The 107,461-nt window shown below is 69.7% G+C and carries 109 protein-coding genes and 1 pseudogene; 59 read left to right on the top strand and 51 right to left on the bottom strand.

What is annotated here, in order from left to right; genetic code table 11:
* Positions 1 to 91 precede the first annotated feature (91 nt).
* From IF64_RS0119930 to IF64_RS0119920, 3 genes are all read right to left on the bottom strand, one after another.
* Positions 92 to 1,084: an IS481 family transposase gene (locus IF64_RS0119930; protein ID WP_030533674.1), complete on the bottom strand. Its 993-nt coding sequence runs from the start codon at positions 1,082 to 1,084 to the stop codon at positions 92 to 94.
* A gap of 130 nt (positions 1,085 to 1,214) precedes the next feature.
* Positions 1,215 to 1,892: a response regulator transcription factor gene (locus IF64_RS0119925; protein WP_030533673.1), complete on the bottom strand. Its 678-nt coding sequence runs from the start codon at positions 1,890 to 1,892 to the stop codon at positions 1,215 to 1,217.
* Positions 1,893 to 3,071 carry a sensor histidine kinase gene (locus IF64_RS0119920; protein ID WP_030533672.1) on the bottom strand — a complete coding sequence of 393 codons (1,179 nt, stop codon included), beginning with the start codon at positions 3,069 to 3,071 and terminating at the stop codon, positions 1,893 to 1,895.
* A gap of 159 nt (positions 3,072 to 3,230) precedes the next feature.
* Here IF64_RS0119920 and IF64_RS0119915 point away from each other — a divergent pair, with 159 nt between their 5' ends.
* Positions 3,231 to 4,739 carry an alpha/beta hydrolase gene (locus IF64_RS0119915; RefSeq protein ID WP_030533671.1) on the top strand — a complete coding sequence of 503 codons (1,509 nt, stop codon included), beginning with the start codon at positions 3,231 to 3,233 and terminating at the stop codon, positions 4,737 to 4,739.
* Positions 4,736 to 5,434: a hypothetical protein gene (locus IF64_RS0119910; RefSeq protein WP_246134804.1), complete on the top strand. Its 699-nt coding sequence runs from the start codon at positions 4,736 to 4,738 to the stop codon at positions 5,432 to 5,434. Before IF64_RS0119915 ends, IF64_RS0119910 begins: the two co-directional genes overlap by 4 nt.
* Positions 5,435 to 5,447: 13 nt before the next feature.
* Here the strand turns inward: IF64_RS0119910 and IF64_RS0119905 are convergent, their stop codons facing one another.
* The 4 genes from IF64_RS0119905 to IF64_RS0119890 form a co-directional block, all read right to left on the bottom strand.
* Complete coding sequence (locus IF64_RS0119905; RefSeq protein ID WP_051758013.1) at positions 5,448 to 6,638, bottom strand: acyl-CoA dehydrogenase family protein; 1,191 nt, start codon at positions 6,636 to 6,638, stop codon at positions 5,448 to 5,450.
* A gap of 604 nt (positions 6,639 to 7,242) precedes the next feature.
* Positions 7,243 to 8,418, bottom strand: a complete 1,176-nt coding sequence (locus IF64_RS0119900; protein ID WP_030533668.1) for a globin domain-containing protein — start codon at positions 8,416 to 8,418, stop codon at positions 7,243 to 7,245.
* Positions 8,419 to 8,909: 491 nt separating this feature from the next.
* The gene (locus IF64_RS0119895; protein WP_030533667.1) at positions 8,910 to 10,508 is read right to left on the bottom strand and encodes an alanine/glycine:cation symporter family protein; all 1,599 of its coding nucleotides are present in this window, start codon (positions 10,506 to 10,508) and stop codon (positions 8,910 to 8,912) included.
* 357 nt (positions 10,509 to 10,865) lie between these two features.
* Positions 10,866 to 12,467, bottom strand: a complete 1,602-nt coding sequence (locus tag IF64_RS0119890; protein ID WP_030533666.1) for an alanine/glycine:cation symporter family protein — start codon at positions 12,465 to 12,467, stop codon at positions 10,866 to 10,868.
* Positions 12,468 to 12,682: 215 nt separating this feature from the next.
* Between IF64_RS0119890 and clpB the strand changes: the two genes are divergently transcribed.
* The 7 genes from clpB to IF64_RS0119855 all read left to right on the top strand — a co-directional run bounded on the left by clpB (position 12,683) and on the right by IF64_RS0119855 (position 20,462).
* The gene (gene clpB, locus IF64_RS0119885; RefSeq protein ID WP_030533665.1) at positions 12,683 to 15,292 is read left to right on the top strand and encodes an ATP-dependent chaperone ClpB; all 2,610 of its coding nucleotides are present in this window, start codon (positions 12,683 to 12,685) and stop codon (positions 15,290 to 15,292) included.
* A 61-nt stretch (positions 15,293 to 15,353) separates the two neighbouring features.
* Positions 15,354 to 16,124, top strand: coding sequence for a type III secretion system chaperone family protein (locus IF64_RS0119880; RefSeq protein ID WP_030533664.1), 771 nt, complete (start codon positions 15,354 to 15,356; stop codon positions 16,122 to 16,124).
* Complete coding sequence (locus IF64_RS0119875) at positions 16,124 to 16,888, top strand: SDR family NAD(P)-dependent oxidoreductase (protein WP_030533663.1); 765 nt, start codon at positions 16,124 to 16,126, stop codon at positions 16,886 to 16,888. Before IF64_RS0119880 ends, IF64_RS0119875 begins: the two co-directional genes overlap by 1 nt.
* A gap of 26 nt (positions 16,889 to 16,914) precedes the next feature.
* Complete coding sequence (pyrE, locus tag IF64_RS0119870; protein ID WP_030533662.1) at positions 16,915 to 17,484, top strand: orotate phosphoribosyltransferase; 570 nt, start codon at positions 16,915 to 16,917, stop codon at positions 17,482 to 17,484.
* Positions 17,485 to 17,579: 95 nt separating this feature from the next.
* The gene (locus IF64_RS0119865; protein ID WP_281292260.1) at positions 17,580 to 19,181 is read left to right on the top strand and encodes a flavin monoamine oxidase family protein; all 1,602 of its coding nucleotides are present in this window, start codon (positions 17,580 to 17,582) and stop codon (positions 19,179 to 19,181) included.
* Positions 19,182 to 19,382: 201 nt separating this feature from the next.
* The gene (locus tag IF64_RS0119860) at positions 19,383 to 19,772 is read left to right on the top strand and encodes a DUF2784 domain-containing protein (RefSeq protein ID WP_030533660.1); all 390 of its coding nucleotides are present in this window, start codon (positions 19,383 to 19,385) and stop codon (positions 19,770 to 19,772) included.
* 21 nt (positions 19,773 to 19,793) lie between these two features.
* Entirely contained in the window at positions 19,794 to 20,462 is a 669-nt protein-coding gene (locus IF64_RS0119855) for a TrmH family RNA methyltransferase (RefSeq protein WP_030533659.1), read from the top strand.
* Positions 20,463 to 20,632: 170 nt separating this feature from the next.
* Here the strand turns inward: IF64_RS0119855 and IF64_RS0119850 are convergent, their stop codons facing one another.
* A complete protein-coding gene (locus IF64_RS0119850; protein WP_051758012.1) occupies positions 20,633 to 21,700 on the bottom strand; it encodes a LacI family DNA-binding transcriptional regulator in 1,068 nt (355 codons plus the stop codon).
* A 184-nt stretch (positions 21,701 to 21,884) separates the two neighbouring features.
* Between IF64_RS0119850 and IF64_RS0119845 the strand changes: the two genes are divergently transcribed.
* On the top strand, positions 21,885 to 22,520 hold the full coding sequence (locus IF64_RS0119845) for a nucleoside/nucleotide kinase family protein (protein ID WP_030533657.1): 636 nt from the start codon (positions 21,885 to 21,887) through the stop codon (positions 22,518 to 22,520).
* Between the two features lie 440 nt (positions 22,521 to 22,960).
* Entirely contained in the window at positions 22,961 to 24,649 is a 1,689-nt protein-coding gene (locus IF64_RS0119840; protein WP_246134803.1) for an ABC-F family ATP-binding cassette domain-containing protein, read from the top strand.
* 34 nt (positions 24,650 to 24,683) lie between these two features.
* Here the strand turns inward: IF64_RS0119840 and IF64_RS0119835 are convergent, their stop codons facing one another.
* The 4 genes from IF64_RS0119835 to IF64_RS0119820 all read right to left on the bottom strand — a co-directional run bounded on the left by IF64_RS0119835 (position 24,684) and on the right by IF64_RS0119820 (position 27,607).
* Positions 24,684 to 25,343 (bottom strand): DedA family protein, encoded by a 660-nt coding sequence (locus tag IF64_RS0119835; RefSeq protein ID WP_030533655.1) that lies wholly within the window; start codon positions 25,341 to 25,343, stop codon positions 24,684 to 24,686.
* 70 nt (positions 25,344 to 25,413) lie between these two features.
* Positions 25,414 to 26,235: a YceI family protein gene (locus IF64_RS0119830; RefSeq protein WP_030533654.1), complete on the bottom strand. Its 822-nt coding sequence runs from the start codon at positions 26,233 to 26,235 to the stop codon at positions 25,414 to 25,416.
* A complete protein-coding gene (locus IF64_RS0119825; protein WP_030533653.1) occupies positions 26,235 to 27,056 on the bottom strand; it encodes an MSCRAMM family protein in 822 nt (273 codons plus the stop codon). The genes IF64_RS0119830 and IF64_RS0119825 overlap by 1 nt, the downstream gene beginning before the upstream one ends.
* Positions 27,053 to 27,607 carry a MarR family winged helix-turn-helix transcriptional regulator gene (locus IF64_RS0119820; protein ID WP_048807584.1) on the bottom strand — a complete coding sequence of 185 codons (555 nt, stop codon included), beginning with the start codon at positions 27,605 to 27,607 and terminating at the stop codon, positions 27,053 to 27,055. The genes IF64_RS0119825 and IF64_RS0119820 overlap by 4 nt, the downstream gene beginning before the upstream one ends.
* Positions 27,608 to 27,798: 191 nt before the next feature.
* On the opposite strand from IF64_RS0119820, the gene IF64_RS0119815 reads away from it, so the two are divergent.
* Positions 27,799 to 29,202 carry an FAD-binding oxidoreductase gene (locus IF64_RS0119815; protein WP_051758018.1) on the top strand — a complete coding sequence of 468 codons (1,404 nt, stop codon included), beginning with the start codon at positions 27,799 to 27,801 and terminating at the stop codon, positions 29,200 to 29,202.
* Positions 29,203 to 29,211: 9 nt separating this feature from the next.
* Here IF64_RS0119815 and IF64_RS0119810 read toward each other — a convergent pair whose 3' ends face one another.
* The 3 genes from IF64_RS0119810 to IF64_RS0119800 form a co-directional block, all read right to left on the bottom strand.
* Positions 29,212 to 29,598 (bottom strand): hypothetical protein, encoded by a 387-nt coding sequence (locus IF64_RS0119810; protein ID WP_030533650.1) that lies wholly within the window; start codon positions 29,596 to 29,598, stop codon positions 29,212 to 29,214.
* A gap of 54 nt (positions 29,599 to 29,652) precedes the next feature.
* On the bottom strand, positions 29,653 to 30,819 hold the full coding sequence (nagA, locus tag IF64_RS0119805) for an N-acetylglucosamine-6-phosphate deacetylase (protein WP_030533649.1): 1,167 nt from the start codon (positions 30,817 to 30,819) through the stop codon (positions 29,653 to 29,655).
* Positions 30,820 to 30,931: 112 nt separating this feature from the next.
* Complete coding sequence (locus IF64_RS0119800) at positions 30,932 to 31,549, bottom strand: RNA polymerase sigma factor (protein ID WP_030533648.1); 618 nt, start codon at positions 31,547 to 31,549, stop codon at positions 30,932 to 30,934.
* 234 nt (positions 31,550 to 31,783) lie between these two features.
* Here IF64_RS0119800 and IF64_RS0119795 point away from each other — a divergent pair, with 234 nt between their 5' ends.
* Complete coding sequence (locus IF64_RS0119795) at positions 31,784 to 32,068, top strand: YciI family protein (protein ID WP_030533647.1); 285 nt, start codon at positions 31,784 to 31,786, stop codon at positions 32,066 to 32,068.
* A gap of 79 nt (positions 32,069 to 32,147) precedes the next feature.
* On the opposite strand, the gene IF64_RS0119790 is transcribed toward IF64_RS0119795, so the two are convergent.
* From IF64_RS0119790 to IF64_RS0119770, 5 genes are all read right to left on the bottom strand, one after another.
* Positions 32,148 to 33,260: an NDMA-dependent alcohol dehydrogenase gene (locus IF64_RS0119790; RefSeq protein ID WP_030533646.1), complete on the bottom strand. Its 1,113-nt coding sequence runs from the start codon at positions 33,258 to 33,260 to the stop codon at positions 32,148 to 32,150.
* A 128-nt stretch (positions 33,261 to 33,388) separates the two neighbouring features.
* On the bottom strand, positions 33,389 to 35,032 hold the full coding sequence (locus tag IF64_RS0119785) for a sigma-54-dependent Fis family transcriptional regulator (protein WP_030533645.1): 1,644 nt from the start codon (positions 35,030 to 35,032) through the stop codon (positions 33,389 to 33,391).
* A gap of 107 nt (positions 35,033 to 35,139) precedes the next feature.
* Positions 35,140 to 36,096 (bottom strand): esterase/lipase family protein, encoded by a 957-nt coding sequence (locus IF64_RS0119780; RefSeq protein ID WP_030533644.1) that lies wholly within the window; start codon positions 36,094 to 36,096, stop codon positions 35,140 to 35,142.
* A 118-nt stretch (positions 36,097 to 36,214) separates the two neighbouring features.
* Positions 36,215 to 36,697, bottom strand: a complete 483-nt coding sequence (locus IF64_RS0119775) for a pyridoxamine 5'-phosphate oxidase family protein (RefSeq protein WP_030533643.1) — start codon at positions 36,695 to 36,697, stop codon at positions 36,215 to 36,217.
* A 177-nt stretch (positions 36,698 to 36,874) separates the two neighbouring features.
* Positions 36,875 to 37,756, bottom strand: a complete 882-nt coding sequence (locus IF64_RS0119770) for an SDR family oxidoreductase (protein WP_030533642.1) — start codon at positions 37,754 to 37,756, stop codon at positions 36,875 to 36,877.
* 203 nt (positions 37,757 to 37,959) lie between these two features.
* Between IF64_RS0119770 and IF64_RS0119765 the strand changes: the two genes are divergently transcribed.
* Positions 37,960 to 38,790, top strand: a complete 831-nt coding sequence (locus IF64_RS0119765; RefSeq protein WP_030533641.1) for an LLM class F420-dependent oxidoreductase — start codon at positions 37,960 to 37,962, stop codon at positions 38,788 to 38,790.
* Positions 38,791 to 38,855: 65 nt separating this feature from the next.
* Here IF64_RS0119765 and IF64_RS0119760 read toward each other — a convergent pair whose 3' ends face one another.
* Positions 38,856 to 40,106 (bottom strand): MFS transporter, encoded by a 1,251-nt coding sequence (locus IF64_RS0119760; protein WP_048807578.1) that lies wholly within the window; start codon positions 40,104 to 40,106, stop codon positions 38,856 to 38,858.
* 399 nt (positions 40,107 to 40,505) lie between these two features.
* Here IF64_RS0119760 and fbaA point away from each other — a divergent pair, with 399 nt between their 5' ends.
* Both fbaA and IF64_RS0119745 read left to right on the top strand, forming a co-directional pair.
* Positions 40,506 to 41,534, top strand: a complete 1,029-nt coding sequence (fbaA, locus tag IF64_RS0119755; protein WP_030533639.1) for a class II fructose-bisphosphate aldolase — start codon at positions 40,506 to 40,508, stop codon at positions 41,532 to 41,534.
* Between the two features lie 261 nt (positions 41,535 to 41,795).
* A complete protein-coding gene (locus tag IF64_RS0119745; protein ID WP_030533638.1) occupies positions 41,796 to 42,206 on the top strand; it encodes a DUF3151 domain-containing protein in 411 nt (136 codons plus the stop codon).
* A 103-nt stretch (positions 42,207 to 42,309) separates the two neighbouring features.
* On the opposite strand, the gene IF64_RS0119740 is transcribed toward IF64_RS0119745, so the two are convergent.
* Positions 42,310 to 43,584, bottom strand: a complete 1,275-nt coding sequence (locus IF64_RS0119740; RefSeq protein ID WP_030533637.1) for a lipase family protein — start codon at positions 43,582 to 43,584, stop codon at positions 42,310 to 42,312.
* 91 nt (positions 43,585 to 43,675) lie between these two features.
* On the opposite strand from IF64_RS0119740, the gene IF64_RS0119735 reads away from it, so the two are divergent.
* Positions 43,676 to 44,401, top strand: coding sequence for a TetR/AcrR family transcriptional regulator (locus tag IF64_RS0119735; protein WP_030533636.1), 726 nt, complete (start codon positions 43,676 to 43,678; stop codon positions 44,399 to 44,401).
* Positions 44,402 to 44,512: 111 nt separating this feature from the next.
* Here IF64_RS0119735 and IF64_RS0119730 read toward each other — a convergent pair whose 3' ends face one another.
* Positions 44,513 to 45,148, bottom strand: a complete 636-nt coding sequence (locus tag IF64_RS0119730; protein ID WP_030533635.1) for an HNH endonuclease family protein — start codon at positions 45,146 to 45,148, stop codon at positions 44,513 to 44,515.
* Between the two features lie 94 nt (positions 45,149 to 45,242).
* Positions 45,243 to 45,923, bottom strand: a complete 681-nt coding sequence (locus tag IF64_RS0119725) for a hypothetical protein (protein WP_425468483.1) — start codon at positions 45,921 to 45,923, stop codon at positions 45,243 to 45,245.
* Between the two features lie 113 nt (positions 45,924 to 46,036).
* Here IF64_RS0119725 and IF64_RS0119720 point away from each other — a divergent pair, with 113 nt between their 5' ends.
* Positions 46,037 to 47,323, top strand: a complete 1,287-nt coding sequence (locus IF64_RS0119720; protein WP_030533633.1) for an adenylosuccinate synthase — start codon at positions 46,037 to 46,039, stop codon at positions 47,321 to 47,323.
* A 70-nt stretch (positions 47,324 to 47,393) separates the two neighbouring features.
* Here the strand turns inward: IF64_RS0119720 and IF64_RS0119715 are convergent, their stop codons facing one another.
* Positions 47,394 to 48,530, bottom strand: a complete 1,137-nt coding sequence (locus IF64_RS0119715) for a glycerophosphodiester phosphodiesterase (protein ID WP_030533632.1) — start codon at positions 48,528 to 48,530, stop codon at positions 47,394 to 47,396.
* A 159-nt stretch (positions 48,531 to 48,689) separates the two neighbouring features.
* On the opposite strand from IF64_RS0119715, the gene purD reads away from it, so the two are divergent.
* The 14 genes from purD (at position 48,690) to IF64_RS0119640 (ending at position 61,045) form a co-directional block, all read left to right on the top strand.
* The gene (gene purD / locus IF64_RS0119710) at positions 48,690 to 49,955 is read left to right on the top strand and encodes a phosphoribosylamine--glycine ligase (protein WP_030533631.1); all 1,266 of its coding nucleotides are present in this window, start codon (positions 48,690 to 48,692) and stop codon (positions 49,953 to 49,955) included.
* Positions 49,956 to 50,187: 232 nt separating this feature from the next.
* Positions 50,188 to 50,664: a type VII secretion target gene (locus IF64_RS0119705; protein WP_048807575.1), complete on the top strand. Its 477-nt coding sequence runs from the start codon at positions 50,188 to 50,190 to the stop codon at positions 50,662 to 50,664.
* Positions 50,665 to 50,720: 56 nt separating this feature from the next.
* The gene (locus IF64_RS0119700) at positions 50,721 to 52,562 is read left to right on the top strand and encodes a PPE domain-containing protein (protein ID WP_030533629.1); all 1,842 of its coding nucleotides are present in this window, start codon (positions 50,721 to 50,723) and stop codon (positions 52,560 to 52,562) included.
* Positions 52,563 to 52,569: 7 nt separating this feature from the next.
* Positions 52,570 to 53,340 carry an ESX secretion-associated protein EspG gene (locus IF64_RS0119695; protein WP_030533628.1) on the top strand — a complete coding sequence of 257 codons (771 nt, stop codon included), beginning with the start codon at positions 52,570 to 52,572 and terminating at the stop codon, positions 53,338 to 53,340.
* A 121-nt stretch (positions 53,341 to 53,461) separates the two neighbouring features.
* Complete coding sequence (locus IF64_RS0119685; RefSeq protein ID WP_030533627.1) at positions 53,462 to 53,776, top strand: hypothetical protein; 315 nt, start codon at positions 53,462 to 53,464, stop codon at positions 53,774 to 53,776.
* Position 53,777: 1 nt separating this feature from the next.
* Positions 53,778 to 54,926, top strand: coding sequence for a transglycosylase SLT domain-containing protein (locus IF64_RS0119680; RefSeq protein WP_030533626.1), 1,149 nt, complete (start codon positions 53,778 to 53,780; stop codon positions 54,924 to 54,926).
* 146 nt (positions 54,927 to 55,072) lie between these two features.
* The gene (locus IF64_RS0119675) at positions 55,073 to 56,257 is read left to right on the top strand and encodes a phosphotransferase family protein (RefSeq protein ID WP_051758010.1); all 1,185 of its coding nucleotides are present in this window, start codon (positions 55,073 to 55,075) and stop codon (positions 56,255 to 56,257) included.
* 115 nt (positions 56,258 to 56,372) lie between these two features.
* Positions 56,373 to 56,840, top strand: a complete 468-nt coding sequence (locus IF64_RS0119670) for a hypothetical protein (protein ID WP_030533624.1) — start codon at positions 56,373 to 56,375, stop codon at positions 56,838 to 56,840.
* A gap of 102 nt (positions 56,841 to 56,942) precedes the next feature.
* Entirely contained in the window at positions 56,943 to 57,641 is a 699-nt protein-coding gene (locus tag IF64_RS0119665) for a hypothetical protein (RefSeq protein ID WP_246134802.1), read from the top strand.
* A gap of 18 nt (positions 57,642 to 57,659) precedes the next feature.
* Positions 57,660 to 58,046: a helix-turn-helix domain-containing protein gene (locus IF64_RS0119660; protein ID WP_030533622.1), complete on the top strand. Its 387-nt coding sequence runs from the start codon at positions 57,660 to 57,662 to the stop codon at positions 58,044 to 58,046.
* Between the two features lie 51 nt (positions 58,047 to 58,097).
* Positions 58,098 to 58,559 carry a VOC family protein gene (locus tag IF64_RS0119655; protein ID WP_030533621.1) on the top strand — a complete coding sequence of 154 codons (462 nt, stop codon included), beginning with the start codon at positions 58,098 to 58,100 and terminating at the stop codon, positions 58,557 to 58,559.
* A 64-nt stretch (positions 58,560 to 58,623) separates the two neighbouring features.
* A complete protein-coding gene (locus tag IF64_RS0119650) occupies positions 58,624 to 59,475 on the top strand; it encodes an SAM-dependent methyltransferase (protein WP_048807570.1) in 852 nt (283 codons plus the stop codon).
* 81 nt (positions 59,476 to 59,556) lie between these two features.
* Positions 59,557 to 60,726: a pyridoxal phosphate-dependent aminotransferase gene (locus tag IF64_RS0119645; RefSeq protein WP_030533619.1), complete on the top strand. Its 1,170-nt coding sequence runs from the start codon at positions 59,557 to 59,559 to the stop codon at positions 60,724 to 60,726.
* A 136-nt stretch (positions 60,727 to 60,862) separates the two neighbouring features.
* Positions 60,863 to 61,045, top strand: coding sequence for a hypothetical protein (locus IF64_RS0119640; protein WP_030533618.1), 183 nt, complete (start codon positions 60,863 to 60,865; stop codon positions 61,043 to 61,045).
* A gap of 75 nt (positions 61,046 to 61,120) precedes the next feature.
* Here IF64_RS0119640 and IF64_RS0119635 read toward each other — a convergent pair whose 3' ends face one another.
* Entirely contained in the window at positions 61,121 to 61,702 is a 582-nt protein-coding gene (locus IF64_RS0119635) for an HAD family hydrolase (RefSeq protein ID WP_030533617.1), read from the bottom strand.
* The gene (locus tag IF64_RS0119630; RefSeq protein ID WP_030533616.1) at positions 61,699 to 62,730 is read right to left on the bottom strand and encodes a threonine aldolase family protein; all 1,032 of its coding nucleotides are present in this window, start codon (positions 62,728 to 62,730) and stop codon (positions 61,699 to 61,701) included. Before IF64_RS0119630 ends, IF64_RS0119635 begins: the two co-directional genes overlap by 4 nt.
* Before the next feature lie 144 nt (positions 62,731 to 62,874).
* Here IF64_RS0119630 and IF64_RS0119625 point away from each other — a divergent pair, with 144 nt between their 5' ends.
* The 7 genes and pseudogenes from IF64_RS0119625 (at position 62,875) to IF64_RS0119600 (ending at position 68,308) form a co-directional block, all read left to right on the top strand.
* Entirely contained in the window at positions 62,875 to 63,399 is a 525-nt protein-coding gene (locus IF64_RS0119625; protein ID WP_030533615.1) for a SigE family RNA polymerase sigma factor, read from the top strand.
* Complete coding sequence (locus IF64_RS0119620; protein ID WP_051758009.1) at positions 63,392 to 64,087, top strand: hypothetical protein; 696 nt, start codon at positions 63,392 to 63,394, stop codon at positions 64,085 to 64,087. The genes IF64_RS0119625 and IF64_RS0119620 overlap by 8 nt, the downstream gene beginning before the upstream one ends.
* Positions 64,088 to 64,141: 54 nt before the next feature.
* Positions 64,142 to 64,714: pseudogene (locus tag IF64_RS0119615) on the top strand (TetR/AcrR family transcriptional regulator); the annotation flags it as partial.
* 234 nt (positions 64,715 to 64,948) lie between these two features.
* On the top strand, positions 64,949 to 66,376 hold the full coding sequence (gene purB / locus IF64_RS0119610) for an adenylosuccinate lyase (protein ID WP_030533612.1): 1,428 nt from the start codon (positions 64,949 to 64,951) through the stop codon (positions 66,374 to 66,376).
* 48 nt (positions 66,377 to 66,424) lie between these two features.
* A complete protein-coding gene (locus tag IF64_RS28250) occupies positions 66,425 to 66,520 on the top strand; it encodes a putative leader peptide (RefSeq protein WP_425468450.1) in 96 nt (31 codons plus the stop codon).
* A 57-nt stretch (positions 66,521 to 66,577) separates the two neighbouring features.
* Positions 66,578 to 67,522 carry a sulfite exporter TauE/SafE family protein gene (locus IF64_RS0119605; protein WP_030533611.1) on the top strand — a complete coding sequence of 315 codons (945 nt, stop codon included), beginning with the start codon at positions 66,578 to 66,580 and terminating at the stop codon, positions 67,520 to 67,522.
* A 93-nt stretch (positions 67,523 to 67,615) separates the two neighbouring features.
* Entirely contained in the window at positions 67,616 to 68,308 is a 693-nt protein-coding gene (locus IF64_RS0119600) for a DUF2334 domain-containing protein (RefSeq protein WP_048807566.1), read from the top strand.
* On the opposite strand, the gene IF64_RS0119595 is transcribed toward IF64_RS0119600, so the two are convergent.
* On the bottom strand, positions 68,271 to 68,906 hold the full coding sequence (locus IF64_RS0119595; RefSeq protein WP_030533609.1) for an MBL fold metallo-hydrolase: 636 nt from the start codon (positions 68,904 to 68,906) through the stop codon (positions 68,271 to 68,273). The two genes, IF64_RS0119600 and IF64_RS0119595, sit on opposite strands and share 38 nt — an antisense overlap.
* 127 nt (positions 68,907 to 69,033) lie before the next feature.
* On the opposite strand from IF64_RS0119595, the gene IF64_RS0119590 reads away from it, so the two are divergent.
* The 5 genes from IF64_RS0119590 to purL all read left to right on the top strand — a co-directional run bounded on the left by IF64_RS0119590 (position 69,034) and on the right by purL (position 74,797).
* Entirely contained in the window at positions 69,034 to 70,500 is a 1,467-nt protein-coding gene (locus tag IF64_RS0119590) for an aldehyde dehydrogenase family protein (protein ID WP_030533608.1), read from the top strand.
* A gap of 152 nt (positions 70,501 to 70,652) precedes the next feature.
* Positions 70,653 to 71,300: a hypothetical protein gene (locus IF64_RS0119585; RefSeq protein ID WP_145600524.1), complete on the top strand. Its 648-nt coding sequence runs from the start codon at positions 70,653 to 70,655 to the stop codon at positions 71,298 to 71,300.
* Positions 71,301 to 71,558: 258 nt separating this feature from the next.
* Positions 71,559 to 71,798 (top strand): phosphoribosylformylglycinamidine synthase subunit PurS, encoded by a 240-nt coding sequence (gene purS, locus IF64_RS0119580; RefSeq protein ID WP_030533606.1) that lies wholly within the window; start codon positions 71,559 to 71,561, stop codon positions 71,796 to 71,798.
* Positions 71,795 to 72,478, top strand: a complete 684-nt coding sequence (gene purQ, locus IF64_RS0119575; protein WP_030533605.1) for a phosphoribosylformylglycinamidine synthase subunit PurQ — start codon at positions 71,795 to 71,797, stop codon at positions 72,476 to 72,478. Before purS ends, purQ begins: the two co-directional genes overlap by 4 nt.
* A gap of 12 nt (positions 72,479 to 72,490) precedes the next feature.
* Positions 72,491 to 74,797, top strand: coding sequence for a phosphoribosylformylglycinamidine synthase subunit PurL (gene purL / locus IF64_RS0119570; RefSeq protein WP_030533604.1), 2,307 nt, complete (start codon positions 72,491 to 72,493; stop codon positions 74,795 to 74,797).
* Positions 74,798 to 74,870: 73 nt separating this feature from the next.
* Here the strand turns inward: purL and IF64_RS27730 are convergent, their stop codons facing one another.
* The 10 genes from IF64_RS27730 to IF64_RS0119520 all read right to left on the bottom strand — a co-directional run bounded on the left by IF64_RS27730 (position 74,871) and on the right by IF64_RS0119520 (position 83,568).
* Complete coding sequence (locus IF64_RS27730) at positions 74,871 to 75,647, bottom strand: hypothetical protein (protein WP_051758007.1); 777 nt, start codon at positions 75,645 to 75,647, stop codon at positions 74,871 to 74,873.
* A 28-nt stretch (positions 75,648 to 75,675) separates the two neighbouring features.
* Positions 75,676 to 76,395 (bottom strand): hypothetical protein, encoded by a 720-nt coding sequence (locus IF64_RS0119560; protein ID WP_157575529.1) that lies wholly within the window; start codon positions 76,393 to 76,395, stop codon positions 75,676 to 75,678.
* Positions 76,396 to 76,603: 208 nt separating this feature from the next.
* Positions 76,604 to 77,404, bottom strand: a complete 801-nt coding sequence (locus IF64_RS27725; RefSeq protein WP_048807562.1) for a hypothetical protein — start codon at positions 77,402 to 77,404, stop codon at positions 76,604 to 76,606.
* A 207-nt stretch (positions 77,405 to 77,611) separates the two neighbouring features.
* On the bottom strand, positions 77,612 to 78,433 hold the full coding sequence (locus IF64_RS26225) for a hypothetical protein (protein WP_145600521.1): 822 nt from the start codon (positions 78,431 to 78,433) through the stop codon (positions 77,612 to 77,614).
* Positions 78,434 to 78,597: 164 nt separating this feature from the next.
* Positions 78,598 to 79,011: a hypothetical protein gene (locus tag IF64_RS0119545; protein WP_030533599.1), complete on the bottom strand. Its 414-nt coding sequence runs from the start codon at positions 79,009 to 79,011 to the stop codon at positions 78,598 to 78,600.
* A 338-nt stretch (positions 79,012 to 79,349) separates the two neighbouring features.
* The gene (locus IF64_RS26220; RefSeq protein WP_145600519.1) at positions 79,350 to 79,907 is read right to left on the bottom strand and encodes a hypothetical protein; all 558 of its coding nucleotides are present in this window, start codon (positions 79,905 to 79,907) and stop codon (positions 79,350 to 79,352) included.
* 47 nt (positions 79,908 to 79,954) lie between these two features.
* The gene (locus IF64_RS0119535) at positions 79,955 to 80,449 is read right to left on the bottom strand and encodes a hypothetical protein (protein ID WP_030533597.1); all 495 of its coding nucleotides are present in this window, start codon (positions 80,447 to 80,449) and stop codon (positions 79,955 to 79,957) included.
* A 123-nt stretch (positions 80,450 to 80,572) separates the two neighbouring features.
* Complete coding sequence (locus tag IF64_RS26215; protein ID WP_051758004.1) at positions 80,573 to 81,583, bottom strand: hypothetical protein; 1,011 nt, start codon at positions 81,581 to 81,583, stop codon at positions 80,573 to 80,575.
* Positions 81,584 to 81,768: 185 nt separating this feature from the next.
* Complete coding sequence (locus tag IF64_RS0119525; RefSeq protein WP_030533595.1) at positions 81,769 to 82,629, bottom strand: lysozyme; 861 nt, start codon at positions 82,627 to 82,629, stop codon at positions 81,769 to 81,771.
* A 327-nt stretch (positions 82,630 to 82,956) separates the two neighbouring features.
* A complete protein-coding gene (locus IF64_RS0119520; RefSeq protein WP_030533594.1) occupies positions 82,957 to 83,568 on the bottom strand; it encodes a type VII secretion system-associated protein in 612 nt (203 codons plus the stop codon).
* Positions 83,569 to 83,622: 54 nt separating this feature from the next.
* Here IF64_RS0119520 and IF64_RS0119515 point away from each other — a divergent pair, with 54 nt between their 5' ends.
* Positions 83,623 to 84,006 (top strand): sterol carrier family protein, encoded by a 384-nt coding sequence (locus IF64_RS0119515; RefSeq protein WP_030533593.1) that lies wholly within the window; start codon positions 83,623 to 83,625, stop codon positions 84,004 to 84,006.
* A gap of 31 nt (positions 84,007 to 84,037) precedes the next feature.
* Here the strand turns inward: IF64_RS0119515 and IF64_RS0119510 are convergent, their stop codons facing one another.
* Positions 84,038 to 84,835, bottom strand: a complete 798-nt coding sequence (locus IF64_RS0119510) for an SAM-dependent methyltransferase (protein WP_030533592.1) — start codon at positions 84,833 to 84,835, stop codon at positions 84,038 to 84,040.
* A gap of 425 nt (positions 84,836 to 85,260) precedes the next feature.
* Here IF64_RS0119510 and IF64_RS0119505 point away from each other — a divergent pair, with 425 nt between their 5' ends.
* From IF64_RS0119505 to arfB, 6 genes are all read left to right on the top strand, one after another.
* Positions 85,261 to 86,082 carry a helix-turn-helix domain-containing protein gene (locus IF64_RS0119505; protein ID WP_036877239.1) on the top strand — a complete coding sequence of 274 codons (822 nt, stop codon included), beginning with the start codon at positions 85,261 to 85,263 and terminating at the stop codon, positions 86,080 to 86,082.
* 392 nt (positions 86,083 to 86,474) lie between these two features.
* On the top strand, positions 86,475 to 86,711 hold the full coding sequence (locus tag IF64_RS0119500; protein ID WP_145600515.1) for a DUF397 domain-containing protein: 237 nt from the start codon (positions 86,475 to 86,477) through the stop codon (positions 86,709 to 86,711).
* A complete protein-coding gene (locus IF64_RS0119495; RefSeq protein WP_030533589.1) occupies positions 86,695 to 87,090 on the top strand; it encodes a hypothetical protein in 396 nt (131 codons plus the stop codon). The genes IF64_RS0119500 and IF64_RS0119495 overlap by 17 nt, the downstream gene beginning before the upstream one ends.
* A 254-nt stretch (positions 87,091 to 87,344) precedes the next feature.
* On the top strand, positions 87,345 to 88,883 hold the full coding sequence (gene purF, locus IF64_RS0119490) for an amidophosphoribosyltransferase (RefSeq protein ID WP_145600513.1): 1,539 nt from the start codon (positions 87,345 to 87,347) through the stop codon (positions 88,881 to 88,883).
* Positions 88,884 to 89,091: 208 nt separating this feature from the next.
* A complete protein-coding gene (gene purM, locus IF64_RS0119485; RefSeq protein ID WP_425468449.1) occupies positions 89,092 to 90,192 on the top strand; it encodes a phosphoribosylformylglycinamidine cyclo-ligase in 1,101 nt (366 codons plus the stop codon).
* 23 nt (positions 90,193 to 90,215) lie between these two features.
* Positions 90,216 to 90,641 carry an alternative ribosome rescue aminoacyl-tRNA hydrolase ArfB gene (gene arfB, locus IF64_RS0119480; protein WP_030533586.1) on the top strand — a complete coding sequence of 142 codons (426 nt, stop codon included), beginning with the start codon at positions 90,216 to 90,218 and terminating at the stop codon, positions 90,639 to 90,641.
* 106 nt (positions 90,642 to 90,747) lie between these two features.
* Here arfB and IF64_RS26210 read toward each other — a convergent pair whose 3' ends face one another.
* The 4 genes from IF64_RS26210 to IF64_RS0119460 all read right to left on the bottom strand — a co-directional run bounded on the left by IF64_RS26210 (position 90,748) and on the right by IF64_RS0119460 (position 94,033).
* Entirely contained in the window at positions 90,748 to 91,434 is a 687-nt protein-coding gene (locus IF64_RS26210) for a VanZ family protein (RefSeq protein WP_051758003.1), read from the bottom strand.
* A 498-nt stretch (positions 91,435 to 91,932) separates the two neighbouring features.
* A complete protein-coding gene (locus tag IF64_RS0119470) occupies positions 91,933 to 92,838 on the bottom strand; it encodes a Gfo/Idh/MocA family protein (protein ID WP_030533584.1) in 906 nt (301 codons plus the stop codon).
* Positions 92,839 to 92,899: 61 nt separating this feature from the next.
* Entirely contained in the window at positions 92,900 to 93,760 is an 861-nt protein-coding gene (locus IF64_RS0119465) for a 3-hydroxybutyryl-CoA dehydrogenase (RefSeq protein ID WP_048807552.1), read from the bottom strand.
* Positions 93,761 to 93,844: 84 nt separating this feature from the next.
* On the bottom strand, positions 93,845 to 94,033 hold the full coding sequence (locus tag IF64_RS0119460) for a DUF3073 domain-containing protein (RefSeq protein WP_030533582.1): 189 nt from the start codon (positions 94,031 to 94,033) through the stop codon (positions 93,845 to 93,847).
* Positions 94,034 to 94,242: 209 nt separating this feature from the next.
* Between IF64_RS0119460 and IF64_RS0119455 the strand changes: the two genes are divergently transcribed.
* Positions 94,243 to 95,130, top strand: coding sequence for a DUF8083 family protein (locus IF64_RS0119455; RefSeq protein WP_030533581.1), 888 nt, complete (start codon positions 94,243 to 94,245; stop codon positions 95,128 to 95,130).
* Between the two features lie 25 nt (positions 95,131 to 95,155).
* Here IF64_RS0119455 and IF64_RS0119450 read toward each other — a convergent pair whose 3' ends face one another.
* The 3 genes from IF64_RS0119450 to ygfZ form a co-directional block, all read right to left on the bottom strand.
* On the bottom strand, positions 95,156 to 96,112 hold the full coding sequence (locus IF64_RS0119450; RefSeq protein ID WP_036877234.1) for an asparaginase: 957 nt from the start codon (positions 96,110 to 96,112) through the stop codon (positions 95,156 to 95,158).
* Complete coding sequence (locus tag IF64_RS0119445) at positions 96,109 to 96,759, bottom strand: RsiG family protein (RefSeq protein ID WP_051758014.1); 651 nt, start codon at positions 96,757 to 96,759, stop codon at positions 96,109 to 96,111. Before IF64_RS0119445 ends, IF64_RS0119450 begins: the two co-directional genes overlap by 4 nt.
* Positions 96,760 to 96,825: 66 nt before the next feature.
* A complete protein-coding gene (ygfZ, locus tag IF64_RS0119440; RefSeq protein WP_030533578.1) occupies positions 96,826 to 97,968 on the bottom strand; it encodes a CAF17-like 4Fe-4S cluster assembly/insertion protein YgfZ in 1,143 nt (380 codons plus the stop codon).
* Between the two features lie 72 nt (positions 97,969 to 98,040).
* Here ygfZ and IF64_RS0119435 point away from each other — a divergent pair, with 72 nt between their 5' ends.
* Positions 98,041 to 98,892, top strand: a complete 852-nt coding sequence (locus IF64_RS0119435; protein WP_030533577.1) for an aminodeoxychorismate lyase — start codon at positions 98,041 to 98,043, stop codon at positions 98,890 to 98,892.
* A 137-nt stretch (positions 98,893 to 99,029) separates the two neighbouring features.
* Here the strand turns inward: IF64_RS0119435 and IF64_RS0119430 are convergent, their stop codons facing one another.
* Both IF64_RS0119430 and IF64_RS0119415 read right to left on the bottom strand, forming a co-directional pair.
* Entirely contained in the window at positions 99,030 to 99,650 is a 621-nt protein-coding gene (locus IF64_RS0119430) for a heme-binding beta-barrel domain-containing protein (protein WP_030533576.1), read from the bottom strand.
* Positions 99,651 to 100,039: 389 nt separating this feature from the next.
* On the bottom strand, positions 100,040 to 100,702 hold the full coding sequence (locus IF64_RS0119415) for a TetR/AcrR family transcriptional regulator (protein ID WP_030533575.1): 663 nt from the start codon (positions 100,700 to 100,702) through the stop codon (positions 100,040 to 100,042).
* A 54-nt stretch (positions 100,703 to 100,756) separates the two neighbouring features.
* Between IF64_RS0119415 and IF64_RS0119410 the strand changes: the two genes are divergently transcribed.
* The 4 genes from IF64_RS0119410 (at position 100,757) to IF64_RS0119400 (ending at position 103,601) form a co-directional block, all read left to right on the top strand.
* A complete protein-coding gene (locus IF64_RS0119410; RefSeq protein ID WP_030533574.1) occupies positions 100,757 to 101,989 on the top strand; it encodes a glycosyltransferase in 1,233 nt (410 codons plus the stop codon).
* A gap of 94 nt (positions 101,990 to 102,083) precedes the next feature.
* A complete protein-coding gene (locus IF64_RS25580) occupies positions 102,084 to 102,674 on the top strand; it encodes a hypothetical protein (protein WP_342779944.1) in 591 nt (196 codons plus the stop codon).
* Positions 102,671 to 102,898, top strand: coding sequence for a hypothetical protein (locus IF64_RS28155; protein ID WP_342779943.1), 228 nt, complete (start codon positions 102,671 to 102,673; stop codon positions 102,896 to 102,898). The genes IF64_RS25580 and IF64_RS28155 overlap by 4 nt, the downstream gene beginning before the upstream one ends.
* A gap of 97 nt (positions 102,899 to 102,995) precedes the next feature.
* Positions 102,996 to 103,601, top strand: a complete 606-nt coding sequence (locus IF64_RS0119400; protein WP_211252614.1) for a class I SAM-dependent methyltransferase — start codon at positions 102,996 to 102,998, stop codon at positions 103,599 to 103,601.
* 5 nt (positions 103,602 to 103,606) lie between these two features.
* On the opposite strand, the gene IF64_RS0119395 is transcribed toward IF64_RS0119400, so the two are convergent.
* Together IF64_RS0119395 and IF64_RS0119390 are read right to left on the bottom strand one after the other, a co-directional pair.
* Entirely contained in the window at positions 103,607 to 104,335 is a 729-nt protein-coding gene (locus tag IF64_RS0119395; RefSeq protein WP_030533572.1) for a hypothetical protein, read from the bottom strand.
* Between the two features lie 74 nt (positions 104,336 to 104,409).
* On the bottom strand, positions 104,410 to 104,673 hold the full coding sequence (locus tag IF64_RS0119390; protein ID WP_030533571.1) for a hypothetical protein: 264 nt from the start codon (positions 104,671 to 104,673) through the stop codon (positions 104,410 to 104,412).
* Between the two features lie 278 nt (positions 104,674 to 104,951).
* On the opposite strand from IF64_RS0119390, the gene IF64_RS0119385 reads away from it, so the two are divergent.
* Complete coding sequence (locus IF64_RS0119385; protein ID WP_030533570.1) at positions 104,952 to 105,476, top strand: RDD family protein; 525 nt, start codon at positions 104,952 to 104,954, stop codon at positions 105,474 to 105,476.
* On the opposite strand, the gene IF64_RS0119380 is transcribed toward IF64_RS0119385, so the two are convergent.
* A complete protein-coding gene (locus IF64_RS0119380; RefSeq protein ID WP_030533569.1) occupies positions 105,464 to 106,201 on the bottom strand; it encodes an ASCH domain-containing protein in 738 nt (245 codons plus the stop codon). The genes IF64_RS0119385 and IF64_RS0119380 overlap by 13 nt on opposite strands.
* A 228-nt stretch (positions 106,202 to 106,429) precedes the next feature.
* On the opposite strand from IF64_RS0119380, the gene IF64_RS0119370 reads away from it, so the two are divergent.
* Positions 106,430 to 107,461 (top strand): hypothetical protein (locus IF64_RS0119370; RefSeq protein WP_051758002.1); only part of this gene is annotated, 1,032 nt, incomplete at its 3' end.

Here is a 107,461-nt window from a genome sequence, read left to right as displayed (position 1 = left end):
CCACCCGCTACGACAAGCTCGCCGCCGTCTACCGAGGAGGCATCGTCCTCCGCGCGATCACCCTCTGGCTTCGGCAATAAGGAGACACTCCCTAGTTGTATTGACCTGAGAGGTTGGATACGCGGCTGGCGGGTGGGCCGCCGATGCTGGTGTGGTGGCGGTGATGGTTGTAGTCGTGTAGCCAGCTGGGCAAGGCGGCGCGCCGTTGTGTCTCGCTGCTGTAGGGCTGGGCGTAGGCCCATTCATCGAGCAGGGTGCGGTGGAAACGCTCGACTTTGCCGTTGGTTTGGGGCCGGTAGGGGCGGGTCCGCTTGTGGCTGATACCGGCCTTGTTCAGCGCTTCTTTCCAGGGACGGGAGCGGTAGCAGGCACCGTTGTCGGTCAGGACTCGCTGGATCTCGATGCCCGCTGCGGCGAACCATGCTTGTGCTCGTTTCCAGAATGCTGTGGCGATGGTTTTCGTTTCGCCGGGCAGGATCTCGGTGTAGGCCAACCTGCTGTGATCATCCAGGGCCGTGTGCAGGTAGGCATACCCCAGCTTCGCCCGCGAGCTGGTGCTGTTGTTGGCGATCGGCTGGCTGCGGGTGCTGTGCCGACTGCCCGTGGCGCGCCCGTGAATCTTGTGGCCACCTCCGTCGGGGATGTTGCCCAGCTTCTTGATGTCCACGTGCACCAGGCCACCTGGCTCGTTGTATTCGTAACGGCGGATCACGCGCCCGGTGGCCCGGTCCATGTGCGCCAACCGGTTGATCCGGTAGCGCACCAGCACCTGATGGACGGTCGAGGGGTTGAGTCCGAGTAGCCCGGCGATGCGGGCCGGTCCCCACCGGCGCAGCACCCGTACTTTGATGATCCGCCGTTCGGTGCGGGTGGGGACCCGGCGTGGGCTGTGATGCGGTCGACTGGAGCGATCGACCATGCCTGCTTCGCCGTGACACCGGTAGCGATCCGCCCACCGCTTCGCGCAGCCCACCGAGACCTGGAAACGCTCGGCCGCCCGCCGCAACGGCCACCGGTCCTCCACGACGCACCGGGCACGGCGCAGCCTGCCGGTCTCGGTCAGCGGGGCGTTACGGTGACACACGAGGACCTCCTGGTAACCGGTGCAGATTGTGGTGATCCACACCGAACCCGGAGGTCCTCACTCATTCCAAGATCATCCGACCTCGTGTCCCGTTCACAACCTCCCCAGGCAGTACACCTAGTCGTCACACCTAGTCGTCGGCGTCACGTACCACGAGTGCGATCTGCACCCGGTTGTCGACGGCCAGCTTTGCGAGCAGGCTGCCGGTGTGCGCCTTCACCGTGGCGACGCTGATGTGCAGTCGTTCGGCGATCTCCGAGTTCGCCAGGCCTTCCGCAATGGCACGCGCGGTGTCCAGCTCGCGTTCGGTCAACGCGGCCAGTTTCGCCAGTGCGGCCTCACGCGCGGACCGGCGCGCGTCGGACGGTGTCGACGCGGTCGCGGCGGCGATCACCCGCGCCGTTGCCGCGGGTGACAGCGTGGGATCGCCTGCGGCGACCGTGCGTACGGCGTCGATGATCTGCGCGGGTGGCGTGTCCTTGAGGACGAATCCGAGTGCGCCGGCGCGCAGCGCGCCCAGAACCATGTCGTCGGAGTCGAATGTCGTCAGCATGAGGATGCGCGGCGGGTCGGCGTTCCGGAGCACCTCGCTGGTCGTACTGATACCGTCCCGGCCCGGCATGCGGATGTCCATGAGCACGACGTCGGGCCGGTGCTGTGCGATCGCGTCGACGGCGGCGTCTCCGTCGGCGGCCTCCCCGACGACAGTCAGGTCGGCTTCCCCGTCGAGAACCAGCCGTAGCGCCATGCGCACCAGCTGGTCGTCGTCGACGATCAGCACGCGTACCGGATCGGATCGAGTATCCACTCAGGAACCTTCGTCGCTTTCGGGGCACGTCCACGGTAAACATGCGGTGAGGACGTAGCCGCCGTCGGAGGTCGGACGGTGATCGAGTGTGCCGCCTGCGAGGTTCACCCGCTCGGCGAGGCCGAGTAGGCCGAATCCCGAGCTCGGCGGTGCCGGCGCCGGGCCGGTGGCCGACGTGTTGTGGATGCAGATGCGCAACTGCTGATCGTCGATGGGTTCGATCCTGACGCGTACCGCCGCGCCCGGCGCGTGCTTGGTGGCGTTGGTCAGTCCTTCTTGGACGATTCGGTAACAGGTTCGCCCGACGGTCTTCGAGGGAGCGGACGACACGGGGGCCTCGATCTCGACGTCGAGCCCGGCCGACCGTGCTTCGTCGACCAGATTCGGCACATCCTCGAACGAGGGTTGCGGCGGTTCGCGGGTCTCCGATTCGGCACGGAGCACGCCGAGAACCTGCCGGAGTTCGTCCAATGCCTGGTGGGAGCTCTCGGCGATACTGCGGACCAGGACATGACGTTCCTCGTCGGGTAAATCCCGGCGGTGGTCGAGAACTCCGGCCTGCATCGACACCAGCGAGATCCGGTGTGCGAGGACGTCGTGCATCTCGCGCGCGATCCGGTTGCGTTCCTGGACGCGGGCGTGACCCGCGCGGGCGTGCTGCTCGCGTTCGGCGATCTCGGCCCGTTGCCGCAGGGACTGGACCTCGACCCGGCGGGCGCCGATGGCCGCGCCGACGGCGGCCACGATGCCCGTGGTGAGTGTCCCGGTGCCGAGCTCGACCCACAGCGGCCCGTCGACGGGCGCGCCCAGGCCGTGCTCGACGTATATCTGGGACAGTCCCACCATGGCCACCATCATCCCGGCGATCTCGAGGGGGCGGCGCCGGGTGGCGAGCGAGCACAACGCCAGCATCGCCGGCCCGGCTGCGACGACGGAGGCCGCAGTCCCGGCCGCCGTCGCCAGGGTGACCGCGACGGGGAACCGCCTGCGCCACAGCACCACGGCCAGACAGCCTGCGCCCACCAGCGGATCTCCGACGACGAACCAGTCCGGAACGTACCCCGCTCTGCTCGCGACGACCCCGTTGGTGAACCACAGGAAGAGGCCGATCGCGCTCGCGGCGAGCAGGCGCCACGACTGCTGGGCCGGCGAGAGCGGTGGCGCAGCGTCGGTGGTCACGCGGTCAGTATCGCCGAGCAGAGGGCCGTCCGCACCCGCCCTGGGTCGAAGGCGGAGGTAGACCTCGGTCGGGGATCCTTCTGGCCGCCGGTCCGATGTGCTCGTGGTGCCGATTCCGAAGAATCGGTCCGGACAAGGCAGGCGACAGGTCGGAGCATCATGCGCAGAACAGCATCATCGTTGACCGGCGCCGTGATCGCCGGTGTGGCCACGGTCGTCGTCAGCGGGCTGACGACGGTGATGCCCGCGGCGGCGACCACACCGAGTTCTGACGGGCACACGGCCGTGGATCGGCTGGCGTGGGGACCGTGCCCCGGCGACATGGACGCTCCGAAACTGGAATGCTCCACTCTGCGCGTCCCATTGGACTATCGCCAACCGGACGGCACGCAGATCGACATCGCGGTCTCCCGGTTGCCGAGCGCGGATCCGTCGAAACGCCGGGGTGTGCTGCTGACGAACCCCGGTGGCCCGGGAGGCCCGGGCCTCGAGTACCCGGCGCAATTGGCGGCCGGACTGCCACCGCAGGTACTCGAGTCCTACGACGTGATCGGGTTCGACCCGCGCGGTGTCGGTGAGAGCACGCCCGTGACGTGTGAGCTGACAGAAGCGCAACTGACTCGCGGCGCGTTCCCTGCCTATGCCGAGAGCCGTGCCGATGTGCCGAAGGCAGCGCGGTACGCACGGACGATCGCCGAGCAGTGCGCCTCGTCGCCGACGGCCGGACTGCATCAGCACATCACGACGGCCAACACCGCACGGGACATGGACCGGATCCGTGAGGCCCTTGGTGAGTCGGACGTCTCCTACCTCGGAGCGTCGTACGGCACCTATCTCGGTGCCGTCTACACGACGATGTTTCCGCAGCGCAGCGACCGAATCGTGCTCGACAGCAACCTCGGACCCGGTGGGTACGACGTGACCGCGATGCGTGGATTCGCGCGCGGCTTGCAGGACCGCTTCCCCGATTTTGCCGAGTTCGCCGCAGCCCGCCCGGAGTACGGCCTTGGCACGACCGAGGCGGCGGTGACGGCGAAGTTCTACGAGCTCGTGGATCGACTGGACGAGAAACCGGTGCACGGAATCGACGGGCTGGCGTTGCGCGGGATGACCTTCACCTACACCTACGCCGACGCGCAGTTCTCGCATTTGGCCGAGGTGTGGCAGGCCGTCGACACGGGATCGCCGCTGCCGGAGTTCCCGGCGCCGCCGTCGTCGGACATGGAAAACCTCCAGGCCGCGCGGCTGGTGGTCACCTGCGGCGACTCCCGTTGGCCGGACAAGGTGCGGGACTACCAGCGGGCCGTTGCCGTCGACCGCACGCTGTATCCGATGTTGGGCGGGTCGACGGCCAACATCGGCCCGTGCGCCTTCTGGCCCGACGAACGACCGGAAGCGCCGGTGCAGATCGGTGATCGCGGTCCGTCGAACGTGCTCATGGTGCAGAACGAGCGTGATCCCGGTACGCCGTTGGCCGGTGCGCTGAAACTGCGTTCGGCATTCGGGAACCGGGCGACCATGGTGACGGCCGACCAGGGCGGGCACGGCGTGTATCCCTTCAGTGCGAACACATGTGCCGTCGATGCGGTGACGGAGTTCCTGACCACCGGGCAGCGACCCGCCCATGATCTGGCCTGTGCGGCGGAAACACGGGAACAGTCGCGATGATGGGCAAGTTCCGGCGATGGCGGCAGGACCGTGCGGTACGCCGTGTCCAGCCGGGCGACGGGCGCCCGTTGAAACGGTTCCGTTGGTGGCAGTTCCTCAGCCGGGCGATGTTGCACCTGTACCTGAACGTGGACGGTCGGCAGGTGGTGTACACCGTCGACGTCCGGCACGGGAAACAGCAGGATTCCGGCCGGGTCAAGGCCGATCTGTATCTGGACGGTCTGCACCATGCCGAAGCGGAGCTTCCCGCTCGGTTTCCGGTACCCGGTGGGATCATCGACGTTCAGGTGAGCGCCTTCGGACTCAAGCGCTGTCACTTCGTGCCGGGAACCGAGCACGGCGAAGGTGGCGAGTACGGCGGGGACGGCGAAGGCGGCGAGTATCAACTCTCACCCGACCCGGCGACGGCAGAGGGCCGTCGGATGCGGTTCGACATCGCGCATCCGACGGCGAGCCGGGTCGTCGGTGCCCTGTCGGTGGTGGTGCTCGTCTGCTCCCTGTTCGTCGTGCTCAGTCAGATCGCCGCACAGCTGACAAAGGTACCGTTCGTCGCCGAGCACATCGGAGTGTTCGGCGCGCCGGTGCACCTTCCGGCGTGGCTGAACGTCGCACTCACCGCCATCGCGGCGGCGGCCAGTGTCGAGCGGGCAACGCGTCTGCGTTACAGCCGGTTGCTCGACGGCAGCGTCGGCTGAGCCGGGGCTTCGGTCACGAGACCGCGGCGACGTCGTGGTGTGCCGGGGAATTCGGCGCCCCGACGGTGTCGGCGCGGACGTCGCCACGAAGCCGGTGGAGTTCGCTTCTCGTGTGGACCGAGCTCGGGTCGGCGATGTCCAGTGAGAGGTCGACGACCTGTTGTGCCGTCTGTTCGGCGTTGTGTTCCGCTGCGGACACCGTGGCAAGCAGCTCGCCCGGAACGTATCCGTGCGCGAGCGCACCCGTCAGGTTGTCGAGCTGGGCCGTCGTGTTCTCCAGCAGCAGCCGAGCTTCCGCGGATCGATGCTGCACGGAGGAGGTGCGTGGCACGGCGTGCACGTCGAGGCGTGCGGCGCTGTTGCGGCGAGCACTGTCGGCTGCAGTGTCGAGGGCGCGTTCTCCGATCCCGAGCGAGATGTTGGCCCGCAGGGTCAGCAACCACGGCAGGATGCGGGCGGTCGCGCCCGGCCGGTGTCCAAGAGCGACGGTCTCGATCACCTTGTCCTTGGGTACGAACACGTTCTTCAGATGCACGCCGCCGTTGCGCGCGTGCACGCCTGGCGCGGTGCGGTCGACGAAGGCGTGCACGACGGTTGGCCCCTGCGGATCGGTGTCGTTCGTGGCGTGCAGGCCGAGCCAGTGCCAGCCCGGTGCGTGTGCGGTGACGTTCACGGTGCCGGAGAACAGATATCCACCGTCCACCGGAACGGCTTTGCTCGCCTTGTCGGGCCGGGAGGCGTCGCTGGTCGCCCCGTGGACGGTGGCGACGACCCGCCCGGCCACCGCTTCGTCGAGCAGCCACGTGAGCCGGTGATCGCCTGCGCGGTGCAGGTCCGCCGCTGCGCCGATCCAGGACAGATGTCCGGCGGCGGCGCGCGCGGTCGCGGGTGACCAGTACGCCAGCCTGCGCTGCTCACGGTTCACCTCGTCGACGGTCGCCCCGAGTCCGCCGAGTTCAACCGGTACGGCCGCAGTGAGGAATCCGGATGCGGCGAGGTCGTCGATGTCCTCGGCGAGAAGGCGGTCGTCGGGCTCGTCGCCCGCCGCCCTGGCGTGCAGGGTGTGCAGCACGTCATCGGTCAGGATCTCGTGTCCCGCGCCGGTGCGCCCACGGGTGTGCTTCGCGCCGGCATCGAGCCGGTTGTCGGTCACGGTGCGGCGAAGGCGCGATTCCGACGTCTTTTCCACGGTCGCTTCGGACATGGTTTTCCCTCCCGATAAGAACACTGGAAATGCTGAAACCCTGAAAACGGCGAGAACCGTGTCAGGGCACAGGGTGCTGCACGCGAGGGTCGTCGTTGACCCGTTTCCGCTGGTTGCAGCGGTGGTATGGACGGACCGCGCATCGGCGCGGCCCGTGGGACTCACGGTAGGCACGGCGAAGAACGAGGGTCAAGAAAAAGAATCCAGAACCCAAAATGTGGGAACTTCTTCGACGGTGGTCGTTTTACGCGACGTGCGGATAAATTGTTTTCCGGCGTTATTAATGCCGTGTTCTCATCCGCGCGGGCGAGGGGAACCCACGCGAGGACGGCCGGATGCAAACGTCGTAGGGGCGGGAGGCGAACCTCGCGGGCGCCGGTGTGGATTGCGCGGTGGTGGGTGTGAACCCCGCGGGCGTCGGCGTGCATCGTGCGGCGATGCCGGGTGCGAACCCCGTGGGCGTCGCCGCGAACCCAACAAGCGTCGGTGTGAACCCCGCGGGCGTCGGTGCGCATCGCGCACGGGTCGGTGCGGCTGGGCGGATCTTGCGGTGCGGATCGCGTGATGTTGGGCGGATCTCGTGGCCTGGGCGGGAAACCCGCGGCTATTCGATCGTGAAGGGGTCGTAGCGGATCTGGTCGAGGGCCGTGCCCGCGACGAGCATGCGGCTGACTGTCGCCCGGATCATCGCGGGCGAGCCCGACACGAGCACGTCGTGGTCGTGCCAGGCGCCGTGGGCGGTGACCGCGTCGGGGAGCGTGCCGACCTCGAATCCGGACAGTCCCTCGTCCTGCTCGACGACGGGCCGCACGGTCAGCCACGGGTTGACCGAAGCGAGCGAGCGCAACGATTCGAGCGCGTAGAGGTCCTCGCGCTTCTGACCGCCGTAGAAGATCGTCACGTTCGGGTTCTTCCCGAACCGGCCGAGGTCGTCGAGGATCGACTGCAGCGGGGCGACACCCGTGCCGCCGGCGATCATCACCACGTCGCGGCCCGCGTCGCGGTCGACGTGGAGCCTGCCCATCGGGGCGCCGAACCGCCACACGTCGCCGGGCTGGGTGTGCCCGACGATGCCGCGGGAGACCCAGCCGCCGTCGATCGCGCGCACGTGGAACTCGAGGGAGCCGTCCGTGCGCGGCGCGTTCGCCGGGGACAGGTAGCGCCACAGACGCGGACGTTGTGGCACCTCGACGCTCAGGTACTGGCCGGGACGGAACGGGATGTGCCGGTCCGGTTCGATGCGCACGAGCGCGAGGTCCCAGCTCAACCTGCGGTGCTCGGCGACCGTGCCGGTCCACGAAGGCGGGTACTCGTCGGCCTCGGCCGCATCCTGCATGGACCGGGCGACGATCGTGAACGCCTCGGCCCACGCGCGCTCGACCTCAGGCGTCCACGCCTCCTGCAGCTGTCGTTTCACGGCGGCCAGCAGCGCCGTGCCGATCGCCTCGTAGTGGTGCGGCTGCACCCCGAACTTGCGGTGGTCGCGGCCGAGCTGCACCAGGTAGGGAGCGACGTCGTCGGGCCGGTCGACCGACTGCAGGATGTTTACGATCGCCCGCACGAGCTTGCCGCTGCGCACGTCCATGTGGATCGGGAAGAAGTCGCGCGCCTCGGGGGCGAGGGTGAACAGCATTCCGTAGAAGAACTGCGCCACCTCGGGCGTGTAGGGCTCGACCTCCTGCCACGTCTCGCGGACGTGGCGCACCATGGTCGTGACCGCTTCCGGCGTCTCGCGGTTGTCGGCGACCTTCGGGATGGGGTTGATCGGCTCGGCTGTCATGTCCTGCCGCCGTACTCGCCGAAGGACTCGTGGTTGATACGCACTGTGATCGTCAGGGCCTTTCGGAGCTAGGCGCGCGTGGGTGACCCGGCGGTCTGCGCGGAAACGCCGGCGGGGGTCGAACCACGGTCAGCGCGGCGCCGGGGCCGCGGCGCGGAGCTCACTTGCAAGCACACTGTCCAATCCACCTTTCGGTGCGTACGCACGGCCCAACCCTAGATTCATGTGCAGCTGCACGGTAGGGCGAACGCCTCAGCTCGTCCTGTTGTTGCTCCGGACGGGTGGTCGGACCGTCCGTTTTGCGGCCGATGTCACTCCGGACACAGACAATACGTGATCAGGCGGCGACGTACCGTTAATCACGTTGTGTAGTCCTTGTGACCACTCGAAGGGGTTGGACATGGGCTGAAAACGACGACGGCCCGGCACCCAAAGTTGGATGCCGGGCCGCCGAAGCCGCGTACCGCGGGGTCGGACGGGGTGGGACGGGGTCAGACGCCCGCCTTCTTGTCCTTCCGCTGGATCTCGCCGCTGTCGATCTTGCCGAGGAAGTTGTTCACCTCGCGCTTGACCACCGGCAGCAGCAGATACAGGCCGGTGATGTTGAACAGCGCCAGCGTGAACAGCACGGCGTCGGCGAAGTCGATGACCGACTGGAGCGTGAGCACCGCGCCCGCGGCCGACATCACGCAGAAGATCACCTGGTAGATGCGCAGCGACGGCGTGCTCTTGCCGAACAGATAGCCCCAGGCCTTCTCGCCGTAGTAGCCCCACGTGATCAGGGTCGACAGTGCGAACAGCACCACCGCCACCGTCAGCAGATATGGGAACCAGGGCAGCACCGTCGCGAATGCGTCGGAGGTGACGGTGACGCCGTCCGGAGCGTCCTCGCCGAGCTGGTTGACGGCGAAGATGCCCTCCGTCCAACTTGCCGGGCTGGCGATGACGATCGTCAGCGCCGTCATGGTGCAGATGATCACCGTGTCGATGAACGGCTCGAGCAGAGCCACGAAACCCTCGGTGGCGGGGTTCTTGGTCTTCACCGCGGAGTGGGCGATCGGCGCCGAACCGACACCGGCCTCGTTGGAGAACGCCGAGCGCTGGATACCGACGATCAGGGCGCCGATCACACCACCGGCGATGCCCTCGCCGGTGAACGCGCCCTCGATGATCTGCATGAACGCGTCCGGCACGTGGACGACGTTGGCGAGGATGACCACGAGGCAGGCCGCGATGTAGATGACCGCCATCGCCGGCACCAGCTTCTCGGTGACCTTGGCGATCGACTTGATGCCGCCGATGATGACCACACCGATGACGATCGCCAGGACGATGCCGAACACCAGGGCGGCGCCGTCGCTGCCGAGCAGGCCGTCCTCGCCGCCGGTGACGGTCTTGATCTGCGCGAACGCCTGGTTCGACTGGAACATGTTGCCGCCGACGATCCCGAAGAACAGGATGCCGATGGCGGTCAGGACGGCGAGGACCTTGCCGAGTCCGACGCCGAATCCGTTCTTGAAGCGGTCGGCGACACCCTTGCTCAGGTAGTACATCGGGCCGCCGGAGACCGTGCCGTCCGCGTGTTCCTCGCGGTATTTCACGCCGAGGGTGCATTCCACGAACTTCGTGGCCATGGCGAGGAAGCCGGCGCAGATCATCCAGAACGTCGCACCGGCACCACCGATGGTGACTGCGGCACCGACGCCCGCGATGTTGCCGAGTCCGACGGTGCCGGATAGTGCCGAGGCGAGGGCCTGGAAGTGGTTGATCTCGCCGGGTTCGCTCTTGTCGGTGTACTTGCCACGCACGATGTCGGTGGCGAGCTTCAGTTTGCGGAACTGGATGAAACCGAAGTAGAGCGTGAAGACGATCGCGCCGAGGATCAGCCAGGCGACGATCCAGGGGAACGAGATGGAACCGATGGTGACCTCGCCGAAGACGAAGCCGGACACGGACTCCGAGAACGGGGTGAACGTCCCCTCGATCCACCTCTCGACGCCGGCGAAGATTCCCCCGTCGTCAGCCTGCGCCAGAAGCTGGGTGGAGTCGGGCGGCGATCCGGCCGCCCCGACTGTGCTGTGCAGATACATGGTCAGGTAGTGGACCTGAACGAATGGTGTAGAGCAAGTGAATCGCCATTTTTGTTACGGCCTGTTATCGCAAGCAACGACTGTCGTCGGTGTTCGTGGGTCACTTGGCCCAGGTCAGAGCGGCAAATGGGGCAGTTCCGCGAGAAAGGTCCGGTGCTCATCGAATGGGGCGATTCTGCTCGTTTGAGCAGTCTGGGTGATCACGTACTGTGCCGGATACGTCCCGATGGGTGAGTCCGAACTCTCCGGGTCTGACCTCGCCGCGTCGCTGCCACGCCGGGCGTTGTACCGAAGGAGAAAGCCCCGAGGTCCGGCCGAAGCCGGCCTCGGGGCCTTTGCGGGTAGCAGGCGCGCGGACTACGCCTTCGTCTTCTTGTCGGTTCTCTGGATCTCGCCGGATTTGATCTTGCCGAGGAAGCCGCGGACCTCCTTCTTCACCACCGGCACGAGCAGGTACAGACCGATGATGTTGAACAGGGCCAGAGAGAAGACCACGGCGTCGGCGAACGACAGCACGCTGCCGAGCGTCAGCACACAGCCCGCGACACCCGTCAGGCAGAACAGCACCTGGTAGATGCGCACGCCGATCTTCGAACGTCCGAACAGGAACGTCCACGCCTTCTGTCCGTAGTAGCCCCACGTGATCATCGTCGAGATGGCGAACAGTGCCACCGCGACCGTCAGGACGTACGGGAACCACGGGAGCACGGTGGCGAACGCCTCGGACGTGATCGTCACGCCCTGCTCGTTGTCCGGTGCCTCGCCGCCGGCGAACACAGTCGCCTTGGTGTCGAGCCACATCTGCGGGCTGGCGATGACGATCGTCAGCGCCGTCATGGTGCAGATGACGACCGTGTCGATGAACGGCTCGAGCAGGGCCACAAGGCCCTCGGTGGCGGGGTTCTTGGTCTTCACCGCGGAGTGGGCGATCGGGGCGGAGCCGAGACCCGCTTCGTTGGAGAACGCCGAGCGCTGGAAACCGACGATGAGCGCACCGATCGCACCGCCGACAACGCCTTCACCGGTGAACGCGCCCTCGAAAATCTGCATGACCGCATCCGGCACGTGGCCGATGTTGACGACGATGACCAGCAGGCAGGCGGTGACGTAGATGACCGCCATGGCAGGTACGAGCCGGCTGGTCACGGCGCCGACCGACTTGATGCCGCCGATGATCACAAGCCCGACGAGCGCGGCCAGGACGATGCCGAAGATCAGCGCGGAACCGTCGCTGCCGAACAGCCCGTCCTCGCCACCGGTCACGCTCTTGACCTGGGAGAATGTCTGGTTGGCCTGGAACATGCTGCCGCCGGCGATGCCGAAGAACAGGATGCCGATGGCGGTCAGAACAGCGAGCACCTTGCCGAGGCCGACCCCGAACGCGTTGGGGAAGCGTTCGGCAAGCCCCTTGCGCAGGTAGTGCATCGGGCCGCCGGAGACGGTGCCGTCGGCATGTTCCTCGCGGTACTTCACGCCGAGGGTGCACTCGACGAACTTCGTACACATGCCCAGCAGGCCGGCGCAGATCATCCAGAACGTCGCACCGGCACCACCGATCGTCACGGCGACACCGACGCCGGCGATGTTGCCGAGTCCGACGGTGCCGGATAGTGCCGAGGAGAGGGCCTGGAAGTGGTTGATCTCGCCGGGCTCGCTCTTGTCGGTGTACTTGCCGCGCACGATCTGCGTGGCGAGCTTGAACCGGCGGAACTGGATGAAGCCGAAGTACCCGGTGAAGATCGCCGCGGCCAGGATCAGCCACGCCACGATCCACGGGAAGCTGATCCCGAAGACGGTGATCTCGGCGAACACGAAGGCCGAGAAGCCATCGGAGATGGGGGTGAACACCTCGTTCACCCAGTTCTCGATGGAGGCCAGGACTCCGCTGTCAGCCGCGAGGACGTGGGTGTTTCCCGACGACGGCGGCGGGCTCGTTAACACTGCGCTCGGTACAGGCATGGACTACACATTGACCCGGACGGGCTGGCTCAAACAAGCCTTTCGGCCGGTTTGTTACGCCGAGTTGTTACAACACCGGGTGTCGATTCGTGGCATAGGCCGTCTAGTCCAGTTTCAGGTTGAGCGGAACAGACTCAAGTTTTCTGACGTTGAACCACGTGACGGCAGCGTGACTGGAAGGCTGTCGACGACACAGGCGACACAGAGGTGAGGGGATGGACGCTTTCAACCCGACCACGAAGACCCAGCAGGCGATCTCGTCGGCGGCGCAGGCCGCGACGATGGCGGGCAACCCGGAGATCTCGCCCGGCCACCTGCTCGGCGCGCTCCTGGCGCAGTCCGACGGGATCGCCGGACCGCTGCTCACGGCGGTCGGTGCCGATCCCGACGCGGTGCACGCCGAGCTCGAGTCCGTGGTCGCGAAGCTCCCCGCGGCGACGGGTTCCACCGTGTCGTCCCCGAACTTCGACGGGCACGCCGTCAAGTCGCTGACGCACGCCCAGAAGCTGGCCACCGAGCTCGGCGACGAGTACGTCTCCACCGAGCACGTGCTGGTGGGCCTGGCCGCGGAGGGCGGTCCGGTGTCGCAGCTGCTGACCCGTCACGGAGCGACCCCCGACGCCCTGCGCGAGGCGTTCACCCAGGTGCGTGGTTCGGCGCGGGTCACCAACCCCGACCCCGAGGGCACCTACCAGGCGCTCGAGAAGTACGGCGTCGACCTGACCGAGCGGGCCAGGGCGGGCGATCTCGACCCGGTCATCGGCAGGGACACCGAGATCCGCCGCGTGGTGCAGGTGCTGTCGCGGCGTACGAAGAACAACCCGGTGCTGATCGGTGAGCCGGGCGTCGGCAAGACCGCGATCGTCGAGGGTCTCGCGCAGCGCATCGTCGCCGGTGACGTGCCCGAATCGCTGCGCGGTAAGCGCGTCGTCTCCCTCGACCTCGGTTCGATGGTCGCCGGGTCGAAGTACCGCGGTGAGTTCGAGGAGCGACTCAAGGCCGTACTCAAGGAGATCAAGGACTCCGAGGGGCAGGTCGTGACGTTCATCGACGAGCTGCACACCATCGTCGGCGCCGGCGCGTCCGGTGAGGGCGGCAGCATGGACGCGGGCAACATGATCAAGCCGATGCTCGCCCGCGGTGAACTGCGCATGGTCGGTGCCACGACGCTCGAGGAGTACCGCAAGTACATCGAGGCCGACGCCGCGCTGGAACGTCGTTTCCAGCAGGTGCTCGTCGGCGAACCGTCGGTCGAGGACGCCATCGGCATCCTGCGTGGACTCAAGGAGCGTTACGAGGTGCACCACGGTGTGCGCATCACCGACGGCGCCCTCGTCGCGGCCGCGACACTGTCCGATCGGTACATCACCGCGCGGTTCCTGCCGGACAAGGCCATCGACCTGGTGGACGAGGCCGCCTCGCGGCTGCGCATGGAGATCGACTCGCGGCCCGTCGAGATCGACGAGGTCGAGCGTGCCGTGCGCAGGCTGGAGATCGAGGAGATGGCACTGTCCAAGGAGGACGACGCCGCCTCGAAGGACCGGCTGGCGACCTTGCGGTCCGAACTGGCCGAGAAGCGCGAGGCACTGGGCGCCCTCACCGCCCGGTGGCAGAACGAGAAGGGCTCGATCGAACGGGTCCGCGAGCTGAAGGAACAGCTCGAGCAGCTTCGCGGCGAGGCCGACCGCGCCGAACGCGACGCCGACCTCGGCAGGGCCGCCGAGCTGCGGTACGGCCGCATCCCCGCGCTCGAGAAGGAGCTGGAGCAGGCCGCGGAGAACTCCGCGGCGGCCGACGCCGAGGTCATGCTCAAGGAAGAGGTCGGGGCTGACGACGTCGCCGACGTCGTCAGCGCATGGACCGGCATCCCGGCTGGCAGGTTGCTCGAGGGCGAGACCGGCAAGCTGCTGCGGATGGAGGACGAGCTCACCGGCCGGGTCGTCGGACAGTCCGACGCGGTCAAGGTCGTCTCCGACGCGGTGCGCAGGGCGCGCGCGGGCGTGGCCGATCCGGACCGGCCCACCGGTTCGTTCCTGTTCCTCGGGCCCACCGGTGTCGGCAAGACGGAGCTGGCCAAGGCGCTGGCCGAGTTCCTGTTCGACGACGAGCGCGCCATGTTGCGCATCGACATGAGCGAGTACTCGGAGAAGCACAGCGTCGCCAGGCTCGTCGGCGCTCCCCCGGGCTACGTCGGGTACGACCAGGGCGGGCAGCTGACCGAGACCGTCCGCAGGCGGCCGTACTCGGTGGTGCTGCTCGACGAGGTCGAGAAGGCGCACCCGGACGTGTTCGACGTGCTGTTGCAGGTCCTCGACGACGGCAGGCTGACCGACGGCCAGGGCCGCACCGTCGACTTCCGCAACACGATCCTGGTGCTAACCTCGAACCTCGGCTCGCAGGCGATCGCCGACGGTGCGCTGGAGGAGACGCAGCGGCGCGATGCGGTCATGTCGGTGGTGCAGGCGCACTTCAAACCGGAGTTCCTGAACCGCCTCGACGACATCGTGGTGTTCCACGCCCTCGGCACCGAGCAGCTCGGCGAGATCGTCGACATCCAGGTCCAGCGCCTCGGCAGGCGGCTCGCCCAGCGCAGGCTGTCCCTCGACGTCTCGCCCGCGGCGCGCGAATGGCTGGCGATCAACGGGTACGACCCGGTCTACGGTGCGCGGCCGCTGCGCAGGCTGGTCCAGTCGGCCATCGGCGACCAGCTGGCCAAACAGCTGCTCGCGGGCGAGATCCGCGACGGCGACACGGTGCACGTCGACGTGCCGGGATTCGACGCCGCAGGGGCCTCCGACACGCTCGTGGTCACTCGCGGTTCGTAATCACGCGATCCGCCCGGCCTGCCTCCTCTACGTAGCGGGCCGGGCGGGATACCCTGCTCGCGTGGGTATTCCGGCGTGGATCTGGTTCGTCGTCGCGGCCGTCGCCGCGGTGGCGGGCCTCGCACTGCTGATGACCGATCGCGCGCGAGAGAGCTCCCGGAACCGGGAGCGAGCGCGCTGGGCCGAGCTGCGCGGCTGGCAGTACGTCGAGGAGGACGAGGAGCTGCCGCGAGAATGGTCCGGCGGCGCCATCGGCTACTTCGGCGCGGAGGCCGCGGTCAACGTGGTCGCCGGGTCGACGTTCACCTCCGACGGCCGTCGTCCGGTGTTCGTGTTCGACATCGTCGCCGACGGCGTCATCCCGTCGGTGGTGGTCGCTGTGCGCTGCAACCGGGTGCAGCCCGTGCTGCTCGAGCTGTGGCTGGCCTCCGTGCCGTTCCAGCGTGCCGAGATGCCGGAGCTGCTCGGCCCGGTCGGGCAGCGCTACGCGTTCGCCGACGAGGTGAACGCGGGCCGCGCGCTCGTCACACAGGAACTCGTCGAGGCCGCCGACGCGCTGGGCGGCGACGTGGGCGTCGCGTGGATCGAGGAGGAGTGGGTGCTGGCCAGCGTCGCGCCCAACGTCGGTCCCTCGCGCCTGGAACGTCTGCTGCGCGACCTCGGCGAGATCGCCGACATCATCGACCCGTCGGCCGAGGCCATGGAGGAGCGGTACGTGCCGCCGCAGTCCGCGGCGGGCCCGGTGCCGTCCCAGTCCGCACAGCCGTCGCAGTCCACACCGGCGTCGCCTGCTTCTGAACAGGGCAGCACCGAGGAAGGCGCCAACCGCTGATGGCGACCGCGCTGATCACCGGAGCCACGTCGGGCATCGGCGCCGCGTTCGCACGCGAACTGGCGGGCCGGCACTACGACCTGGTGCTGGTCGCCAGGGACGAGACGCGCCTGCGCACGCGCGCCGACGCGCTCGCCGAGAGCTACGGCGTCACCGTCGACGTGCTGCCCGCCGACCTGGGCACCGCCGAGGGGCGTGCCCTCGTCGAGCAGCGGGTCGCCTCCGGGGTCGAGCTGTTGGTCAACAACGCGGGCCTCGGCCTGTCCGGCGAGTTCTGGACCGCCTCACCGGAGGACCTGCAACACCAGCTGGACGTGAACGTGACCGCGGTCCTCCAGCTGACGCGCGCCGCCGTGCCCGCCATGCGCGAGGCGGGCACGGGCGAGATCATCAACGTCTCGAGCGTGGCCGGGTTCTTCTCCGGCCGCGGATCGACCTACACCGCCAGCAAGGCGTGGGTGACGTCCTTCTCGGACGGACTCGCCTCCGCCCTGCACGGGTCCGGCGTGCGCGTCATGGCGCTGTGCCCCGGATTCACGCACACCGAGTTCCACGACCGGGCGGGTCTGGAGAAGTCGGGTCCGAAGGGGATCTGGCTGGACGCCGACGTCGTGGTCAGGGAGGCGCTGTCGGACCTGCGCCGCGGGAAGGCCGTGTCGGTGCCGGGCAAGCAGTACAAGTTCGCCGTCGCCGTCGGAAAGCTGTTGCCACGCGGGCTGATCCGCAGGCTCGGCGGGTTGTTCGCGGGGCGCGACCGGACCTGATCGGGCCACGTGCCAGACTGCGAACCGTGGCGACACCCTCGTTGGATCAAGCGGCGAAGAGCGAACTGGCCAGACTCGTCACCGAGCTGTGCGTCGTGCACGGCAAGGTGACGCTCGCATCGGGCGCCGAGGCCGACTACTACATCGACCTGCGCCGGGCGACGCTGCACCACGCGGCGGCCCCACTCATCGGCACCCTGCTCAGGCAGCTCACGGCGGACTGGAGCTACGTCTCCGTCGGCGGGCTGACCCTCGGGGCCGACCCGGTGGCGACGTCGATGCTGCACTCCGCGGCCTCGGACGGCATGGTGCTCGACGCCTTCGTGGTGCGGAAGAACCTCAAGGAACACGGCATGCAACGCCGGATCGAGGGCATGGAGGTCGCCGGTCAGCGCGTCCTCGCCGTCGAGGACACGTCCACGACCGGCGGCAGTGTGCTCACCGCGGTCGAGGCGTTGAACGAGGCGGGCGCGACGGTCGTCGGCGTGGCCACGGTCGTCGACCGTGCCACGGGCGCACGCGAGGCCATCGAAGCCGCCGGGCTGGAGTACCGCTACCTCCTCGACCTCGACGACCTGGGCCTGACGTCGAGCTGACGATCCGTTTGCAGCTGCAATTGATGGCTCCTCGTGGGCCATCGGGGCGGCCATGAGAGGCAGACTTCTCCCTTCCGCGACGAAGGGAGCCGACGTTGTCTGCCGACGGCACGGGACTGACCCGCCGGATGTTGCTGCGTTCCATTGGTGCCGCCGGCGGGGCGGGCGTCATGTTCGAGTCGATGCGCACGCTCGGGCTCCTCGCGCCGCCGCAAGCACTGGCGGCACCGGATTTCCGCGAACCGCGCGCCGGTGACCTCCCTTCGGACGCCCGCGGCGCGACGGTCGTCGTGCTCGGGGCGGGGATCGCCGGGCTCACGGCTGCCTACGAGCTCGGCAAGGCCGGGTACCGCTGCGTCGTCCTCGAAGCCGCCGAGCGCGTCGGCGGGCGCAACTGGACCGTGCGCGCCGGCACGACCGACACCGACCTCGACGGGAACACCCAGACGGCGCGGTTCACCCGCGACGACGACACGTATTTCAACGCCGGCCCCGGCCGCATCCCGCAGTCCCACATCACCGTGGACTACTGCCACGAACTCGGCGTGCGGCTCGAACCGCTGCTCAGTTCGAACGCCAACGCGTTCCTCCACCGCGACGGCGACGATCCGCACATGCACCGCACGGTGAAGGCCGACCACCACGGGTACGTGGCCGAACTGCTGTCCAAGGCCGTCGACGCAGGAGCCCTCGACGCCGAGCTGACCGCGGACGACAAGGAGGCGCTGCTGACGTTCCTCTCCGGCTTCGGTGACATCGGCGAGAAGGCCGACGGATTCGCCTACACCGGCAGCAGCAGGCGGGGCTACTCGGTCGAGCCGGGTGCCGCCGACCAGGAAGGCGTCGTGCGCGGCCCGACCCCGTCGCTGTCGGAGACGCTCTCGAGCGGGCTCGGCCGGTACCTGCAGCTCGAACTCGGCTACGACCAGGCGATGACGATGCTGCAACCGGTCGGCGGCATGGACGCCATCGTCGATGCCCTCCTCGCCGCCGCACGGCGGGGTGGCGCCCGGGTCGTCACCGGCGCCCGGGCCACCGAACTGCGCAACACCGACGGCGGCGTCGAGGTGACGTACCGGTCCGGGGGTGAGAAGTCCGTGCTGCGCGGCGATTTCTGCATCGCGACGCTGCCGACGCACCTCATGGCCGAGCTGCCGACGAACCTCGACCCGGCGATCGCCACGGCTCTGCGCACCCCGGAGATCTGGGCCGCGGGCAAACTCGGTCTTGAATACGACCGGCGCTGGTGGGAGCTCGACGAGCGCATCTACGGCGGGATCACCTACACCGACCTCGACCTGCTCAGCATGTGGTATCCCTCCCACGGCTTCGCCCGCGACCACGGAATCCTCGTCGGCTACTACAACGAGGGCCCGATGGCGGAGGCCTACGGCGCATTGTCGCCTGCCGAGCGGAAACGCCGAGCCCTGGCCGAGGGGGCGAAGATCCACGGCGAGAAGTACCGACGCGGCGTGCGGGCCTCGTTCTCGGTGGCGTGGGACCGCACTCCGCACCTCGAGGGCGGCTGGGCCATGTGGTCGTCGTACGGGCCGGAGTACGACCTGCTGAATCGGCCCGCGGGCAACGTCTACTTCGCCGGTGACTGGCTCAGCCACCAGACCGCATGGCAGGCCGGGGCGATGGACTCCGCACGGTACGTCGTGTCGGCGCTGCACGAACGCGTCGCCGCCCGCTGACCGCGTCCGGCCGGTGAAGGCGAGTGCCGGCCGGTGGCGGCGAAAAAGCACCCACACAGGCTAGCGGCGATATCGGAACCGTAACGGCTGAGTCCGGTTTCTCCCCTAGGGGAATTCTCGGAAGCGGAATACCTGCCCGGCCCGCTATGTTGATTCGAGTAAAGGGGGATGGTCGCCGGTCATCGAGGCAGGTGGGGTTCGATGTTGTGGCTGCTGACGACGTTGGTCACCGTCGTGCACTTCATCGCGCTCGCCTACATCGGACTCGGCGGATTTCTGGCCTGGATTTGGCCTCGATCAATCTTCGTGCACGGCGTTTTCGCGTTCTGGGGAATCGCGGTCAACGTCTTTCCGCTCGCGTGCCCGCTGACCGTCGTCGAGGACTTCCTGCGTGAGCAACGCGGTCTCGGCCCCCTGCCGGGCGGGTTCAACGACTACTACATCTACGGCACGCTCGTGCCCGAGTCGATGCTGCCGTTCGTCGCGGTGGCGGCGCTACTGCTCGTGGCGGGCTCGTACGTCGGTGCCTACGTGCTCCACCGGCACCGGGACGCCGATCCGAGCGCCCGGCATTCGATCCGCCTCGGCTGAGCCTCCGCGCCGCGCGCGAGAATGGACTGCGTGACGTCTGATGCGAACGTGGCGGGGCCCAGCGAGTGGGGCGGCCGTCCCGAGGTCGGTGTGGGGCCGTGGGAAGGACCTTGGCCGAACGACGAACGGTACGACCCCGAGCTCCTCGCCGAAGGCGACCGCCGCAACGTCGTCGACGCCTACCGGTACTGGCGGCGCGAGGCGATCGTGGCCGACATGGACACGCGCAGGCATCCGTTCCACGTGGCCATCGAGAACTGGCAGCACGACCACAACATCGGCACGGTGGTGCGCACGGCCAACGCGTTCGCCGCGGCCGCCGTCCACATCGTCGGCAAGCGCCGGTGGAACCGGCGCGGTGCGATGGTGACCGACCGCTACCAGCACCTCCACCACCATCCGACGGTCGACGGCCTCGTCGAGTTCGCACGGGCGCGGGCGCTGCCGCTGGTGGCCGTCGACAACACCACGGGCGCGGAGCCGCTCGAGACCGCCGAGCTGCCCCGCGAGTGCGTGCTGTTGTTCGGCCAGGAAGGCCCCGGGCTGTCGGTGGAGGCACAGGAGGCGGCCGAGTTGGTCGTGTCGATAGCCCAGTTCGGCACCACGCGGTCCATCAACGCCGGTGTCGCCGCCGGCATCGTCATGCACACCTGGGTCCGTCAGCACGCCGACGTCGCGAACGCCTGGTGATCCGCCGTTCCGGCTCGCCGTGCCGGAACGCGCCTCGAGGCGGAGTTGTCTTCTCCGGCCGAACGGGCGAGCGCACCCCGAGGGCGCAACACGAGACCCCGAAGGCGCAACACGCGGCCCTGAAGGCGCAACACGGCTTCCCGAGGGCGCAACACGCGGCCCTGGGGGCGTTACTTCGTTGGGTTTCCCGCCAGTGCGGTTTCGCGGGGGCTTGACGACACGGCGCCGCAGGAGGCGCGGACGCGCAGTTGCGGGCTGAGCCGCACGGTCTCCGCGTCGCACTCCGGGTCGGCGAAACGTCGCAGCAGCAGGCGCATCGCCTCCCTGCCGATGTCGGCGACGGGTTGGGCCATCGTGGTCAGCGGCGGCTCGACGAGATCGGCCCACTCGGGGTCGTCGAACCCGGCGAGCGCGAGGTCCGTGCCGATCCGCAGGCCGCGCCTGCGCGCCTCGAGCAGCACTCCGGCCGACATCGCGTCGTCAGCGGCCAGCACCGCGGTGGGCGGTTCAGCCAGGGTGAGCAACTGAGCGAGAGCGGCCGCACCACCCTCGCGGGAGAAATCGCCCGCCGCGACGAGTTCGGCGTTCCACGGCACGCCCGCGCGGCCGAGGCCGAGCCGGTGGCCCAGCACCCGCTCGTCGCTCGTGACCTGCCCCTCCGGTCCGCTGACGAACCCGACCCGCCGGTGTCCCTGCGCCACGACGTGTTCGGTGAGCGCCGACATGGCCTGGATGTTCTCGGGGCCGACCTGGTCGACGTCGCTGCGCGTGGTCAGCCGGTCGAGCAGCACGGTCGGCACTTCGGCCGCGAGGAGCTCGTCGACGACCTCCTTGTCTCCCGGCGCGGAGACCAGCAGCAGTCCCTCGACGCGGTGCGCACGCAGGGCGCGAACCACCGACCGCTGCGTCTCGACGTCGTCGTGGGTGTCGGACAGCAGCACCGTGTAGCCTGCGGCGGCGGCCTCGCGCTCGATCGCCTGGACGAGGGTGGCCACGTGGGGGCTGCCGCTGAGTGAGACCGCGAGCCCGATCGTCCTGCTGCCTCCCGTGACCAGCGAGCGGGCGATGACGTCGCCGGTGTAGCCGGTCTGTTCGATCGCCGCGAGCACGGCCTCCTTCGTGGCCGGTGCCACGGCTCTCGTGCCGTTCACGACGTGTGACACGGTGGTGATCGACACCCCGGCCAGCTCGGCGATGTCGCGCTGGGTCGGCCGGCGGTGAGGCCTCTGCGTGGGCACGGGTGCGCGGGACTCCTTCCGGTGTCGACGGACGGGCAAACGGGCGGGCAAGCGTTTGCGCAGGCGATTGCGCGGCACGATACCGCTGCCTACCGTCAGTCTCGATCACGGCCCGGCCTGCCGCGGCCGCACGGGGTGGGGTAGGACAGCGGCATCGTGGGGCACGGGCGATGATGGGAGCGAGATGACGACTTTCGACGATCTGCTGGCACGCGCTGAGGCGCTCGCCGCATCCGGTGAGCGAAAGGTGCTCGGCATCGCGGGCGCCCCGGCCTCGGGCAAGACGACGTTGGCCTGGCGATTGGCCGGTGCACTCGGCAACCGCGCCAAGGTGGTGGGAATGGACGGCTTCCACCTCGCGCAGGTGGAGCTCGCCCGCCTCGGCAACGCCGACCGCAAGGGTGCTCCCGACACGTTCGACGGTGTCGGCTACGCGCACCTGGTGCGCAGGCTCGCCGCCGGTGACGAGCGCGTGTACGCGCCGGAGTTCCGCAGGGAGATCGAGGAGCCGATCGCGGGTGCCGTGGCCGTGCCCGAGGACGTGCCGCTCGTGATCACCGAAGGCAACTACCTGCTGCTCGACACCGAGCCGTGGGCCCAGTTGCGTCCGCTGCTGGCCGAGGCGTGGTTCCTGCAGCCCGAGGAGGACGTCCGGATCGAACGGCTGGTCACCCGCCACCGTAAGTACGGGCGTTCCCTGGTGGAGGCACAGCAGCGCGCGTGGGGATCCGACCAGCGCAACGCCGACCTCGTGGCGCCCAGTGCGGCGCGTGCGGACCTCGTCGTGACCGACATGGAGCTGCCGAACTTCGCCGTGTGAGCCCGTCGAGCCCGTCGAGCCCGCCGAGCCAGTCGTGGCCCGGCGGTGCTGCCGCGCCTGCCTCGGCGAGGGCCGGCTGGGGATGTCCGGCCGCACTTGTGGACGGCCTGTGGATAACCCGGAGTTGTCCACAGGCTTGTCCACACGTGGATATGCACACTGCACGCGGAAAAATGCCGCGACGAGGTCCACTGCCTTCCGGTAACCTCGAACGCGGCCTGTTGCCGTTCTTGGGAGAACACGAAATGGGTGACCACTGACCGCTCCGCGTTGATCGCCGAGCCCGAGCCGACTCGTTCGGCATGGTCCGGCAGAGCCCGTACCCGGCAGAGCCCGTATCTCGGCTCGTCAGGGTGCGATCGCTGATCCGCGGAGCAGCCACCGGCGCGTGCCGGTGGTGTCGAGTGTCGTGGTCCGCCCGATCTCCCGAGGAATCAGCCGTGTCCGACGTGTCCGCCGCCGTCACTCCCGCTTCGATCGTCTGCTCCCACCTGTCGTTCGCCTGGCCCGACGACACCCCCGTCTTCGACGACCTGTCCTTCACCGTCGGCCGCGGCCGCACGGGGCTCGTCGCGCCCAACGGCGCGGGCAAGAGCACGCTGCTCGCGCTCATCGCGGGCGTCCATCGGCCGACCGCGGGAACGGTGACCGTGGGCGGCGTGCTCGGCTACCTGCCGCAGACCCTGCCCTACCGCGCCGAATCCACGGTCGGCGACGTTCTCGGCGTCTCCGAGGTGCTTGCCTCGATCGCCGCGATCGAGGCCGGGGACGTCGACGAACGCCACTTTTCGGTCGTCGGCAACGCGTGGGACATCGAGGAGACCTCTCGTGCCCTGCTCGACCGGCTCGGCCTGCGAGGCATCGAACTGGGCCGCCGCCTGGACACGCTCTCCGGCGGCCAGATCGTGCAGCTGGGACTGGTCGCGGAGCTGCTCGCCGAGCCCGACGTGCTGCTGCTCGACGAACCCACCAACAACCTCGACGCCGACGCCAGGCAGGCGCTCTACGACGTGCTCGACGGATGGTCGGGCTGTCTGCTCGTCGTCAGTCACGACCGCACGCTGCTCGACCGGATGGACCGCATCGCCGAACTCGACAGCAGCCGACCGGGCGGCGAGATCCGGTTCTTCGGTGGCGGGTTCACCGCCTACGCCGAGGCGGTCGAGGCCGAACGGGACGCGGCCGAACAACGCATCCGCACCGCCAAGCAGCAGGTCAAACGCGAGAAGCGGGAAATGCAGGAGGCCAGGGAGCGTGCCGCGCGTCGCAGCGGTACGGCTGCGCGCAAGGTCGCCGACGCGGGACTGCCGAAGATCGTCGCGGGGGAACTCAAGCGCAAGGCGCAGGTGTCGGCGGCGAAGGCGGACGACGTGCACTCGGAACGCCTGTCCCAGGCCAGGCAGCGCCTCGACGAGGCGGAGCGGTCGCTGCGGGACGACGACGCCATCGTGGTCGACCTGCCGCAGACCCGCGTGCCCGCGGGACGGACCGTGTTCCAGGGTGAAGGAATCCGGGTGCGTGACCTGTTCGAGGGGCGGATCGACACGGTCGACGCCGAAGGCGAGGTCGTCGAGACCGCCGTCGAGGGGATCGACCTGGCCATTCGCGGACCGGAGCGGATCGCGTTGACGGGACCGAACGGTGCCGGAAAGTCGACGCTGCTGAAGGTCATCGCCGGGACCGTCGAACCGGACGCGGGCAGTGTGCGACGAGCCGAGGGGCGCGTCGCCTACCTGTCGCAGCGGCTGGACGTACTGGATGCGGACCGGTCGGTGGCGGAGAACCTCGCCGCGTTCGCACCGTCGATGACACCGGTGGACCGGATGAACCTGTTGGCCCGCTTCCTGTTCCGCGGCGACGGGGCGCATCGCCGGGTGGGCGCGTTGTCGGGCGGGGAGCTGTTGCGGGCGACGCTCGTGTGCACGCTGTTCGCCGAGCCCGCGCCGCAGCTGCTCCTGCTCGACGAGCCCACCAACAACCTCGACCTGGTCAGTGTGGGCCAACTGGAGAGCGCGCTGCGCGCGTACGAGGGAGCGATGGTGGTGGTCAGCCACGACGCCGAATTCCTGTCCGCGCTGAACCCGACTCGCCACCTGTCCCTGCGTCACGGCCTGCTCACCACGCAGTGACCGCAACGCCGCCAGCCGTCTCGGCGGTGCACGCTCAGGCGGGTTCCTCCATGGGTTTGCGCATCTCCTGCCGGTAGCGGTAGATGCCGTACACCGTGCCGCCGACGAAGAAGGCGATGCTGGCCCAGACCAGCGTCGTCTTCAGCCACGGCATGCTTTCGAGCAGGCCCGCGCCGTAGAACCCGACCAGCACCAGCGTCGGCACCCAGAGCAGGGCACCCGCCGTGGTGGCGAGCATGAACCTGCGGGCGTCCATCCTCGCCGCGCCGGCGATCAGTGGGGCCAGCGTGCGGATCCACGGGATCCACCGCGCCAGGACGATGGCGAGGAAACCCTTGCGATTGAGGAAGTCGCGCGCGCGATCGAGGTTGTCCTGGTTCAGCACCTTGCCACCGCGGCGGGCGACGAACCGGGTGCCCGTGTGCCTGCCGATGCGGTAGCCGACCTGGTTGCCCGCCACCGCGGTGATCAGCGCGGCCAGCGACAGCGCCCAGGCTTCCAGGTCGGGCGAGCCGTGTTGGGCGAGGATGATGCCCGCACCGAACAACAGCGAGTCGCCGGGCAGGAACAGTCCGATGATCACGGCGCATTCGATGAACACGAACGCGAGCACGACGATCCAGACCAGCACCGGACCGGCCGTCGCGAGCCAGTCCAGTCCGACCCCGGAACCCTCGGCAAACACAGAACTCACATCGGGCAGCGTACGTCGTCGCACGTCGCCCACGCCCAGGTGAGCACGCGAAAGCGGGCCCGGGGGGCGATCACATCTCGGGGAGCCGGTCCCCCTGCACGACCTGGAGGTCGATCTCCACCTTCACGGTGGTGCCGACCGCGGCCACACCCGCCCGCACCATCGCGTTGTAGTTGATCGCGAAGTCGTCGCGGCGCAACTGGGTCTCGGCGTGGAAGGCGGCGCGCGTGCCACCCCACGGGTCGGGTCCGTAACCGCCGTAGGTCATCTCCAGCGAGACGGGCTTGCGCTGGCCGTGCAGCGTCAGTTCGCCGTCGAGGGTCCATTCGGCCGACCCGCGCTGGACCAGACCCGTGCTGACGAAGTCGATCGTCGGGTGGTTGTCGACGTCGAGGAACTCGGCCGAGCGCAGGTGGTCGTCGCGCATCTTGATGCCCGTGTCGATGGTCCCCGCGCTGATCTGTGCGTGCACGGTCGACTGTTCGACGGGACGCGCGATGTCGAGCCTGCCCTGCACCTCGCCGAAACGCCCCTTGATGCTCGAGATGCCCAGGTGCCGTGCGGCGAACTGGACCGTCGAGTGCATCGGGTCGATCACCCACGGGCCGGTCGGCGGGAGCTCGATGGCGCCCTCCTCCGGCTCCAGGACGATCTCGCCGAGTTCGGCCCCGCCCACTCCGCCGATCTGCGCGGTGCGGGCGACGGGCAGATAGCCGGCTGCGGTCACCACCGCGGTGTAAACCCCTGGAGCGAGGTCGCCGGTGCCGACCGTGCCCTGGGCGTTGGCCGTCGCGTGCGCCGCCTGGCGTCCGCTCAGATCGGTGACGGTGAGAACGGCGTGCTCGATTCCCCACCCGTCGGTCGTGCGGACGGTGGCGGACAGTCCCGGCATCAGCGGTGTGTTCCCTTCAGCTCGTGCAGCACTTGTTCGTATCCCAGGCGGACGTCGTGGGTTGCTTCGCCTTCGGTGGCGCTGACCTGGCTCGCCACGGGCGGATAACCGCTCGCCACGACCGTGTAGTCGCCGCCGGGCAGGTCGGCGACCGTGTAGCGGCCGTCGGCGTCGGTCCGTGTCACCGCGACCACCTGCCCGCCCTGGTCGAGGACGGTGATCCGCGCGTCCGGCACCACGCGTCCTTCCTCGGTGCGCGCGATCCCGGTCAGCCGTACGGCTCCGCCGAGCTCGAGGTCCTGACGGACGACCTCGCCGTCGGGCACGGTCAGCGTCATCGCGGTCGGCCGCAGCCCTTCGCCGCTGGCGACGATCGTGTACGTGCCCGCGTCGATCTCGGTGAGTAGGTAGCCGCCATCCGATCGTGTGATGCTAGCGCCGATCACTTCACCGCGGGAGTCCGCCATCGTCACGGTTGCGCCCTCGATCGGGGTGCCGTGCCTGCCCTCGGTGCGGACCACGCCCATCACCTGCGCCGAACCGTGCATGACCAGGTGCAACGGTGCGGTTTCGCCGGCGGTAGCGGGTACGTTGACCGCCAGTGGCCGGTGGCCCGCCGCCGACACGATCAGCACGTAGGTGCCCGCACCCAGCGTGTCGAAGCGGAAGCCGCCTTCACCCGACGAGGTGGTGCGTGCGATCTGCTCCCCCGCAATGGCGTCGATCAGCGTCACCGTCGCGCCGGTGATCGGTGTGCCGTCCGGATCGGCGAGATCGCCCGCGATCTCGCACTCGGCCCGGTCGTCGAGCTGCGCGGTCATGCTCGCTCCACCGCCGTGTTCGCCGGCTCCGCCGTGTTCGCTGGGGCCGCCGTGTCTGCCGGATCCGTGTCCGGCGACGTCGGTGGGTTCTGCTGCTGGAAGTTCTCGAACTCGTCGTTGAGCCTGCCGAGCAGGTGGGTGACCGCCACGCGGTCGTCGCGCTCCCACTCCTGCAGCATCGAGGCGATCGACTTGGCCCTGAGCTTGCGGTTCTCCTCGAACACGCGCTGGCCCTCCGCGGTCGGGGCGAGCAACGTCGCGCGCCCGTCCTCGGGGTCGGCGGTGCGCTCCACCAGCCCGTGCTGCACCAGCATCGTGCTCTGCCTGCTGACCGTGGAGATGTCGGAGTGCATCGCGTCGGCCAGTGCGGACGTGCGCTGCGGTCCGTTGTTGACGAGGTAGAACAGGATCGCGTAGGCGGCGCGCTCGATACCGTCCGGCCCGATCTTGGACATGTACGACTTCGTCTTGGCCATCGCTCGGAAGAACCGCACGAGTTGCGTGCCGAGTTCGTCGGCGAGGTCGAGGTCGTCCTGGGAGGGGTCTGGCATGGGTACGTCTTTCACCGCTGCTTCGTCGGCCGGCGCGGTCGTCGACCCGGCATGCACCGGATTGTTTGTTATGTGCAACTAGTTTCAGCTTACGCGAGCATGTCGCCGACGTCCCGCCGATGCAAGCCGCCGAGGAGTGAAGGTGCGCACGTCCGCTCGTGCCGGCCGGTTCGCGCACTACCGTGCACGCCATGACCGGTAGTCCCACGATCGGCACCGCCGCCGATCTCGTCGCCACGTTGACCGCCCGGCTCGGCTCCGCCGGGGTGCTCACCGACCCCGACGTCACGATGACCTACGCCAGGGACCGCCTGCCCCTGGCCCCGTCCGGGACGCCGCTGGCCGTCGTGTTCCCGTCCACCACCGAGGACGTGCAGGCCGTGGTGCGCTCGTGTGCCGACGCCGGGATCCCGGTCGTTCCCCGTGGTGCCGGCAGCGGGCTGTGCGGCGGCGCCAACGCACTCGAAGGCTGTGTCGTGCTCGTGTCGACACGGATGAACCGCATCGTCGAGGTCGACCCGGCGAACCGGCTCGCGGTGGTCGAACCGGGCGTGATCAACGCCGACCTGCGCGCGGCCGTCGCCGAGCACGACCTGTTCTATCCGCCCGACCCGGCCAGCTACGACTTCTGCACCCTCGGCGGGAACCTGGCCACCAACGCCGGCGGCCTGTGCTGCGTCAAGTACGGCGTCACCACCGACTCGGTCCTGGGACTCGAGGTGGTGCTGGCCGACGGCTCGGTGCTGCGCACGGGCAGGCGCACCGTGAAGGGCGTCGCCGGGTACGACCTGACCAAACTGTTCGTCGGCAGCGAGGGCACGCTCGGCGTGATCACGCAGGCGACCCTGTCGCTGCGCCCGCGACCGCAGGCGCCGGGCACGCTCGTGGCGGTGTTCGGCCGGACCGCGGACGCGGGCGCGGCCGTGACCCGCATCGTCGGCGAGGGGCTCGTGCCCTCGCTGATGGAGATCATGGACGCCGCGACGGTGGCCGCCGTCGAACAGCACCTCGGAACCGACCTCGGAGCGGGCGACTCGGGCGGCGGCACGCTGCTGCTGTGCCAGTCCGACGCCGGTGGTGAGGCCGCGGTGCGTGAGCTCGAGGTGCTGGAGCGGGTGTGTGCGGAGGCAGGTGCGGCTCTCGTGCACTCGACCTCGGACCCCGCCGAGGGGGCGATGCTCATGCAGGCGCGCAGGGCCGTGCATCCGGCGATCGAGTCGATGGGCGCGCACATGACCGACGACGTGTGCGTGCCGCGCACCCGCATCGCCGATCTCATCGACGGCTGCGCCCGGATCTCCGCCGACGTGGGGCTGCGTATCGTCGTCAACGGCCACGCGGGCGACGGCAACATGCACCCCACCGTGATCTACGGCGGTGACGACGAGTTCGACCGTGCCAGGTCGGCGTTCGACGCGATCTGCGAACTCGGTCTCGGCCTCGGTGGCACCGTCAGCGGCGAGCACGGCATCGGAAAGTTCAAGCAGGACTGGCTGGCGCACGAACTCGGCCCCGTCGGCCTCCGCGTGCATCGCGACATCCGCAGAGCGCTCGACCCGGACGGCGTCTTCAACCCGGGGTCGATGTTCGCCTGACCCCCGCACTCACGTCACGGTGAGCAGGCCGATGACGCATCCGCACGCGAGCCCGAGCGCCGTTGCGAGCAGCAGGACCCACGGCAGGGTCACGGGCCGGTCGCGGTCGAGCATCCGGTCGACCGCGTGGGTGCCGGTGGCGTGCGGGCTGTCCGCCGGTTCGCGCACGGCGGTCTGCTGAGCGTCGAGCGCCGCCCGTTCCCGTTCGAGGGAGCCTTCGCCCGCGCCGGACAGCAGTCCGTACCCGCCGGGCGTCTCCACGACGGGTGGTGCGGGGGCAGGGGCGTCCACGGGCGCGGGGGCGGCGTGCCGCGGTGCCGGCCCTTCCGTGGGCGGCGCGTTGCGAGCCTGCGCCCGCAACGCCTCGGCCAACAGGCGCTCGGGGTCGTCGCTCATCAGAGCCCAGCGTAGTGCGGTACTCGGGGCGGGTCAGCCGGTCGGGCTGCCGTGTCACTCGCCGGTGACCCAGCGTCCAGCATGCATCACGCGCCGTGTTCGCAGGTTGTCGTCGAGTACGACCAGGTCGGCGCGCAGGCCGTCGGCGATCTGGCCCACCAGGTCGGAGATGCCGAGCAGCTCGGCAGGCCGGAGGGACGTCGCGTGGACGGCGTCTGCGATGTCCAGGCCGACGTCGTGGACGACGTTGCGGAACGCGGCGTCCATGGTGAGCGTGCTGCCCGCGAGGGCACCGGAGTCCGGCAGCGTGGCGACCCCGTCGCGGACCTCGACGTCGAGTGCGCCGAGGGTGTAGCGACCGTCGGGGGCACCCGCGGCGGACATCGCGTCGGTGATCAACGTCGTCCGCCCGCGGCCGGCGTGCGTGGCCGCGAGGTGCAGGACGTCGGGGTGCACGTGGATCAGGTCGCTGATCAGCTCGACGGTCACGCGCTCGTCGTCGAGCAGGACGCCGACCGCGCCGGGCTCGCGGTGGTGCAGCGGGCGCATGGCGTTGAACAGGTGTGTGGCGACGGTGGCGCCCGCGTTCACGGCGGCGCGCAGTTCGTCGCGACGCGCGTCGGTGTGCCCGACCGCCGCGAGGACGCCGGCCTCGGACACCTGGCGCACCGCCTTCACTCCGCCGGGCAGCTCCGGTGCGAGCGTGACCATGCTGACCGGGCCGGCGTCGAGGAGGGTCGACACGGCGTCGCCGTCGGGTGCCCTGAGCACCGCCGGATCGTGTGCGCCGCAGCGGGACTCGGCCAGGAACGGACCCTCGAGGTGGATGCCGGTCAGCAGACCGTCGGTGACCAGCTCGCTCAGTGCCGCGATCTGGTCGGTCAGGGTCGCGATCGGTTCGCTGACCAGGCTGGCCAGCATCGTGGTGGTGCCGTGCCGGCGGTGGGCCAGCACCGCACGGGCGGCTTCGGCGGGGTCGGTGGTGGAGAACGACGCACCACCGCCCCCGTGGCAGTGCATGTCGACGAAACCCGGCACGACGAGATCGCCGCCGAGCTCGACTCGCGGCCCGGTGGGTGGGGCGGAGGTGCCCGTCGCGACGATCGTGTCCCCCGACACCGCGATCCACCCGTCGTCCACCACTCCCGACGGCAGGGCGATGCGTCCCCCGGCGAGAACGAGGTCCGGGGGCGGGGTTGCGGTGTCGTGGGGACTGCTCACGGCGCCATCCTATTGGTCCAGACCAGCGTGCGGCTACGAGAAAACCTTGCGATGTGAGAGTTCCCGCGTGCCGGGATCCGAACCGGAATCGCCCTTCAGGGCGCGGAAAGGACTACTGCTTCGAATCGGGCATGGTGCGCTGCAAGGCTTCGAGTGCCCTGCTGGCTGTGGACTTGACCGTGCCCTTCGAGATGCCCGTCGCCTCGGCGATCTCCGCCTCGGACAGGCCGCCGTAGTAGCGCAGTACGAGCACTTCGCGTTGGCGCGGCGGCAGTTTCGACAGCGCTTTCACCACGGCCTGGTGTTCGGTCGACAGCATCGCGAGGCTCTCGGCCGACCTGGCGTTGACCGCGTGCGGCGGCACGTACTCGCGAGCCGTCTTCCGGCGCCGCAGCACGCTGCGCGACCCGTTCACGACCGCGGCACGCAGGTAGCCGACCGCGGCGGCGGCGTCGCGCAGCTTGCCCCAGTTGCGGTGCAGACCGGTGAAGGCCTCCTGGACGACGTCCTCTGCGGTCGCCGGTTCGTCCACGAGCAGGATCGCCAACCGGACCAGGCGCATGCGGTGCTGGCGGTACAGATCCTCGAGGGTCAGCGGTCCCTCGCGCGGCGGAGCCTGCTCCTGGGCGGGGGCGTCGAGCGTGCGAAGGTGCCGAAGCGTCTGTTCGACCGCGTTCGTGGCATTGCCGTCGGCGCTGCCGCCGGCCGCGCCGCTCTCGGCACTGCTCATTCAACCCGTCCTTCGTGCTGGGGATCTCTCCGCCCGCGCATGCTCAGCGTATCGGTTCCCCTCCCCGCCGACCCAGGTTTCCCGGCAAGCGGTCCGGCCAGGCCGGTGGGGTATTGGGGCGGCCGGCGATCCGGCGGGTGACGGTGCGGTCGGATGGCGGTGCGGTCGGATGGCGGTGTGGGCGGGTGTGTGGGCGGGTGAGGCCTGCGCCGCGTGCGGGCGTACGTTCGCGGCATGACTTGGTACGTGGTTCAGACGCGGTACGACGGTGACAAGTACGTGGACGTGCGGCCGCGCCACCGGGATTACCTCGCGGAGCTGGCCGAGCGCGGTGTGGTGGCCGTCGCCGGTCCGCTCGAGGACAACGTGGGCGGCATGGTGATCATGCAGGCCGAGAGCAGGGACGAGCTCGAGCGGCTGCTCGACGCCGATCCGTATCACCTCGAGGGAGCACTCGCCGAACGAACCGTGCGCGAGTGGAAACCGGTCATCGGAGCGTGGCTGCCCTCGTCCGACTGACGGTTGATTCCCGTGCCACGAAGGTGACTGTGGCCTGCGTGCGGCGCAGGCCACAGTCACCTCGGCGGCACAGCGGTGATCAGCTGTCGTGGACGATCACGCCGCGGATGTTCTTGCCGTCGCGCAGGTCCTGGTATCCCTCGTTGACCTGGTCGAGGGTGTACTTCGTGGTGACGAGCTCGTCGAGCTTCAGCTGGCCCGCGTCGTAGAGGCGCAGCAGCTTGACGATGTCGTACTGCGGGTTCGACGAGCCGAACAGCGTGCCCTTGATCGTCTTCTCGAACAGCGTCATCACCCCGCCCGAGACGTGCACGGTGAGCTTCTCCGGGTTCGCCAGCCCGGTGATGACCACGGTGCCGCCCTTGCCGACGGCGTCGAACGCCTCGCCGACGACCTGCTCGTCGACGGTTCCGACCAGGATGAGCGCCTGGTCCGCCATCTGGCCCCAGGTGAGTTCGGCGATCTTCGCGGTGGCCTCCTCCGCGGTCGCGAACGCGTGCGTCGCGCCGAACTTGAGGGCCGTCTCGCGTTTGAACTCCACGGGGTCGACGGCCACGACGTACTTCGCACCCGCGCTCGCGGCGCCCTGCACCGCATTGATGCCGAGCCCGCCGATACCGAAGACGACGGCGGTGTCGCCCGCGCGCACCCCGCCCGCGTAGTTGGCGGTGCCCCATCCGCTCGGGACACCGCAGCCCACGAGCACGGCGGTCTCCAACGGCAGCCAGTCGTCGACCTTCACCACGGAGTGCTGCGAGATCGTCGCGCGCTCGGAGAACGTGCCCAGCATGCACATGGCTCCGATGTCGCTGCCGCCGCCGTGGAAGCGGAAGCTGCCGTCCGGCATGTGGCCGTCGAGGATCGTGGCGCCCATGTCGCACAGGTTCGACCTGCCGGTGGCGCAGTAGCGGCACGTCCCGCAGTTGGGGATGAAGCTGCACACCACGTGGTCGCCGGGCGCCACCTTCGTCACGCCGGGACCGACGTCCTCGATGACGCCGGCGCCCTCGTGCCCGCCGATGATGGGGAACCGCGGCACCAGGTCGTTGTCGATGAGGTGCAGGTCGGAGTGGCACAGCCCCGCGGCCGTGTACTTGATCAGGACTTCGCCGGGCCCGGGCCCGTCCAGATCGACCTCCATGATCTCGAACGGCTTACCCGCGTCGAACAGAACCGCTGCCTTCGTCTTCACGGTGACTCCCTCGTCCGTATTGCGTCATTGCAATGCGTGCACTCGAGATTGTCGGAGCGTTCGCCGTGCTGAGGGTGTGCAGCTTTTGCACACACGGGGTTCGGCGCGAACGCAGGCGCCCCACGCCGTCAGGTCGTGATGTGCAGCGTGCGGATGCGGTTGTACAGCGTCGAACGGCTGATCCCGAGTTCGCGTGCCGCGCGCACCTTGTTGCCGCCGACGGCCGCGAGCGCGCGCGTGATCGCCTCGTACTCGGCCTGCTGCCATCCCGACAGGTTCGGCGCGGTGGTCGTCACCGGGCACAGCGGTGCCAGGTCGCGTGCGGTGATGTCGCCGGTCGAGCGCTGTTCTGCGACGTCGGACAGCACGGTCTCGAGTTCCCGCAGGTTGCCCGGCCACGGTTGGGCGGCCAGCAGTTCGAGTGCGCCCGCGGTCAGCCGCGGGGTCGACTCGGGACGGATGCCTGCCAGGATCGTCTTGGCCAGCGCCGGGATGTCGGCGCGGCGGGCGCGCAGGGGTGGCAGTTCGACCCGGCGGTGCACGCGGGCCAGCAGTTCGGCGTGCACATCCGCACCGGTGCCGGAGTCGCGGGTGCCTGCGGTGAACGCGAACCACGCCGGTGTCTCGTCGAGCAGCCGCGCCGTCCTGGTCGCCGACAGGGGCGGCAGCAACTGGACGTCCCGCACGACCACCAGTCCGGGATGGTGCGTGGCGAGCCGTTCCAGTCGCGTGCACCATTCGCCCTCGCCGAGAGCCGCGACGTCGCCGCCGTCGACCCGGACCAGCGGCAGCGATCCGGCCAGCACGGCGGTCGCCGCTCCGCGGCCGCTGCCCGGTTCACCGATGACCAGCACCCGGCGGCGGGCCTGGGCGCTGCGCACCAGGCGGTCCTCGACGTCGCCGGGGAGCACGCCGCCCGCCGCGCGCCTGCGGGTCGCGCCGCGGTAGGCGGGCCGCAGCGGTGCCAGTTCGAACAGCATGCCCGCGTTGACCGACACCGCCTCCATCCGCACCTCGACCTCGGTGCCGGACGACAACCGCATCCGCTGCACCCCGCGGCGGGTGCGCGACAGCTCCCGCAGCATCGGATGGTCGGCCGGGTCGACCAGGTCGACGGCCGCACTGTTGGCCAGCACCACGTCCTCGCCGAGCGCCAGTACCGCCGACGACCGGTGCCGCGCGGCCTGGAACGCGGCCAGCAGACGTTGCTGGGCCTGGTTCGAGCCGTCGAGCAGGCGGTGTTCGATGTCGGCCACCGCCTGCAGGAGGAACGGTGCGAGCAGCGGATTGGCGTCCTCGACGAGGCCGGTGATGTCGAGGACGCCTTCGAGCCTGCCGGTCGCCGGGTTGGTGATCGGATGTCCGTAGCAGGTGAACCGCTTGAGCGCGTCGAGGAAGTGCTCCTCGCCGTGGACGGCGATGCCGCGGCGCAGTTCGTACGGCGTGGCCAGGGAGTTCGTGCCGCTGGTCTCCTCGGTGAACCGGCATCCGGGCACGGCACTGACGTCGTCGAGGGCCCGTTCGAGCGCGCGATCGCCGTAGCGGCGGGCGACGATGCGGCAGTCGCGGTCGGCCAGCAGCACCGACAGCCGCGTGTCCCGCAGATGCCGGGAGACCTGGTCGAGTACCGGGTCTGCGGCACGCAGGAGGCGGCTACGGATGTCGATGTCGGTGAAGTCGTCGCGCGCCAGCCGATCGGCGGGGCTGCTGGGCTTCAGGCCCGACAGTTCGGCGCGCCGCCAGGACTGGGCGATCTCGGCTCGTAGCGTCACCGGGCACTCCTCGCTGAGTGGGTCCGGTGCTCATCATCGCAGTTCGCAGCTCGCCGATGCAGCCCCGCGAACGGGTCAAGGCCCGCGGGCCGCACCGCCGCCGGCCTTCAGGAGAGCAGGGGCGGGACGAACCGGCAGCGTGGCGGCTCGGCGCTCGACGGGTCGAGGGCGTTCAGCACCAGTTGCGCGGCGATGGGGTCGTAGGTGATGCCGAGGTGGTCGGTCTTGTCGGCCGGGCACACGTCCTGGAGCAGGATGTTCTCGACGTTCGGCGCGGGGGCGAGGAAGGCGTTGGTGTAGGGGGTGACCACCTCGTCGTACTTCGTCTGGATCACCGTGTAGTCCACGCCCGGGACGGTGTCGCCGCCCGCGTTCAACTCGGCGAGGAACGCGGAGTTCTTCTCCTGGTCGTTGAAGGCGGGGAACGGGATGCCGATCAGATCGCGCAGCGGTGGCACGCGCTGGACGAGGCTGAGCAGGCCGAACAGGTCGGTGCCGTAGTTCGAAGGGGCCAGTCCGATCAGCCGGTCGATCTTCTGCTCGCCGCCGAGGTGCTTGATCCAGTAGCGCGGATTCATGCCGCCTTGGGAGTGGCCGACGACGTCGAGCCGGTCCGCGCCGGTCGCGGCGAGCACGCGGTCGCCGAACTCCGCCAGCTGCGTGGCCGTGTCCGCGACGGGGCCGACCGTCTGGACCGGGCTGCCCTTCGCCCCACCGAGGTTCACGCTGAACACGCAGTACCCGGCGTCGGCCAGCGTGCCCGACAGGCCCGCCCAGTCCGCGTACGAGTTGACCAGCGTGCCGTTGGACAGCAGGACGGGGTTGGGATGTTCGGGACTCGGCTCGCAACCCCAGTCGTTGGTGTGCGGTGGCATGACGGTGGGCCGGGCGCCCGAGTACGTCAGTGCGGTGACGATGTTGGGCTGCGGCGGTCCGGTCGGCTCCTGCTCGGGGACCTCGGCTGCCTGCGCCGGTGCGCCGAGTCCGATGCCCAGAACTCCGAGGCCCAAGACGATGCCGATCGCGGCGCCGAGAGCGCCGAGCCGCCGCAGTGGTGCACCCACGAGGTCCCGCTTTCCTTGTCGTCACCGTTGACGAAAGGGAAGCGTAGGTGATCACCGCGAAACCGGCGCCCGGAGATCGCGCCACCGCGCCGACCTCCCGCACCGGCGGATGCGCCGGTCAGTAACCTCCGCCGAGTTTCGTGTGGTCCCAGCTGACGATCTTTGTGGGGGTGAGCACGAGTCCGATGCGTTTCGGTGCCTGGTGGGCGATGCCTGCCTTGAGCTCGTCGGGCGCCTCACCCTCGAGTCCGGCGTAGCGCATCGCGAGGGTCGTGCCGATGTCGGCGACGGACTCGGTGTCCTCGACGAACGCGACGTCGCACTCCATCGAGACGCCGCGCAGCTGCTCGTACGACTCCCCCGACTCGATGAGCACCGTGGCCTGCGGCAGCCGCATGAGGTTGGCGATCTTCTGCGACTTCCGGTACGTCCACGTCGCGAGCGCAGGCACGGGGGCGCGGGACTCCTGCGGGAAGTACCACAGCGGTGCCAGGTGTGGCCTGCCGTTGGGGTTCATCGTGGCGACGTTGATGACTCGCTGCTGTGCGAAGTACGCGCGCACCTCGTCGTCGCTCATGCGGATCTGGTCGCGGCGGGACAACCGTGTCCTCCCTCGTAGCGGGCGATGTCGATCATCGTGCCAGCGCCGGAGGGCGGAAGGAAGCCTCCCGCCCTCCGAGCGTGGCCTGCCGAGCCGGGTGATCTCGTGCGCGCCGGCCGATCTGGCGTCACCTCCGTGGTGTCTCGTTGGGTGGCGCCGCGCCCGCCGGTGCTGCGGTCACTTGATGGCGGCGCGTCCACCGTGGCCGTTGAGCGCCGATTCGCGAGCGCCGCGCTTGGCGATGTCCTCGATCGCGGCCTCGTCGGCCTTGGCCACGCCCTGGAAGCGCGATCCGAACTCGATGACGGGCGGCAGTACGGCCCTGATCAGCTTCATCACGCCGACCCACTTCGGCACGTGGATGACGCGGGCGCGCTTGCGGATGCCCTCGGTGAGCTGATCCAGAGCCAGGTCGAGCGGGTAGGTCTTGCCCATGAGGCCGGGCATGCCGGTGCGGAGCTTGCCGAACACCGGGTGGGAGTCGGCGCTGTCGACCAGGTCGGTCTTGATCCACGTCGGATGGGCCACGCCCACCTTCACGCCCAGGTGCTGCAGCTCGGCGCGCAGGCTGTTGCAGAACGCCTCGACACCGGCCTTGGCTGCCGCGTAGTTGGACAGTCCGGGCGCGTGGGCGATCGCCGCGAACGACGAGATCGCCAGCAGGTAGCCCTTGCGGTCGATGACGTGGGGCATCGTGACGCGGAACGTGCGCCACACGCCGAGCAGGTCGACCTCGAACACCTTCTCGTAGGCGTCGCGGTCGACCGAGCGGGCGAAGCCGGTCGTGGCGATGCCCGCGTTGGCGATCACGATGTCGATGCCGCCGAAGTGCGACACGACTCCTTCGGTCGCCTTCTCGAGGGCGTCCCAGCTGGTGACGTCGGCCTCCCACGAGCGGGCGTTCGGGCCGATGCGCTCGGCGACCTTGGCCTGCTCGTCGGCTTCGAGGCCCACGAGTGCGACCTTGGCGCCGTCGGCGGCCAGGCGTTCGGCCAGCCCCGCGCCGATGCCGCGCGCCGCCCCGGTGATCAGCACGACCTTGCCGCGCACGTTCTTCAGGTTCTTCTGGCTGTCGCTCTTGCCGCCGGACAGGAACGTCACTGTTGCCTCCTCGGTGCTCTCACCGGGACCGTACCCCAACTTACTCGCAGTAGGCTACTGCTCGGTAGACGCGCTGATCGTCCCTTCGGGGTCCCGATGATCGTCTCCGGCTCGCCGCCCGGCGCGGAACATCCGAGCCGCCGCGTGACGTTGCCACGGACATGGCAGTGAATCTTGGGAAGTACGGAATCTGGCGCTGGTGGAACGGCGTCGACACGGAACTGGCCGCCGAGATCGAGAAGCTCGGCTACGGCACGATCTGGCTCGGCGGCAATCCGCCCGGCGACTTCGAGCACGTCGAGGCGCTGCTCGACGCGACGTCGTCGATCACGGTGGCGACCGGCATCGTCAACATGTGGACGGACGACGCCGCGACGGTCGGTGCCTCGTACCGGCGCCTCGCGGCCAAGCATCCGGACCGGTTCCTGCTCGGTGTCGGCGTCGGACACCGTGAGGCCCAGCAGGAGTACGAGAAGCCGTACGACAAGATCGTGTCCTACTTGGACCAGCTGGACGAGGCGGGCGTCCCCGTCGAGGGCAGGGCGCTCGCCGCGCTCGGACCGAAGGTGCTGAAGCTGTCGGCGCAGCGCGCGCTCGGGGCGCATCCGTACCTGACCACCCCCGAACACACGGCACAGGCGCGCGAGCTGCTCGGCAAGGGCGTGCTGCTGGCGCCCGAGCAGAAGGTCGTCCTCGACACCGACGACGCGCGGGCACGCGAGACCGCGCGCGGGCCGATCAACCAGCCGTACCTCGGCCTGACGAACTACCGGAACAACCTGCTGCGCCTCGGATGGTCCGAATCGGACCTCGACAACGGCGGCAGCGACGCGCTGATCGACAAGCTCGGTCTGCACGGCGACGCCGAGACCGTGGCCGCGGGCGTCAAGAAGCACATCGAGGCCGGCGCCGACCACGTGTGCATCCAGGCACTGCCCATGCAGGACGACCCCCTGCCCACCTACCGAGCCCTGGCCGAGCTCCTGAAGTAGGCGGCCAACGCCACCGAGGTGCCGTTGGGCGCACCGAGCGCAGCCAACGGCACCTCGGCGGCACCTCACGTGACTACTGCCCGGCCTCGGCGAGCTTCCGGGCGCCGGCCGTGGACCGCTGCGTACAGCCCCGCGCTCGCCACCATGACCGCGGCGAGAACGAGGAACATCGTCGCGTAGCCCGTCCGCTCGGCCAGCAGGCCGAGAACGACCGGTCCCAGGCCGACGCCTCCGTCGAGCATCAGGAAGAACGTCGAGATCGCGACGCCGAACTCGTCCTGCGACACCCTCGCCACGGCCGCGGCCTGGCAGGCCGGATTGATGGTGCCGAAGCCGAACCCGGTGAGCGCGCCGGTGGCCACGATCATCCAGTCGGCGGAGGCCGTGCCGAGCAGCGCGAGCGCACCGGCGAACACGACCACGGCCGAGTAGACGACGACGTTGTCCCCGCGCCGGTCCTGCAGTCTGCCCATGACGAACCGGCTCACGAACATCACCAGCGCGTACGCCACGAAGAACAGGCTCGCGCCGCGTTCGAGCCCTTCCTGCGCGGTGTAGGAGTTCAGGTACGTCACGATGCTCGAGTACACCGAGCCGATCACCAGGATGAACAGCCCGATCGGCAGCACGGCCGGATGCACCATCGTGCGCAGGACACCGCGGAAGCCGGGCCGGGTACGGCGCGTGCGGTGCCCGGCGGGTTCGCCCTTCGTCGACACGAGCAGCGCCAGTCCGCAGGCCACGACGTGGACCACCAACAGCGCCCAGAACAGCGGGTCGTAACCGCTGCCCTCCACGATCTCCAGGCTCAGGAACGGCCCGACCGCGGTCGAGAGCGTGATGCTGAGTGCGAAGTAGCCGGTGCCCTCGCTGCGCCGCGACGCCGGGATGCGGGCCTGTGCCAACGTCATCGCGGCCGTGCTCGTCCCCGCGAACAGCACGCCATGCAGTGCCCGCACGACGAGCAGTGCGGGCAGCGAACTCGCCACGAGGTACAGCGCGGCGACGGCGGTGCAGGCGAGCAGTCCGACCCACAGGACGCGCCGTCGTCCGATTCGGTCGACGAGTCCGCCCGCGAACAACCTCGCCACGGTCGCGCCGACCACGAAGATGCTGGCCGCCAGACCGCCCGTCGAGTCGGACACGGCGAACCGGGTCACGGCGTACACGGCCATGACCGTGACGAGTCCGTAGAACGTCAGGGCGAGGCAGAAGTTGACCACCCAGACGAGGGCGAGGTCGCGGGACCAGATGCGGGGGCGGGGTGCGGTGGAGGGGGTGGCCGTCGTGTCCTGTGCGTCGGCCCGTGCCGTCATGACCAGCTCTCCCTGATTGTTTGCCGTAAGCAATCTTAATGGGGCGCAGGGTTGATCGGCCTATGACAGCGACCACCAGGACCACGGGCACAGTCCACACTGCGAGAAGCGAACGCGGCGCAGGAACACCTCGTCGCCGAGCGGGCATTACCCGAGCCGCGGCCTACTGAATCGAACACTGAATCGATGTTGCGAAAAAGGCCACGTCAGCGCTTCGGGGCCTTCACCGTGTCATCGGGTGATGCCAGGCTGTGGCTCGTAGGATCCGGCGCAGGAACCCCCGGCGCCGGACGTGTCCCGGCGCCGTATTCGCAGGACGAATCAATCGCACCTACGACGGGGAACACGGCTGGGTGCGAGCAGTCAGGCCCGTCAGTCATGAGCCCGAGGAGGACAACGATGCCCATCGCCACACCTGAGGTCTACGCGGAGATGCTGGACCGCGCGAAGCAGGGTGAGTTCGCGTACCCGGCGATCAACGTGACCTCGTCGGAGACCGTCAACGCGGCGATCCGCGGGTTCGCCGAGGCCGAGAGCGACGGCATCATCCAGTTCTCGACCGGTGGCGCCGAGTTCGCGTCGGGTCAGAAGGTCAAGGACATGGTCACCGGTGCGCAGGCGCTGGCCGAGTTCGCGCACGTGGTCGCCGAGAAGTACGACGTCAACGTCGCCCTGCACACCGACCACTGCCCCAAGGACAAGCTCGACGGCTTCGTCCGCCCGCTGATCGAGATCTCGCAGGAACGCGTCAACGCGGGCAAGAACCCGCTGTTCCAGTCGCACATGTGGGACGGCTCGGCGATCGACCTCGACGAGAACCTCTCGATCGCCTCGGAGCTGCTCGACAAGGCGGCCGCCGCGAAGATCATCCTCGAGGTCGAGATCGGTGTCGTCGGCGGCGAGGAGGACGGCGTCTCCAACGAGATCAACGAGAAGCTCTACACCGCTGAGGGCGACTTCCTGAAGACCGTCGACGCGCTCGGTGCCGGCGAGAAGGGTCGCTACCTGCTGGCGGCGACGTTCGGCAACGTGCACGGCGCCTACAAGCCTGGCGCGGTCAAGCTGCGTCCGGACGTGCTCAAGCGCGGCCAGGAGGTCGCGGCCGAGAAACTGGGTCTTTCCGCCGGTTCGAAGCCGTTCGAGCTCGTCTTCCACGGTGGTTCGGGCTCGTTGCTCGAGGAGATCCACGAGGCCGTCAGCTACGGCGTGGTGAAGATGAACGTCGACACCGACACCCAGTACGCCTTCTCGCGGCCGATCGCCGACCACTTCTTCAAGAACTACGACGGCGTGCTCAAGGTCGACGGCGAGGTCGGCAACAAGAAGACCTACGACCCGCGCAGCTACCTCAAGGCTGCCGAGGGCGGCATGGCCGCGCGCGTCGTCGAGGCTGCCGAGCACCTGAAGTCGGCAGGCAAGAAGCTCTGACGCGGTGGCGGGTCTGCCCCGCAGCGCACGTTCCGCCGAGCCCGAGGTCCGTTCGCCGTACACCGGCGACCGGACCTCGGGCTCTCCGATCCCCGTTCGGGGGACGCCTCGCCCACGGTCCGTCGTCAGGCACAGTGGGCGGTGTGATGTCGAAACGTCTTGTCGCGATCGTGCTCGTCGGGTGTCTGCTGCTGATGGGTGTCGCGTCGTCGTTGGCCGTGCTGCTCTGACCGCGGGAGCGGCCGGTGGTTGAATGGCGGCATGACGCACAACCTGCTCGAACCGGACCCCACCACGCTCCCGGAGCGTCCCGACGCCGAAGCCGCACTCGACGCGGGCACCGAGCCGAGTGAAGTCGCCGCCGAGCACCCCGATTTCAGTGAGGCGTGGGCGGCACTCGCCGAACGCGCGCTCGGCGAGAACGAGGTCGTCGACGCCTACGCCTACGCCCGCACCGGTTATCACCGGGGCCTCGACCAGCTGCGCCGCGCGGGCTGGAAGGGGTTCGGCCCCGTTCCGTGGGCGCACCGTCCGAACCAGGGCTTCCTCCGCAGCGTCGCCGCGCTGGCCAAGGCAGCGAGCCGCATCGGGGAGACCGACGAGTACGAACGCTGCAAGCAGTTGCTGCTCGACTCCGATCCCGCTTCGGCCGAGGCCACGGGCCTGGCCTGAACCGCCACACGACAAGGCCGCCGGGATGCTCTGCACCCCGGCGGCCTTTCCGTGTCCGCGCGGCCCCTTCGCTGCGCTTCGTTGTGCTTCGATGCGGCCGGTCTCAGAACTCGCCGCAGTTGGTCGGCGGCTGCTCACCCTTCACACGCTGGTCGAGCCACCGGTAGGCCTTCGGGTAGGCGGCCACGTAGCCGCCGACGTGCGTCGGGATCGCCACGGTGTCGAACTGGACGGTCGCGCCGCCTCCGCACCACGACCGGGCCATGTCGCGCCCCTGCTCGTACGGCACGATGTCGTCGAGCCTGCTGTGCGCCACATACACCGGCGCCTGCGGCGGCACCGTGCCGATGCGCTGCTCCTCGACGGCGCTGCGGAACGGCTCCTCGTCGAGGTAGGCGCCGATCGGCCTGCCGTCCGCGGTCAACTCGGACGTGCGGCGCAGCAGGTTGCCGATCAGCCCGTCGCCCGTACAGCTGTTCTCGATCTTCGTCCGGACCTCGCGGCCCTTGTCGTTCAGCATCTCGTCGATGCCCAGGTTCGGGTATGCCTCGTGCATGCCCGCGACGGCGAACAGCAGGAACGCCGCCGCGTAGTGCCCGTCGAGCTGCTCGGCCACCGCCGCCAGGTCGGCGGGCGGCGCGCCTGCGAAGGAGCCGCGCAGGTCCAGGTCCGGGGCGTACTCCGGCTGGAGTTCGGCGGCAGCGGCCGATGCCCCGCCACCCTGCGAGTAGCCGGCCGTCAGCACCGGGCCGTCGGAGGGCAGGTCGGCCTCGGGGAGCCGCTGCGCGGCCCGCACCATGTCGAGCACCGCATGGGCGGAGGCCTTCCGGTTCACGTAGGTGTGCACGCCAGGGGTGCCGAGTCCCTCGTAGTCGGTGAGCGCGACGGCATACCCGCGGGCGAGCATGCCCTTGATGAAGATGCCCTCGTACTCGGTGCCGGACTCCATGGCCCTCGACGGTGCGCACCGGTCGGCCATGCCCTGGGTACCCGCGGCGTAGCCGACGATGGGCCGCTCGCCCGGACCGTCCCACTCCTTGTGCGGGGTGAGGACCGTGCCGGTCACGGCGTTCGGTTCGCCGTGCGTGTCGTTGCTGAGGTACATGACCCGCTGCGCGTCGGCCGGTGCACGCGTCAGTTTCAGCGGATCGAGGAAGAACGTGGTCTCCTCGTGCCGGATGATGTCTCCGTCGTCCCCGTCGGGAAGCGGGGACGGTGGTTGGTAGAACTCCTCGCTCGCCGGGGCCACGGGGGCGGGCGACATCGGCTCCGCGGCGGCGGGGGCGGCGGTGAGCACGGACGCGGCGGTGGCGGATGCGGCGATGACGGCGAGTGCGCTGACGGACGCGGTGGTCCTTCCGCGGCGAACTGATCGCATGTAGCTCTCCGTTGAGCGTGGCGTTGTGTGGTTGTCGACGTGCGGTTTTCGACACTGCTGTCCGAAAAAGGTTCGAGGTGAGGAGGGCTCGATGTCAAGCCCCCGTAAGCGTGGGCCGGGACGTCCGCGCACACGGCCCGTCCAGGAACAACGCAGTCGGGTGCTGACGGCGGCGCGTGCGGTGTTCGCCGAGCGTGGGCGGTCGGGAGCGACGATCGAGCAGATCGCGCGCGAGGCTGGCGTGCGCAGGCAGACCGTCTACGAACTGTTCGAGGACCGCGGCACGCTGTTCGACCAGGTCGTGGCCGACGCCGAAGAACTGGCCTACGCCACCATCGCCGAGCGCGGCGCGGCTGATGCGGAGCTGGATCTGCACACGTGGGCGCGGCGGAACTACGCGGCCATGTTCACGCTCGCCTCCGACCATCCCGACGTGCTCGCGGTGTTGCAGCAGGCCGAGCGGGCGGGTACCGGCGCGTTGACGCGGTTGCGCGGGCGGTTGGCCGAGGTCTACACGGAGGCGAGTAGGCGACGGTGGGCCGAGCACGGTGTCGAGCCGGGCAGGGCCAACACCGCACTGGTGGCGATGTGGTTCGCGATGGCGGAGACGCTCGTGGCGATGAGGTGGCCCGCCGCTGCCGGCTCGACCGCCGACCCAGCCGGTGAAACAGACGGGCGCGCAACGGCCGAGACCTCCGCTGGAGATGCCGATGCGCCTGATCCGGAGGCGCTGATCGACCTGCTGACCGAGTTCACGGTGGGCGGTGTCCTGCGCCTGCAGCGGCACACGCCCGACGTCATCGACCGGCTGCGGTGACCTCCGGGAAAGGGAACCGTACGGACGGCTCCGCGGCGCCCCTGGTGGCGACCGGGACGCCGCGGGAGCCGATCCCGCGCTCGCCGCGGCGAGCGCGGGCCGATCCGGCCGTCAGCAGGTGGAGAGCATGTCCTTCAGTGAGGCCTTCTCCGCCTCGTTGACGGTCAGCTCGTACTTGTGCTTCACGCCGACCCACATCGAGGCGTACGTGCAGTGGTAGGAGTCGATCGGCTGCCATTCGGACGGGTCGGAGTCGCCCTTGGACCGGTTGGACGCGGCCGTGACGGCGATCAGCTGCGGCGATTCGAGGTCGTTGGCGTAGGCCTCGCGCTCGTCGGTGGTCCACTCCGAGGCATCCGTCCGCCAGGCGTTGGCGAGCGGCACGACGTGGTCGATGTCGATGTCCGACGGGTCGCTGACCGTCTCGCCGTCGAACCCGCTGTACCAGCTGCCGGAGGTCGGGTAGCAGTCCGTGCCGGTCTCGACGTCGTCGCCGTCGCGCTCGAGCACGAGCTCACGGGTGTTGCAGTTGTCCTCGTGGCTGCTCCAGTGGGGGAACTCGTCGCGGTCGTAGCCGTCGAGCGAGCCGTCGGGGGCGACCGTCAGCGACTCGAGCTGGGTCTCGGCCTCGGTCGGCGTGGGGATGCCGGGCGGCTCGGCGAGCGCGGTGCCCGCGCCGGCGAACGTGAGGGCGGCGGTCGCACCCAGGGCGACCGCGGAGTTACGGAGAGTACGGAAGACAGTCACGACAGCACCTCTCGACAAAGGGGGAATCCGGTGACGTGAAGGACTTTCCGACTGTCTCCAAGGCAGGTAACGGAATCGTTAACCCTGGGCGGAATCAGACCGATGTCGGGGGCAGAACCAGACGGAAGTCGTGTGTATGCCTGTACCAAGTCCACCGCGACATCGGCCGCGGACAGGGCACCCCGTCGCGTTCGGGCACGACCTCGCTCCCGCCGAGCTGGAACGCCCTGCCTGCCAGCCGGGTGCGCCGTTTCAGGAGCCTGCCGCGGGTGATCGTCACGCTGAGTCCACTGCTCGAGGTGTCACTGCCCGCCCGCGGGTCGGGCCGCACCTCGAGCAGTTCGGCCTCGCCGCGCAGTGCCTCGGTGTCGTCGCAGTAGGCCACGCCGCGCGGTTTGCGCACCACGCCGAGCCCCAGCAGCACACCGCCCGCGTCGTCCCTGATCAGCGGAACGTCGCGCGGTTCGGCCGACCACGCGGTGTCGAACGAGGCGGACGTCTCGCGTGGCAATCCCCACAGCTGCGCGATCTCCGAGTGGGCGGTCGGCACGTAGCCGACGGCGATGTCCCCGAGCCGGTCCTTGCGCAGCAGCCGCAGTGCGACCGCGGCGAGGTCGCCGTCCTGCCCCACGACCACGAGTCGCTGCGGTCCCGAGGTCAGCAGCCGGTCGACGTCGGCCTTGCCCGGACGTGCGGGCACCTTCTCCGCCTCGGCGCCCTCCGGCAGTTGAAACCCCAGCTCAGCGCCGCCGCAGAGCAACACCAATCCCCGCACGAGAACCCCCTCGGTTAGGCTCATGTACCGGCATTTCCCAGTCATATCGACTGACCGCCACGCGTCAGCGTCCGAAACGACCACAGCCACTACCTCACACCTTGGAGTTTCACATGCCGGCCATCGTGCTCATCGGTGCCCAATGGGGCGACGAAGGCAAGGGCAAGGCCACCGACCTGCTCGGCGACAAGGTGCAGTGGGTGGTGCGCTACCAGGGTGGGAACAACGCGGGCCACACGGTGGTGCTGCCCGACGGCCAGGACTTCGCCCTGCACCTGATCCCGTCCGGCATCCTCACGCCGGGCGTGACGAACGTGATCGGCAACGGTGTCGTGGTCGATCCGGGTGTGCTGCTCGACGAGCTCGAAGGGCTCGAGGCCCGCGACATCGACACGAGCAAGCTGCTGCTGTCGGCCGACGCGCACTTGATCATGCCGTACCACGTGGCCATCGATAAGGTCACCGAGCGCTACCTCGGCAGCCGGAAGATCGGCACCACCGGACGCGGCATCGGTCCGTGCTACCAGGACAAGGTCGCCCGCGTGGGCGTGCGCGTGCAGGACGTGCTCGACGAGAAGATCCTGCGCCAGAAGGTCGAGGCCGCCCTGGAGTTCAAGAACCAGGTGCTGGTGAAGGTCTACAACCGCAAGGGGCTCGACGCGGCCGAGGTCACCGACACGGTGCTGAGCCAGGCCGAGCGGTTCCAGCACCGCATCGCCGACACGCGACTCGAACTCAACAAGGCCCTCGAACGTGACGAGACGGTGCTGCTCGAGGGTTCGCAGGGGACGCTGCTCGATGTCGACCACGGCACGTACCCGTACGTCACCTCGTCCAGCCCCACCTCGGGTGGCGCGAGCGCCGGTTCGGGCATCGGCCCCGGCCGCATCACCACGGTGCTGGGCATCCTGAAGGCCTACACCACGCGGGTCGGTTCGGGTCCGTTCCCGACCGAGCTGCACGACGAGGCGGGCGAGAACCTGCGCAAGTCCGGTGGCGAATTCGGCGTCACCACGGGACGTTCGCGCCGCACCGGCTGGTTCGACGCGGTGATCGGCCGCTACGCCTCGCGGGTCAACGGCATCACCGACTACTTCCTCACCAAGCTCGACGTGCTGTCCGGGCTGGAGCGGGTGCCGGTGTGCGTGGCCTACGAGGTCGACGGTGAGCGCACCGAGGACATGCCGATGACGCAGACCGACGTCCACCACGCGAAGCCGGTCTACGAGGAGCTGCCCGGCTGGTGGGAGGACATCAGCGAGTGCCGCAGCTTCGAGGAGCTGCCGAAGAACGCGCAGGCCTACGTCGAGCGGCTCGAGGAACTGATGGGCACCCGCATCTCCGCGATCGGCGTCGGCCCCGGCCGCGAGCAGACCATCGAACGGCACGCGATCCTCTGAGGGCCACATGCCCCCGAGGGCCCCATGGTTGCGTTCAACGCAACCATGGGGCCCTCGGGGGCTTTAAGACCTACTTGTTCTCGAAGGTGCGGATCGCTTCCGCGGCGATGTCGGAGTGGTCGGCGAACACGCCGTCGATCCCGGTGGCGAGGAACGCCTCGTACTCGGCGAAGATGTCGCCGTAGTCGGCCGGGTCGTCCGACGACTGCAGGTCCGTCGGCAGGAACTCGTTCTCGGCGCGGAACGTCCACGGGTGCACGATGAGGCCCTCGTCGTGGGCGTCGTCGACCAGTGTCGTCGGCTCGGTCAGGTTGCCCTCGTCGTCGGTCGGGATGATGCGGCTCTTCTCCGGGCCGACCGCGGAGGCGTACGAGGCGATCTCCTTGAGCCCCTCGGGCGTGACCAGGTCGTCGTAGGTGCGCGGGTCACCGGACTCCACGAAGTCGTACGGCGCGCCCGAGGCGTCGACGAGCTGCACGAGCGGCACCCGCACCTGCTTGCTGAGCTCCTTGAGGTTCGACACCTCGAACGACTGCACGTACACGTTGGACTTCGACTTGTTCAGGCCGTTGCGGTTCAGCGCGTCCACCAGGAGCGGTTCGAGTGCGCGGTCCTGCTGCTGGAAGTACGTCGGGTGCTTGAGCTCGGGGTAGACGCCGACGTCGCGGCCGAGCTCGCGGGACAGCCGCTCGGACAGGTCGATGATCTCCTGGAACGTGGCGATCTCGAACCGCCCGTCGTAGATCGTGTTGTGCGGCCGCGTCTCCGGGATGCGCTCGACGGCGCGCAGCGTCTTGAGCTCGGCGAGCGTGAAGTCCTCGGCGAACCAGCCCGTCATCGGCTTGCCGTCTACCTGCTTGGTGGTCTTGCGGTCGGCGAACTCGGGGTGCTCGGCGACGTCGGTGGTGCCGCCGATCTCCGGCTCGTGCCGCGCGACGAGCACGCCGTCCTTGGTGGTGACGAGGTCGGGCTCGATGTAGTCGGCGCCCATGCGCGCCGCGAGCTCGTACGCGGCGAGCGTGTGCTCCGGGCGGTAGCCGGACGCGCCGCGGTGCGCCACGACCTTGATGTCGTCGGCCTGCTCTCCGCGCTCGGCGGCGTGGCCCGCGGCGCCGGACGTGGGTCCTGCTGCCGTCGCGGGGGCGATGCCGGTGGTCGCGAGCACGGCGAGCGCGCTCAGCGCCGCCACCGTCAGACGTTTACGGATTCGGGACGTGTTTGCCATGTTGTCGTCGCTGCCCTCTCTCGGTCCGATGGGGACCTCGTTACGTTCGCGGCCGCGCGCGACCACCCGGCGACAGCGTGGCAGCCGCAGGGGCACATGCGGGTGAACGCCCGGCTATCGGGGTGTCTACGCTGATGTCCCGTGCGCTTCCTGGTTATCGGCTCCGGAGCCCGCGAGCACGCCATCGCCCTGGCCGCCTCCCAAGACCCGTCGGTGACGGCGATCGCCTGCGCGCCCGGCAATGCCGGGATCGCCGCGCTGGCCGAGCCGCTCGGCGTCGACCTCACCGATCCCGCGGCCATCGCCGCGCTGGCCGCCGAGTGGCGTGCCGACCTGGTGGTGATCGGCCCGGAGGTGCCGCTGGTGGCCGGCGCCGCCGACGCGGTGCGCAAGGAGGGCATCGCCTGCTTCGGACCGTCGGCGTCCGCGGCCCGCATCGAGGGGTCGAAGGCGTTCGCCAAGGAGGTCATGACGGCGGCGGGCGTGCCAACCGCGCGCAGCGAGGTCGTGGACAACCCGGCCCACCTCGACGCCGCACTCTCCCGTTTCGGTCCGACCTGGGTGGTCAAGGACGACGGGCTCGCCGCAGGCAAGGGCGTCGTCGTCACGCGCGACGTGGAGCAGGCGCGCAAGCACGCCCTGATGCTGCTCGACGGCGGACATCCGGTGGTGCTGGAGTCGTTCCTGGACGGCCCCGAGGCCTCCCTGTTCTGTTTCGTCGACGGCCGCACGGTGGTGCCGCTGCTGCCCGCCCAGGACTTCAAACGCGTCGGCGACGGCGACTCGGGACCGAACACCGGTGGCATGGGTGCCTACGCGCCGTTGGCCTGGGCGCCGGCCGAGCTCGTGGACGACGTCGTGGAGCGCATCGTGCAGCCGGTGGTCGACGAACTCGCCGACCGCGACGCCCCGTTCAGCGGCCTGCTGTACGCGGGGCTGGCGTTGACCAGCGACGGTCCGCAGGTGATCGAGTTCAACTGCCGTTTCGGCGACCCGGAGACCCAGGTGGTGCTGGCGCTGCTGCGCACTCCGCTGGCCGGGCTGCTGCACGCCACCGCGACGGGCACGCTCGCCGACCAGCCGCCGCTGGAATGGTCCGACGGCGCGGCCGTCACCGTGGTGCTCGCGGCCGACGGCTACCCGGGCAAGCCGCGTACCGGCGACGTGATCACCGGTGGTGAGGCCCAGGGCGTGCTGCACGCGGGCACGCGCAGGCGCGACGACGGCGCCGTGGTCTCCAGCGGTGGCCGCGTGCTGTCGGTGGTCGGCACCGGTCCGGACCTCGACGCCGCCCGCGCCGACGCCTACGAGCGGGTCGCCTCGGTGAACCTCGCCGGTGCACACCACCGGACCGACATCGCGTTGCGCGCCACCCGCGGGGAGATCGCCGTTCCCGCCTCCTCCTGAGCCGGCCTCCGCACCTTCGCCTCTCCCGCGCCTCGGCACCTCGGCACCTCAGGACGCCGGAAAACCCTCAGCGCCGGAAACCTCAGCGCCGGAAAACCATCAGCGCCGAAAACCCTCCGATCGGAGGGAACCGAGGCGCGGGCGGGAACGTCGAAGTTCAGGTCACCGTCACATCCGAGTTGGTAACCTGCCAGTGATACCGGACGACTACCGGCCGTAACAGGGGGTGCGCATGGCGTCAGAATCAGGCTCGGAGGCCGGCGAAGGCGGCGCGATCGTCGAAGGCGGCGCGGCTGTCGAGGGCGTCGAGGCTGTCGGAAGTGGCGCGACGGGTTTCCCCGCGTCCGTCGCCGGTTCGCCGATCCCCGCTGTGCCGTCCGCGAAGGACATCGACGTCGCGCCGGACAAGGTCGGCGAGGTCGCGCGGATCATCGACGAGCAGGCCGATCAGCTCGACCGGAAACTCTCCGAACACCTCGGCTCACTGCGCATTCCCGCCCCCGCGGAGGACACGGTGTCGCAGCACGCCGTCGGCGTGTGGAACGACGTCGTCAGCGGGCCGGAGGACTCCTACGCGGCGCACGCGCGTTCCTACGTCACGCAGCTGCGCGGGCTGGCGTCCCAGCTGCGGCGCGCAGGCGAGGAGTACACGCGCTCGGACCAGGAGAAGGCGGACACGTTCGGGGATCGGCGTGGTTTCCCCGCGTAGGCCCGGCTCGGCGACCCGGCGGCAGATGACGCGGAATGAGGGGTAGCGACATGGTCATGGACGTTTCGCAGCGTGCGGAGGAGATCCGCAACCATCGCTTCGACGGCTACACCGACAACATGCTGGCCAACGAGATCGACCTGTTCCGCGGCGGTGCGGGCACCAACGGCATCGGTGAGGCGGTCAACGCGCTCAAGGCCGTCTCGAAGGCGCTGAACGAAACGGAGAACACCCTCCGCACGGAGCTGGGCAAGCTCGGCGTGGACTGGACCGGCGACGCCGGTGAGCAGGCGCAGCGGTGGCTGACGGGCCAGGCCGACTACTCCAGGGACGCCCACGCACAGGTCGAGGAGGCGGCGAAACAGATCTTCGCGCAGGGTGAGGCGTTCAACCGCACGATGCACCAGCTGCCCGACGCGAAGGCGCTGCGCGAAGGCTCCGGCGGTTACGGGTTCGCCGACGCGCTCGGCAGTCTCATCGGCTTCGAGACCGACAACGCCAAGCGCGTGGCGCAGGGCCAGGAGGCACGGGCACAGGCGCTGGAGGCGCTGAACGGTTACGCCCGTTCCTCCGGCGACAACCTCTCCTCGCTCCCGCAGATGGAGCAGCCCGAGATGATGGCCGCCTTCGTCTCCGACGTGCCAAGGGAGGTCGACGCGGGCGGTCCGCCTGCGACCGACGGTGGTTCGGACACCCCGGACGTGCAGCTGCCCGCGACCGACGCACCGGACAGCACGACCGACACGTCCGGTGTGGCTCCGCCCGCGGCCGCTCCCGTCGTCCCGCCCGCATCGGCACCGGTGCCGCCCGCCGCGGCCCCCGTGCCGACGCCGACGTACGAAACGCCCTACGCGGCGCCGCCGGTCGGTACCGGGTCGGTGCAGCCGGGCGGTTCCCACGCGGGCACCGCGCCCTCGTCGACGGCTCCGAGTAGTTCGGCGCCCGTCCAGTCGGCTCCCGGCGCGGGGTATCTGCACGTGGCACGGCCTGGCGGTCGTCAACCCGTGTCGGGCAACAACCCCTCGAGCGGTTCGGCACAGGGGCCGGTGTCGGGCACGCAGGCCGTTCCCGGCACCCCGGGAACCCAGACCCCGCAGGGCACTCAGGGACTCCAGGGCACGCAAGGACTCCAGGGGACCCAGGCGAGTCCGGGCGCGACTCCGGGTGGGCAGACCGGGGCCGGTGGTGGCGCGGCCGTGGGCAAGACCCCGGGTGCTCCGGTCGGCCAGGGAACTCCGGCAGGCCCCGGTACTCCCGGTGGTACGGACCAGGCGCCCGGCAATCAGACCGGCGGCAAGCAGCCCGGTGCCGTCGGCGGCAAGCCGGGCGCGCTGCCCGGTGCAGGCACGCCCGCGGCCCCGGGTACCGCCACGCCCGGCGGTGGTGGCGCGGTGGCGCCCGCGCCGCTGGTGGGCGGCAAGGCAGGCGGTCCGGTGTCCGAGTCGGACCAGTTGGCCAAGGGCAAGTCGTTCGGTGTCGCGCCCATGCCCGGCGGCGGTACGACCGGCGCGGGGAACGCCTCGTCGGCGGGAATGCCGAAGGCGGGCGGGATCTCGTCCAACGACCTCGGTGGCGCCGCGGGTGCCGTCGCGGCCGGCGGCATCGCCGGTGCGCTGGCCGGTGACCGCGACCGCAGCGGAGGTGGCCGCAGCGCCGCCCCGCGTTCGCCCCACCAGAACATGGCCGACCTGCCCGAGGAACAGGCGCGGGCCGAGCGCAACCGGGCGGACAAGGCCGGTACGGACCGGCGTGGTGTTCTGCAGAAGGCCGCGCCGCAGGAGGGGGACGACGACGCCACGCACGTGCGGCGGTTCGGTGTCGACGACAACGACCTCTTCTCCGACCAGCGCATGGTCGCCCCCGACACGATCGGCGACCCGGATTCGGAACAGCGGTGAACCACCTGTGACCACTGGCGGAAGCGTGGTGTTGTCCACGCTCGAGTTCGACATGCTCTGGGAGGCGGAACGGCTGCCCCGGCGGCATCCCGCACTGGACGTGCCGAGCGCCGGGATCACGCACAGCGAGCGGGCCGACCTCGTCGAGCAGGCGTGGGACTCGCTCGCGCAGCGCAGGCTCGCGAAGGGACATCAGGCCACGAGCGACCTGGTGGACATGCTGAACCTGTTCGTGCGCCCCGCCGTGGCCATCGACACGTGGGTCTGGACCGACCGGCAGATCTCCGGACTGGCCGTCAGCACGGGCACCCAGGCGTTGATGGGGGTCGTCGACGGGGACGAGGTGTGGCTGATCCCGGCGCGGGACTCGTCGTTGCCGGAGTCGGCGGTGTCGGTGGCGGGCGAGACGCCCGCGGGTGTCGGCTGGTCGGCCAGCGTGCCGCACGACATCCTCGTGGAGGCCGACCGCGAGGCAGCTGGTGATGCGCGAGCCCTCGTCGGTGCGCTCACCGACCGGGGCATCGTGCTGAGCGAGGCGCAGGAGTTCGCCGCCATGCTGATGGGCCAGGTCGTCCGCGGCCAGTTCGGTGCGCAGACGCACGGCCGTGACGGCACCGTGCGCCGTGCCCAGCGGGTGATCGCGTTCTACGACACCGACCGAGGCCGGTATCTGCTGCAGGTGGCGCCGGGCGGTGACGGACGCCAGTGGGCGACCGTGGCGCCGGCGGACAACACGTTGCTGGCGCAGCGGGTGTGGGAGCTGCTTGAGGAGATGTAGGCGGGCCGTGGGAACGCGAAATCCCCGCGCACGCCGTTACAGTTGGGCGGAACCGCCGGTGGTGCCGTGTGCGTCCAACCCGGCGACGATCGAGATCGTGTGGTGAAGGGGGAAGATCACCGTGCCGGTTTATGACGCCGATTCGATGCGCAGCACGGCCGGGACGGTCGACGGGATCGCCGACCGGATCAGCAAGGACAAGGACGAACTCCGCGGGGTCGAGGGCGAGAGCCCGTTCGGCGAGGTGGAGGACGAGGACGATCCCGACCGGGTCGACGGCACGCTCGGTTCCTTCACCGCGGGCATGCAGTCCGAGTTCGACGCTGCGCAGCAGCACATGAAGGCGGCCAGCGCGACCCTGCGCAAGGCCATCGAGGCGATGTCCGAGGCGGACGCCACCGCCGCGGACAACCTGACGATGCGGGGCGAGGTCTGACATGTCGCTGGGAATGCCCGACAACTGGGGCGACGTCGAAGCCCAGGCCGCGAAGGTCGAGAAGGTCAACCCCGGCCAGATCCAGGGGGTGGCCCAGCAGTTCCGCAAGGCCTCCGAGAACACCGGCGACCACTCGACGTCGCTGAAGAACGCCGCCGCACCGTTGCAGGAGGGCGGGGTCTGGAACGGGGACGCCGCCGACGCCTTCTTCGACTACGTCGGCAAGGTCGCCGCAGCGGGTGCGCGCGTCAAGTCGAAGCTCGACGAGGCCGCCGAGGAGCTGAGTTCGCTCCAGCAGCAGCTCTCCGAGATCAAGAACAAGATCAACGAGACCAAGAAGTCGGCCGAGAAGACGATCAACGAGCGCAACGAGAAGGCCGAGCAGGAGGCGCAGGAAGCCGAGCGCACCGTTCAGGCCGCGCACGGGGACGGCGGTTCCGGCGGCGGGCGTGATCCCGAGGCGATCCGCGAGCAGGCCCGGCAGGCCAACAGGCAGACCGCGAGCCAGGCGACCGAGCGGATCAAGAGTCTGATGAACCAGGCCAACCAGGCCATCAAGAAGGCCCAGCGGTTGATGAAACAGGAGATCGACGGCGGAGGGTACTCGCAGGTGCCGGTGCCGGGTGGGGCGCAGTCGCAGATGGCCTCGACCGGTGGGATCAGCGGCGGCGGCAGCGCACCGAGCGTCGGCGGCAGCAGCGGCGGGAGCGGTGGTGGCGGCGGCGACGTCGCGGCCGCGGCGGGCGGCGGCGGTCTCGGTTCGAGTGGCGGCCCGCCGGCGGGGCCGCCTCCGGGCAACGTCGAGCAGTGGATCAAGGAAGCCATCAAGATCCTGCAGCAGAACGGAATCCCGGTCACCGAGGAGAACATCGACCAGATCTGGACGATCATCGAGCACGAGTCGGGTGGCGACCCGCGCGCGATCAACGATTGGGACTCCAACGCCGCCAAGGGCACCCCGTCGAAGGGTCTGATGCAGTGCATCGACCCCACGTTCGACGCGCACGCGGTGCCCGGGCACACCGACATCTGGAACCCGGTGGACAACATCGTCGCCGGTGTCCGGTACACGTTCGACCGCTACGGCAGCCTCGACCAGCACCCGGGTCTGGCCTCCATCGCCTCCGGCGGCGGATACCAGCCGTACTGACAGCTCCCGTTCGTGCCACCAAGGTGGCTTCGGTCGCGCCCGGCGCCGCCGAAGTCACCTTGGTGGCACAACTGCATCGGGGCAGATGAAGGGCCCTTCATGGTCGCCTCAGGCGAGGTTCACGGTGTGGCGGCATCGTTGACGTCATGAGCGAAGAGCAGTGGCAGCCGGCGGAGGCGGAACTGGCCGACCTGTGGGCCGCCGTCGCGGAGGCCGACGGCGGTCTCGTCCACGGCAGCCGCATCACGCACCGCGACGTCCAGCGCTCGAGCACGACGGTGGCCGCGCGGGTCGACGTCACCGGCGCCGACGGACGCCGCGGCGCCGAGACCTTCTGCGCCAGCACGTCCGACAGGGCCCGCGGCGCGATGCGGATGTCCGACGGCCACCGCGAACTCGGTGTGTGGCGGTTCCCGCACGATCCCGCGCTGCCCGGACTCGCGGCGGCGGTGGATCCCGACCGGATGCGCGCCCTGCTCGCGCGGTTCGGACTGCCGGCGCAGGGGCTCACCGTCCACGTGCGCGCCTACCGGCCGCTGCGCCGCGCCGTCGTCGAGCTACGGACGTCGACGGCGAGCGTGTTCGTCAAGGCTCTCCGCCCCGACAAGGTCGAGGCACTGCACCACATGCACCGCGCGGCCGAGGGCGGCATCGTTCCCGAGAGTCTGGGATGGACAGGCGACGGCCTGTTGCTGCTCGCCGGGGTCGGAGGCAGGCCGCTGCGCCGGCTTCTGTTGAGTGGCAACACGATCGAACTCGAACGTATCGATCCGGGCGACATCGTCGGCACGTTGCGCGCTCTGCCGGCCGCATTCACCGAACAGGGACGCAGACCCGGATGGGCCGACCGGGCCCGCCACTACGCCGACGTCGTGGCGCGCCTGCACCCCGATGTCGGCGACAGGGCGCACGCCGTCGCTGACGCGGCCGAGTCCCGGCCCACGTGGCCCGACGTTCCCGTCCACGGCGACTTCTACGAAACCCAGCTGCTCGTGTCGGAAGGGCGGCTCGTCGGCCTGCTCGACCTCGACACCGCGGGGGCCGGTGATCCGCACGACGACCCGGCGTGTCTGCTCGGGCACCTTTCGGTGCTCGCACAGGTGAAACCCGAGCGAGCGCCGGTGATCGACCGGTTCGCCCAGCGTTGCCGCCGCGAGTTCGACGAGCACTGGGATCCGGCTGCACTGCGGATCTCGGCCGCGGCCGTCGTGCTCTCGCTCGCACCCGGCGCGCACCGCACCGGCGGCAGGCGGTGGCGTTCCGTGCTCGAACAACGACTCGAACTCGCCGAACACTGGTGCCGCGACGCCGCCCGAAGCGGCCCGGCCTGAACACCGCCACGGCAGCAACCTCGCTCCACGAACCCGAATCCGGAAAGACCCTGCGCGCGGAATGCCCGGTACGCAGGCGGAACAAGCAAGGCACACAACGAAAGGTGATCACATCATGGCAAGCAACAAGCGTCCCTGGTTCGTCGTCGCGGCCGCGGCGGTGGGAATCGGCGGTGCGATCGCCGTCGGCGGCACCGCCGTGGCCGGCGGTGAGGTGAACGACGCCAAGGCGCCCGCCCAGGTCCAGCTCGCCGACCAGCAGTCCGGTGCCGACTCCACCGACACGACCAACACGGCCGACTCGCCGAGCGACCGCGACAACAGCACCGCCAACACCGCGAATACCGCCAACTCTCCGGACACCAACACGACCGACTCGCCCGACGAACCCGCACCGGTGCCGCCGAAGGACGGATCCGTGCAGCAGGCCCCGCCTCCCGCCCCGCAGGACGTCGACGACCACACGGCCGATTCGCCCGACGAGGCCGACGACGCGAACACCGCCGATTCCCCGGACTCTCCGGACAGCGACTCGGACGATGACGACGCGCCGGGTGTCGATTCGCCCGATTCTCCCGAATGAGAGTAGTTTCGCGAGATCCGCATTCCCTTCAACGGTGAAGGAAACATCATGACGATGTCGGCCGAAGGTGCCCAGAGGGTCGATAGTGGACAGTCCGCTCCGGTGCGCACGAAGCGAATCTGGTGGATCCTGCTGGGCGTCTCGGTCGTCCTCAACGTCGTCAGCATGGCGGTTCCGGCGCTGATCGACCATCCGCTCACCACCGAGCGCGGCGAGATCCGGATGTATCTCGACGTGTTCATGGAGGGGAATCTGCCGACGTGGTGGAGCGTCGGCCTGCTCGTCGTCACGGCGGTGCTGTTCGCCGTGCTCGGCGGGCTGGCCCGCTCGGCCGGTGCGCGGTCCGCGGCGTGGGGCTGGTGGTGTGCGACCGTCCTGCTCGGACTGTTGTCGCTCGACGACCACACGCAGCTGCACGAGCGGCTCGATCGCATCGGCCGCAGGCTGACCACCTTCGACAGCGGTTTTCCGTTCTACTGGCTGATTCCCGGCCTGCTGGCGGGTGCGGTCGTGGCGGCGGGACTGCTCGTGCTGGCGCTGCGGCTGAGCGGACGTGCGCGGTGGTTCGTCGTGGCGGGCGGAGCGCTGCTGCTCTGGTCGGCACTCGGGATGGAGGCGTTGCAGGGACTGCTCATCGCCGGACAGGAGAGCGGCCCGCTGTACGTGCTGACCTACCACGCGGAGGAACTCGGGGAGAACGTCGGCGTGCTGCTGCTGATGGCCGGTGCCGCGCGAGCGGCGTCCCTGCGGCGCTCGCCGGGCGGACGTTTCACCCTCCGCTACGCCCTGCCTTCAGTCTAGAATCGTCCGGTGAGCCCGATGAGTCCGCGTGAGGACCAGAACCGCAGGTTGCTGCGTGCCCGCGACGCGATCGACCGCGACTACGCGCAGCCGCTCGACGTGCCCGCGCTCGCCCGCATCGCGCTGATGTCGCCGAGTCACTTCACGCGCTCGTTCCGCACGACGTTCGGTGAAACGCCGCATCGCTACCTGCAACGGCGCCGGATCGAACGCGCGATGGCGATGCTGACCGCGCCGTCGGCCACCGTCACGAAGGTCGCCGAGCAGGTCGGATTCGACAGTCTCGGCACGTTCAGCCGTACGTTCCGCGCGGTCGTCGGAATGTCCCCGACCGAGCACCGCACGCGCGAGAAACCGAGTCACGTGCCGGCGTGTTTCGTCAAGACGTGGCGCCGCCCGGCATGACGGTCGTTTCGGATAAGCCGAAACCGCCGCTCCGGTCGTAGCGTTTCCGACATGTTCACACGAATCGGAATCACCTCGGTCATGGTCCTCGATCAGGACGAAGCACTCGACTTCTACTGCGGCAAGCTCGGTTTCGAGGTCGCCGACGACGTCGACATGGGTTTCATGCGGTGGCTCACCGTGGAGTTGCCGTCCGACCCGGGCAGACAGTTGCTGCTCGAGCTGCCCGGTCCGCCCGCGCACAGCGAGGAGGTCGCGGCACAGATCCGGGACCTGGTCACGAAGGGTGCGCTCGGTGCCGCGGCCATGCTCAACACCGACGATTGTCAGAAAACGTACGAAACGCTCCGCGCCAAGGGTGTCGAATTCACGGAGGTGCCGACCGAGCAGCCGTACGGCATCGACTGCGCACTGCGGGATCCGTTCGGCAACCACATCCGCATCACGCAGCTCGCGGAGGGTCCCGTGCACATTACAGAACAGGACATCGAAAGATTCCGGTGCGGCTCTTGAGCCGAGATCGTTTTCGATAGGCTGCGCGCGGTACATCGACCCCGCGCGCAGCCTGGAGGCGACGGTGACTTCCACACCAGGGCGGGACGGCTCGAGGGAAGCGGTCCTGCCGACGGTCATCGACCCGAACGTGCCGAGCATCGCGCGTGCGTACGACGCGACGCTCGGCGGCAAGGACAACTACGAGGTCGACCGCGAAGTCGCCAGACAGCTGCGTGAGGTCACTCCCGAGGTCACCACCCTGGCCTGGGACAACCGGGACTTCCTCATCCGCGCCACGCGCTACATCGTCGGCACGGTCGGCATCAACCAGATCCTCGACATCGGTTCCGGCCTGCCCACGGCGGAGAACACGCACGACGTGGCGCTGCGGATGAACCGGGACACGAGTGTCGTCTACGTCGACATCGACCCGATCGTCATCGCCCACGGCAGGGCGCTGGTCGAGGACCACGACCGGGTCCACTGCGTGCAGGGCGACCTCACGCAGCCTTCCGAGCTGCTGGCGGACGCGGAGGTGCGGTCCGCGCTCGACTGGTCGGCCCCGTTGGCGCTGTACCAGGTCGGCACCTTGCACCACGTCGCCGACGACGGCGACCCCGCGGCGCTGATGCGGCAGTACGTCGAGGCCCTTCCCTCGGGGTCGTACGTCGTGCTCTCGCACTTCTTCCACCCCGGCGACGAGGACCCCGAGGCGGCCGAGGTCGCCGAGCGGCTCGAGCACGCGTTCCTGCACAGCCCCATGGGTACCGGCAGGTTCCGCACCAGGGACGAGATCGCCGAGTACTTCGAGGGCCTCGAGTTCGTCGAGCCCGGCCTGTCGACGCTGTCCTACTGGTGGCCGGAGGGTCCGCCGCCCGACGACCTCGACCCGGCACGCCGGCTCATGATCGGCGGCATCGCCCGCAAACCCTGACGCGGTCCGGCCGGGCGAGGACCGTGGCCCTGCGCTCATGCGTGTGTGTCACCTCCGACAGCGCCGCCTACAGTGCTGGGCATGACGAGCGCGACCCCGTTTCCCCCTCCCGCACAGCGTTCCGACGTCCCGCCGTTCTACGTCATGGACGTGCTGTCGGCGGCGAAGGCGCGGCAGGCCGAACGCGGTGACGTCGTCTTCCTGTGCGCCGGTCAGCCCACCGCGGGCGCGCCGAAGCCCGTCATCGCGGCGGCCGAACAGGCACTGCGCGGCGGCGACCTCGGCTACACGCCGCAGCTGGGTATCCCGGAACTGCGCGAGGCGATCGCCAGGCACTACGACCGCTCGTACGGCCTCGACGTCGACCCGGGCGACGTCATCGTCACGACCGGGTCGTCGGGCGGTTTCCTGCTGGCTTTCCTGTCGGCGTTCGAAGCGGGCGATCGCGTCGCCATGGCCAGGCCCGGCTATCCGGCCTACCGCAACCTGTTGCGCGCGTTGGGCTGCGAGGTCGTCGAGTTCGGCACCGACGAGACCACCCGGTTCCAGCCGACGCCCGGCCTGCTCGACGAGCTCGGTGACATCAAGGGCCTCGTCGTCGCCAGTCCCAGCAACCCGACGGGGACGATCGTCTCGCCCGACGAGTTCGCCGCGCTGACGACGTGGTGCGCCGACCGTGGGGTGCAGCTGATCAGCGACGAGATCTACCACGGCATCTCCTACGAGCGCGACGTCGCGTGTGCGTGGCAGACCTCCGACGAGGCTCTGGTGCTCGGTTCGTTCTCGAAGTACTTCGCGATGACGGGCTGGCGGCTCGGCTGGATGCTGGCGCCGAGCAGGCTGCACCGCAGCATCGACGTGCTGACGGGCAACTTCAACATCTGCCCGCCCGCGTTGTCGCAGCACGCGCTGGTGGCCGCGTTCGACGAGCAGTCGTACGCCGAGCTGGACGGACACGTCGAGCACTATCGGGTGAACCGGGACCTGCTGGTCGACGGCCTGAGGGACATCGGACTGACGAGGATCGCGCCGATCGACGGCGCGTTCTACGCCTATGTCGACGTGTCGGCCCACACCGACGACTCGCTGTCGTGGTGCCGGAAGCTGCTGGACGACACCGGCGTGGCGATCACGCCGGGTGTCGACTTCGACCCGGTCGACGGGGGCAGGTTCGTACGGCTGTCGTTCGCGGGCGCGCGGGAGGACATCGGCGAGGCGGTGCGCAGGATCGGCGCGTGGCTGCACGCGTAGGCAGCCTTTGCGCGTGCCGGGGAGCCCGCTCAGGGGCGCCCTGAGTTTTCCCTGAAGGTTGCCTGCTCGACGGGACTTCCGGGGGTGGGCCGTGCCAACCTGGAATCAGACATTCTCAGCGACCTGGAGGAAGCACATGTTCTGGAAGATCGTCGGCGGCCTGTTCCTGGCGTGGGTCGCGTTCATGGTGATCGGGTCGGTCGTCGGCTTCCTCGTCAAGGCCGTCTTCTGGATCGCGCTCATCGCCGGTGCCGGCTTCCTCGGTGCGGCCGCCTACGGCGCGCTGAAGGGCGGCGACAAGAAGCAGCTCCGCCAGTGACGGCCCACGGCTGACCCGCCGCGTGCGCTGCCGCCCAGCGCATGCGGCGCGGCCTGTCGGGGGTGGCTCGTAGCCTCAGCGCAGTAGGGAGACGGCCGCGTCGGCGCCCGGCCAGAGTTCGGCGCGGAGGCCGGCGGCGCGGGCGGCGTCGACGTTCGCCTGGCGGTCGTCGAAGAACAGACAGTCGCCGGGCGCGCAGCCCAGCCGTTCGACGAGCAGGCGGTAGATGTCGGCGTCCGGCTTGGCCATGCCGACGTCGCCGGAGAAGACCAGGTGCTGGAAGTGCCGCGTCCACGGCTGCTGTTCGGCGTGCCGGGCGAACGACGCGGGCGCGTTCGACAGCAGCGCCAGGTTCCGCCCTTCGCCGGCCAGCGATTCGAGGAGCCGTTCGGCCGCCGGGTCGAGCGTCGACCAGCCGCGCGCGTCGATCTCCGTCAGTTCGCGGACCGTGGCCAGGTCGACGTCGGCGTCGACGGTGTCGCCGACGGCCTGCCAGTAGGCGACGTCGGCGGCCCCGCGGTCGTACGGATCGCGGTGCGCCCAGTAGGCGGGTTCGAACGTCGCAGGGGGCACGTCGAGTCTCCCGGCGAGTTCCGGCAGCGCGGTCGTGCGCCTGCACAGCACCTCGCCGTAGTCGAACACCACCCAGTCGGTCATCGGCGGTCCTCCCGGATGCGCCGCAGCGCCTCGTCGACGTCGTCGGCGGTCACCTCGCGGTGCAGGACGAACCGCACCTTCCCCGCCATCGGCAGCGCGCGGATGCCGAGGCCACGCAGATGCTCGAGGGTCAGCGACACGTCCGGAACCGAGGCGAGCAGGATGTTCGTCTGCGGATCGACCACGTCCCAGCCCAGTTCACGCAGTCCAGCCGCGAGCGTGCGGGCGTTCTCGTGGTCGCCCTTGAGTTGGTCGATGCGGTCGAGCGCCACCAGTCCGGCCGCGGCGAGCACACCGCCCTGGCGCACGCCGCCGCCGAGCATCTGCCGCATGCGCCTGGCCCGCTCGACGAACTCCGCCGTACCCGCGACGACCGATCCGACGGGCGCGCCGAGGCCCTTCGACAGGCACGCCGACACCGAGTCGACGCCTACGGTCAGCGCGGCCGGCGGCAGACCGAGTTCCGCGGCGGCGTTCCACACCCGCGCGCCGTCGAGGTGGACGTTCAGACCACGGTCGCGCGCGGCGGCGACCAGCTGGGCGTGCTCGTCGGGCGGAGTGATCGCCCCGCCCGCCGCGTTGTGCGTGTTCTCCAGCGACAGCAAGGTGGTGCGCAGTGCGTAGTACGGGCCGTCGGCCGGTCCGACCGCCGCGCGCACCGCAGCCGGGGACGGCCTGCCGGGCCCCGCGTCGTGCTCGAGCGGATCGGGCATGCCGCCTGCCAGCCACGCCGCGGAGCCGAGCTCGTTGGTCAGCACGTGCGCCCCACGCGGCGCGAGGAACCGGTCGCCGCGCGAGAGGTGCAGCGACAGGGCGATGAGGTTCGCCATGACCCCGCTCGGGGTCCACAGTGCCGCCTCCATGCCGAGCAGGTCGGCGGCACGCTCCTCGAGTGCGACGATCGTCGGGTCCGAGTCGATGACGTTGTCGCCGACCTCGGCGTCGGACATCGCCACGCGCATGGCGTCGTCCGGCCTGGTGATCGTGTCGGAGCGGAAGTCGATCGGGGTGGGGGATCCGGAGGTCACGTTTCGATCACATCACATGCCCGACCGGCGGCTGCAGCAGGGCTCGCCGATCCGGGGGCGAAAATCTTCGGGGGACGTGCAACCGTAGACGCGACCGGTGCCGTCCAGGGCACGAACAACTGAGACCGACCGGAGACCTACCGCGTGGACCCCCGCGACGAGCAGGAGTTCGCGGCGTACTTCGCCGCGAAGCGAGACTCCGTGCGCAGAACCGCGTACATGCTCTGCGGCGACTGGCATCGGGCGGACGACCTGGCACAGACGGCTTTCGTCACGCTGCATCGGCGCTGGCGCAAGATCCGTGACAGGGAGGCCCTCGACGCGTACGTCCGCAAGACACTGGTGCGGGCGGCGATCGACGAGTCCCGTCGACCGTGGCGCAGGGAACGGCAGACCGAGGATGGTTCGGACCTGCCGGAACCGTCGGCGTCGGGCCCGCCCGACGCCCTCGGCGACAGGGTGGCCACGCGGGAGGACCTGCTGGCCGGGCTACGGCAGGTGCCGCCGAGGCAACGCGCCGTGCTCGTCCTGCGGTACTTCGATGGTCTGGACGTCAGCGGAGTGGCCGGCGTCCTCGGTTGCAGCGAGGGCAACGTCAAGAGCCAGACCGCTCGCGGGCTGGCGGCGCTGCGGAAGGCGCTCGGTACGGAGGTGGACGCGCATGGATGAACGGGAACTGTCGGAGTTGTTCCGTTCCGTGCCCGGCGACCCGCCTCCCGCTTCGTTCGACGAGGCCGACGTCGCCACGGCGTCCCGCCGCATCACGGTGCGCAGGCGCGCGGCCGCGGGTGGGGTCGCGGCCGGTGTGGTGCTGCTGGTCGGTGGCGGTCTGGCCACCGGCGCGGTGCTCGGCGGGTCCGACGGCGATTCGGGCGGCTCGCAGAATGTCGCCGAATCGCGGTCGTCAGCCGACAGGGGGATAGAGGCCCGCGGCGAGCAACCGGCCGAAACCCGCGAACGTCAACCGCAGGCACACGAACTCCCGGACGCCGAGCCGAAGCAGGGCGGCGAGGACGGCCGGGATCGCACCCACGGGTGCGAAGAGGTCGACCGGGAGCTCGCCACCGCCCTCGCTGGCGAGCTCCCGGTCGGCGCTGACGAGGCCTCGCCGGGGCGGTTCTGTCCCGAGGGAACGAGTTCGGTGTCGTTCCGCGTCGAAGGCTCGGCCCTGACCGCGGTGCTCGCGCCGCCCGACGTCGATGTCCGCGCGCCCGCCGGCTCCGCCGACGCCGACACGGCCGAACGCACCACGTCGAGCGGATCGACGCTGCTACTGGTGAGCGAACCCCTGACCAGGGCCGCGCTCGACGGCCCCGACGTGGGCCGACTGGTGGACCGCCTCGCCCCTTCGCTGTGAGGCAGCGGCGAGGGACGGCGTGGCTCCGACGTCCAAGTGGCAGACTTTTCGGGCATGACGTCCGCGAGCACGCCGAAGGGTGAACGCCGTCGCCACGCGTTGGTCACGGCGGCAGCCGAACTGTTGGCGGAAGGCGGGTTCGACGCGGTGCGCCACCGCGCCGTCGCCGAACGGGCGGGGCTGCCGCTGGCGTCGACGACGTACTACTTCGACTCGCTCGACGAACTCGTCGCCGCCGCCACCGAGCACCACGGACGCGCCGAGCTGGAGAAGGGTCGCGCTCGCCTCGCCGGGTTGTCGACCGAGAACCGTGGTCTGGACACCGTGGTGGAACTGGTGCTCGACCAGCTCCTCGGGGAGGACCCGGCCTACGAGGCGGTGCTGCTGCGTTACGAACGGCTCGTCGGCACCGGCAGGCGGCCGTATCTGCGCCCGCTGATGCGGACCCTGTCCGGCGAGCTGCGTGAACTCCTGGAGCGGATCCTCGTCAAGTCGGGGCTCGAGGTCGACCAGCGGCGGATCGAGCAGATGATCGCCGTCGTCGACGGTGCGGTGGTCAACGCGCTCATCGCGGTGGACCCGGATCCGCGCGGCGTGGCGGCACGCATGCTCAGGGAGACCCTCGCGACCGCGCTCCCGCTCGACCCGCAGCGCGATCCGGACGGACGCGACGAGGACGACATGGACGACATGGACGACATGGACGACATGGACGACATGGACGACATTCGCCCCATCGGTGACGTCTGACCACGTGACGTCCGGTCGGTGCGCGTGCCGGCGTGAAGTGCCGGCGTGAAGTGCTGGTGTGACGTCCGACGTGACTCCGCTGTGACCTGTGCCGCCCGTTAGCCTGGCGTGGTGACCGACAAGCCCAGCATCCCGAACGTGCTCGCCGGCCGTTACGCCTCTCCGGAGCTCGTGACCCTGTGGTCCCCCGAGCAGAAGGTGCGCCTCGAGCGCGAGTTGTGGCTGGCCGTGCTGAAGGCCCAGTCCGAACTCGGGGTCGAGGTGCCCGACGGCGTACTGGCCGACTACGAGCGGGTGCTGCCCGACGTCGACCTCGCCTCGATCGCCGAGCGCGAGCGGGTGACGCGGCACGACGTGAAGGCCCGGATCGAGGAGTTCAACGCCCTCGCGGGGCACGAGCACGTGCACAAGGGCATGACCTCGCGCGATCTGACCGAGAACGTCGAACAGCTCCAGATCCGCCGGTCGCTCGAACTGCTGCGCACGCGCACGGTCGCGGTGCTGGCCCGGCTGGCCGAGTTGGCCACCGAGCATTCCGAACTCGTCATGGCGGGCCGGTCGCACAACGTCGCCGCGCAGGCGACCACGCTGGGCAAGCGGTTCGCGACGGCCGCGGACGAACTGCTCGTCGCCTTCGAACGGCTCGACGAGCTCGTCGCGCGCTACCCGCTGCGCGGAATCAAGGGCCCGGTCGGCACCGCGCAGGACATGCTCGACCTCGTCGGCGGCGCCGACAAGCTCGCCGAGCTGGAGAGCAGGGTCGCCGGGCATCTCGGGTTCGAGCGGGTCTTCGACAGCGTCGGGCAGGTGTACCCGCGTTCGCTGGACTTCGACGTCGTCTCGACGCTGGTGCAGGTGGCCGCGTCGCCGTCGAGCCTGGCCAAGACGATCCGGCTGATGGCGGGCAACGAGCTGGTCACGGAGGGCTTCCAGCCGGGTCAGGTCGGCTCGTCGGCGATGCCGCACAAGATGAACACGCGCTCGTGCGAGCGGGTCAACGGTCTCGCGGTGGTGCTGCGCGGGCACCTGTCGATGATCGGTGAACTCGCGGGCGACCAGTGGAACGAGGGTGACGTGTCCGACTCGGTGGTGCGCCGCGTCGCGCTCCCGGACGCCTTCTTCGCCCTCGACGGTCTGCTGGAAACACTGCTGACGGTGCTGCGCGAGTTCGGCGCGTTCCCCGCGGTCGTCGACCGCGAGCTGAACCGCTACCTGCCGTTCCTGGCGACGACCAAGGTGCTGATGGCCGCGGTGCGCGGCGGGGTCGGCAGGGAGACCGCGCACGAGGCGATCAAGGAGAACGCCGTCGCCGTGGCGCTGGACCTGCGCGAGGGGCAGGCCGAGAACGACCTGCTCGACCGTCTCGCCGCCGACGAACGCCTCCCCCTCGACCGGGGGAGTCTGGACGAGCTGATCGCCGACCGGCTCTCGTTCACCGGGACCGCGGGCGCACAGGTCGAGGCCGTCGCTGCCAGGGTCGCCGAGGTGGTGAAGCGGTTCCCCGAGGCCGCCGCGTACGAGCCGGCGCCGATCCTGTGATGCGGGACCGGGTGGACCGGATCATGTCGCTCTGCAACTATCGCCTTCATGGGCCCTCGAACGTGCGCGTCGCCGGCACCGCTGGTGCAGCGCAGGCACGTGGATCTGCTCAGGGTTGCTTCGTCGCTGTGCCGTCACCGCTGACGCCAGTCCCTGTCCCTTCCCCGGGCCGTCGGCCCGGTAACTCCGTCTGAGGTCGGCATGCAAGCGCTCCTGCTGTTCGGTGTGGCCGGATTCCTGGCCCAGCTCGTGTCCGGAACACTCGGCATGGGCTACGGGATGACGTCGACGACCGTGCTCATCGCCGTGGGCACGGCACCCGCGATCGCGTCGGCGTCGGCGCACTTCGCCCAGGTCGGCACGTCGCTGGCCTCGGGGGTGTCGCACTGGAAGTTCCGCAACATCGACTGGCGCACCGTCGGCATCCTCGCCGTGCCGGGCGCGATCGGTGCCGTCATCGGCGCCTTCGCGCTGGTGGCGATGTCGACCGACGTGGCGAGCGCGTGGATCAGCACGTTCCTGTTCCTGCTGGGCCTGTACGTGCTCATCCGGTTCGCGTTCCTCAAGGTCGGCAAGCTGATCACCGAGAAGCGGCCCGGTGCGAAGTTCCTGGCCCCGCTGGGGTTGGTCGCGGGCTTCGTCGACGCCAGCGGCGGTGGCGGCTGGGGTCCCGTGGCCACCACGACTCTGCTGTCGTCCGGCAGGCTCGAACCGCGCAAGGTGGTCGGCTCGGTGAGCGCCTCGGAGTTCGCGGTCACGGTCGCCGCGTGCATCGCGTTCATCATCGCGCTCAAGCACGAGGGCATGGACTGGCTGGTGGTGCTGGGGCTGTTGATCGGTGGCGTGATCGCCGCACCGATCGGGGCCTGGCTGGCGCACCACATGCCGCCGCGGGTGCTGGGCACCGCGGCAGGCGGCATGATCATCCTGGCCAACGCGTGGATGCTGCTGAGCAACCTCGGCCTGCCGAGGCCTGCCATCGTGGTCTGCTACGCGGGTCTCGCGGTGTTCATCGTCGTCGCGCTGGTGACGTCGATCCGCTCGATGCGCGAGGAGAAGCGCATCAACGCCCTCGCCGGGGAGGACACGCCGGACGCCGACGCGGACGCCGAACTGCGCAAGGACAGGGCGACCGAGCTGTCCTGACCCTGTTGCGACGGCGGTCGGCAGCCGTTCGTCGGCCGTGTTTCACCGCCGTCTCACCTCGATGCCGGACGTCGGTCATCCGCGGCTGGCCCCATGGGAGGCGTGGAACCCTCACTGCTGGTCTCCCTCTCCGGGCCGAACGCCCGCGCGCTCGACCGCTGCGCGGACCTCGCCCGGGAACTCGACACGCGGGGTGTGCCGCTGTCGATCCTGTTCACGCCGAGCGCCGCGGACGGATCCCGCCGCGTCGCCGAGTGGGTGCGCGCGCGGGTCGCGGGTGGCGACGCCGTCGTGCTGCACGGGTACGACCGGCGGGTGCGCGCCGAGTTCGCGTCCCTGCGCGGTCACGAGGCAGGGCTGAGGCTGATCGCGGCGACCGCCGCGCTGGATGCCGAGGGTCTGCGTGCCGACGTGTTCGCCCCGCCGCACTGGCGGATCTCGCGGGAAGGCAGGGAGGCGCTGCGCAGGCACGGCTTCGCGGTGTGCGCGGAGGAGGCGGCCGTGCTCGACCTGCGTTCCGGTGTCGCGGTGCGGGGCAGGGTGCAGACGTTCGGCGGTGGGCAGCGGCTCGCCGCGATGCGTTGCCGGACGGCCGTGTTGTCGACGACGAGGTCCGTGCGCAGGGGCGGTCCCGTGCGCCTCGCCGTCGAGGCGGCGGATCTGGCCGATCCCGGCGCCCGCGCGGCCGTCCTGGACGCCGTCGACGCGGCGGTCGAGGGCGGCGCACGTCCGCGGACCTACCGCTGGTTCACACCGACGTCTGCTCGTCTCGCGGCAACACCCTGACCTCGGTGCCGTCGGGCGCGAGGTTGGTGAACAGGCCGTGGTGCATGGCCGGGTTGGCCAGGACGGCCTCGTGGATCGGCACCGCCAGCCGCGGTGCGACCGCGCGCAGGTAGTCGACCGCCTCGCCCGCCTTCAGCCACGGTGCGCCGGTGGGCAGGCCGAGGACGTCGACGTCCTGGTCGGGGACGAAGAACGAGTCGCCGGGGTGGTAGAAGGCGCCGTCGTCGACGAGGAAACCGACGTTCGGGATGACCGGGATGTCCTTGTGGATCGTGGCGTGCTGACCGCCGACGACCTGCACGGACGCGCCCGCGATCGCGAGGGTGTCGCCCGGTTGCACGGTGCGCGAGTGGAGGTCGAGTTTGGCGACCGTGTCGAGGGAGCCGGGGTCGGTGATCAACTGCGCGCTCGGGTTGGCCGCGAGCAGCGTGGGGAGCTTCTCGGTGTCGATGTGGTCGAAGTGCTGGTGGGTGATCAGCACGGCGTCGAGGTCGGTGAGGTCCTCGAAGCCCGACGAGAACGCCCCGGGATCGACGAGGATGCGCGCTCGATCGGTCTCGAGAAGCACACAGGCATGGCCGAAGTGAGTGACCCGCATCCCGCCAGGGTAGTGCCCCCGAGGGCCCCATAGTCGCGTTGAACGCAACTATGGGGCCCTCGGGAGCACTCGGGGTGCCTAATTGGCACGTTGCCAGTAGTGCTGCGGACGTCGTACGCTCGGCGGTATGGCCACGCTCACTGGCGAGACGTTCGAGTCGCTCAACCCGGCCACCGGTGCGGTCGTCGGGACGTACCCGGTGCACACCGCCGAGGAGGTCGAGGCCGCCGTCGCGAAGGCGCGAGCCGCCGCGCAGTGGTGGGCCTCGCTCGGTTTCGCGGGGCGGGCCGAACGTCTGGCCAGGTGGCGCGGCGCGCTCGCCCGGCGCATGTCCGAGCTCGGCGAGGTGATCACCGCCGAGACCGGCAAGCCCGCAGGCGACGCGCAGCTCGAACTCGTCCTCGCGATCGAGCATCTGGCGTGGGCTGCCAAGCACGCACGCAAGGTGCTCGGACCTCAGCGTCGCGCTCCCGGACTGCTGCTGTCCAACCAGGCTGCCTCGGTCGAGTACCACCCGCTCGGCGTCGTCGGCGTCATCGGACCGTGGAACTACCCGGTCTACACGCCGCTCGGTTCGATCAGCTACGCGCTGGCGGCGGGCAATGCGGTGGTGTTCAAGCCCAGCGAGTACACCCCGGGCGTCGGGAAGTGGCTCGTCGAGTCGTTCGCCGAAGCGGCGCCCGAACACCCGGTGCTGCAGCTCGTGACCGGCTTCGGTGAGACGGGTGCCGCGCTGACGAGGGCCGGCGTCGACAAGCTCGCGTTCACCGGGTCGGCAGCCACGGGCAAGAAGGTGATGGCCACGGCCGCCGAGACGCTGACCCCCGTCGTCATCGAGGCCGGCGGCAAGGACCCGCTGCTCGTGGACGCCGACGCCGACCTCGACGCGGCCGCCGACGCCACCGTGTGGGGTGCGTTCTCCAACGCGGGGCAGACGTGTGCCGGCGTCGAACGCGTCTACGTGCACGAGCGCGTGTACGACGCGTTCGTCGCCAAGGTCGTGGACAAGGCCGAGCGGATCGAGGCCGGTGAGCACTACGGGCCGATGACCATGCCGTCGCAGCTGGACGTCGTGCGCAGGCACATCGAGGACGCCCTCGCACGCGGCGGCAGGGCGCTCGTCGGCGGCAACGGCGCCGTCGGCGAGCGGTTCGTCCGGCCCACGGTGCTGGTCGACGTACCGGAGGACTGTTCGGCCGTCCGCGAGGAGACCTTCGGCCCGACGGTGACGATCGCGAAGGTCGCCGACATGGACGAGGCGATCGAGAAGGCCAACGATTCGCCCTACGGACTCGGCTCGACCGTGTTCTCCAAGTCGCGCGGCATGGAGCTCGCGCGGCGGCTGCGCACCGGCCAGACCGCGATCAACGCGCCGTTGTCGTTCGCGGGCATCGCCTCTCTGCCGTTCGGCGGCAGCGGAGAGTCCGGCTTCGGCCGCATCCACGGACCCGAGGGGTTGCGCGAGTTCGCCCGTCCGAAGGCGATCGCTCGGCAACGCTTCACCGCACCCATCGCGCTCACCTCGTTCGCGCGGTCGAAGAAGACCGAGGCGCTCGTCGGCAAGCTCGTCGCGAAGCTGCACGGAAAGAGCTGACCGCCGGACCCGGCCCCCGTCGACGCGTGCGCGAAAACCTCCGTGCTACCGGCGGATCGTGCTAAGAAGCACACTGTTCCCGGTGGTCGTGTCCGGTCGCCGGGCCGGTTTCCCGTTCCGGTCTCCCGGCCGGTCGCCTGCGAGGGGGCGCCATGAACCAGCCATTCCCTGGTGGACACCCGCAGTCCGGCGGTTATCCCCAGTCCGGTGGATATCCCCAGTTCGGCGGTTATCCGCAGTACGGGCCTGCCGGCGGAGTGCCCGCACCGCAGCCGGGCGCCTACGGTCCGCCTGCGCGCAGGCAGGGCATGGCGATGGCCTACGTGTCGGCCGTCCTGTTCCTGCCCGCGATCGCGCTGATGTACCTGTCCGCGTTCGTCTCGATCGACTACCCGGAGAGCGAGTTCGACCTGCACCTGTGGGTCACGCTGACGGGGCTGGCGTTCGGCGAACCGACCGGCAACGCCGATCCGTTCGTCGTGGCGACGTTCGTCTACCCGTCGGTGGTGTTGCTGTTCGTGGTGCTCCTGTTCGCGCGGGTCGGCGCAGGCCGGTGGGGTGCGGCGGTGCTCGGCTTCCTCGGTTTCGGCTACTACACGTTCGCGGTCGTCCGGTTCTTCGTCGCCGGCATCCTGGCCGAGTACGTGATCTCCCCGGTCGCCGCGGCGCTGCTGTGGCTGATCGCGGCGGTCGTCGCCGTGCTGCCCGCGACCGGGCGGGCGATGCGCAGCCACCGCCCGGCCGCGCCGCAGTCCACGCCCGGTGGTCCGGGCTACGGCTACGGCGGTTACGGCTACTGAATCACGCCACGACCGTCGCCCAGCGTGACGATCCGACGCTCGTCGTCCTCCATGCCGGTGAGTCGGACACATTCGGCGCAACCGACGGGATAGCTACACGTCTTCCGACGTAGAAGCCGGTGTCGACCGGTGGGGCCGAGGGGCGTCGGGGGTCTCTCGGCCCCGAAGGCCGGCTCCCGGCCGGGCTGGGTTACGCTGAACGGGCATCCGACCTGCGGAAACGTTGTTTCCAGCCTTCGAAGCAAGGAGCTGCCTGTCGTGGCCCGAGTAGTCGTCGACGTCATGCCCAAGCCCGAGATCCTCGACCCACAGGGCCAGGCGGTCGCCGGCGCCCTCCCCCGACTCGGCTTCGAAGGGGTCACCGAGGTCCGTCAGGGCAAGCACTTCGAACTCGAGGTCGACGACTCGGTCGACGACGACACGCTCGCCAAGATCGCCGAGGGCTTCCTCGCCAACCCGGTGATCGAGGACTGGACCGTGCGGCGGGTGGACCAGTGACGGCCAGGATCGGGGTCATCACCTTTCCCGGCACGCTCGACGACGTCGACGCCGCACGGGCCGTGCGCTACTCCGGCGCCGAGGCGGTATCGCTGTGGCACGCCGACGCCGACCTGCACGGGGTCGACGCGGTCGTCGTGCCCGGCGGTTTCTCCTACGGGGACTACCTGCGCTGCGGTGCGATCGCCCGGTTCGCGCCCGTCATGACGTCGGTGATCGACGCGGCAGGCAAGGGCATGCCGGTGCTTGGCATCTGCAACGGTTTCCAGATCCTGTGCGAGGCGGGGCTGCTGCCGGGCGCGCTCGTGCGCAACGACCGGCTGCACTTCGTCTGCCGTGACCAGTGGCTGCGCGTGGAGAACAACACCACGGCGTGGAGCACGCGCTACGACTCCGGCGCCGAGGTGCTGATCCCGCTGAAGTCCGGTGAGGGCGGCTACATGGCCGACAAGCCGACGCTGGAGCGCCTCGAAGGCGACGGTCGCGTCGTGTTCCGCTACGTCGGGGAGAACCCGAACGGTTCGCTGGGCGACATCGCGGGCATCGCGAGCGAGGACGGCCGCATCGTCGGCCTCATGCCGCACCCGGAACACGCCATCGACGCGCTCACCGGCCCGTCCGACGACGGCCTCGGCATGTTCTACTCCGCGCTCGACGCGCTGGGCGCCGTCGCGGCCTGAGAAAGGAGCTCCATGTCCTCGGACGTCGCCGACGTCGAACCGCAGACGATCGACACCACCGCCCACGCCGCGGAGACCCCCGACGTTCCGCAGCCGTACGCCGAGCTCGGTCTCGCCGACGACGAGTACCAGCGCATCCGCGAGATCCTCGGCCGCAGGCCCACCGAGGCCGAGCTGGCCATGTACTCGGTGATGTGGAGCGAGCACTGCTCGTACAAGTCGTCGAAGGCGCACCTGCGCTACTTCGGCGAGACCACCACGCCCGAGATGCGCGAGAAGATGCTCGCGGGCATCGGTGAGAACGCGGGCGTCGTCGACGTCGGCGACGGCTGGGCGGTGACGTTCAAGGTCGAGAGCCACAACCATCCGTCCTATGTGGAGCCGTACCAGGGTGCGGCCACCGGCGTCGGCGGCATCGTGCGCGACATCCTCGCGATGGGTGCGCGGCCGCTCGCCGTGGCCGACCCGCTGCGGTTCGGCCCCGCCGACGCCGAGGACACGCGCCGCGTGCTGCCCGGCGTGGTCGCCGGTGTCGCCGGCTACGGGAACTGTCTCGGCCTGCCCAACATCGGCGGTGAGGTCGTCTTCGACAAGACATACGCGGGCAACCCACTGGTCAACGCGATGTGCGTCGGCGCGATGCGCGCCGAGGACCTGCACCTCGCGCACGCCTCCGGCGCAGGCAACAAGATCATCCTCTTCGGAGCGCGGACCGGGCTTGACGGCATCGGCGGCGTGTCCGTGCTCGCCAGCGCGACGTTCGACGGCGACGAGAGTGCAGGCGGCCGCAAGAAGCTGCCCAGTGTCCAGGTGGGCGACCCGTTCACCGAGAAGGTCCTCATCGAGTGCTGCCTCGAGCTGTTCGCCAAGGACGTGGTCGTCGGCATCCAGGACCTCGGCGGTGCCGGACTGTCGTGCGCGACGTCCGAGCTGGCCGCCGCCGGTGACGGCGGCATGTACGTCGACCTGGACCGCGTGCCACTGCGCGCCGAGGGCATGACCGCGGCGGAGATCCTGTCGAGCGAGTCGCAGGAACGCATGTGCGCGGTCGTCGCACCGTCCGATGTGGACGCGTTCATGGAGATCTGCCGCAAGTGGGACGTGATCGCGACGGAGATCGGCGAGGTCACCGACGGCGACAACCTCGTGATCAGCTGGCGTGGCGAGACCGTCGTCGACGTTCCGCCGCGCACCGTCGCGCACCAGGGCCCGGTCTACGACCGCCCGTACGCACGGCCCGCGGTGCAGGACGACATCCAGGCGTCCACTCCGGACTCGCTGAAGCGTCCGTCCACACCGGAGGAACTCCGCGAAACGCTGCTGCGGATGGTGTCCTCGCCCGACCTGGCCTCGCGGGAGTGGGTCACCCAGCAGTACGACCGCTACGTGCGTGGCAACACCGTGCTCGCCCAGCCATCGGACTCGGGCATGATCCGGGTCGACGAGTCGGCCTCACGCGGTGTCGCCGTGTCGACCGACTGCAACAGCCGCTACGTCTACCTCGACCCCTACCAGGGCACCCAGCTCGCGCTGGCCGAGGCCTACCGCAACGTGGCCGCAGGCGGGGCGCAGCCGCTGGCGGTGACCAACTGCCTCAACTTCGGATCGCCCGAGGACCCCGGCGTGATGTGGCAGTTCGAGCGGGCCGTCCACGGACTCGCCGACGGCTGCGCCGAACTCGGCGTTCCCGTGACCGGCGGCAACGTCAGCTTCTACAACCAGACCGGAGACACCGCGATCCTCCCGACGCCCGTGGTCGGCGTGCTCGGCGTGATCGACGACGTGCGGCGGCGCATCCCCACCGGCATCGGCAACGAGCCTGGCGAGTCGTTGCTGCTGCTCGGCGACACCCACGACGAGTTCGGCGGTTCGGCCTGGGCACACGTCATCCACGGCCACCTGGGCGGACTGCCGCCGAAGGTCGACCTGGAACGGGAGCGGCTCCTCGCCGAGATCCTCGTCGCCGGTTCCCGCGACGGCATGATCTCGGCCGCCCACGACCTGTCCGACGGTGGTCTGGCGCAGGCGGCCGTCGAGATGGCGCTGATCGGCCAGTGTGGAGCACGCTTGCTGCTCGACCCGGATGCCGATCCGTTCGTGCAGCTGTTCTCCGAATCCGCCGGCCGCGCGCTTGTGGCCGTGCCACGCAGCGAGGAACTGCGGTTCACCGAGATGTGCAGCGCGCGCGGCCTGCCGTGGCGCAAGTGCGGTGTGGCCGACGAACAGTCCGACGAACTGGAGATCCAGGACGTCGCGACGTTCGGACTCGACGAGCTCCGCCAGGCGTGGGAAGGCACGCTGCCCGCCCTGTTCGCCTGAGCCGTTTCCACAGCCGAACGCCCCGCGAACCGCCGCGTGGTTCGCGGGGCGTTTCGTGTCCGAGGCGGGTGGGTCAGGGGGCGGTCGGCCGGTCGATGTCCATGGCGGTGACGCACCAGCCGTCTTCCTCGTCCTTGAGCGTGATCTCGCCGTTCAGCTGGACCTTGATGCCCCGGGACTCGCCCGAGATCTCGAGGGGAACGGTTGCTTCGGAGCCGTTCTCGGTGGCGTCCCCGGAGACGGTGAACTGGAGCTTGGCTTCGTTCGCCTCGTCGATCTTCTCGGAGGTCAGGCCCGAGGACCCGCCGCACCCCACCTCTGCCGTCGCGTCGGGGTCCCGATCGTTCAGGGCCGTGACCGCGCGTTCGGCGACGTCCTTGGGGCCCTCACTGGTCAGGAAACCGGGCACCCAGAACGCGAGGACGAGGAAGGCGCCGATCGCGACGACGGCCGACACGGCGATCCCGATGATGAGGCCGGTGTTCGACTTCTTGGGCGGCTGGCCGTATCCGCCCTCGCCGGGCTGCCCGTACGGGCCGGGCTGGCGGTAACCGCCTGCCTGTGGAAAGCCGCCTTGCTGGGGCTGACCCTGCTGCGGGAAGCCGCCGGACTGGGGATGCCCGCCCTGCTGCGGATACCCGCCCTGCTGCGGATAGCCGCCTTGCTGGGGATACCCGCCGGGCGGGGGATTTCCGCCTGGCTGCTGGCCGTACGGGCCGGGCTGTCCTGGCTGCGGCGGATAGGTCATGTCGGGCTCCCGGATGTGCGTCGTGATCGCCTGTGTCGAACGGTTGGACGCTCGCGTCACGTCGTCCGGTTCCCGTTCCCGTGGGTGCAACGCTCCGCGCACGTGCGGTCTCCGTGCGTTCGCCCTCGTCTCAGGGGCGATACGGCGCGTTGAGGCTCGGCATCGGCCACGACTCGACGGTGCGTCCATCGAACACGGACCTGTCCACCCTCAGAATGCGCACACACCAACCGTCCTCATCGGACAGAGTCATGGTGTAGCCGAGGGTGCCGAACGACGACTCGAGCTTCACCGCGACGGTCGCCTCGCCGGGACCGTCGGGCGCGATGTCGCCCGCCAAGGAGAACTCGTAGTCCATACCGGACAGTTCGGCCCGATTGAGTTCGGGTTCCTCCCGGCAGGACACCTCGCTGACGGCGTCGTCGTCGAGTCGGTTGAGTCCGACCAGGTAGCGCTCGGCCACGAGCTGGGGGTCGCTCGGGTCGACCGGTCCTTCGGCTGCCGGGGACGCCGCCGAGGATTCGTCGCCTGCGTCGTCGCTGCCGGTGAGGAAACCCGGCGCCCAGAGCCCGGTGATCAGGAACGCCGCCACGGTGAGCACCCCGGCGGCGGAGATGCCTGCCCACAGTCCGGTGCGCTTCTTCGGTGGCGGAGGCCCGTACGGTCCGCCGGGACCCGCTGCGCCGTACCCCCATCCGCCCGGGGGAGGCGCGCCGTACGGACCGGGGCCGCCGTGGGCGTGGTACGGCGACGGCGACATCGGTGCCGGATGCGAATACTGCTGGGGCTGCGGCCGCTGGGGCGGTTGGTACTGGGGTCGATGCGGCGGTTGATGCGGTGGATATGTCATGACTGTCCCCCATAGGCGGTATGTCGGTATTGCACGGAGAACTCTGCCACGGGCCGTCCGGTCGACCGCGGCTCGGCGTGAGGAACACGCCGACGGGTGTGCAGCCGCCATCACCGCAGGGGAAGGGTAGACACGACACGAAAAAGCGCGCCCGGCGAAGCTCGGGGCTTCGCCGGGCGCGCCGGGAACGTTGCGGCCGTCCGGAGACTCAGAAACCGGGCGACGGGGCGTTGCTGTTGCCTCCCGTCGTGGGCTGGACGTCCGAGACGCACCAACCGCTCTCGTCCTTCAGCGACAGATCGAGCCCCATCTCGGCGCTCTGACCCTGCATCGTCACGTTGGCCTTGACGGGAACGGTGGCCTCGGATGCCGAGGTCTGTTCGGCCGGGCCGGCGACCTGCGCGTCGAACTCCATGCCCTGCGGCACCTCGCCCTGCGGTGCGACACCCGTGGCGCCGGCGCAGGCGACCGCGCTCATGCCTTGAACGTCGAGCTCGTTCAGGGCGTCCACGAACTGCTGAGCCACGCCCTCGGCTCCGCCGGAGGCGTCGTCGCTCTCGCCACCCCCGGAATCACTGCCGGACCCTGCGTCGCCGCCGGATCCGCCGTCCTGCGAGCCGTTGTCGGAGCCCCCGTCGGCGGAGTTCTCCTTGTCGTCGCCGAGGAAGAAACCCGGAGCCCAGAAGCCGGTCACCAGAAGGGCGGCGACGAGCACGACCGCGGTGGCGACGCCCGCGATGAGCGGCGTCTTGCTCTTCTTCGGCGGTTCGGGGAAGCCACCGGGCCCGGGCTGGCCGTAACCCTGCTGGGGATAGCCCTGCTGCGGGTATCCGCCCTGCTGCGGCTGCCCCTGCGGGTAGCCCTGCTGCGGGAAGCCACCGGACTGCGGGTATCCGCCCTGCTGCTGCGGGTAGCCACCGGGCTGCTGACCGTAGGGATTCGGCTGGCCAGGCTGCTGGCCGTACGGATTCGGTTGGCCGGGCTGTCCCGGTTGCGGTGGATAGGTCATGGAGAGGCCCCTCTCGGCTGCACGCCCTGATCACAGGTATCGATCGTGGGACACCCTGCCATGTCCGAGTCCGCACGATGTGTCGGGCTGTTGACCTACACCTTGCACCGCGGCCCCGTGTCGACGAAAGCGCGCCCGGCACATCGGTGCCGGGCGCGCCTTCACGAGCGGGACGTCCGGGTGTCCGGGCGTGGTCAGCGCTCGTGCTCAGTAGTCGTCGTAGTCGTAATCGTAGTCATAGTCGTAGTCCGACGTCGGATAGTCCGGGATGGACGGATAGTCGGGCACCGACGGGTAGTCCGGAACGGACGGATAGTCGGGAGCCACCGACGGGTAGTCGGCACCAGCGGACGGCATCTCGCTGCCACCCGAGCCGCTGTTGCCGATCGGTTCTGCGTCCGCGACACACCAGCCGTCCTCGTCCTTCAGGACCAGGTTGACTTCGGACTCCTGGTGCTGCCCCATGACGGTGGTCGACACCTTGATTGGCACAACGGCTTCCGAGTCACTGCGTTCGGTGGCGTCGCCGGTCACGGTGACGTTCAGCGATACGTTCTCGTCGTCCTTCGACGGGTCGAACTCCTTGCCCTTCATTTCGCTCGAGTCGCAGAAGGTGTCGAGCAGCTTGGACGCATCCTTGTTGTTGGCCGCGTCCGCGAGGTCTTCCGCGACACTCTTCGGATCACCACCGCCGAGCAGGAATCCCGGGGCGACGAGGCCGAGGATCAGGAACAGCGCCACGATGAGCACGCCCGCGCCGGAGAGGCCGATGATCAGACCGGTCTTCTTCTTCGGCGGCTGGCCGTACGGGCCGGGCTGGCCGTAACCCTGCTGCGGATAGCCGTACTGCTGGTATCCACCGGGCTGTCCGCCCTGCTGCGGGAAACCGCCTGACGGTGGACCGCCCATCGGCCCGCCCGGCTGGCCGGGTCCGGGCTGGCCGGGCTGCTGGCCGTACGGCTGTCCTCCCGGCTGCCCGCCGTACGGTGGTTGCCCGCCCGGACCGCCGGGCTGGGGTGGATACGTCATGGGTCCCCTCCCTTGTCCCCAGAACTCACAAGATTCTCACAATGCGCAGGGTGCTTACTGTGCCATGCCGGTCACGGCGTCCGGTGCGGTATGCCTCGATCGTTGTGTGAATCCGAGGCGGTGCATCCCTTTTGCCCGATTGACGTGGGTGTTCGGCCGGCAGTTCAGTTGCCGTACTCGAGCTTGACAGACTTGACGCACCAGCCCTTGCCGGAGTCGTCGTCCAGGGCGAGCTCCGAGTCCGGAGCGAGTGTTCCGTCTGTCGTTCTGCCTGCGATCGGGACCGGGTAACTCGAGCCCGGCTGGTACCGGACGCTGTCCCTGTTGAAGTCGTTGGCCCGGGAAAGCTGCGCCTTGCCGTGCACGAGATCGGCGACGCCGGCCTCCGCGTTGGTCGTGAGGTCGTCACTCCTGTACATCGGGCACACGACCGCCAGGGCCTTGGCCTCGTTCCCCTCGTGTACGGCCTCGATGAACCGGTCCGCGGCGATGCGCCACGACTTGATGCCCGTCGGGGGCAGTGGCTCCTCGTAGACGAACAGGGCATAGCCGCCGAACATGAGCCCCAGTGCGGCCACGAGACCGAACGCCGTCCACAGGATGACCTTCAGTCCCGAGCGGTCCGGGCCCGGAGGGTGCGGCGGTGGCCCGGGTTGCCACTGCGGTGGCCCGCCGTGCTGAGGCGCCGGTCCCGGCGGCGTGGCCCCGGGTACGGAGGCTGCTGTCCTCCGTACTGCGGCGCATGCTGCGGCGGCGGAAAGTTCGGTGTGTGGTGCGGACCCATAGGGCCGGAGTTACCGGGGCCTTGCGGGTTACCGGGGCCGTGTGGTGTGCCGGGCGGCGGATACGTCACGTCGTCTCCTTCGCCGAGACGGTGTCTCGAACACGGTTGGTGGGACGGGTCCGGTGCCGGGCGTCAGCCCGTGGCGTAACCGGATTTCGTCAGGCCCTTCCAACACCACCCGCCACCCGCGGGGTCGAGGTCCACTGTGTACTCGGTGTAGCCGCTCTCGTCGACGGCGGCGCGGACGAGAGCCTTGGCGTCGTCGGGAGTTTCGTCGAACTGCTCGAGCGTCGTCTGGCCAGGGAAGCGGCCTTCCAGATCGTCGATTGTGGACGTCACGTAGTCGGTTGCGTCGTCACACGTGAGTTCCTGCAGTGCGGCGGTGTCGCGGCCGTTGATGCCGTCCACGACGTCCTTGGCCACGGGCCGTGCGCCGTCGTCCGCCACGAGGAATCCGGGAGCCCAGAACCCGGTGATCGCGACCGCCGCGAGGGCGAGCACCACGACGACCGCGGCCACGATCGCCACGGTCTTCCCCCTGCCACCCCGCCGAGGCGATGGTTGCTGGAACGGCTGCTGGAACTGCGACTGCTGATACTGCTGCTGGTGCTGCTGTGGATACCCCGATTGCTGGTGCGCCGGGGCCTGCCACCCTCCCGGCTGCCCCTGGCCGTGTGGTGGGTATGTCACCTACGTCCCCCTTCCCCTCGGCGGGGCAGTCTGCCATACGCGGGTGATCACCGCGGGGGACGTAGCTCCACTCCCGGCACCTCGACCGAACGCCAGCACCACGTGCCGCCGGCCATGTCGAGCACCAGTGCGAGGTCGATGTCGTCCCCGCCCGCGGAGATCCGCGCGCCGACCTTCGCCAGGCCCTCCTGTTCCGAGACCGGGCCCGTCACGCGTGCCGCCGTGACGCCGCTCGCCTGCTGGATCGCGGCGGCGACGGGACGTTCGGCGTCGGCGCACGCCAGCGCCCGCAGCTCGTTCTCGTCCTGGTCGGCGAACGCGGTCATGATCCGGGTCGCCAACGCCCGGGCGCCCGCACCCCTGGCTTCCGCGGGGTCCTCGTCGGCGACGAGGAAGCCGGGCACGACCCATGCGGTGAACACGAACACGCTCGCGACGAACAGCAGTGCCCCGCCGACGATCAGCGCGATCGGCCCCGCCCTGCCACGCGCGGACCGCCGAGGTGGCCGGTTCGGGGGCGGGGGTTGCTGGGGATACGTCACCGTGACCTTCGTCCAACGTTGCTGTCGCGACCGCGACAACTATGTCACGTGGGTGGTTCGTCCGGAGCGCTCGAGCCGCGGTTCCCCAACGGACCACGGCTCCTGCGTATCGGCGCCGGATGCTCAGGTCGAGAAGACGTAGGCCTCGTCGACGCACCACGTGCCGTTCTCGTCCACCATGCTGATCGACGACTCGGAGCCGACCTGCTCGCCGCCCACGCTGCCGGTGTAGAACACGAACGCGTAGCTGCTGCCCCCGGTCTCGAGGTCGCCGAGCTGGATCTGCTCGCCGGTGGTCACCAACTCCTGCAGCGAATCGCTGGGGTCGCCACCCACGCTGGAGCAGTACATCGACTCGGCCTTCTGCGTGTCGCCCGCGTTGATCGCCGCGACGAACTCCTCGCCCGCACCCCGCCACGGCTCTGCGCCGGAATCACCACCGGACTCGGTGGGCGCCGACTCGGTCGGCATGGAATCGCTCGGTTCGGCCATGTCCGTACCGGGGACCATGTCCGTGCCGTCCATGCCACCCATGCCGGAACCCATGTCGGACACCGACTGCCAGCACCACGAACCGTCTTCCTTCTTCAGCTCGGCCTGCACGTCCATCGTCGTGCCCTGAGCGGTGACGGTGCCCTTCGCCGTGGCGGTGTCGCCCTTCTCCTGAACGTCACCGACCTCGGCCTTCTCGACGTACTCGGCGACGCCGATGACGGTCGGCACCGTCTGGTCCGCGCCACCGCACGCGAGCTTCTGCAGCGCCGCGGCGTCCTGGTTGTTGAACCCCTGCATGATCTGCTCGGCCAGCGCCTGCGCCCCCGAACCGCTCTCGCCGCCTTCGCCGCCTTCGCCGTCGTCGTCGCTGAGCAGAAAACCCGGTGCGACCCAGGCGAGGATCGCGAACACGCCGAACAACACGACGACCGAGCCGAGCGAGATGCCGACGATCAGGCCCGTCTTCTTCTTCGGCGGCTGCTGACCGGGCCCTCCCGGGTACATGCCGTACGGCTGGTAGCCGCCCTGGTGCGCGTTCTGCCCCCCGGGATACGGCTGCTGACCGGGAAATCCTCCCGCCTGCGAGCCGTACGGCTGCGCGGGTTGCCCCGGCTGGCCCGGCTGCGGTGGATACGTCACGGCGGTCCCTCCTCGCGGTTCGACCGGCGGATCGTGACAGCCGGCCGTGGCAGGAGGGTGGTTTTCCGGTGGTCCGAGCCACCGGCTCAGAAGGCCCGGTGCGAGAAGGCACGGTGCGAGAAGGCCCGGCACGCGGCGGTCACGGCCACGTGCCGGGCCTCGGTCAACAGCCCGGGGCGAGTGGGTCAGCCCCTGGCGAGCGCCTGGAGGCGGTCGTAGGCACCGTTGAACGAGTTCTGGTCGAGCGGACTGGACGTGTACTGCCAGAACGTGTGGTAACCCCAGCCGTTGGGCAGCGCGCCCACCGAGTCGGCGTACCGGGCCACCCACAGCGGCACGGTGCTGCCGAACGACTGCGCCGTACCGACGCACATGTTCCACCAGCTCGTCGACGTGTAGATGACGGGATACCGGCCCGTGCGGTTGTGATACGTGTTGTGGAAGTCGCGGATCCACGACGCCATCTGCGACTGGGACAGGCCGTAGCAGGCGTTGTCGCCGTACGGGTTGTACTCCATGTCCAGCGCGCCGGGCAGGGTCTTGCCGTCGGCGGACCAGCCGCCGCCGTTGTCGACGAAGTAGTTGGCCTGCGCCGTTCCGGACGACGAGTTCGGCACCGCGAAGTGGTACGCACCGCGGATCATGCCGACGTTGTACGAGCCGTTGTACTGCTGGGCGAAGTACGGGTTCTTGTAGCTGGTCGCTTCCGTGGCCTTGACGTAGGCGAACCGCTTGCCCTGGCCCCACCAGTGGTTCCAGTCGACGTTGCCCTGGTGGCTGGCGACGTCGATGCCCGCGACCGTGGCCTTGGCGCTCACCCCGTCGGCGGTGACGCCCTGCGGTTGCATCGCGCGCGCGTGCGTCGACGGGGACGAGTGGTCGCCTTCGACCCTGGCGATCTGCGAACCCATTTCGTGGTTCCCGATCTCGAACGCATCAGCAGGAGACGCGTTCGCCGGAGACAGCGCGCCGAGCAGGAGCGCGCTCACCGAGCCGGCGACGACGACCGATCTCAATCCCCGCCGGATTCTTCGTGCAGTGGACATACGAGGTATCCCTTCACGATTCATGTGCCCTCGCTACAAGCGGCTTACAGCAGGTAGCCGCTTGGGCGTCGATTGTTATCGCTGCTCACGAACTTTGTCACTAGTTGGCGTGAAAACTCCGCTACGAGTGGGTGATGGACGACCCGAACGTTGTCGCCCTATACAAAGAACGCCCACTCTCGGTAAGAGTGGGCGTTCGATTTTTGGATCCCGATCGCGTTGTTCGGGTTCGCTTTTAATTCTTTCGAGTGAGTCCGATCGTCGGGTCCGTAGCCGACCGGGTTCGCGGCACCGTTCGCGCGCCGGTTCCCGAGCGAATCGAGCGAGTCACTGTTCCTGCGCGAGCGCGTGCCGCAGATGGTGGGCGGGCACGACCGCCGTCACGAGGTCGTGGGGGTTGATCGCCAGCGGGTGGTCGGCGAGCAGGTCGACGATGTCGCGGCCCAGCACCGCCCTGGCGTGCGGCCACTCCGGCGGCACCAGCGACTTCTGCGTGTAGGCGGGCACCATGATCCGGCCGTCGGTGTTGTGGAAGCCGATCACGGTCCGCTGCACCGGCGAGAGCGCGTAGACGAACAGGGTCGCGTCGAGGATCACCGGAGGAAGGTCCTCGGCCGGCCGATGCTTGGTGTGGACCAGCTGCAGCAGCCGCTCGAGGTCGGAAGCCGGCTCCGGGTAGCCGAGCGCCTTCGGGGACGGCCGGTACCGGTCGTTGGGGTGGAAGTCCTCCACGATCTCGCCTTCGTTGTTCACCGGATAAGCCCCGACGACGGCCCAGGACGGCACCCGGCCCGACGGGTCGAACGCCTCGTCGATCACGTACAGCCAGCTGTTCGGATTCGCCCTCGCGTTGGCCCGCATCTCCTTGGTGATCTTGGGATTGCGGCCCGGCTGGTGCTCACCCGGTGCCACCCGGTTCGCCTCGTCCCGCTGCGCCATTAGCTCTCCACGTTCACTGCCGCACTTGCTCACGGCCCACTCTAGTGTGGACACATGCCCGCATCGCGTTCGGTCGATCCCGAAGAGTTACGACATGCCGTCCGCATCGTGACCGGCTGGCTGGACGGGTCCGACGACGGCGAACCGCCGCGCAAGGACCTCGCCACCGCCGTACGACTCAGCCTTCGCACCCTCGCCGCGACCGCGCCGGGAAACAGCGTCGAGGTGCGTGTCCCGCCGTTCGCGGCCGTCCAGTGCATCGAAGGGCCCCGGCACACGCGCGGCACCCCGCCGAACGTGGTCGAGACCGATCCGCGCACGTGGCTCGAACTCGCCACCGGCAGGCTCGCGTGGGCCGATGCACTCGACCGCGGTCTCGTCGCCGCGTCCGGGGCCCGAGCCGATCTCGCGCACTGGCTTCCCGTCGTCCGGGTGTGAACCAACTCGCCGGCCGGGTGGCGGGAACCGCTCAGCGCTTGCGCGCCACACCGCCCGCGATGCAGTGCTGAGCCTCGTTGAGCGGGGTCAACCGCGGGCCGTCCTGCCACCAGTCGGCGAGGCGGATGACGCCGGGCTCGACGAGCTCGAGATCCCCGAACAATGTGCGGATCTCGTCCATCGTGCGGAAGGTGCCCGAACCCATGGGGCTGTGGCGGAACTTGTCCTCCGCCTTCCGCGCCATGGCCGTGTACTCGTTCTCCGGGTCCATGAAGTGGCTCAGCGCGACGAACGAACCGGAGGGCAGGCGCTCGTAGTACTGGCGCATGATCTCCGCGGGCCCGTCGGCGGGGCCCTCGAAGTGGTGCAGCGTGCCGACCTGCAGCAGCGCGATGGGCTGGTCGAAGTCGAGGTGGGTGCGCACCGTCTCGTTGTCGAGCACCTCGGCGGGGTTGAAGATGTCGGCCGAGACGAGCGTCGTGTTCTCGTTCTCCTCGAGCAGCGCCCTGCCGTGGGCCATCACGACCGGGTCGTTGTCCACGTAGACGACCGTGGAGTCGGGGTTGACGCGCTGCACGACCTGGTGCGTGTTCTCGGCCGTGGGCAGTCCGGAGCCGCAGTCGAGGAACTGCGTGATCCCCGTCTGCTGGGCGATGAACCGGCAGGCCCGGATGAGGAAGTCGCGGTTCTCGTAGGCGAGGTGGCTGGCGTACGGGGCCTCGGCGAGGACGCCGTCGCGCACCTTGCGGTCGATCTCGTAGTTGTCCTTGCCGCCGAGGAACGCGTCGTAGACCCGCGCGATGCTCGCCCTCGTCGGATCCACACCCACCGGCACGCGTTCGGACTGGGGTACCGGAGTGGAGGATGTGGCAGACATGATGGGGACCTCTTAGGGGTCGGAGACGGCTGGACCGCACACAGCGTAGTCACGTACGCGCGGCGGAGTAAACGGTATGTGGTCGGCCGGGGCGGTACTCGCCCGCGAGCCCGTGGTCGACCCGACCTTGATCGCCCGCCCGGGTGCGCCTACGTTGAATGTCCGGACGACTCTGCTGCGTTACGATGATCGTTCTGGGTGGTGACCGGCACCGTGTGGGTTACCAAAGCGTGCAGGAAAGGGACGGAACGGCGGATATGACACCCGGATCAGAGGCTGAACTGCCTACTGGGTCTTCCGCAGCGGTCGGGCCGAACGCGACTCCTGCGGCGAACGCGCAGGACTCGTCCGACGACAAGGGCCCGACGGCCCGCCGCATGATCCTCGGTTCCCAGCTGCGCAGGCTCCGCGAGTCCGCGGGCCTGTCCCGCGCCGACGCCGGCTATCACATCCGGGCCTCCGAGTCGAAGATCAGCCGGCTCGAGCTGGGCCGCGTCAAGTTCAAGGGCAGGGACGTCGAGGACCTGCTCACCCTGTACGGCGTCAGCGACCCGGCCGAACGCTCCTCCTTCATGGAGATGGTCGACCAGTCGGCCCAGCCCGGCTGGTGGCAGAAGTTCAACGACTACATGCCGCGCTGGTTCGACGACTACGTCGGACTGGAGGAAGCGGCAGCCCGGATCCAGACCTACGAGCTCCAGTTCTTCCCCGGCCTGCTCCAGACCAGGGAGTACGCGCGGGCGATCATGACGCACGGGCTGCCCGAGCACGCCTCGGAAGCGGCCGAGGCCCGCGTGCGGCTGCGCATGCGCAGGCAGCGCCTGCTGTTCCGGCCGGACGCCCCGAAGCTGTGGGCCGTGATCGACGAGTCGGTGCTGTACCGGCCGATCGGCGGCCGCGAGGTGCACCGGGCCCAGCTCGACCAGGTGCTCGAGCTGACGGCGATGCCGCACATCACGGTGCAGGTCGTGCCGTACGAGCGCAGCGGATACGCCGCGGAGGGCTCGTTCACGCTGCTGCGGTTCTCCGAGCCGGAGCTGCCGAACATCGGGTACGTCGAGCACATCGCCGGTGGCGTGTATCTCGACCGGCCCGACGACGTGGAGCTCATCGGACGTTCGCTCGACCGCCTCGCCGTCGACGCCGAGACGCCCGATCGTTCGCGGCAGATGATGCACAAGGCGCGCGCGGCCGTCTGACGTCCCGTATCCCTCGCTGCTCCGGCCGTGCGGTCGGGGGCCGGAGCACTGCTCTTCGTGGGTCCGTCGGGCCTCCCTCGCGGCCACGGTGCGTGATGGGTAGCCGCACCGAGTGAAACCCGGCCAGGCGTACGCATAGCGGCCCGTCATTCGTCGATCAAGAGCGACCGCTCGTCGCACGACAAGATCCATTCGCCGACAGTGAGTTGTCGATCTTGCGCCAAAATGATGTCTGACCTGCGGTTTCACCTCTCAGTTGCATTCGGGTGAAGACCATCACGGGATGATGCACGTGCATTCACACGAGCACTCGCGCGTGCTAACTTCGGTGCACACGTCAATGCACGTGCAGATGCATCCTCCAAAGGTTGAAAGTCGGGAAGGTGAGGATCATGCAGCGGATCGAGAACGGCATCTCCGCGGAGAAGCTGACCGGAGCCCAGTGGCGCAAGAGCCGCTACAGCGGTGCGATGGGCAACTGCGTCGAGGTGGCGCCGCTGACCGGCGGAGACATCGCCGTGCGCAACTCCCGTGATCCTCAGGGCCCTGCCCTCGTCTACACGCGCGCCGAGATCGAGGCGTTCGTGGCAGGTGTGAAGGACGGCGAGTTCGATGACCTGCTCGCCTGAGATCGTCCCGAGCGAGGTCGAGGCCGTCCTCGGCAGGCTCATCTCGCGCGGCTACCGCTTCGTGCACCCTCGCGACGCCTCCGGTGAGCTCGTGACCGTCGTCGGCGTCCGGATGCACGACACCGTGGTCGACGTGGTGCGCCTCGACGGCGAGGACGACGTCACCGCCACGCGGATGCCGTACGACGAGCCCAACATCCTCGAGCCCAAGCAGGTGCTCTGGCAGCGTTCCGGCGACATGAACGACGTCGTCGGCGAGCTGCTCGAGCTGCCGGACGACGAGTACCTGCAGCCCGCACCCCAGACGCGGGTGAACGCCCGGGGTTGCTGGGTGCCGAACGGATCCGGCCGCGCCAAGTGGCTGCAGGCCACCGCCTGACTGCGGTACCGGCAGCACCTACGACAGCCAGAACCAACTACCCCCTCTGACCCCGCCCCGCGGGCCCCGACCCGCACCCGACACGGCCACCGCGCCGGCCGTGTCCCCCGGTCGGCGCTCAGGCCGGAGTCGACACAGCGCACCTCCCCCCTCGTCGCTGTGAAGCCCGGCCTGAGCGCCATCTCACCCCGACGGGCCGCCTCCGTGGACCTACACTGGAGGCGGCCCGTTCTCGTCCTCAGGGGAGCCTTTCGGTGCACACCGACCAGCACGAATCCTCCGTCGAGTCCCTCACCGATCCCTCGATCGAACCCGAACCGGAACCCCGCGAGGAATGCGGCGTTTTCGGGGTGTGGGCTCCGGGTGAGGACGTCGCGAAACTGACCTACTACGGCCTGTACGCCCTGCAGCATCGCGGCCAGGAGGCGGCAGGCATCTCCGTGGGGGACGGCAGCCGGGTCGTGGTTTTCAAGGACCTCGGCCTCGTCAGCCAGGTCTTCGACGAGCAGTCCCTGTCGTCGCTGCAGGGACACGTCGCGGTCGGGCACTGCCGCTACTCGACGACCGGTGGTGGCAGCTGGGAGAACGCCCAGCCGGTGTTCCGCACCACCGGCGCAGGCACGGGCATCGCGCTCGGCCACAACGGCAACCTGGTCAACACCCACGAGCTGCACGAGCGGGCACGGGAGCTCGGCGTCGTGAGCAAGAACGGCGCGACCACCGACTCCGACCTCATCTGCGGCCTGCTCGCCGCCCAGTCCGCGGACACGGGCATCGAGGCCGCTGCGGCCGAGCTGCTGCCGACGCTGCGCGGCGCGTTCTGCCTCACCTTCTCCGACGAGTCGACGCTGTACGCGGCGCGTGACCCGCACGGCATCCGGCCGCTGGTCCTCGGACGCCTCGAACGCGGCTGGGTCGCGGCCAGCGAGACCGCGGCGCTCGACATCATCGGCGCATCGTTCGTCCGCGAGGTCGAACCCGGCGAGCTCATCGCCATCGACGCCGACGGCATCCGGTCGACGCGGTTCGCCAATCCGGAGCCGAAGGGCTGCATCTTCGAGTACGTCTACCTGGCCCGGCCCGACACGACGATCTCCGGCCGCGGCGTCCACGCCACGCGCGTCGACATCGGGCGCAGGCTCGCCTCCGAGTACCCCGCGGACGCCGACCTGGTCATCCCGGTGCCCGAATCCGGCACCCCCGCGGCCATCGGTTACGCGCAGGCTTCCGGCATCCCGTACGGGCAGGGCCTGGTGAAGAACAGCTACGTCGGCCGCACGTTCATCGAGCCGTCGCAGACGATCCGCCAGCTCGGCATCCGGCTCAAGCTCAACCCGCTGCGCGACGTGATCCGCGGCAAACGCCTGGTCGTGGTGGACGACTCGATCGTGCGCGGCAACACCCAGCGCGCGCTGGTGCGGATGTTGCGCGAGTCCGGTGCGCTCGAGGTGCACGTGCGGATCGCCTCGCCGCCCGTGCGGTGGCCGTGCTTCTACGGCATCGACTTCGCCTCCCGTGCCGAGCTCGTCGCCAACGGCGCCGACCTCGACGGCATCCGCAGGGCCATCGGCGCCGATTCGCTCGGGTACGCCTCCGTGGACGCGCTCGTGGCGGCCTCGGAACAGCCGCGAAACCGCGTGTGTGCGGCCTGCTTCGACGGCGAGTATCCTGTGCCGCTGCCCGACGAGGCCCTCATCGGCAAGCACATGCTGGAGAACCTCGGCGGGACGTCTCGGGACCTTCCCGTCGTACCGGCGGGGTACGGTGCCGAGGACGCCGTCCGGCGTCCGTAACCACAACGTTTTCGTGCTCCCGAGGGCCCGATGGTTGCGTTTGTCGAACACCGCCACGCTGAGCGTGTCCGCTTGGGTGGCGGTCGGAGACGGGCGGGCGCAACTTTTCTTCCCACCGCGACCGGCTGGGCGCGAAGGGAAGATTAGTTGCGTTCAACGCGACCATGGGGCCCTCGGGGGCGGTTCGAGTGAGGAGTTCGCGCCGGTGATGAACGAGTCCGCCCGCGAGTCGGTGACCGAGGGTGCCGGCGCTACCTACGCCGCGGCCGGTGTCGACATCGACGCCGGGGACAGCGCCGTCGAGCTGCTGAAACCGCACGCAGCCAGGGCCACGCGCCCCGAGGTCGTCGGTGGCGTCGGCGGGTTCGCGGGCCTGTTCTCCCTGAAGCTCGACCGGTGGAAGGAGCCGCTGCTGGCCTCGTCCACCGACGGCGTCGGCACGAAGATCGCCGTCGCGAAGGCGCTCGACAAGCACGACACGGTGGGCATCGACCTGGTGGCCATGGTCGTCGACGACCTCGTCGTGACCGGAGCCGAGCCGCTGTTCCTCCAGGACTACATCGCCGTCGGCAAGGTCGTTCCCGAGCGGATCGCCGCCATCGTCGCGGGCATCTCGGAGGGTTGCGTGCAGGCCGGTTGCGCACTGCTCGGCGGCGAGACGGCCGAGCACCCCGGCCTCATGGGCGAGCACGAGTACGACATCTCCGCCACCGGAGTCGGTGCGGTGGAGGCCGCGGACGTGCTCGGTCCCGAGCGCGTGCGGCCAGGTGACGTCGTCATCGCGATGGGCTCGAGCGGCCTGCACTCCAACGGTTACTCGCTGGCCAGGCACGTGCTGCTGGACATCGCCCGCATGCCCCTGGACGGCCACGTCGAGGAGCTGGGGCGCACGCTCGGCGAGGAGCTGCTCGAGCCGACCCGCATCTACGCGAAGGACTGCCTGGCGCTCGTGGCCGAGGCCGACGTGCGCACCTTCGCTCACATCACCGGCGGCGGACTCGAGGCCAACCTCGAACGCGTGCTGCCCGACGGCCTCGTGGCCCAGCTCGACCGCGGCACCTGGACGCCTGCCCCGGTGTTCGCGATCATCAGCCAGCGCGGCCGGGTCGAACGCGCCGAGATGGAGAAGACGTTCAACATGGGCGTCGGCATGGTTGCGGTCGTCTCGCCCGAGGACGTCGACCGTGCGCTGGCCGTGCTCACCGCGCGGCACGTGCCCGCCTGGGTGCTCGGCGAGGTCAAGCCCGCGGACGGGGATGCGTCCGAAGGTCCGCGCGCCGTGTTGTCGGGCGACCACCCCAGGTTCTGACCCCCACCCGCGGAGGCGCTCCCGTGAGCGAGCTACGCGTCACGTCCCGCTTCGTCATCGCCGAGGGCGAGCTGTCCGAGCGGTTCACGCGGGCGTCCGGCCCTGGCGGGCAAGGGGTGAACACGACCTCGTCCCGCGTCGAGTTGTCGTTCGACGTGGCTCGCTCGCCGTCGGTGCCCGATTCGCTGCGGCCCCGCCTGCTCGCCCGGCTCGACCGGCGGCTCGTCGACGGCGTGCTGACCGTCGTGGCGAGTGAGCACCGCGAACAGCTGCGCAACCGGGAGGCCGCCCGCGCCAGGCTCGTCGCGACGCTGAAGGAGGCGGCCGCACCGCCGCCGAAGAAGCGCAGGCCGACCAAGCCGACCCGTGGGTCGCAGGAGCGTCGGATCGCAGCGAAGAAGCGCCGCTCCGACGTCAAGCGCAACCGCAGGTCCCGAGGCGACTGGTAACGAACACCTAGGTCGTGTCTGATGATCCTCCGCGCAGCAGGCGACGGGATTGTCAGACGCGACCTGGACCGGGGCTCGGTCAGACGCGACCTGGACCGGGGCTCGGTCAGACGCGCGAGGCCTGGCGTCCCCGGGCCGGATCGAGTCCGTGCGCCACGGTGCTGCGTGTCCGGTGGATGCCGGCCGTGCCGGGCGTTGCGGCGTGGGTCCGCGGATGGGGGACGGCGGCCACCGGTGCGGAGCGGCAGCTGGAACGGATCGTCCACAGCGGACTCCTCGGGCCCGGCCGGATGCCGAGCGGCGCCACCACCGGAGCGAACTTCGGGATGCGGGGCCGGTTGATGATCAGCAGGGAGATGCTCGCGCCCGCCGCGGCGCCCGTGGTGTTGACGAGCACGTCGTCGGTGGAGGTCACGCGGCCGATCGCGGCGACGTACTGCGTCAGTTCGATACCGCACGACGTCGCGAACGCCGCCATCGTCATCCGCCGGGTGCTGCGCCACCACGCCCACCGTGCGGGCAACAGCATGCCCAGGGGAAGCAGCAGGCTGAAGTTCGCCGTGAGCTGCCAGAACGCTTCGCGGCTGCCCGCCGCGACGAGGAGGTCCGTGCCGGGCACGAGGTGGACACTGCCCTGCGCGGTCGTCGGCATGGTCACCAGGAGCGAGACCCACGCGCCCCACATCACGATCGCCACGTCGAGGGACGCGGTGACGAACGCACGGCGGAGCGACAGCCGCCGACGTCGCCGAACGATGAGCGTCAGCCATACCACCGAGGCCGGGAGCACCATTGCCACTGCGACCGGAATGAGCTTTCCGAAATGCTGAAGCAGGTATTCCACCCGACGGACCCCCTTGGTTTTCGCGTGCCACAGCCAGGCTGGCAAATCCGGCGCGCGGACGCACAGGGGCGGATAACGTGATCTATTCGGTCTTGCTTAGTTATCGCCTCAGGTGCTATCGGCGAGTCTGCGGAATCTGTTTTCCGTTTCGCGTTTCCCCGATGATTTCGTGACGTTAACGAAATGTTCCATATTTTCGGACGTTGGGGACGAGGCGCGCGTCGACGGCGCTGTGGCCAGCTTAGTGCCCTGGTCGAGCGGCGGTTCGTGAGGGGCCTTCGGTTCGAAGGGAGACGGTCGCGGGATTCGGCTTTCCATCTTTCGTAGGGCCTCCACCTGAGCGGGGGAGCTGCCCGAACGAGACGGATGAGTGGCGGTCGGGAAAGCGTCGAGGGTGCCTTGTCGGTCACCGGAAAGAATGGGTGACGAATGCCCGTTTCGGGTGGCTCACTCTCCGCCGCCGGTGGCGACCTGCCGAATCCGGGACAGCACCCGCTGGAGGTGCAGGCCGCGGCGTGCGTCGCACTCGTGGGTGCGCATGCCGGTGGCACACAGCGCGGCGAGGTCGTCGAGCAACGCCGTGTACGCCTCGGCCGCCGACCCGCTGCGCTCCCGCACCATCGTTCGCATCCCGTGCTCGCCGTACACGGTGAACTCCGCGACCGTCGGCCGTACCGGTACGCGTGTCGACATGCTGACCGTGGACGTCGCCCCGCCCTCGTGCGCGAGCACCACGTGCCACAGATCCGCATCGGTACGGTGCGCCGACACCACGTCGGTCACGGTGCCGAGCGCGGCGTCGAGCAGGTCGATCGCGTGCGGCCCGACGTCGCCCAGCACGCCGTCGGCCAGTCGCCAGGCCGAACCGCCGTACTTGTCGCCCAGCATCGCGCCCGACAGCCAGCGAGCAGCGCCACCGCTCCAGCCGCCTGCATCGCGGATGCCCGTCAGCCACTCCCGCGTCTGCTGAACGTAGCGCATCGTCAGCATCATCAACGACGCCACGCCTGCCTCGTTCACGGCGTCGACGACCCGCTGCGCCGCCTCGACGTCACCGGCGAGGGGCTTCTCGAGGATCAGGTGTTTGCCTGCGCGCGCCGCGCGCTCCGCGAACTCCGCCTGCGCCGAGGGCGGGACGGCGAAGGCGACCACGTCGACGGTGTCCAGCAGCTCGTCGAGCGTGGCCACTGCCGTGGCGTCGTGCTCGGCCGCCAGCTCCGCGGCGACGTCGGGACGGCGCGTCCACACGGCTTCGAGCCGCGTCGCCGGATGATCCGACAGGCCGGGCGCGTGGACGGTCCGTGCCCACGGTCCGCCGCCGACGAGGCCGACGCGTAGCGGGGTGTCGTTCATGAGCGCAGGGTAGGACCTACGGCGAACCGCCCTGCGACCAACCGCGGGGCCGCAGCCGTGATCAGCTGTAGTCGTAGAAGCCGCGGCCCGACTTCTTGCCGAGCAGGCCCGCGTCGACCATGCGCATCAGCAGAGGAGGGGCCGCGTACGTCGGCTCCTTGAACTCGTCGTACATGGAGTCGGCGATCGCCTTGACGGTGTCCAGCCCGACCATGTCGGCGAGCCGCAGCGGGCCCATCGGGTGTGCCGTGCCCTTCTCCATGCCGAGGTCGATGTCCTCGGCCGAGGCATAGCCGGCCTCGTACATCCGGATCGCCGACAGCAGGTACGGCACCAGCAGCGCGTTCACGATGAAGCCGGCACGGTCCTGGCAGTGGATCGCCGTCTTGCCGAGCGTCTCGGTGACGTGCTGCTCGGCGCGCCGCACGACGTCGTCGCTCGTGCGCACCGACGGCACGAGCTCCACGAGCGGAAGCACCGGCACCGGATTGAAGAAGTGGACGCCGACGACACTCTCCGGCCGCTGCGTGGCCATGCCGATCCGCATGATCGGGATCGACGAGGTGTTGGAGGCGAGAATCGCGTTCTCGCTGCTGACGACCTTGTCGAGGGTCGAGAACAGCTCGGTCTTGGCCTGCTCGTTCTCCAGGATCGCCTCGACCACGAACTCGCGGTCGGAGAACGCCTCGACGTCGGTCGTGAACGTGAGCCTGCCGAGAGCGGACTCGGCATCGGCCTCGGAGAGCTTGCCGGACTTCACCGCCCGCTGCAGCGACTTCTCGATGCGGGCCCGCCCTGCGTCCAGCGCAGGCTGGCTGACCTCGTTCACCACGACGTCGAGCCCCGCCCGAGCGTGTACCTCGGCGATTCCCGAGCCCATCAGGCCCGCACCGACAACACCGATCCGCTGGATTTCCGGCACGCTCTCTCCTTGAAGTTCAGTGGACACGCGGAATGCGAGGGCGGTCACCGATGGGCTCGGTGTCCGCCCTCGCACTCAGCTGCGTCATCGACGGTAGTCGTCGTACCCGTCGTCGTACGGGTCTTCGTACCGCTCCTCGTCCTCCCGGCCGTTCTCGTCCGAGGAGTTGCTCGACAGCTCTCGCTGAAGAGCATCGAAGTCCGTGGTGGGAACGCTGTACTTGAGCTCCCGGGCCACTTTCGTCTGCTTGGCCTTAGCTCGGCCGCGCCCCATGGCTCGACCCCCTTGCGCAGGGGCGGGGCGGCCGGGGGAAATCGGCGGCCCCGCGTCGTCTCGACAACTATTTCCTAGGGGACACCGTACCGTGTCCCCCTGGCTCGATGCGACGTGGCGCGGTGTGCTGACCGTGACAGTCTCAAGATCACCGCTCGAACGGCCCAGCCGATGCTCACGCCGGGCCGGCGACGTGCCAGGATTCCCGGGTGCTCCGACCATTCGTCGCCTATCTGCGGGTTTACGAACCGCTCTCCGCCTTCGGCGAGCCGCCGGACGAACGGCTGGCCCGAGCGGTGGAGGAAGCGGCACTGGAACGTCCCGATGCGGGCGAACGTGAGATGGTAATGTGGCTGAAGTCACAGGCCACCGCGACGCCGCGGGTGCTGCCGAAGGAGCTGTCCTCGCTGCCCGACGTGCTGGTGCTCGACCCGGAGAAGGTGCCGACGTCGGCGAGCTCCGAGGTCGGCCCCGGTCCGCTCGTGTGCCCGCTGGAGATCCGTCCCCGGTCGGCGGCTGCGCTCGTCGGGTTCCTCGGCGAGGCGCATCCCGCGCTGCGTGGTGCGGTCGTCGACGCCATCGGCGCCCCCGAGGACCGCATCAAGTCGCGCGCCAACTCGGCCCTGCGCGACCTGTACGGCACGTCGATGCACGTGCTGTCCACCACGTGGACGGTGCCGCTGCCGTGGTTCTCGCTCGTCGACCCCCGGCAGTTCCGCCTCGAGCTGGGGTCCGGCCAGCACGACCCGAAGCGCGAGCTGTCCTGGCGCACGCCGATGACTGATGCGTTGCGACGGGTCGCAGAGGCCGAGGAGCTGGTCGGCAACGCCCTGGGCGAGGACGCGGGGCCGGTGCAGATCCTGGGCGAGACGCACCGCTGGTTGACGAACTTCCACCCGGCCTCGGCCGTCGAGCTGGACTACGGCGGACTCGTGCAGCTGATCGACGACCCGACGCTCGAGTCGGACACCTCGGCCGACGAGGTGCACATGCTGCTCGAGGCGCTGCGCAACGGTGACGTCGACGAGGTGGGTGAGATCTTCCAGACCCTGCGCGACTACTGGGGTGAGCTGGCCGCCCGCGAGCGGTTCAACTGAGTCCGGCCCCCGGCACGCCGGGTGTTCACGACCCGGTGCCCAGCGCCTCGGCCACCGCGCCGGTCACGCGCAGCGAGCCGACGTCCCGGCCCGCGCCGGTGACCACGCCGGCGCCCACGGCCATCCGGTCGACGGCCTCCCTGGCCTCGTCCTTCGGCGTCTCGCCGAGCAGGCGCAGGGTCTCCACCAGGATCGGTTCGCGGGCTCGCGCGTTGCCGTCGGCGATCTTGAACGCCACGGCCGTGCCGTCGGACAGGGCGAAGGCGTGCACACCCTCGGCGCCACCTTTCATGAGCAGACCCGGTACCGCCTCCATCAGCACCGTGTCCTCGCGCCCGGTGCCTGCCACCAACCACGGATGGGCACGCATCGCATCGGCGATCCGCCGCGGCGTGCCAGTGCCCGCCGCCAGCCGTCCGAACGCCCTGGCCAGGCCCGTCAACGAGTAGGCCAGCAGCGGAGCGCCACACCCGTCAACGCCGGTCCACGCGATCGGTTCGCCGATCATCTCGCTGACCGTGTCGGCGATCGCGCGTTGCAGCGGATGTCCGGGATCGGTGTAGTCGGCGGTCGGCCAACCGGCCGCGACACAGGTGGCCAGCATCCCGGCGTGTTTGCCCGAGCAGTTCATCGCCGCCCTGCGCGGTTCGGCGGCCGGCTCGTGCCGAGGCCGGTCGGGCGGGCAGTGCAGGTCGTCCTCGGTGAGCCCGGCCCTTTCCAGCAGCGCCAGTGCCCGCTCGACGTGGTCGGGCTCGCCGTTGTGCGACGCGCACACGAGCGCCAGGTCGTCGTCGGCGACCTCGAGCCCGGATCGCAGCATGGCCAGCGCCTGCAACGGCTTGTTCGACGACCGCGGATACACCGGCGAGTGCACGTCACCGATCGACGCGCGCACCGCACCGTCGGGAGTGGTCACCACGAGGCTGCCGTGGTGCACGCTCTCGACGAATCCCGAGCGCACCACCTCGACGAGCGCGGTCACGTCCGGTCGTCCTCGGCGGTGGCTGTGCCCTCGGTGCCGTGCGTGCCATCGCCGGCACGTTGGGAGTCGAGCAGTTCGTCGACGGACGCGGTGCCCTGGGCGTACCGACGCGCCAGCTCGGCGTTGAACGTGTCGACCACGGCCTGCACCTCACGCCTGCGCTGCGACACCGACGCCTCCTGCTCCCCGTAGGACTCGAGCGTCTCGCGGAGCTGTTCCTCGCTCAGGGACACGACGTCGGACAGGGTCGCGTCGCCCACGAGAGCCTCGGCTGCCCTGCGGTACTCGCCCGCCCGTGTCGGTTCGAGCGTCTGGTGCCTGCCCGAACCCGTCGCGGGGCCGAGCGCGTTGTCGGACAGGATCGCCGTGAGCCGGGCGATGACGTCGCCGCCCTCGTCACTTTCGCCGCCCTCGTCACCTTCGTCGCCCTCGGTGCCGGCAGTGGCGCGGCGCAGCTGTTCGGCCTTGACGATGTCGATGCGGGCGTGCAGGAGCCTGCGCAGGTACGACAGGTCGGTCTCCTCCTGCGCGGCCTCGTCCCGCCGCTCCCGCAGCGTCGGCAGCGGCAGCGACTCGGGGTCGCCGGCGTAACCGGGAGCGAGGACGCGGTCGATCCGCCGTCGCCCTCCTGGCCGGACTTCGATCACGGGTTCATCCTGCTTCACGTCGTCGGTGTGGGCCAGAGGCTGGCCGCCTCCGGCGCGTTGATCATGTCACCCCCGCAGGCGTTGCACCGCTTCCCGTCCGGGTGCGGAACCCTCGGCCGGAACGGAGTCCGGATCGATCGCGGCCTGGATCGTCTCGTCGTCCGAACCGGCGAGGAGCTCGGCGTCCGTGGGCGTCGAACGCTTCACGAGGGCCAGCGCGATCGGGCCCAATTCGTGGTGCTGGGCGACGCTGCCGACACGGCCCACCGTGCGGTCGCCGCGCAGCACCGGATCGCCCGTCTCGGGGTAGACCTCCATCGACCCGTCCAGGTGCAGCAGCACCATGTTCCGCGGTGGCCTGCCGACGTTGAACACCTTCGCCACCGTCTCCTGCCCGCGGTAGCAGCCCTTCGCCACGTGTGCCGCCGAGCCGATCCAGCCGACCTCGTGGGGAATGGTGCGGTCGTCGGTGTCGACACCCACGCGCGGGCGCAGCGACTCGACCCGCAGCGCGTCGAACGCCCACGAGCCCGCGGGGCGTGCGCCCGCGTCGGTGAGCCGTTTCCACACGGTGGTCAGCTCCGGACGCGGCACGAGCAGGTCGATCGCCCTGGCACCCGGCCACGGCATCCGCCGCGCCAGACCGCCGCCCGGCAGCGGCACGACGGAGTACGACTCGGCGGGAAGCTCGAGGGGCCCGTCGGTGCCGAGTACGCCGAGTGCCTGGTCGGCGTCCGGGCCGAGCAGGGTCAACACCGCGTAGTCGCCGGTCGCGTCGGTGATCTCGACGTCCGACCAGAACTTCATCGCCTGGAGGTACTCGAGCAGCGTCTGCTTGGCCCCGCCCGGCATCGCGCTGGTGGCCTGGGAGTCGGGGTCGGTGTCGAGGTAGACGACGTCACCGGTGTAGGCCACGACCATGTGCGCGTCGACGTGCCCGTGCGCGTCCAGGACCAGCGCTTCGGTCCCGGTGTCGGCGGGCAGGTCGGACACGTGCTGCGACAGCACGAGGTGCAGCCAGGACAGCCGTTCCGAACCGCCGACGGTGATGACGTGCCGGTGCGACCGGTCGACGACCGCCACTCCCCGCGTCGCCGTGCGTTGTTCGGCGAACGGGTCACCCCAGTGCCACGGAACGCCGGCTTCCGGATGGTCGTCGGGAGCGGCGACGGCGCCTGGCAGTTCGGACAGGGGCGAGGAATAGGTCATACGGCGATCGTATGTCGGAGCGGGCGCGGATGGTCGGTAGCGTTCGCCAGGCTGCTGAGTACCGTGAGGCCCATGCGCGTCCTCGCTTTCCTCGACGGCACCTTCGCCGACCCCGACCAGGCCCACATCCGTGTCGACGACCTCGGTCTCATCCGTGGTGACGGCATCTTCGAGACGATCCTCGTGACCAACGGCGTTCCGCGTGAGCTCGACGCCCACCTGGACCGGTTCGCCCGTTCCGCCGCGAAGCTCGACATGGCCGAGCCGGACCGCGCCGCCTGGGAACGTGTGATCCAGCAGGTGATCGAGGCGTGGCCGCCGGAGGAGGAGCTGGCGCTGAAGATCGTGCTCACGCGCGGGGTCGAGGGCGATCCGGAGGAGAAGCCGACCGCGTTCGCCTACGGCATGTCGATCCCCGAGTCGACCAAGCGCGCCCGTCGCGACGGCATCGCCGTGGTGACGTTGAACCGCGGCTTCGAGGCCGACCTCATGGAGCGCGCACCGTGGCTGCTGCTCGGCGCGAAGACGCTGTCGTACTCGGTGAACATGTCCGCCCAGCGGGAGGCGCGCCGCCGCGGGGCCGAGGACGTGATCTTCACCAGCACCGAGGGCTACGTGCTCGAGGGGCCGACGTCGAACGTGGTCCTGGCCCGTGGCAAGACGCTGTACACCCCGCCGCCGACCAACGGCATCCTCCCGGGCACCACGCAGGGCGACGTCTTCCGTGCCGCGGAGCGGGCCGGATGGAAGACCGAGGTCACGCAGCTCAAGGCCGACGAGCTCACGGAGGGTGATGCCCTGATGCTCGCCTCGTCGGTGCGCAAGCTGACGCGGGTGCACACGCTCGACGGCACGGCGTTGCCCGACTCGTCCGTGGCGATCCACGCCGAGCTCGCCGAGGCCTACGACGCGCAGTACGCCTGACGGAGCGTTTAAAGCTCCCGAGGGCCCCATAGTCGCGTTGAACGCAACTAATGTTCCCTTCGCTGTCGCACCGATGGCGGGCGTCGCGATGGGAAGATTGGTCGCGTTGAACGCAACCAAAGGGCCCTCGGGAGGGTTCAGCCGACGACGCGTTCCAGGACGAGGGAGACGTGCGGGGTCTTCGGGTGGCCCATCATGGCGCGCTCCTCGACGTAGCCGAGGTTGCCGCTGCCGTCGGGCATGATCCCGTACAGCCGCTCGGCCGCGGTGACGTCCTTCGCCGTCTGCGACCGCACGACCGCGTCCGTGGCCAACTGCCAGGCCGACTGGCCACGCGCCGTGCCGTAGAACAGCTCGATGATGCCGGACGAGTGCGCGAGCAGGAGCTCGATCGTGTCGTCGGGCTGCGGGCGCCACCAGCCGGTCTCGCGGGCGGCGGGCCGGATGACGTTGCCGTCCGCGTCGAGCAGCCACGACCGGGCCTCGTGGTAGAGGAACGGACGGCCGTCGTGGGCGATGGTGAGCTGCTGCGCGATGCGCTGCGGCTCGTCCATGGTCGGGTAGTTGACCTCGCCCTCGCCGCGCCACACGCCGACGAGCGGCAGCAGCGCGAGGCATGCGTCGCCCAGGTTCTCGCCCTCGCGCAGGTTGGCCGTGTCGCCGGGGATCGGCAGGTCGTCCAGCTGCGGGATGTTGCGGTGGGCCGTCTGCTTGGCGCGCTGCGCCGCGGCCTCGATGGCGTCGTCGCCGCTCGACATGTGACTACTCCGCCTTACTCAACGTTCGGGGGCTCACTCAGCGTTCGGGACGGCTCAGTGGTCCGCGTACAGGCGGTAGACGACGTAGCCCATGAACCACATCGACGCGGCGATGGCCAGGATCAGCAGTACCGTAAACAGGATCTCCACGCGCGGAAGGATAACGCCCGAGGTCCCATGTGCCCGAGTCCAGGTGGCCGCGCGTGAGCATGGTCACCGCTCGCCCGCAGGTCACGGGGCGGCCGGTGACGACCGTCGCTGAGCTCGGCGGATCCTAAGTCGTCGGTACGGCGCCGCGGTCGAGCTCGACGAGCACCTCTTGTTATACACGTCGACGACGGTGGCGGGCAGCGTTTCCGGTTTCGGCAGCGGCCGCCCACGATGGATGGTCACGGGTGGGTGCCCCGCAGTTGGTTCGCGATCGCGGCCGCCGTCCACGTGACGAAGTCGGTGTGCGGCCAACCGCACACGCCGACGAGTTGGTCGTAGGCGTCGTGGGACACGAGCAGGCCGAGCGCGTCGGCGAGGCGTCCGCGCGCGGTCTCGTCGCGCGGTGCGAGCATGCCCGCGTCCTCGTAGGTGGCGAGCCAGCTCGCGATGTCGCGCCGCCGGGCCGCGGCGAGTTCGCTGCGCACGGCGGCGATCGTGTCGTCGGTCGCCGCCGCCACCGTGAATGCGCGCCAGATCCCCAGCGAGTCGCGAAGCCGTTCGGCCAGCGCCGCGACGGCCGCCTGCAGCGTGGTCTCCAGGTCGCCGGGTGTCGGCATGCCGATCAGCTCGGTCAGGTCGATCGCGTCCGGGCTGTCGGCGAGCTGCGACCGGAACGCGGCCAGGAGCAGATCCGCCTTGCGTCCGGTCTGGGTCACGGTCTCGAGACCGACACCCGCCTCGGTGGCGATCCGCCGCATGCTCGTCGCGGCGTAGCCGTGCTCGGCGAACAGCGTGGCCGCGGTGGCGATCACGTGCTCCCGGGTGCGCTGAGCGCGTTCGCGGCGCACGGGAGATTCGTACCCGCGGCGGGGGCGGCGCGCTTCGGACGATTCGGCTACCATCGATTTAGACGATACATCGTATCGGTGAAATATCGACCACCCGGGAGGGACGTCATGTCCTCGGTACTCGTCTGCGTCCAACCGGCCCGAGGGCACGTCGGGCCCACCAAACCGCTGGTCGCCGCCCTGGTCGCGGCGGGACACGACGTCGCGGTCATCACCGGCGCCCGGTATCGCGACGCCTTCACCGAGCTCGGCGCCGACGTGACCGTGCTGCCCGGCGAGGTCGACTTCGACGAGACCGACCTGAACGGCTCGATCCCCGGCCGCGAGGGACTGCGCGGGCCGAAGCTGGGACGGTTCGAGCTGTCGCGGTTCGCGGGCGCGATGTCGCAGCAGCTGCGCACGGTCGACAAAGTGCTGGCCTGCGGCGTCGACGTCGTGCTCTGCGATCCGCTGTTCGCCGCGGGGATGGCGCTGGTGAATCGCGAGGACCGTCCGCGGGTGCTGGCGCTGGGCTTCCTGCCGCTGACCGCGCCGACGCCGTACCGCCCGCCGTCCCGTCGCCCGCTCGACCGGGTCCGCGGCGCGGTCATGAGGCGGTTCATGGGGTGGATGATGGCGCCGGCTCAGCAGATCGCCGAACGCGGTGTCCACGAGCTGGTGGGAGTCGAGACCGGGCTGTGCTTCATGGACTGGCCGATGTGCAGCGACGGCGTGCTGCAGATGACCTGCCCCGGCTTCGAGTTCCCGCGCACGCTGCCCGCTCCCGTGCACTTCATCGGTCCGACCACCACCAGCTCGGCCAGTGAACACGACCTGCCGGAGTGGTGGCACGAGCTGGACGGTTCGCGGCCCGTCGTCCACGTGACCCAGGGGACGGTCGCCAACGACGACCTCGGCATGCTCGTCGAGCCCACCATCGAGGCGCTGGCCGACGAGGACGTGCTCGTGGTGGCCACGACGTGCGGCACCATGCCGCGCACCGACCCGCTCCCGCCGAACGTGCGCGTCGCCGACTTCCTGCCCTACGACGAACTGTTGCCACGGTGCGACGTCATGGTCAGCAACGGTGGATACGGCGGTGTCAACCATGCGTTGCGCTACGGGGTGCCGCTGGTGGTCGTCGGGGCGAGTCAGGACAAGCCCGAGGTCGCCGCGCGGGTGTCGTGGTCGGGTGCCGGCCTGGGGTACGCCCGTCCCTCACTCCCGGTGCGGACCCTCCGCCGTGCGGTGCGGGAGGTGCTGAGGCGGGACCGGTACCGGAAGGTCGCGGGCGAGCTCTCCGCCCAGATCGCCGACGCTCCGTCGACCGACGACATCGTGAAGCTCATCGTGGACCGTTGACGGGTGTTCTCGGCGGTTTCGCCCTCGGCGGAAGCCGTTCCGGCGGACCGCGTGCCTTCGTAGGCTGCTCACCACCGAGCCGACGGGGGTGCGTATGCAGACGATCACCGGTAGCGCCGCGGGCGTGCCGTACACCGCGCTGCCACCCCGTGGGGTCGACGGCCGCGCCGCTCTGATCATCACGTGGCACATGCTCGACGCGCCGCGCACCGACGCGGCGTTCGCGGCCGCCTTGCCCATGGCGGACGTCCCGGCGTGGCGCGTGCATCTGGCGATGCCGATGTGCGGTGGGCGCATGGTGGACGGCAGTGTCGACGCGGTCGTCGAACTCGCCCGCCGGGACGCGGTACGCGCGTTCCTGGTCCCCTTCGTCCGGGAGGCGGCGGCCGAGTTCCCCGCCGTACTCGATGCGTTGCGGTCGCAGCTGCCGATTGTCGACGGGCCGGTCGGGGTGCTCGGCGGCTCGTTGGGAGGAGCGGTCGTCCTGGAGGTCCTTGCAGGTGGCGACGTTCCGATCGGCACGGCCGCGCTCGTCAATCCCGCGGTGCGCGCTCGGTGGTGCCGTACGTCGCGCCGATGTCGGGCACGCCGTACGTCTGGACGCCCGAGGCGCACCGGATCGTCGACGACCACGACTACGTCGCCCGTCTCGACGGTGTCGAATGTCCTTCGCTGTTGGTGGTGAGCGGCGAGGAGGACCATGCGGAGTTCCGCAGGGACGCCGCCGACCTCGTCGATGCAGTACGCCGCGGCCACCCCGAACCGGACGCCGTGCGCCTCGCGCCGGTACCCGATCTCGCGCACCCACTGGCCGACGAGCCCGGCATGGAACCGGCTCCGCAACGTGCCACGGCACGCGCCGTCGACTCGATCCTCACCGAGTGGTTCCGCGAGACGCTCGCGGTGTGATCTCCGACGCCACACGCCTGAAGCCCCGACGTCCGGTGCCGCAATGCCCGCCGTGCCAGCGCCTGGTGGGACAATGCCCAGTGTGACAATGCCTGGCGTGACGACGGAACAGACGAGTCAGGCGTACGGCAGGCGTGCCGCCGAGTACATCGAACTGCTCGGCACCGTCGATGCGCTGGCCGCCCCCGATCGCGCCTTCGTCGGCAGGTGGGCCGACGAACACCGCGACGGGCCGATCGTGGACGTCGGATGCGGGCCCGGCCACTGGACGCAGTGGTTGCACGAACGCGGCCTTTCCGTGTCCGGTGTGGACCCGACGCCCGAATTCGTCGCGCACGCGCGCAATCGGTATCCGCACCTCGACATCGCGCTGGGCCGCGGCGAAGCGCTCGACGCCGGCGACGCGAGCCTGTCCGGAATCCTTGCGTGGTATTCGCTTATCCACACACCGCCGGAGCGGATCGGTGACATTCTCGGCGAGTTCGCGCGATGTGTCGCTCCGGGCGGTGGACTGCTCGTCGGATTCTTCGAAGGCGGGGAGCTCGAGGCGTTCGATCACGCGGTGACCACGGCCTACTTCTGGCCGGTCGAGTCACTCGGGAAGAAGATCGAGGAGGCCGGGTTTACGGTCATCGCAAGGGACACCCGCGTCGACCCGGGACACCGGCCGCACGGCGCGATCGCGGCGGTGCGTGCGGACTGACGGGATCAGCGGATGGTGCCCGGCATGTCGATCCAGCAGCGTTCGTGACCGCGGACGAGGAGGCCGGACCGTCGCCTGTCGTTGCCGTTCGGGACCGGGTACAGCCACCACGAGCCGGTCAGGCGCCGTCCCCGTCCGCTGTGCAGTACGGGCTCGATGACGACATGCCTGCGACCAGCCGGATCGTGGACCGTCATGCGAACCCTCCTGCTCACGTGGAGCTCTACGGGCACGGCCTGAGCGAGCGGCAGGCTACCCGTGGCGAGCAGACGTCGCCGTCGTCGTCCGGCGGGAACCAGGATCGCGACGGACAACACCCACACGAGGGCCGCCATCACCAAGCTCAGGCCACCGATTCCGTTGCGAGTCGCGGTGGGTGACTCCTGTTCGATGTGTCCGTCGTCGCCGATCCACAGTTCGACGGCCGAACCCTCGGCGGGCGGGTCGCCGCACCGCCGATACTCGCCGCGGCCGGGGTGTCCGTCCAGGTGCCAGGCCGCGGTGATGCGGTGCTCGGTGCGATGTTTGCATTTCCCGGACACGTCGACTCGCTCCACGGTCGCGGTGACGGGTTCGGTTCGGCCGAGCAGATGATCGACACCGCCACTTGTCGACACCGCGATCAGGACCGGGATCAATGCCGCTACCAGGGAGCCGAGCGCGACCAGTAGCCAGCGGATCGGCTTGCGGGACTCACGTCGCCGTAGCTCCGCGGCTTCGTGGCTGTGCAGCATTCGGTTCTCCCGTGGGTGGCGTTCGGAGATTGGACGGGTGTGAGGCCGCCGCTATCGCTGGTCCTGACTGTCGGCTAAGAGACGATCTCCGACGGCGTGCAGAAACCGAGCGAACCGGAGTCGCTCACACAGCCGGTGAGGGTGGGCAGTACGCCGGTGCCGCGCACCACCTGGAACGCCCCCAGTACCAGTACCACCGCGGTGACGGCGATCGCCCAGCGCGGTCGACGTTCACTGCGGAACAGGACGACGCCGATCCAGATCGCGCCGATTCCGCCGATCACGGCGGCCCAGTCGAGATAGAAGTACCGCGTCCCCTCGCCAGCTGCCTGAAGCACCCATTCCCGCCGGACGACTATCCACAATGGAAGGATGCACATTGCCGCGGCCAAGAGGCTCAGCTTGACGTGTCTGTTCGTGCGAGCTTCGACGTGCCGGCCCGGTGTCCGGTTTCGGATCCGGCGAAGAATTCGGGCCGCATCGGACCTCCGTCGCATGCTCTGTCGAATGTGGCCGGATCGGACGGATGTGCGCAGCGTTCGGTTCCGCCGTGTGAGCAGAATCCGAACGGACGGAAAACGGGGGTGTCCCGAACTCAGGCGGCTACCGTGGCGGGATGATGCCGAGCCCGCACGGTGGCGTTCCGCCGCAACACGAGCCGTATCCCGGCCCCGTTCCCGGTGTGTTTCCGCCTGGGGAACGAGTCTCCGGCAAGGACGGCAACGGCGTGTACCGAGGCGCGGTCTTCCTGCCGCGCGCGTCGGCGGCCCGTCGTTGGTGGGCGCGGATCATCGACGGAACGTTCGTCGTGGTACTCGCCGCGGGGGTGGTCGCAGGTGCGGTCCTCGCGGCGGCGAAGGGAGTCGCCGACGATCCCGTCATGGCAGCGACGGCGTTCAGTGTCTACCCCGCGCTGTTGTTGGTCTTCGGGGCGCTGTACGGGTGCATGCGTTCGCCGGGGCAGGCGCTGACGGGGGTCGTGTCGCTCCGGTGCGACAGCGGCAAGCGCGTCGGGTTCTGGCGGGGAATGTTTCGCTACCTCGGCGTGGGGTTCCTCCCGGTCACGGCGGTACTGGCGCTCATGTCGTTTCTCGACCTGCCCGTGTTCTTCGACGAGTCGGTGCGCGTCTACCGGCGGTGAGTGCCGGCGGAGTCACGGGTCAGGGCGAACTCGACGACGTCGACCGGCGCGTCGTCACCCAGTCCCGGGTAGTGCTGGTCCAGGGCGGTGTGGAGCTGGGCGAGGTCGGCGAAGCCGTCGCGCTGCGCGTCGGTCTCGGTGAGCTCCCGCCGGGTGGTCGTCCGGACCGACAGCACCTCCGCGGGCATGGTCAGTACCTCGCCGGATTCCTTCTCGAAGACCAGGTCGGCGGGGCCGGGCCGGAAGGGGTCGTCGATGCGGATGGTCTGCGTCTTGTCGCCGTCGCGGATGCTCTGTTCGTAGCCCTCCCACATGTAGAGGCGCTGCGGTGCGTCGGCGGCTCGCCAGTCGAAGGCGTGCGGCAACAGCGTGCTCACCGGCAGGGCGGTGAGGCCGTTGGCTTCGCGGACGACGCAGGCGATCGTGGGGTCGAGATCGAAGAAGATTTGTCGACATTTTCCGCACGGTGGGATGACGTCCCCCGTGGGACCGTGGGCGGCCGCCACGGCGACGATCGGATCGTCGGGGTGCGACGCGGCGCGGTTGGCCAGTGCGCTCACCTCGCCACACGGGCCGCCCAGGAAGTGGTAGGCGTTGACGCCGAGGACGATGGCTCCGCTGCGCAGTCGGAGGGCTGCTGCGACCGTGTGGTCGGCGTCGTCGTTGACGGCTTCGGCGTGCCGGACGGCGGCGGCGACGAGCTCGCGGTTGTCGGGGGAAAGCATCGTCGGGGACGGTAGCGAAACGCCGGAGCGGTGATCGACCGATTTCCGCCAGCCGAGGTCACGGTGGGTGAAGCGCCTGATCTCCCGGTGTGGGCGGCTGCCGGTGTGGCAAGGTTCCCACGGAGTGTGCGATCTCGTGGGAACCGCTGACATGCGGGCGGCGTCCCACTACCGTCAGATCACGCACGTGTCTCGTGACGACCCGATGACGAGGTGGGGGAAGTAGCGATGTCGCAGCCCGGCAACGGCGGCAACAGTACCCAAGGCCCGGTGGGCACCTGGGCCACGGACACCGACGGTGCGGAACTGTCGCCTCAGCAGCGCGAAGCGATGTACCAGGCGCAGGGCGCGGCGATGGACGGCCCGCTCGGTGCGCTGGGGATGGGTGAGCTGATCGCGCACGCTCGCGCGTCGGGGATGAACGAGCAGCAGATCCAGCAGCTCGCCAAGGACGCGGAGGTTCTGCAGGGGCTGAGTGGCTCGAACCAGGACTACCAGGGTCGCCAGCACGCCGAGCTGAAGGGCTTCGTGACCACGAACCTGGACCCGGGTCAGGTAAACCAGATGTCGGAGATCTTCTCGAAGATCAGGGGCGTTCTGGATCGGCTGTCGCAGCGGACGAACGAGAGTGTGGGTAAGGCGCGTCACGAGTGGGAGGGTGACGCCGCCGAGAACGCGTTCGGCTACTTCAACCAGATGTCGACGTGGGCGGATTCGAACGCCACGAACGCCCAGCTGGCCTCTGAGGCGACGTATGCGCAGTCGAACGCGGCCGAGAGTGCGAAGAACTCGATGCCCGAGCCGGTCGAGACCAACGGGTTGATGAAGGACTTCGGGTCGGCGGTCAAGGACAACCCGCTCAACCCGATCGGCGCATTCAACCAGGCCATGGAGACCCGGGAGAAGGCTGACGCGGCCCACCAGGAGGCCGTGCAGGTGATGAACACCTATGACCAGAACCTCTACCAGGCCGCGTCGAAGCAGCCCGCGTTCTCCCAGCCGCCGACCTTCTCCGCCGGTGCCGGCGACAAGGGCGGTATCGGCGGCGGCTCCGGGGTGATCGATATTCCGGGTGGTCCGTCGGATTCGACCAGTGTTGCGGGGTATTCGGGTGGTCCGAGTGGTGGCCCGTCGGTGCCCGGCGGTGGCGGTCCGGGCAATGTCAGCAGCCTGCCCGGCGGTGGCGGGGGCACTCCGCCGGGTGTGGCGCCGGCGCCGATGCCGGGTCGGGCGACCGGGCAGGGCCAGTTGCCGGGCACG

The organism is Prauserella rugosa (assembly GCF_000719975.1).
GTDB lineage: Bacteria > Actinomycetota > Actinomycetes > Mycobacteriales > Pseudonocardiaceae > Prauserella > Prauserella rugosa.
Note: the sequence above shows the minus strand (reverse complement) of the source record. Positions and strands in the feature narration are given on the sequence as shown.

Bases quoted from the DNA above. Each gene is read 5' to 3' on its own strand.
- IF64_RS0119525 (WP_030533595.1), bottom strand. From the start codon at position 82,629: ATGTCCACTGCACGAAGAATCCGGCGGGGATTGAGATCGGTCGTCGTC.
- IF64_RS0119605 (WP_030533611.1), top strand. From the start codon at position 66,578: ATGCAAGCGCTCCTGCTGTTCGGTGTGGCCGGATTCCTGGCCCAGCTC.
- IF64_RS0119910 (WP_246134804.1), top strand. From the start codon at position 4,736: ATGATGGGCAAGTTCCGGCGATGGCGGCAGGACCGTGCGGTACGCCGT.
- IF64_RS0119660 (WP_030533622.1), top strand. From the start codon at position 57,660: ATGAGTCCGCGTGAGGACCAGAACCGCAGGTTGCTGCGTGCCCGCGAC.
- IF64_RS0119620 (WP_051758009.1), top strand. From the start codon at position 63,392: ATGGATGAACGGGAACTGTCGGAGTTGTTCCGTTCCGTGCCCGGCGAC.
- IF64_RS0119720 (WP_030533633.1), top strand. From the start codon at position 46,037: ATGCCGGCCATCGTGCTCATCGGTGCCCAATGGGGCGACGAAGGCAAG.
- IF64_RS0119765 (WP_030533641.1), top strand. From the start codon at position 37,960: ATGGCAGTGAATCTTGGGAAGTACGGAATCTGGCGCTGGTGGAACGGC.
- IF64_RS0119680 (WP_030533626.1), top strand. From the start codon at position 53,778: ATGTCGCTGGGAATGCCCGACAACTGGGGCGACGTCGAAGCCCAGGCC.
- IF64_RS0119900 (WP_030533668.1), bottom strand. From the start codon at position 8,418: ATGACAGCCGAGCCGATCAACCCCATCCCGAAGGTCGCCGACAACCGC.
- IF64_RS0119740 (WP_030533637.1), bottom strand. From the start codon at position 43,584: ATGCGATCAGTTCGCCGCGGAAGGACCACCGCGTCCGTCAGCGCACTC.
- IF64_RS0119760 (WP_048807578.1), bottom strand. From the start codon at position 40,106: ATGACGGCACGGGCCGACGCACAGGACACGACGGCCACCCCCTCCACC.
- IF64_RS0119500 (WP_145600515.1), top strand. From the start codon at position 86,475: ATGCAGCGGATCGAGAACGGCATCTCCGCGGAGAAGCTGACCGGAGCC.
- IF64_RS0119705 (WP_048807575.1), top strand. From the start codon at position 50,188: ATGGCGTCAGAATCAGGCTCGGAGGCCGGCGAAGGCGGCGCGATCGTC.
- IF64_RS0119915 (WP_030533671.1), top strand. From the start codon at position 3,231: ATGCGCAGAACAGCATCATCGTTGACCGGCGCCGTGATCGCCGGTGTG.
- IF64_RS0119515 (WP_030533593.1), top strand. From the start codon at position 83,623: ATGCCCGCATCGCGTTCGGTCGATCCCGAAGAGTTACGACATGCCGTC.
- IF64_RS0119380 (WP_030533569.1), bottom strand. From the start codon at position 106,201: ATGCTTTCCCCCGACAACCGCGAGCTCGTCGCCGCCGCCGTCCGGCAC.
- ygfZ (WP_030533578.1), bottom strand. From the start codon at position 97,968: ATGACCTATTCCTCGCCCCTGTCCGAACTGCCAGGCGCCGTCGCCGCT.
- IF64_RS0119560 (WP_157575529.1), bottom strand. From the start codon at position 76,395: ATGACATATCCACCGCATCAACCGCCGCATCGACCCCAGTACCAACCG.
- IF64_RS0119505 (WP_036877239.1), top strand. From the start codon at position 85,261: ATGATCCTCGGTTCCCAGCTGCGCAGGCTCCGCGAGTCCGCGGGCCTG.
- IF64_RS0119460 (WP_030533582.1), bottom strand. From the start codon at position 94,033: ATGGGGCGCGGCCGAGCTAAGGCCAAGCAGACGAAAGTGGCCCGGGAG.
- purM (WP_425468449.1), top strand. From the start codon at position 89,092: ATGAACGAGTCCGCCCGCGAGTCGGTGACCGAGGGTGCCGGCGCTACC.
- IF64_RS0119820 (WP_048807584.1), bottom strand. From the start codon at position 27,607: ATGCCAGACCCCTCCCAGGACGACCTCGACCTCGCCGACGAACTCGGC.
- IF64_RS0119655 (WP_030533621.1), top strand. From the start codon at position 58,098: ATGTTCACACGAATCGGAATCACCTCGGTCATGGTCCTCGATCAGGAC.
- IF64_RS0119430 (WP_030533576.1), bottom strand. From the start codon at position 99,650: ATGTCGAGCGGCGACGACGCCATCGAGGCCGCGGCGCAGCGCGCCAAG.
- IF64_RS0119845 (WP_030533657.1), top strand. From the start codon at position 21,885: ATGACGACTTTCGACGATCTGCTGGCACGCGCTGAGGCGCTCGCCGCA.
- IF64_RS0119795 (WP_030533647.1), top strand. From the start codon at position 31,784: ATGACTTGGTACGTGGTTCAGACGCGGTACGACGGTGACAAGTACGTG.
- IF64_RS0119700 (WP_030533629.1), top strand. From the start codon at position 50,721: ATGGACGTTTCGCAGCGTGCGGAGGAGATCCGCAACCATCGCTTCGAC.
- IF64_RS0119585 (WP_145600524.1), top strand. From the start codon at position 70,653: ATGAACCAGCCATTCCCTGGTGGACACCCGCAGTCCGGCGGTTATCCC.
- IF64_RS0119830 (WP_030533654.1), bottom strand. From the start codon at position 26,235: ATGCCGGGACTGTCCGCCACCGTCCGCACGACCGACGGGTGGGGAATC.
- IF64_RS0119735 (WP_030533636.1), top strand. From the start codon at position 43,676: ATGTCAAGCCCCCGTAAGCGTGGGCCGGGACGTCCGCGCACACGGCCC.
- IF64_RS0119470 (WP_030533584.1), bottom strand. From the start codon at position 92,838: ATGAACGACACCCCGCTACGCGTCGGCCTCGTCGGCGGCGGACCGTGG.
- IF64_RS0119855 (WP_030533659.1), top strand. From the start codon at position 19,794: ATGGACTGCGTGACGTCTGATGCGAACGTGGCGGGGCCCAGCGAGTGG.
- IF64_RS0119815 (WP_051758018.1), top strand. From the start codon at position 27,799: ATGACCGGTAGTCCCACGATCGGCACCGCCGCCGATCTCGTCGCCACG.
- IF64_RS0119905 (WP_051758013.1), bottom strand. From the start codon at position 6,638: ATGTCCGAAGCGACCGTGGAAAAGACGTCGGAATCGCGCCTTCGCCGC.
- IF64_RS0119385 (WP_030533570.1), top strand. From the start codon at position 104,952: ATGATGCCGAGCCCGCACGGTGGCGTTCCGCCGCAACACGAGCCGTAT.
- IF64_RS27725 (WP_048807562.1), bottom strand. From the start codon at position 77,404: ATGACCTATCCACCGCAACCGGGACAGCCCGGCCAACCGAATCCGTAC.
- IF64_RS0119435 (WP_030533577.1), top strand. From the start codon at position 98,041: ATGCGCGTCCTCGCTTTCCTCGACGGCACCTTCGCCGACCCCGACCAG.
- IF64_RS0119495 (WP_030533589.1), top strand. From the start codon at position 86,695: ATGACCTGCTCGCCTGAGATCGTCCCGAGCGAGGTCGAGGCCGTCCTC.
- IF64_RS0119415 (WP_030533575.1), bottom strand. From the start codon at position 100,702: ATGGTAGCCGAATCGTCCGAAGCGCGCCGCCCCCGCCGCGGGTACGAA.
- IF64_RS0119640 (WP_030533618.1), top strand. From the start codon at position 60,863: ATGTTCTGGAAGATCGTCGGCGGCCTGTTCCTGGCGTGGGTCGCGTTC.
- IF64_RS0119745 (WP_030533638.1), top strand. From the start codon at position 41,796: ATGACGCACAACCTGCTCGAACCGGACCCCACCACGCTCCCGGAGCGT.
- IF64_RS25580 (WP_342779944.1), top strand. From the start codon at position 102,084: ATGCAGACGATCACCGGTAGCGCCGCGGGCGTGCCGTACACCGCGCTG.
- IF64_RS0119520 (WP_030533594.1), bottom strand. From the start codon at position 83,568: ATGGCGCAGCGGGACGAGGCGAACCGGGTGGCACCGGGTGAGCACCAG.
- IF64_RS0119860 (WP_030533660.1), top strand. From the start codon at position 19,383: ATGTTGTGGCTGCTGACGACGTTGGTCACCGTCGTGCACTTCATCGCG.
- IF64_RS0119895 (WP_030533667.1), bottom strand. From the start codon at position 10,508: ATGTATCTGCACAGCACAGTCGGGGCGGCCGGATCGCCGCCCGACTCC.
- IF64_RS28250 (WP_425468450.1), top strand. From the start codon at position 66,425: ATGGGCCCTCGAACGTGCGCGTCGCCGGCACCGCTGGTGCAGCGCAGG.
- IF64_RS0119875 (WP_030533663.1), top strand. From the start codon at position 16,124: ATGGCGACCGCGCTGATCACCGGAGCCACGTCGGGCATCGGCGCCGCG.
- IF64_RS26210 (WP_051758003.1), bottom strand. From the start codon at position 91,434: ATGGTGCTCCCGGCCTCGGTGGTATGGCTGACGCTCATCGTTCGGCGA.
- IF64_RS0119410 (WP_030533574.1), top strand. From the start codon at position 100,757: ATGTCCTCGGTACTCGTCTGCGTCCAACCGGCCCGAGGGCACGTCGGG.
- IF64_RS0119600 (WP_048807566.1), top strand. From the start codon at position 67,616: ATGGGAGGCGTGGAACCCTCACTGCTGGTCTCCCTCTCCGGGCCGAAC.
- IF64_RS0119800 (WP_030533648.1), bottom strand. From the start codon at position 31,549: ATGAGCAGTGCCGAGAGCGGCGCGGCCGGCGGCAGCGCCGACGGCAAT.
- purL (WP_030533604.1), top strand. From the start codon at position 72,491: ATGTCCTCGGACGTCGCCGACGTCGAACCGCAGACGATCGACACCACC.
- IF64_RS26225 (WP_145600521.1), bottom strand. From the start codon at position 78,433: ATGACGTATCCACCCCAGCCCGGCGGTCCGGGCGGGCAACCACCGTAC.
- IF64_RS0119395 (WP_030533572.1), bottom strand. From the start codon at position 104,335: ATGCTGCACAGCCACGAAGCCGCGGAGCTACGGCGACGTGAGTCCCGC.
- IF64_RS0119635 (WP_030533617.1), bottom strand. From the start codon at position 61,702: ATGACCGACTGGGTGGTGTTCGACTACGGCGAGGTGCTGTGCAGGCGC.
- IF64_RS0119890 (WP_030533666.1), bottom strand. From the start codon at position 12,467: ATGCCTGTACCGAGCGCAGTGTTAACGAGCCCGCCGCCGTCGTCGGGA.
- IF64_RS0119825 (WP_030533653.1), bottom strand. From the start codon at position 27,056: ATGACCGCGCAGCTCGACGACCGGGCCGAGTGCGAGATCGCGGGCGAT.
- IF64_RS0119670 (WP_030533624.1), top strand. From the start codon at position 56,373: ATGGCAAGCAACAAGCGTCCCTGGTTCGTCGTCGCGGCCGCGGCGGTG.
- clpB (WP_030533665.1), top strand. From the start codon at position 12,683: ATGGACGCTTTCAACCCGACCACGAAGACCCAGCAGGCGATCTCGTCG.
- fbaA (WP_030533639.1), top strand. From the start codon at position 40,506: ATGCCCATCGCCACACCTGAGGTCTACGCGGAGATGCTGGACCGCGCG.
- IF64_RS0119595 (WP_030533609.1), bottom strand. From the start codon at position 68,906: ATGCGGGTCACTCACTTCGGCCATGCCTGTGTGCTTCTCGAGACCGAT.
- IF64_RS0119675 (WP_051758010.1), top strand. From the start codon at position 55,073: ATGAGCGAAGAGCAGTGGCAGCCGGCGGAGGCGGAACTGGCCGACCTG.
- IF64_RS0119645 (WP_030533619.1), top strand. From the start codon at position 59,557: ATGACGAGCGCGACCCCGTTTCCCCCTCCCGCACAGCGTTCCGACGTC.
- IF64_RS0119590 (WP_030533608.1), top strand. From the start codon at position 69,034: ATGGCCACGCTCACTGGCGAGACGTTCGAGTCGCTCAACCCGGCCACC.
- IF64_RS0119810 (WP_030533650.1), bottom strand. From the start codon at position 29,598: ATGAGCGACGACCCCGAGCGCCTGTTGGCCGAGGCGTTGCGGGCGCAG.